The sequence below is a fragment of the Pantoea sp. X-Soil-ISGK-275 genome, assembly GCF_059730795.1.
The window spans coordinates 2,582,407-2,696,881 of record NZ_AP035976.1; the positions used below are offsets into that span (position 1 = coordinate 2,582,407).

Consider the following 114,475-nt stretch of genomic DNA (forward strand, 5'->3'; position numbering starts at 1 on the left):
CCATGCGCAGCTGCCAGGTTTAATCAGCCAGCCGCTGGCCAATGGCGGCCAGAGCTGGTCGCTGCCGGTGCAGACGCTGGTTTTCATCACCTCGCTGACCTTTATTCCGGCCGTACTGCTGATGATGACCAGCTTTACACGCATCATCATTGTGTTTGGCTTACTGCGTAACGCCCTCGGCACGCCATCTGCGCCGCCTAACCAGGTGCTGCTCGGCCTGGCGCTGTTTCTGACCTTCTTTATTATGGCGCCGACCTTCGACAAAATTTATTCCGACGCCTATCTGCCGTTCAGCCAGGACAAAATCAGCATGGCGGACGCGATTGATAAAGGTGCACAGCCGCTGCGTGAATTTATGCTGCGCCAAACGCGCGAAGCCGATTTAGCGCTGTTTGCGCGTCTGGCCAACACCGCGCCGATTCAGGGTCCGGAAGCGGTACCGATGCGCATTCTGCTGCCGGCGTATGTCACCAGCGAACTGAAAACCGCCTTCCAGATTGGTTTCACCGTGTTTATCCCCTTCCTGATCATCGACCTGGTGGTCGCCAGCGTGCTGATGGCGCTGGGGATGATGATGGTGCCGCCGGCGACTATTTCCCTGCCGTTCAAGCTGATGCTGTTCGTGCTGGTGGATGGCTGGCAGCTGCTGGTGGGTTCACTGGCGCAAAGTTTCTACTCGTAACCCGACATTTCCCGAGGAGTGCAACATGACACCTGAATCAGTAATGGTTATGGGCCAGGAAGCAATGCGCGTCGCGCTGCTGATGGCCGCGCCGATGTTGCTGGTGGCGTTGATCAGCGGTTTGATCATCAGCGTGCTGCAAGCCGCGACCCAGATTAACGAACAAACGCTCTCCTTTATCCCGAAGATTCTAGCCGTTGCCGCTACCGCAGTGATCGCCGGTCCGTGGATGCTGAATCTGATGCTGGATTACATTCGCACGCTGTTTAGCAATCTGCCGTACATCATTGGCTAATGATTAACCTCGACAGCAGCCAGCTGATCCATTGGGTCGCACAATTCTTCTGGCCGATGGTGCGTTTGCTGGCGCTGTTTGCCAGCGCGCCGGTGCTAAGCGAAAAATCGATTCCCAAGCGCGTTAAGATTGGCCTCGCGGTATTAACCACCTGGATCATCCTGCCGGTGCTGCCGCCGGTGGAAGCCACATTATTTACGCCCGCCGGATTTTGGTTACTGCTGCAACAGTTGCTGATTGGCGTAAGCATCGGCCTGACCATGCAGTTCGCCTTTGCCGCAGTGCGCATGGCGGGTGAAGTGATTGGTTTGCAGATGGGTTTGTCCTTCGCCACTTTCTTCGATCCGGGCAGCCGCCTGAACATGCCGGTGCTGGCGCGTTTTCTCGATATGCTGGCGATGCTGTTGTTTCTCACCTTCAACGGACACCTGTGGCTGATCTCGCTATTGGTGGACAGTTTTCACACCTTGCCGATCAGCGATCAGCCGCTTAACGCCAATGCCTTTATGGCATTGGTGAAATCCGCCGGATTAATTTTCCTTAATGGCATGATGTTAGCGCTGCCCTTAATAGTTCTACTCCTCACGCTAAACATGGCACTAGGTTTGTTAAACCGTGTTTCACCTCAGCTCTCCATTTTCGCGGTTGGCTTCCCGATTACCTTAACGGTGGGCATCCTCAGCGTGGGGTTGATGATGCCGCTGCTTGCTCCCTTCTGCGAACATCTGTTCAGCGAAGTCTTTGATTTACTCGCCCAGTTTGTGTCAGAACTTTCCCGCGGCAGTTGATTAACTATTCTATAGATGTTCTTAAGTAATACTTAAGCAACCAAAAACTGTCTGTGCATTTTCTGAACCATATTTCTCAGAAATCAACTGAGGAAATTCTGATAAATGCGCATTTTTGGTGAAAATTATTCTTATTAAACCGCGCTTCGCGTATTTTAGTCAGACGATTCCTAAGGGGCTGAACCTTGTGAATTGGTTGATGAAATGCTCAAAGGGCTGTTTTTAAACAAAAAAAATTTCAAAGCGATTTTTCTTGTCTAAATCCCTTTTTTCCGGCATTGTCAACGCTCGCTGAAGCGTCATACTTTCGCTAAACAAATGTTTTTAAGATTTGTCCTATCAGATTTGTCTGTGATCTGCGCGATAGTGACAGGGCTCTCAAAACAGAGCGAATTAAACACTTAATGCAAATCCTCAGCTATTCCCACTATGGCTGAGATGAGAGTGACGTGGATGTACTATAAAAATAACTTCGCAGCACGGTTCAGGGAAGAGTCATGATGGCGCATGGATAACTATCGCCAATCTGCCGAGCAGAATAAAAAAGTGTCTTTGGAAATTTCTCTCGTACCGCAAACGCGTATTCATCGTTGATTTAAACGGATAACAAATTGGTGAGGGTCGCTATAATGCCAACGATTATTATGGATTCATGTAATTACACACGCCTGGGTTTGTCTGACTATATGTCTGCGAAAGGAGTTAAAAAGAAAAATATTACTCCTGTCTCTGACATCGACCAATTGCAACAAAGATGTGAGCAAATAAAGCCGGGCGTCGTGTTTATCAACGAAGAGTGCTTTATTCACGAATCTGATTCAAGCGATCGTATTCGTGCTATTATCATGCAGCATCCTGATACCTTATTCTTTATTTTCATGGCGATCTCGAATATCCATTTTGAGGAATATCTCTACGTTCGTAAGAACCTGATTATTACGTCAAAATCGATAAAAACTTCGACACTGGATTCTTTGTTAGGCACCTACCTGCAAAAGAAACTCAACGCGTCGCCACGTATTTCTGCTGGGCTCGACGTTCATCCACTGACATTAAGTCAGACTGAATCAAATATGCTGAAAATGTGGATGTCAGGTCATGACACCATTCAGATATCTGAGAACATGCAAATTAAAGCTAAAACCGTTTCGTCACATAAAGGTAATATTAAACGTAAAATTAAAACCCATAATAAGCAGGTTATTTATCATGTCGTACGTCTGACTGATAATGTCACCTCAGGGATTTATGTTAACGTGCGATAATTTCCTTTAGTGAATAAAGGGGCCAATCCAGCGATTGGCCCCTTTCTCGTTTTGCGAGTTTGATCTCACTTTCCTGCCTAATCCTTTCCCCTCGCCTGCCGATGCTTATTCTCATAACACCTACCTACATGAGAGCAAGGATATGAAAACAGCATCGATTGATGAGCAATATAAGCTCAGCATCTGGCAGAACCTGCGCCTGATGCCTTTGTTCAGTATGATCTTTGGTGGCATTCTGCTGCTTTTTGCCCTGTGCATTGGACTCGCCAGCTACTTTTTGATTCAGAGTAATAACTCCCTCAATGATGCTACGGAAGAAATTCAAATCCGCATGGGCATCTCCAATAGTTCTAACCATCTGCGCACTGCGCGACTGAATGTGCTGCAATCCGGTGCCGCCGCGCGTATTGGCGAGATGGAGGGTTATCGTGCCGATTTAGCGCGCACCGAGACGCGTATTAAACAAGCGCGCGAAGGTTTTAAACTCTATATGGATCGCAAGGCGAAAACGCCGGCGGATATTGCTCTCGATGAACCGCTGACCGCCAGCTTCAATGCCTATATTGATAAAGGTCTCAAGCCGATGATTGAATCGGCTAAACAGGGCAGCTTCGAAGGCATTGTGGCGCAGGAAACTGACGTCACGCGCAAACTGGATGATGCCTACAACGCCGTGCTGCTGAAGGCGATTAAAATCCGTACTGACCGCGCCGAAGCGATTAATGCCGCAGCGGCACATCAATCACGCGTCGGCTTTATTGCGATGGCTATCGCATTTGTCGCCGCATTAGTGTTAGTGCTGTTGACCTTCGTGTTCCTGCGTCGCGTGGTGATTAACCCGCTGCGCCAATCCGTTGACCGCATCGAACGTATTGCGCAAGGCGATTTGACCGCGCCGGAGCAAGCCTATGGCCGCAGCGAGATTGGAAGCTTGCTGCATAACCTGCAACTGATGCAGGCATCGCTGGTGCGTACCGTAGGCACGGTGCGTGAAGGTGCGGTGGCGATTTATCAGGGTTCCAGTGAGATCTCAGCCGGTAACACCGACCTCTCATCACGTACCGAAGAGCAAGCCTCAGCGCTGGAGCAAACCGCCGCCAGCATGGAGCAGCTTACTGCAACGGTGAAACAGAACGCCGAGAACGCGCATCACGCCAGTCAGCTGGCTGCTGATGCCTCTGGCAAAGCACGCAGCGGCGGCGATCTGGTGAGCGGCGTGGTGCAAACCATGACCAACATTTCTGGCAGCTCGAAGAAGATTGCCGAGATCACCAACGTCATCAACAGCATCGCCTTCCAGACCAACATTCTGGCGCTGAATGCCGCCGTTGAAGCGGCGCGTGCCGGTGAGCAAGGCCGTGGTTTTGCCGTGGTAGCCAGCGAAGTGCGTAATCTGGCACAGCGCAGTGCGCAGGCGGCAAAAGAAATTGAAACGCTGATCGCGGAATCAGTGGGTTTGATTACCAACGGTTCACGCCAGGTCGGTGAAGCCGGTAGTACCATGGGCGAGATTGTTGAAGCGGTGCGGCGCGTCACGGACATTATGGCGGAGATTGCTGCCGCGTCGGATGAGCAGAGCCGTGGCATACAGCAGGTGAGCCTGGCGGTGACCGAGATGGATAACGTGACGCAGCAGAACGCCTCGCTGGTTGAGGAAGCCTCTTCGGCAGCGGCTTCGCTGGAAGATCAGGCCGGCCGATTGACGCAGGCGGTAGCGGTGTTCCGTTTGAATGATGCGCCAGTTGCGCAGGTGGCTAAAGCGGCGCAGTCCGCGTTGCGTACGCCGAATCTGGCGCCGCGTCCGGCATTGGCGACGTCGGGAAATGATAACTGGGAGACGTTTTGATTTGAGGTAGTGCGCGTTGTCCCTCACCCCGGCCCTCTCCCACACGTGGGAGAGGGAGTGGATGGTGCGCCGATCTGTCCCCTCTCCCGCTGGCGGGAGAGGGTTAGGGTGAGGGAAAAATCAATCAAGCCCCTTCATACGGCTCCACAAACACCCCTTCGGCATGATCGCTTTCATTAAAGAACCAAATCCCCAGCGGGTAATCTTCCAACGCCACCAGATACATGGTGCCCTCATTGAATGCTTCCACTGCCAGCACCGTACCCACACGACGCGGGCCGCCGTCGGTTTTAACCGTAACGCGATCGTTCACCTTCATTGATTACTCTCCACAAATTGTCCTGCGACACAGTTTAACGGAAGATAATCAACACTGCCTGATCGCGATCAGCGTCGTGCGATAACCCACACCGCATGAACGATACCTGGAATGTAGCCGCACAGCGTCAGCAGGATATTAAGCCAGAACGCCCCGCCGAACCCGACCTGCAAGAATACGCCCAGCGGCGGTACCAAAATGGCGATGACAATACGTAAAAAGTCCATATTCACTCCCTGATATCACTTAACAATCAATCGCTAAGCATAGACGCTGTTACGCACTGTGCATTTAAAGGCAGGTAAAACTCTGTCAAGACGCACTTTTTCGCTTTCTTAACGTTTCATAGAGAGACTTTTGACGCGGGCTGCTCGTACACTTCTCCTCACTGCACCAACCCCAAAGGCGCAGTCAACCTAAAAGTAACAAGGATTTTTGCCCGCGCAGCGCGGGCTTTTTTTTGCCTGCAATTTGCCCGCGACGCCCTCTTTTCAGCACCGTCTATACTGTTAACTCATCCAATCGCCTCTGGGAGGGCGCTATGACGACGGCAAAAGAGTACAGCGAGAATGTGCAGCGCGAAGTCAATATTGATGTCGAAGCGCTGCTGGAGGCGATTCAGAAGAAATCGTCGGGCGAGATACAAGAGTTTATGGCAGCCGAAAATGCCCATCGCGTTAACGTGAACGGCGAGGCGTATGGCTCTTACACTGAGTTAGCGGAAGCTTTCGAACTCGACATTCGCGACTTCGCCATCAGTGAAGTGAACCGCTGAAATCGATTTCAAAAAAATACCCGGCGGGATGGCCGGGTAAAATAAATCAGTCAATTCGTTACACCAGGGAATTCTTAACACCCGGTCAGATTACGCTTTAGTTCGATTAAGACAAGTCTCATCCCTGCATGTAAATCGAACAATTTTGTATAACCATTCATGCGAATCGCACTGCGTCCCGCGTCACGACTGGTTTCAGCTGTGCACAAAATGTGCATCGCGCGTCCCATCGCGTCTGCTGTTTAAGAATTATCCTGGATGTCGCTGGCCGGGTCGCCGGAAAAAGTGTGATCGTGATTCCGCTATTATACTGATTACTCTTCGCTTTACGGATGCCACTGGCGTAAGGAGTGTGATGATGCTGAGTCTTACCTCTTCCCTGATGATCGTTACCGATCTTGATGGCTCATTACTGGATCATCATGACTACAACTGGGATGCGGCCAGTGAATGGCTGGCGCGTCTGAAACAACATCAGATTCCGCTGGTGATTTGTTCCAGCAAAACGGCGGCAGAGATTATTCCACTACAAAAGAAGCTGGGCGTTGCTGGCGCACCTTTTATTGCTGAAAACGGTGCGCGCGTGACGTTCGGCGGAGAACAGACGCCGCCGACAGAAACCAGCGCCAACTATCACGCGCTGTGCCAGACGCTGCACACATTGCAGGCGCGGTTCCGTTTTAATGGCTTTCATGAATTTAGCGATGCCGAAGTGGCACGCTTTACCGGTTTAACCCTCACCGAAGCCAGCCAAAGCCGCCTGCGCGAAGCGTCGGAAGTGGTGCTGTGGCGCGATGATGAATACCGTTTGCAGGAGTTCCGTGAGGCGCTTGCCGAGCACCATCTGGCGTTAACCCAGGGCGGACGATTCTGGCATGTGATGCCCGCCGGTACCGGCAAAGGCATCGCGCTGGCGGAAATCCAGCAGCATCTTGCCGCGCAAGAAGGAGAATCGCGCATCATCATCGGCCTGGGCGATGGCCCCAACGATGTGCCGATGCTGGAGCGCGTTGATTATGCCGTGGTGATCAAAGGCTTCAGCAAAACGCCGGTAGAACTGCAACGCACCGATACCGAGAACGTTTACCACACCGCGCACGTCGGTCCGCAGGGCTGGCGTGAAGGTCTGGACTATTTTCTTGCCGAGTAACGGCCTTTAACCAGAGGATGAGACGATGAGTGATTTTTACCAGAATGGTGTCATTACTAATTTCCATAATCTCACCCACCGCAGCGTCGAATCGCTGGAAAAGGAGATGGTGCGTTTCTCACGCAAACGCAAAATGGGGCTGATTTTGCCGTCGTTGTTTTCGGAACTGGAAGGCCCGGCACTGGATAATATTGTTAATGAACTGGCGAAAGTGCCCTATCTGGATGAGATTGTGATTGGCCTCGACCGCGCCGATCGCGACCAATTTCTCTTTGCGCGCGAGTTCTTCTCCCGCCTGCCGCAGCGCCATCGCATTTTGTGGAACGACGGCCCGCGCCTGAAAGCGCTGGACGCCGAACTGGATAAAGAGGGTTTGTCACCGAGCCAACCCGGTAAAGGCCGCAATGTGTGGTTCTGTACCGGCTACACATTGGCTTCGGATCGTACCCAATGCGTGGCGCTACACGACTGCGATATCGTCACCTACGAACGCGGCATGCTGGCACGTTTGCTCTATCCGCTGGCCAATCCGTCGTTTCAGTATGAGTTCTGCAAAGGCTTTTATGCGCGCGTAGCCGATGGCAAGCTGAATGGCCGCGTTGGTCGTTTGCTGGTGGGTCCGCTGCTGCGCTCCTTGCAGAAAGTCTACGGTCACTCGGAATACCTCGATTACCTCACCAGTTTTCGCTATCCGCTCTCTGGCGAGTTTGCCATGCGCACGCACGTGCTCAACGGCATCAAGATTCCGGGCGATTGGGGATTAGAGATTGGCGTGCTGTCGGAGATTTACCGCAACTACACCACGCGCCAGACCTGTCAGGTAGAGATTGCCGATAATTACGACCACAAACATCAGCCGCTGGCCGAAGATGATGGCACCGGCGGATTGAAACGCATGAGTAATGACATCGTGCAGTCGCTGCTGCGTAAGCTGGCAACCATGGGCGTGCCGCTCACCAGCGATTCGTTCCGCGTGTTGAAAGCCACTTACTACCGCAATGCGCTGGATATGATGGAGATCTACAACCACGAAGCCACCATGAACGGCCTCAAGTTTGATCAGCACATTGAAGAAGCGGCGGTGGAAATGTTCACTCAGGCGATTCTCGATGCCGGACAAGCCTTTATTGAGCGTCCGAACGAGAAACCGTTTATTCCCAGCTGGAGCCGTGTGCAATCCGCTTTCCCGGATATTCTGCAGCGTATTTATCAGGCGGTGGAAGAGGATAACGACGGCAAGGTGTGATGCAGGGTTGAACCACATTCGGGACGACTGGCATCGTCCCGAATGTGTTTAACTGGCCAGCTGTTGCGCGCTCGATAAGTTACTGAGTTCGTCACTGTGGAACGCCTCACGTCGCACGCTGTAACCATCATACCAACGACACTCTACCATTCCGCTGGCATAGCCGGTGACCACCATGGTGGGTCCGCCCTGTTTGTGCTGAACTTCGTCACTGATTGCAAAGATCATACCGCACCTCCCTCTTTCATCGTTAAATGACCGAATTTAGGTATAGCAGCTGTGACCGATTTTTTCCTATACGATAAATCTATTACTTCTACTAAATCAGAATAAGCAGTTAAAAACTCTGCAAATAAAAAAAGCCGACAAGATTTATTGTCGGCTTTGATAGCACTTCCCGAACAGGAAAATTAGATTTTGCAGCCTTCGCAGTCCGCTTCGTCGCTGATATCAGCCGGGACTTCGTTGGCTTTCTCTGCCGCTTTGGCTTCAGCCTGTTCCAGCTGTGCATCGATATCAAATTCAAACATATCGTCGTTCATCATCGTTCTCCTGACCGTGATTAGAAATTTACAGCGCTTTATAACTGCTAGCCGCGCAGCTTAGCAATCAGATTTACGCCCAACAGCACGATCGACCCAATGATAAAGCCGATCACCAGATTGGCACCGTTGGTCAGCAGTGCCGAGACCACACCGTTGAATCCGGCGCTGTATTCGCTGATGGCGTGATGTAACGGCGTAATGCCGTGCACCACAATGCCGCCACCGACCAAGAACATCGCGAGGGTACCGACCAGCGTTAAGGCTTTCATTAACCAGGGCGCAAAGGCAAGCAATACGCCGCCAATCGCCTGCGCGACGGTGGAGGATTTCTCTTTGAGCCAGAATCCCAAATCATCGATTTTGACAATCATCGCCACGATGCCGTACACGCCGATGGTCACCAGAATAGCGACGCCCGCCAGAATCAGCACCTGATTCAGCAGCGGCGCCTCTGAAACGATGCCCAGCGTGATGGCGACAATTTCTGCCGAGAGGATAAAGTCGGTGCGCACCGCGCCTTTGACTTTGTCCTTTTCAAACGCACGCGGATCCTGCTGCGCCAGTTTGTCGAGACGCTGTTGACGCGCTTCTGGACTCTGCTCAGCCTTATCATGATTCAGGCTGTGCAGCACTTTCTCCACGCCTTCGTAGCAGAGATACGCGCCGCCAATCATCAGTAGCGGCGTAATCAACCAGGGCGCAAACGCCGAGATCAATAATGCCAGCGGCACCAAAATCAATTTATTGAGAAAGGAGCCTTTTGCCACGCTCCATACAACCGGCAATTCACGGTTGGCTTTGACACCGCTAACCTGCTGCGCATTCAGCGACAAATCGTCACCCAATACGCCTGCGGTCTTCTTTGCCGCAACTTTGCCCATGACCGAGATATCGTCGAGCAGTGTTGCAATATCATCCAGAAGTGTAAGTAAACTGGTTCCTGCCAAAGTGGTATTCCTTATTATTCCGGTTCGTGATCCTGACAACAGGGGCAACGCTCAATCGCCGTCACTGACATATCGGCGATGCCCGCACAGTCCCATTCAACGCGTAATGGTCCCGTCAGATCCCCGGCGTGCAAATACTTGCTCACCGGACTTTCCGTCATGCCGCTGATCTCTTCGGTAGCAACCAGTCGATCGCCAAGATAAATGCGCGCCGTGGCTTGGGTTGTCACCATCCGCTCATCGCGGAGTTGATACAGGCGCTTAACGGTAAGTTTGATGCTGCTCATGGCTCATTCCGCGTCCCAGAGAAAAGGGAGATCTAAACTGTTATGGCGGCTAAAAGCAACAATCTCGCACTATGCAACGCGATAGTGATGCAAGCCCTGATGGTCGATTTCGCTGCTGTCGGTTGCCGCCAGCAGCCACTCTTCTAAACGTTCTATCAACGCGCTGTCCTCCAGCTGCAGTTTGCCGCGTAGCGCGCACTCCCAAACAATCAATACTTTCCAACCTCCTTCGCGCAGTTGTTCGACGTAACGCCGGTCGCGCTCAACGTTACTGTTTATTTTGCCGCTCCAAAATTCGGTACGCGTGGCGGGCATCTTGAATAAGTAGCAGTGATGACGATGCCAGAAGCAACCGTGAACAAAGATTATCGCTTTCTCGGCGGGCAGGACAAAATCCGGGCGGCCCGGTAGCGCTTTATCCTGCACGCGATAGCTGAAGCCGCGATCTTTGAGAATCAACGCGATACGCTGTTCAATCGCGGTATCCTGATTGCGAATGGCGCGCATGTTTTTGCTGCGAATGGCTTGCGAGTGAACGTCTGCCATAGCGTCTCCTTGTTTTAGCGCTTCTTCAACTTTAGCGGCTTAGGGCAAAAGTGAAAGCACACCGCACGCCAATTTCCTCGTTGCGTGATGAGTGTTAGCATAGCCGCTTCACTGTTAAGGAAAAACGCATGCTCGCTATCGACCCCGTCTCGCCCTCCCCGTTAACTGCCAATCAGGATGACGCGACGTCGCTGTTACTGCAGGTGCTCGATATCTATGCCGCACGCGATGTGGTTATTACCTTAACCGACGCCGGTGGCCGCGACTGGAGCGTGCCGCGTTTGAATCGCATTCGCGCCGGTAAAAGTGCCGTGCCGGCGCTCTCCAGCCGCGAAGTCGCCAACCTGCAGGCCTTGCTGCCGCAGCGTCCGGCACATTACGACGACGCCAAATTCCAGTTTGTTGATCTGTTTGCCGGTATCGGCGGCATTCGCCGTGGCTTTGAGCAAATTGGCGGCCAGTGCGTGTTCACCAGTGAATGGAATAAAGACGCGGTGCGCACTTACAAAGCCAACCTGTATAGCGATCCGCAGCTGCACCACTTCAACAGTGATATTCGTCTGGTGACGCAGCCGGCAGGCATCAGCGATGAGCAGGAAATTTATCAGTATATCGATCGCACCATTCCCAATCATCAGGTGCTGCTGGCCGGTTTTCCTTGCCAGCCCTTCTCGCTGGCGGGCGTGAGCAAGAAGAATGCGCTGGGTCGCGCGCACGGTTTTGAGTGTGAAGCGCAAGGCACGCTGTTTTTCGATGTGGCGCGCATTCTCGCCGCGAAAAAGCCGCCGTTTTTCGTGCTGGAGAACGTGAAAAACCTCAAAAGTCACGATAAAGGCCGCACCTTCGCCATCATTATGGCCACGCTGGATGAACTCGGTTATGACGTGGCGGATGCCAACGACAGCGGTTTGCCGGATGCTAAGGTTATCGATGCGCGCCATTTTCTGCCGCAGCATCGCGAGCGTATTGTGCTAGTGGGCATTCGTCGCGACACCGGGCTCAGTAATGACTTTTCGTTGCGCGCCCTGCCCGCGCTCTATCCGCAAAAGGTGCCCTCGCTTTACAGCCTGCTGGAAACCCAGCCGGAAGCGAAATACACGCTGTCACCGACGCTGTGGAATTATCTCTATCAATACGCGAAAAAGCACAAAGCCAAAGGTAACGGCTTCGGCTTTGGCCTTAACGATCCGCGTAATCTAAACATCTGTGTGCGCACCTTATCGGCGCGCTATTACAAAGATGGTTCGGAAATCCTCATCGATCGCGGCTGGGATTACGCGCAAGGCGAAAGCGATTTCCAGCAGGCAGAGAACATGGCGCGTCGCCCGCGTCGTTTAACCCCGCGTGAATGCGCCCGCCTGATGGGTTTTGAAGCGCCGGGAGAAGCTAAACTGCGTATTCCGGTGTCCGATACGCAAGCCTACAAGCAGTTCGGCAACTCGGTGGTGGTGCCGGTATTTGCTGCGGTGGCACAACTGTTATTACCGCTGATTGAACAGCACGCCGCGCAAAAGGCGTAGCTATTCAGGACCACAATTTTATTTAGGGCCGCGCTTTATGCTGTTTTCCGCCTAATCGCGCCCGCTGTCACCAAACTGTCACGCGTGCTGCCAATACTCCTGTTTTATTTTTTGGAGGCGTGTGATGTCACTCCTGTCTGTTATCTCTCTGCCGCTGCGGCTGCGCGCACGGTTATCCCTGAAAATTCCATTGTGGCTCACCAGTTTGCGTAGCCAGTTTTTGCTGTTCATTGTGGTGTTCTGCTCGCTGCAGTTTGCCGGTGTGCTGCTGCTAAATACCCACGTCAATCAGACGCAAACCTCGCTGCAGCAGGCCAATCAACTGCGCGAACGTCTGGCCCTGCTGGATAAAGCGCGTATCGAACTGCTTACCGCCAGCGATAACAGCCATCGCGCCGGTATTTATCTGATGCAGGATCAGCAAAGTGGCTCGGTGGATAGCTGGAAAAGTCTGGCAGCGTCAGCTGATGACTCATTGAAAAAGGCGCAACAACAGTTCGCCGCCTACCACGCCAAAGCGGATAGCCCGCTGGCGCAAGGTTTCGCTATGCTGGCCGAAGGATTGCAGGAGCAGCTAAAAGGATTAGCGGCCAACGACATCAACGCCTTTTTTATGGTGCCGATGCAGGCGTTTCAGCAACAGTTTAATGATGCCTGGTTTAGTGAAATCGAGCAGGCCAATCATCAACTCAGCAGCGTGAATCAGAACACGCTCAGCACCTTGAAGCTGAGCCGCAATATGTCGCTGATTGTCAGCGCGGTGCTGATGGCGCTGTTAGTGCTGGCCTCCAGCTTGCTGATGCGCGGCGTGCTGTTGCCGCTGCGTCGCGCTAACGCGCAGCTGGAACGGGTCGCCACCGGTGATTTGGTCGATGCGCAAAACCATCCGCGTCGCCAATCGCTGGAAACGCGCCAGCTGTTCCAGTCGATTGATGCCATGCGGCGCGGCTTGCAGCAGATTGTGCGCGACATCAACACCGTGGCGGTCAGCGTCGCCGCCGGTGCCGAGGATATGCAGCAGCACAACGAAAAAGTGATGCAGCAACACCAGAAGCAAAATGCCAGCTTTCATCACCTGTCGCAGCGCCTGGATCGCGTTTCGGAAGAGGTGGAGATCGGTGCACAGTTCTCGCAGCAGGCGACGCAGGAAGCGCAATCAGCGGATGCGTTGATGCGCAACTGCGCGGTAGAGGTCGATAAGATGGAAACCCAGATGCAGCAGATTGTCACCGCATCCGATGATATCGCCGGGATTGTGGGCATGCTGGATGACTTGTCGATGCAGACGCGGTTGTTATCGCTGAATGCCGCCATTGAGTCGGCACATGCGGGCGCTTACGGCCGCAGCTTCTCGGTGGTCGCCAAAGAGATGGGCTTGCTCTCGCAGCAAAGCGGGGCTTCCACGCGCCAGATCGATGGCTTGATTCAGCATACGCAGCAGCATGTGCATGATGGCTTCGATAAGGTGAAAGCGCTGGAAGTGCTGTTCGCGCAGATCAGCGCTGCGGTGTCTGGCGTGGTAACGCAGCTGAACGAGCTGCAGCAAAACAGTGCCGCGCAGAGCCATCGGGTAAAAAATATTGCGCTGGAAGTGGTGGAGATGAGCGGACAGCTGCAGCAAAACGAAGCGCTGAACGCCCATCAGGTGCAATCGGCGGTGCAATTGCGCGCATTATCGGACCGCCTGGCGCAGCGCGCGCAGCAGTTCCGTATTTAATCTGCAGGCATAAAAAAACCCGTCAATGACGGGTTTTTTCGCTTATTTCTTCTTCTTACTTTTCTTCAGCAGCGCACGAATCTGCTTCAATTCCGCAGCGGAGAGCTGATCTTCCACTGCTTCCTGGGTATCCAGACTATCAATGGCCGGTAGCTCACCCGCATCTAAACTGGCCTGCAAGCGATTAACGATCTCCTGACTCATGGAGATTTGGTTATCTGCGGCTAACTGTTTGATGTGCTCTTTCAGTGCCGGGTCAATTTTAATGGTTAAGTTAACAGTCTCGGTCATTTTCATACTCCCTTTTGATTTACAACAACGTAGCGGAAGCAGCTAAAAGTTAACAGACTGTCATAAAAATTTAATATTACGAGTGTATAGGGCTGAAATCCCTTAACACCGATTCATCAACCGACGTCAGATTGCCCTGCAACTCGGCGCACAGTTTGCCCATGTAGTGCACAAGAAAATCGGCGTTATGTTCGGCCAGCAGGCGTCCGGCTTCGGTTTGCATGGTTTGCGGTAAACCCAGCAGCTTTTTCTGGAAGTGATCCAGCGTCCACTTCACGTCATCCAGTTCACGCTCTTTCCCTAACGGATCTTCGCTATCAAACAGCGGACGACCTAGCGCGCCCGCCGTGTAGAAAACCCGCGCCAGGCCGATAGCACCTAATGATTCGAGACGATCGGCGTCCTGCACAATTTTCGCTTCCAGCGTTTGCGGCGCGATACGCGCGCTAAAGCTGTGAGCCTGCACCGCGTGCGCGACGGCATCCAGCAGTTCAAATGGGAAGTCCGGGAAATCCTGCTGCAGAATGCGACGCGTCTCTTCCGCCGCATAGGTTGAGGCTAAATGACGTTCAGGATGGTTTTTCGGCAGGTTAACCACATCGTGAAAGTAGCAGGCGGTCATCACGACCATTGGATCGGCGTCGCTGTGCTGCATGATGCGCTTCGCACTCATCCAGACGCGGCGCAGGTGCGCGATATCGTGGGCTTTGTCGTCGTGCAGCCAATTGAGCTGCAGCCAGTTCTCGTAGCGTTGTTGCCAGTGAGTAAGTGACATCGTGCTTCTCCTGTTATTGCTGTTATCTAGGTTCCTGCGGACATCATAGCGGCCTGGTCATGACACTTTTTTTACATCCTTCCAGGATGTGCAAAGCGTAAAAATGAGATCCCGATCTTGTTATAGCGCTGTTAACGTCACTTGCACAGCAGCCATGACGATTTCGGTATTTCCTTAGTGCGTTTTAGTTAAATAACTCTGTTCAATAGGTTTAATATATTCGCGTCATCAACAAATTTCGCTTAAGCGCTTAATTCCAGTTATCTATGCTGATAAATGGGGCTTCTTAGAGGCAGATCAACACGGCATAATCTGAAAAGGTTCCCATTCTGGCCTTTATAACGTACTGTATCTGGAAAATTTATGACTTCGGATCCTTGCGAAGTCCTTTTCAGCACACATTTTGCTTATGAACCATTTTTAAAATCTAAAATTGCCAGATTTGCCTGATACTAAGGCGACAAATTATTAAGCAAACTGATTCAAACCCATTATGCTAGCTCTCACATCTTCGGATGTTGGGGGATTCTTCGCAGTTTCCGGGTTTGTGACACAATAAGAGGTATGCAATGAAAGAACGGCCGATTCTTTTTTCCGAACAGCGGGTGCGCGCCCTGCTGGTTGGCCAGCAAACGCAGACCCGGCGCATTATGAAAACTCAAGCTTTCGGTCCGGGTCAGGATCACCATGAAGGCGTACACGCGTTTGACGTCAGCGCCAACCATCTGCACGGCTATAAATTGATGTCGATGACCGACGTCAGTTCGCACTGCCCATTTGGTCAGGCGGGTGATGGTTTGTGGGTCCGTGAAACCTGGCGCGGCCCGATTGTGCCGGAAAACTTACTGGCGGATTACGAACGCGATCCCCTGCCGTTCCGCAATGCGGCGTATTGCCAATACCGCGCGGACAGCAATGAGCTGGGGCAGCTGGATGAGAATTTGCAGAATGCCGAGCAGTTTGGCTGGCAGACCGCCATTCACATGCCGCGCTGGGCCAGCCGCATCGATCTGCAAATTACCTCGGTACGTGCCGAGAAGATTCAGGATATCAGTGAAGATGACATCATGGCGGAAGGCGTGCAGACCGATTCGCACTTCCTCAATAACTTCTTCACCATGAATATGAATTCTGAATCGCCGAAAGAAGCCTACCGTAAGGCGTGGCAGAAACAGTACGGCGCCACCAGCTGGGAAGTGAACCCGTGGGTTTGGGTGATCGCGTTTCAACGGGTTGAACGCTAAATAAATGCTGCAAAGCAGGCAAACGTAAGGTCGTCATTCATGACGACCTTTTTAATGTCCTCACCATGACTTTCCCGCTTTGCCACGCTAATCACAGACAAATCCTCGACTAACTGGTTGAATAGCTGGCTTTGATCACGCGCTGGTAATTCCTCCTTTGCCGCGCCAGGATACTGTTTTCGTCTGAAGAGTGAGTGACGCAATGTTCAAATGGCCGTGGCATGCGCAAATAGAGACTTCAGTACTGGCACTTCCCTGGCAGCAGGCGCTGGCGCAGCCGATCTTTTCACTGCTCGATGCTGATGAAAAAACCGCACTGGTTACGCTGGCACAACGCTTCCTGCAGCAGAAAAAAATTTCGCCGCTGCAAGGCCTGCAGCTCGATGAACTGTTACTGACACGTCTGGCGTTACTGTTCTGTTTGCCGGTCTTAAAGCTGGGTCTCGAATGGCTCGATGGCTTCCATGAAGTGCTGATCTATCCCGAGCCGTTCAACGTCGACGATCGCTGGGAAGATGGTAACGGTCTGGTACACCACGCGCCGGCTGTGCACGCCGGACAAAGCTGGACGCAAGGTCCAGTGGTGTTAAACGCATTGGATATTCTGGATTCACTCGATCTCTCCGGTTTTAACCTGGTGATCCACGAAGTAGCGCATAAACTCGATGCGCGTGGCAGCGGTTATACCAGCGGCATTCCGGTGATAGCGCTACGTGATGTCGCCAGCTGGGAGAAAGATTTGCAGCAGGCAATGGCAGAAATTGAAGCTGAAGTGGAATTAGTCGGTGAACAGGCGGCAACCATCGATCCCTATGCCGCCAGCGATGCAGCAGAGTGTTTCGCGGTGCTGTCAGAGTATTTCTTCAGCGCACCGGATTTACTGGCTAACCGCTTCCCGGTGATGTATCGCCATCTGCAGCAGTTCTATCGTCAGGATCCACTGGCGCGATTGGCGATGCTGACAGCAGAACCTGCTTAAATCGCGATCGCTTTGTACTAATGCTAGCCAGTTGAATACAAATGTGTTTTAAGCTGTTGACACCTGCAAGGGGCGCCATTAATATTCGCCTCGTTCACACGATTCCTCTGTAGTTCAGTCGGTAGAACGGCGGACTGTTAATCCGTATGTCACTGGTTCGAGTCCAGTCAGAGGAGCCATATTTAGAGAAGCCCGCTTAGGAAACTAAGCGGGCTTTTTGCTTTTCTTATATTCTTTCCTGCCGTTCATTTCTGAAACTTTTGGCATAATTCTGCTTATCTGAGGGTAAAAGAATTACCAATCAACCCAAAAGTATCAAAAATGACACTTTGAATCCCTGGACTCCATTTTTTTAGTAGAAATTGCATGAAAAGACGCTAAAGGTTCAAAAATGAACCTTTTAGTATTATATTCAGGCAATGTCTATGCATGCCGCTTAAAAAACCAGGAAAGAGTCATAAATGAACCTTGATGAAATTAGGTCTCTACTTAAAAGCCTCTCTCATGCAGACAAGCAGAAATTGCTCGATGAGTGGCCACTTGATGTTCAACCTTTCACTGAATTCGCAGCATCCGATAAGCCAATACTGAGCGCCCTTGAGCTTTCATTACTGCCACCCATACTGACCAATGAGTTGAAGCGGCAAAATATCACCTATGAAGAGATGGCGATGCAAATTGGCGTGTCTATCTCAACCTTCAAAAGAATGATCGCCAATCCCGCAGCCGCAAAGGCGATGAATCTTCATGCCTTACTTAAGGAACTCGGAGTAAAAGTATGGCTCGAAAAATAGAGGTGTGGCTCTATGACAAGTCTGTCGGTACCTTGACAGAGGAGGACGCCGGTTTCACTTTCTGTTACCGGCCCAATTATAGCGGTCGCGCGATTTCATTAAGTATGCCGGTAAGGCGAGAACCTTATTTTAATGAAGAGCTCCATCCTTTCTTCAAAGGGTTGGCACCAGAAGGTTGGTTGCGTAAACGATATTCTGAAATTCAAAAAATTGATGATAAAGATCTGTTTGGATTACTCATGCAGAACGGTAACGACTTGCTTGGTGCAGTAGTACTCAAGGAGATAACATCATGAATTCAGCATGCTGCCTGATAAATTTAGCTCAACTCAAGGAATCCGAGCTTGATACGAACTATTCCCTTAAAGGCATTAAACATCTGTTTGGTAGTGTAAACGTTGCCCTTAGTTTGCCCTTTACGCGAAGTCAGTTTATTCAGGAATTGCCTGAACGTCAGAAAGGCATGAGTATTTCCGGCTATCAACCGAAGCTTTCGCTGTGTCTGGAAGAGGGGGAACTGCAGGTTGTCAGTAATAACGGCACGTATATTCTTAAACCCTCACCTGAAGAGTACCCACATCTGGCGGAAAATGAGCATGCCACAATGTGCGTCATGCAACGTCTAAGATTTAACGTTCCTCCCTTTGGCTTAATCCCCTTTCAAGCAGAAAAAGGCCGACCAAATGAGTTGGCCTTTGTGATCAAAAGATATGATCGCTTAGAAGACCTAACGCGATTACATCAGGAGCAGTTGGATGGCGCGATGGGACTCGATGATAAATATGGCAAAATTGATAATAAAAAAGCCATCAGTTATGAGAGGGCTGCCAAATTTCTGAATAGCGCAGTCAGCAATAGTTTAAACAGTAAGCGCGACCTTTTTTTACGCATCGTCTATGCCTATGTGCTGGGGAATAATGATTTTCATCTGCGTAATATCGGGATCATACTTCCCGAAGCAGGACCCGCTTACCTGGCACCAGTGTATGATTTTATTAGCGTGGTGCCCTATCCCGCTGCATTCGGCGAGTACTTAGCGCTGCCTCTGCTTGAATGTGAAGAAAATGATGCCGGGAGCGCGCCAGGAATTGATTCAGGCTATGGGGAATATGTCGGTGCGGACTTTATCCTGCTTGCTCAGGGTATGGATATTCAACCCGCGCTGGCCCGCAAATGGTTGGTCGATGTGGTGAAGAGTCACTCGCTGATCATTGCTACCTACGCTGAAAGCCATATGCCTGAAGAACAGCGTAATCTCGTACTTGATTATGTCGTACGCAGAATGACGTTACTGGCCGTGACCGAACTGTAACGCGTCTTTCGCGCGTGATCACAGACATAAAAAAACCCGCTGGCCTAAGAGCGGGTTCTTTATTCATCAGCGCACAGTTCATTCCAGTAGCTGTAGCGGATCACATGGTGCAGGCGCTTATCTCTCATAGTAGCGATACACCGAAGGATGGAACTCAACGCCGTAAAGTTGGCTGATGGGAATCAGCAGGTCGATATGGTTGCTGAGATCGAATTCGCGCTCTTCTGCGGTTCCAGTCTCGCCATTGATCAGTTGGTTAAACCACTGCTGCAAGAGGTGTTTCATTGCCAGCTTCTCCACAAATGATTGAGGCTGACAGTAAACCGCATTCACACATATAACCAAAACGATTAGTTGTGCGCTTCTTTGCCAAATATTGCATATATGCAGGGTCGCCATTAATGGCGACCTGCCCAATGCGTTATCCCCGACTCTTCGCCATCATCTTGCGGTAATTGTTCAGCCATTTGCCGCTGGTGAGTCGCCACCAAAAGAATACGCCGCGCACCGTCCAGTCGAGGAACATGCCGAGCCACACGCCAATCACGCCCATTCCCAGCACAATCCCGAGGAAATAACCGGCCACCACGCGTGCGCCCCACATGCTGAACATCGACACATACATGGTGTAACGTGCATCGCGCGCACCTTTAAGGCTGGCGGGCAACACCCATGAGGCGGTCCAGATCGGCATAAAGGCGGCATTGAGCCAAATCAGATGCTTGGTGACTGAAATCACTTCCGGATCGCGGCTGTAAAACTGCGCAAGCGTGCCGGCGAGCGGCACGGTGATCAACGCCAGCGAACACAATCCGATCATCGCCAGCCAGAACACGTGTTTGATTTGCCGTTCCGCCTGCATCACCTGATTCAGCCCCAGCCTGCGCCCGGTAATAATGGTCGATGCCGATCCCAGCGCGTTACCCGGCAGGTTAATCAGCGAAGCAATCGAGAAGGCGATAAAGTTACCGGCGATCTCATTGGTGCCCATGCCAGCGACAAAAATCTGCGTCAGCAATTTGCCGCCGTTAAACAGCACCGATTCAATACTGGCGGGCACGCCAATGCCCAACACTTCCATCAGAATATTGCGGTCCCAGCGCCGGAAATAGCTGGCGATGGAGATCTTCAATGCTGGCGTAATACCGCGATACAACACGTAAATCGCCGCTGCCGCACCGATATAGCGCGAGATGGTCAAGCCCAATCCGGCACCGACAAAGCCCAGCCCTTCCCAACCCATACAGCCGTATATCAGCACGCTACTGATCACGATGTTGAGAATGTTCATGCCGCCGTTGATCAGCATCGGGATTTTGGTATTGCCCGCGCCGCGCAGCGCGCCGCTGCCAATCAGCGCAATCGCCGCCGCAGGATAGCTCCACGCCGAGGTTTGCAGATAGCTTAGCGCCAGCTCTTTCACTTTGGGATCGGCGCTGCCGGCAATCACATCAATGATCAGATGTCCCCAAAACTCGATGGCGATCACCAGCACAAACGCCAGCGCGGTCATCAATCCCAGCGACTGTCGCGTCGCGGCTCGCGCTCGCTTGCCGTTGCGTTTTGCCAGGCTGAACGCCACCACCACCGTGGTGCCGAGATCGATGGCGGCAAAGAAGGAGATGATCACCATGTTAAAGCTATCGGCCAGACCGACGCCCGCCATCGCTTCTTTACCCAGCCAGCTTACCAGGAAGGTACTGAGGACGCCCATCAGCATCACGCACAGGTTTTCGATAAAGATGGGCACGGCTAATGGGGTGATTTCTCGCCAGAACAACGTACGGTAAGAGCGGCGTTTGGGATACCACGCCGTATTTCTGACCGCCCGCATCACTGCTACGCCAGGATTTTGCAAGGGATTACCAAATCACTTTGGAGAGGAAGAAGAGTAATAATGATGATAGGCCACTAACAATTATGCAAAGTGTTTCCCCTCACCATTTAATCATTATTACAAACTTTTTGTCGCCACTACCGCAGGATCGGCTGCGCCCCCCAAATAGGCGCTGCGCACGTCATCATTGTTGAGCAGCTCGGCACCGCTGCCGCTCAGACGAATCTCGCCGTTCACCATCACATAGCCACGATCCGCCAGCTGCAATGCATGGCGGGCATTCTGCTCCACCAGAAACAGCGTCATGCCTTGCTGAGTCAACTCGCGCAGAATGCCAAAGATCTGCTTCACCACAATCGGCGCGAGGCCAAGGCTGGGTTCGTCGAGCAGCAACAACCTGGGTCGACTCATCAGCGCGCGGGCAATTGCCAGCATCTGCTGTTCGCCGCCGGAGAGCGTCATGGCGCGCTGCTTGCGCCGCTCCAGCAGGCGCGGAAACAGCTGATACATGCGATCTTTGTCCTCTTTGACAAACCGCTCGCCGATGGCGATGGTGCCCATTAGCAGGTTCTCTTCCACCGTCATATCAGGAAAGATGCGCCGCCCTTCCGGTGCCTGGGCAATGCCGCTAGCGGCGATGAAGTGGGTCGAGCGCTGGCTGATGGCTTCACCGCGCAACCGAATCTCGCCGCTGGCAATGCGCGGCTGACCAAAGATTGACATCAGCAGCGTGGATTTCCCCGCACCGTTAGCGCCAATCAGCGCCACGGTTTCGCCCTGATTTACCGTCAGCGATACCTGCTTTAGCGCCTGCAAAGGACCGTAAAACACATCGACCTGCTCAAAAGCCAGCATCGGTTCAGCCATGATCGCTCTCCTCTTCTGCGCCGAGATAGGCGGCAATCACTTTGGGATCGTGACGAATTTGCTGCGGCGTGCCTTGGGCAATCACATCGCCATGATCGAGCACTACGATGTGGTCGGAAATGCGCATCACCATTGGCATGTCGTGTTCAATCAGCAACACGCTGATGCGATGGTCGGCGCGCAGACGATGCAAAATCGCGCTCAACGCCTCGGTTTCCACCGGATTCAGCCCAGCCGCCGGTTCATCCAGACAAATCAGTTCCGGTCGCGTACACATGGCGCGCGCGATCTCCAGCCGCCGTTGCTGACCGTAAGAGAGCGTACCGGCCAGGCGGTTGGCGCTGGCGACCAAGTCGACGTTCTCCAGCCAGTAGAAAGCGCGATCCAGCGCGCGATTCTCCGCTTCCTGGTAGCCGCGCGTGTTCAGCACGCCCGCCAGCAGCTGACGATTGACCTGCATATGCTGCGCCACTAGCAGGTTCTCAATCACCGACATTTCACGGAACAGCCGAATATTTTGGAACGTACGCGCCAACCCGGCGCGGTTCACCAGATGCGCGCCGCCAAACATTTTGTACCAGAGCCGCGAGCCGAGCCGGCTGGGATTGATCCAGTCGCCCGCATGGATTTTCTGCCCCAGCACCTGAATCACATCGGTGCTGCGCTGGTTGGCGTTGAGCACAATGCGCCCGCCGGTGGCGCGATAAAAACCGGTCAGGCAGTTGAACACCGTGGTTTTACCCGCGCCGTTGGGGCCAATCAGCGAGGTCACTGAACCGCGCTCCACCGCCAGGCTGACATCATTGAGCGCCTTAATGCCACCAAAGCGCATCATCAGATTGTTCACTTGCAGAATGGCATCACTCATGGCGCACTCCTTTTCGCAACGGCACGCCGACGCGTGCGGTGCGCACCAGCCCGCGCGGCCGCCAGATCATCATCAGCACCATTAACATGCCAAACAGCAGCACGCGGTATTCGGCAAAGCTGCGCAGTAGCTCCGGCGCTACCGTCAGCACAAACGCCGCCAGCACCACGCCAAGCGTCGATCCCATGCCGCCGAGCACCACAATGGCAAGAATCAGCGCCGACTCAAAAAAGGTGAACGAGGTAGGATTGACGAAGCCCTGATAGCTGGCGAAAAACACTCCAGCAATGCCCGCCGTTGACGCGCCCAACATAAAGGCCGAAAGCTTAACCAGCACATGATTGAGCCCCATTGCGCGGCAGGCAATCTCATCTTCACGCAGCGCTTCCCAGGCACGACCAATCGGCATGCGCGTCAGGCGATGCTTGATCCACAGCACCAGCAACACCACCAGAACCAGCACTACGTAGATGAAGATAAACTTCATATTGGGGTTGTAAGTGACATGCAGAAACTCGTGATACGGCACGCCGCCATCGCGCGCGCGACGGGCAAACTCGAGGCCAAAAAAAGTCGGCGACGGCACGGAAACCCCGTTCGGACCGCCAGTGAAGGCTACCCAATTGGTCAGCACCAGACGAATGATTTCACCAAAGCCGAGCGTAACAATCGCCAGATAATCACCGTGCATACGCAGTACCGGGAACCCAAGCAGCGCACCGGCAAACGCCGCCAGCAGCGCCGCCAGCGGCAGCATGCTCCAAAAACCCAACCCGAGATATTGATAGCCGAGCGCCAGGCCGTACGCACCGATGGCATAAAAGGCGACGTAGCCGAGATCGAGTAATCCAGCGAGGCCAACCACAATATTCAAACCCAGTCCGAGCAGCACATAAATCAGGCCGAGAATCGCCACCGTCAGCAGGTATTTGCTGGAGAGGAAGGGAAAGGCCAGCGCTACGACCAGCAGCAACGGCAATATCCAGCGCAAACGCGAACGATAGCCGGGTTCGCGCACGTAAACACCGTCATCGCTGCTGGCAAACTTGCGCATGATGCGCTGACCAAAAGGTGATTGCAGAAACACGCTAAACAGTAAGCGCCCCGCCATCACCACCGCCACCAGCAGCGCCACGCGCTGGGGCGACAGCTTGAAGCTGTAACCGTCGAGCACCACGCCAACAATCGGACCAAACACCACCAGCGCCACCAATCCCGCCAGCAGCGTGTCGAACAGCGCCTGGCGCACAGGACTTTGCGTCATTGCATTCATCGGGGCTTCCTCACACTTTAGCGACCAGCGGCCGTCCCAGCAGTCCTTGCGGGCGGAAGATCAAAATCACCACCAGCAGCGAAAACGAGAACACATCTTTGTAATCAGAATTCACCATGCCAGCGAACTGCGCTTCCGCGACGCCCAGCAATAATCCTCCGAGCATCGCGCCCGGCAATGACCCGATGCCGCCGAGCACCGCCGCAGTAAAGGCTTTGATGCCAATGATAAATCCGGCGTAAAAATCAAAGGTGCCGTAATTCATGGTCACCAGCACGCCAGCCAATCCCGCCATCGCCGCACCAATCACAAACACCAGCGAGATAACGCGATCGGTATTGATACCGAGGATTGAGGCCATACGCCGATCCTGCTGCACCGCGCGGCAAATACGCCCGAGTTTGGTGTACTGGATAATCCAGGTCAGCAGCGCCATGCCGCAAAATGCGGCGATCAGGATGAAGATTTTGGTCCAGGTGATCTGCACCACGCCGCCATCAAACTCCATGCGCAACACGCCGGTGAGCAGTGTAGGGATACCCTGTTGATTCGGTCCCTGACTGAGCTGCACATAGTTCTGCAGAATCAGCGACATCCCGATCGCTGAAATCAGCGGTGCGAGGCGCGTCGAGTTGCGCAGCGGCCGATAAGCGATACGCTCAATCGCCCAGCCGTAAGCCGAAGTGACAATGATGGTGAAGATTAAGGTGCCGAAAATCAGCAGCGGGAAGGAGTGAATGCCGAAAAAGCTGAGTAGCGATAAGCCAATGGCACACAGATAGGCAGATATCATATACACCTCGCCGTGGGCGAAGTTGATCATGCCGATGATGCCGTAAACCATGGTGTAACCGATGGCGATCAGACCATACACGGCACCGAGCGTTAAGCCGTTGATCAGTTGCTGTAAGAAGAAGGCGTCCATAATGTCGTCTCGTACTCAATGGGAGCGCACACCTCGCGCTCAATCGCGAATGGCCCCGCACTGCGCGGGGCCGCGTGGCACATTACAGCTGGTGATATTTGCCTTTGTCGTCCCATTGATACACGACGTAATCCGACACCTTGAGATCGCCTTTGCTGTCCCAGGCTTTTTTGCCCATCACGGTATCGACGCTGTTGGCTTTCAGCCAATCACTGGCCTTGGCGTTGTCTTTGCCTGCCGCTTTGTAAGCAGCCGCCAGCGTCTGCACGGAGGCGTAGGCATACAGGGTGTAACCTTCTGGCTCAAATCCGCTGGCGCGGAATTTCTCGATCACCGCTTTGCCATCGGCGATGGTGCGCGGATCGTTGCCGAAGGTCATGTAAACGCCTTTGGTGTATTGCGGGCCGCCTGCTGCCGTCACCATCTCTTCAGTCACGATGCAATCACCGGAGAAGAAGGCGGCATTAACGCCCTGCTCACGCATCTGACGCACCAGCGGACCGGCCTCCGGATGACAGCCACCGAAATAGACCACGTCCGGTTTCAGCGCGCCAATTTTGGTTACCAACGCATTGAAATCTTTCTCACCGCGCGACAAGCCTTCATACAAAACTTCTTTCACACCACGCTTTTCAAGCGAGGCTTTGGTGGCATCCGCTAACCCCTGGCCGTAAGTGTCTTTGTCATGAATAATGACCACGTTCTTGGCTTTGAGCTTGTCGATGATGTAATCCGCGGCGATAGCGCCCTGCTGATCATCACGGCCACACATACGGAACATGGTTTTCATGCCGCGTTCAGTAATTTTCGGATTGGTTGATCCAGGAGTGATCGCCAGCACGCCGGCTTCATCATAGACTTCCGAGGCGGGCATGGTGGATGAGGAGCAGAAGTGGCCGACCACCGCCATCACCTTGTCCTGATCAACCAGACGGTTAGCGACGGATACCGCCTGTTTCGGTTCACAAGCATCATCGCCCTGCACCAGCACGATTTTCTCGCCATTGATGCCGCCCGCCGCATTGATATCCTCCGCAGCCTGGCTCGCACCTTTCCAGTATTGCGCGCCGTACGTCGCATTAGGCCCAGAGAACGGACCGGCCACACCAATTTTAATATCTGCCTGAGCGTAAAAGGCCACGCTTAAACAACCTGCAATCGCCACCTTCATTGGGTGTTTTATGAATTTCAAAGACATGCTTTCAATCCTCAACGGGTCAGGAACGGAGCCATACCACGGCATGGGAGAAATCAATTTCTGAAACTTTGGCAAAACAGCATGCGGCCCACAAACCCGTAGGGTCGCCATTCATGGCGACCTGCTTTCAGGACAGAGATAGGCTCATTAAGGCCACGGTTGAAAACTAAGCAATAAGCTCGCCAATACCGCGAAGGTAGACAATTTATTACTCGGGCATCGCTCCAGAACAGGAGACACGCGATGTAACATCCCTGCTGATCATAAACATAGCTATGGTTACGCCACGCACCAGCACCGTGATGGTGCAGAATGCGGTCGATCACAGATTCTTCATCGTCGCGCTGGGTTTATCCGCTATGCTCTGGTGAAAGCGGTCCACGTTTCCTAAAGGAGAACCCATGAATACACAACGGAACGGATTGAGCAGCCAGCAAGCGCTGGACGAATTAGAACGCCTGTACGATGCAGCCGTTGACGCGTTGCGCAACGCCATCCGCGATTTCACCGCCAGCGGGCAGTTGCCGGATGAAGGCGCTCGCCAGCAAGGGCTGTTTGTCTATCCTCAACTGCGTATCACCTGGCTTGGCGAAGGCCCGCAAAAAAATCGTACCCGCGCATGGGGACGTTTTACCCATACCGGCAGCTACAGCACCACCATCACGCGCCCGGCGCTACTGCGTCATTATCTCAGCGAGCAGCTGCAGATGCTGGAGAAAGAGTACGACGTGCTGATTGAGGTCGCGCCATCCCAGCAGGAAATTCCTTATCCTTATGTGATTGATGGCTTGTCACTGGACCGCTCAATGAGCGCCAGCATCGCACGCCATTTCCCGACCACCGAACTGTCGCAGATCGGTGATGAAACCGCCGACGGCTTGTTCCACGCCAATGCGATTTTCCCGCTGTCGCACTTTGACGCGCTGCGCACCGATTTCTCACTGGCTCGCCTGCGCCACTACACCGGCACCGGCGTAGAGCACTTTCAGCCGTTTGTGCTGTTCACCAACTACACGCGCTACGTTGATGAGTTCGTGCGCTGGGCAATTGAGCAAGTACAGGATCCCAACACGCCTTACGACAGCCTGGCCTGCGCCGGTGAAGTGGTGATCACTGCCGATACTCAAGACCCCACGGCGATGATGTCCGATCTGGCGTGGAAGAAGCACCAAATGCCCGCCTGGCACCTGACATCACCGAATCGTCGCGGCATTACGCTGGTGAACATCGGCGTTGGCCCGTCCAATGCCAAAACCATCTGCGACCATCTGGCGGTGATTCGTCCGCACGCCTGGCTGATGATTGGCCACTGCGGCGGTCTGCGCGAAAGCCAGACCATCGGCGACTATGTACTGGCGCATGCCTACCTGCGCGACGACCACGTACTGGATAGCGTACTGCCGCCAGATATCCCAATCCCAAGCATCGCCGAAGTGCAGCGCGCCTTGTATGACGCCACCAAAGCGGTGAGCGGCATGCCCGGTGAAGAAGTTAAACAGCGCCTGCGCACCGGCACCGTGGTCACCACCGATGACCGTAACTGGGAGCTGCGCTACTCCGCTTCAGCGCTGCGCTTCAACCTGAGCCGCGCCGTTGCGGTTGATATGGAAAGCGCCACCATCGCCGCGCAGGGTTACCGCTTCCGCGTGCCCTACGGCACCTTGCTGTGCGTATCGGATAAACCGCTGCACGGCGAGATCAAGCTACCGGGCCAGGCAAACCGTTTCTACGAAGGCGCAATCTCAGAGCACCTGCAGATTGGCATCTGCGCGGTGGAACTGCTGCGAGCTGAAGGGGATAAGCTACATTCAAGGAAGCTGAGAACCTTTAACGAGCCACCGTTCAGGTAATGATGATGGCGTTCCGGCCCTTAAAGGGCCGGAACATTGCAGTAAAACGCGTTATGACATTTTCAAAACGATATTCTGCACAAACCACGCCAACACCAGAAGGCCGGTCGGTATCATGATTTTCCAGGTTATGCTGTTATTGAAGGCAGCTATTTTATCCTCCAACTGATTGAATCGTTGGTCAACTCTTTCGAACTTCTCATCAATCCTCTCGAACTTCTCGTCTATCTTTTCAAACTTTTTATCAATTTTGTCGAATTTTTGGTCGAACTTTTCTTCCATCCGCTCAAACTTCTTATCGATACGTTGTTCCAGCGCCCCCAGCTCGACCATAATCTCTACCCGCATGACGCCCTGCTCGGCTCTGACCTTTTCGATATCCGCTTTGGTGGCAAAATGCTCTGAACGCGCCGTAAGCACCGCAACATCTGTCTGAATCTGCTGTGTGGTTTTTTCCAGCTGTTCAACCCGTTTGGTTAATTGTTCCATTTGATGATCTCCTTTGTTTCCAACGTCAAAAATAAGCGGTGGGAACACACGAGTTGTATTGCTAATGGGGTAATCCATTACCGAGTCCTCTTCCATCGCGTTGCTCAACCTTTCCACCACACCGTTAGTGAAACAGATTTGCGCAGCGTTAACATTCCACGATCCCGCCATTCGCAGCACATTTTTTGCGGGCAGGTTTACACAACACGCACAGCCTGGGCCGTTTTGAGATTGAAGGAAAGTGAGTATCAAAAAGGATTGCGAGGTGACACGCAGAAAATAAACGAAGGGATGCAACAGCAGACACGGAAGCCCGAGCGGGCTTCCGTTAAGCAAGATTTACGCGCTCAGCCAGCCCAGTTTGATGACAAACAGAATCGACAGAATGATCAGCGCCGGGTTGACCTCTTTGGTGCGACCGCTCAGCAGTTTCACCACTGTCCAGGTGATGAATCCGAAGGCAATACCGTTGGCGATTGAGTAGGTCAGCGGCATGGTCAGCGCTGTCACGGTAACCGGCGCGGCGGTGGTGATGTCTTTCCAGTCAATATCAGCCAGACCAGATGCCATCAGCACCGCAACAAACAGCAGCGCTGGCGCAGTGGCATAAACCGGTACGCTGCCCGCCAGCGGCGAGAAGAACAGGCTCAGCAGGAACAGAATCGCCACCACAATTGCTGTCAAACCGGTACGGCCACCGGCGCTGACGCCCGCAGCAGATTCCACATAGCTGGTGGTGGTTGACGTACCGAGCAGCGAGCCAAACAGCGCGGCGGCGCTATCTGCGATCAACGCACGACCCATTTTCGGCACGTTGCCCTGCTCATCCGCCAGTCCAGCACGCTTGGTCACACCTAGCAAGGTGCCGGTGTTATCGAACACGTCCACGAACAGGAAGGCGAAGATCACGCTGACCAGGCCAACGTTAAACGCACCCGCGATATCCAGCTGCATAAAGGTTGGCGCGATAGAGGGCGGAGCTGAGAACACGCCGCCAAACGGCGTCAGGCCAATGCCCATGGAAATAAAGGTCACCACCAAAATACCGATCAGCACCGCGCCGGTAACGCGACGCGCTTCCAGCACCACAATGATGAAGAAGCCGAGCAGCGCCAGCAGCGGGCCCGGTTTGGTCAGGTCGCCCAGGCCAACCAGCGTAGCTGGGTTATCCACCACGATGCCCGCGCCTTCCAGCGCGATGATCGCCAGGAACAGGCCGATACCGGCACCAATACCGGCACGCAGTGGCAGCGGAATGCTGTTAATAATCCACTCACGAATTTTGAAAAGCGACATGGCAAAGAAGATCACCGCCGACAAGAACACCGCGCCCAGCGCGACTTGCCACGTGTAACCCATATGCAGAACCACGGTATAGGTAAAGAAGGCGTTGAGGCCCATGCCCGGTGCGAGTGCAATCGGATAGTTAGCGATCAAGCCCATTAACACACAGCCAATCGCCGCAGCCAGACAGGTCGCCACGAAGACCGCACCTTTATCCATGCCGGTTGCACCGAGAATGCTCGGGTTAACAAACAGGATGTAAGCCATTGCCAGGAAGGTAGTGATACCCGCAATGATTTCTGTGCGAACCGTTGTGTTGTGCGCTTTTAATTTGAAGAGTTTTTCTAACATCATCATCTCTCATGAGCGGAGTCGGCACGAATGCGCGCGCTCCTTGCCAATGTGGTTTACAGACTTATTGTTGTATTGGACGCAAGGCGTTTAACCTTCCCCTGTCCTCATAGCAATAGCTATGCCATCACCCTACGCAATCGATTACGTTTCCGAATAATGCTTCGCTTAGGATAATTCCGAACCAGAATGAGGCGCGATTATGGTGCATTGCACCAGCGCCGCGCAATCGTTTTCCCTCGTTGCGATTGTTTGGCAAAAAGAGTGCGGCACTGCACGCTTCCGCACTCTGCCAGGCGATGGCGCTCACGTTTCTGTTGCTTGAATCTGCAGCTAAAAAACATCGGGTTACACTGCATTTAACCCTTTCGTAACAAAAGAGGCGCATCCATGAAGCCCGCGATTTTGGTGGTCGATGATGATCGTGCAGTGTGCGAATTGCTGCACGATGTGTTGAATGAACATGTGTTTACCGTTTATTGCTGCCATCAGGGTAAAGATGCGCTGGCTCTGCTGGCGCTACATCCGGAAATTTCGCTGGTGATGCTGGATATGATGCTGCCAGACACCAACGGCTTGCTGGTGCTACAGCAAATGCAGCGGCAGCGTCCCGATCTGCTGGTGATCATGTTGACCGGCATGGGCTCGGAAGCGGATATGGTGGTGGGACTGGAGATGGGCGCGGATGATTACATCGCCAAGCCTTTCAACCCACGCGTGGTGGTGGCACGAGCGCGCGCTGCACTGCGTCGCTGCGGACGACTGGCGCAGCCGGAAGCGTTGCCGGATGAAGGCTGGCAATTTAACGGCTGGCGGCTGGACGATGCGCGCTGTCAGCTGTTCAATCCACAGCGCGAAAGCGTGCCGCTGACGCAAGGTGAATACACGCTACTGCGTGCGCTGGTGGCGCATGCGCGCAAAGTATTAACCCGCGATCAACTGCTCGAACTGACGCACAGCGAAAGCCTCGAGGTGTTTGATCGCACCATTGATGTGCTGATTATGCGGCTACGACGCAAGATCGAAAGCAACCCGCATCAACCGAGCCTGATCCGCACCATTCGCGGTCTCGGCTATGTTTTCTCCGCCGATGTGATGCGTCCTGCCTCTTCGGCGCGTGAAACGCAAATCGCCTGATCCATCCAGCGCTGCATCTCGGCTAATGGCCGCGTACCGTCCAGCGCGTTGGCGGCATGCAGATTAAAACAGGCGCAGGTGTGCGCCAGCTTCAGCGTTTCCGTCAGCGACCAGCCTTCGTGGCTGGCATAAAGCACACCGGCGCAAAACGCATCGCCCGCGCCAACGCTACCCACGATCTCTTCCGGCGCTAAACACCACGCGGGCTGCCAACGCCCTTCGCCTTCTGCTTGCTGGCCCCACGCCCCTTCCGGTGCGTGAATCACCACCCGCTGACGTACGCCTTGCTGCAGTAGCCAGGTCGCCGCCTCGGCAAACGCTGAAGGCGCGGCAAGCCCTTGCGGGGTGCGCAAACTGATGCCGGTGAGCGATTGCGCCTCCAGTTCGTTGATCACCAAATAATCGAGCCAGCGCAGCGCGGGCACCACCAGCGGGCGATATTCGCCCACGCGCGACACCAAATCGAGTGAGGTGAGATAGCCGCGCTGCTGCATCTGCGCCAGCAATCGTGCGCTGCGCGTGCCGTATTCCTCGTCCGGCACATCAAGGCTATCCAGCAGCAGCAAATAACCAAGATGGAATATGCGATGGGATGTGGAGACGTCGGCGAAATGCGCCAAATCGAGCTTGCCATTGGCACCGCGAGCATGGAAGAAGGTGCGCTGGCCGTCCGGCGTAGTCATCACCTGCGTCATCGCCGTGTTGATGCCTGCGGTGCGCTGCACAAACTGGCGGTCGATGTGATGATCGTCCAGCAGTTGCAGGATGAAGTCGCCGTCGCTGTCCTCGCCCACCATGCCGACGCCCGCCAGCGGCAAATTCAGCTGCATACGCGCCAGGGTAAACAGCACGTTGAGCGCCGCGCCGCCGCTGCACTTCTCGCTGTGCTGAATCTCCGTCAGCCAGCCCTGTTCCGGCCAGTGGCTGATGCGCTGCACGTGATCCACCAGCATGCTGCCGGCACCGATGATTCCGTTACGCACCATGCTGTCAGGCCCTCCCGGCGCTGCCGAACACCTGCATCTGCTGCGCCACCACGTTGGCGATGTCACGCTCCACGGCCATCAGCAATTCGGCAAAGGCGTCGTAGCGTGCATCGCGCTGAGTGATCTGCGCTTCAATCGCCCCGAGCGCCGCCTGCGACATGCCGGTGTAAAAGTTGATTTTATTGATGCCGAGGCTAACGGCGCGGCGGAAGTCCGCATCGCTAATGCCGGAACCGCCATGCAGCACCAGCGGAATGCCAGCGGTCGAGCGAATCGCTGCCAGCCGGTCAAAGTCGAGTTTGGGTTCGCCTTTGTATTTGCCGTGTGCATTGCCAATTGCTACCGCCAGACAATCAATGCCGGTGGCGTGCACAAAATCAGCGGCCTGCGCCGGATCGGTAAATTTATCGCTGTCGGCCTCGCCAAACAGCGCCCCGCCTTCATCGCCGCCCACCGCACCCAGTTCGGCTTCCACCGAAACGCCGAGCGCGTGGCACATCTTCACCACTTCGCGCGTCTGGCGGACGTTTTCCTCGTAGCTGAGCGTCGAGCCATCGAACATGACCGAGGTAAAGCCAAGACGAATCGCCTGCATCACCGCCTCAAAATGCAGGCCGTGATCGAGATGCAGCACCACCGGAATATCGTGCAGCGCCGCTTCGGTGCGCACGGCGGCGACCAGATGTTCGAGGTTGACATACTTAAAATGCACTTCGGCGATGCTAATGATAAATGGCGAGCGCTGCCGCTCAGCCGCCTGATAAAGCGCGCGCAGAAAATGGGTATCGAGGACGTTAAACGCGCCGAGCGCGTAGCCGTTCTGTTGCGCATGGGCCAAACCCTGCGCCAGGGAAATCAGTGCCATATCAGGCTCCTTTAGGCCAGCCAGCGGTGATATTCGTTACACAGCAGCCAGCGCGGTTCTTCATCTTCATCAAGCGGATTGAAGCGTGCCAGCGGGGTAAGAAACACGTTGTCGTGTTCGTCGTCGTTGGGCATTGAGACTTCGCCCACCAGTACATCGCCGTAACCCTCTTCACCCCAAAAGCTGTGCCAGATGCCCGGCAGCAAAGTGACGCTTTCGCCCGGCGATAAACGCAGCTGCGAACCGGCGGCGTGGGTTTGCCGAATGCCATCCAACGTGACGTTGACCGCCGTCTCGGCCAGCTGATTGCCTGCGCGGTTATGCAGCGTAACGATCAGATTGCCGCCGCCGCGATTGATAATGTCTTCCATCTTTTGCGGGTGATAATGCATCGGCGTGACCTGCCCTTCGCGCACGTGCATGATCTTTTCGGCGTAGGGTTTGGCCCACGGCTGGCCACCGCGCGAACCGTTGCGCAAAGTGAACAGGGTTAAACCGGTTTGATTGAAATCGTCAGCGCCGAAGCTGGTGACATCCCAGCCGAGGTGCAGCGCCAGCAGTTCATCGGCATCATGTTTATCGAGCGCGCGCCACTGGCTGAGGCCGTAATCGGCCCACGGCGGCAGATGCACATCCTGGCGCATAAAGAATTCGCGGGTACGTTGTAGGATCGCATTCACTTCAGAGCGTTGCATCGTCTCCTCCTTTACTCGCTGGCCCTCACCCCAGCCCTCTCCCGCAAGCGGGCGAGGGAGCTGACCGAGCAAACCTAACTATCCCCTCTCCCATTGATGGGAGAGGGTTAGGGTGAGGGAACCCGCAATTATTTCACCGTCCAGCCCTTGTAACTGCTAACGCTGTTACGATCGATCATCGTCACCGGAATCAGCACCGGCTTATCTGGCGCGGGTTTGCCCTGCAGGATGTCATAGCCGATCTCCACCGCTTTCGCCGCCATCACCTGCGGGTCTTGCGCAGGCGTGGCCACGAACAGCGAGCCTTTGCGTTTCAGCGCCTCTTCACCGTCTGGCGATCCATCGACGCCGACAATAAAGAACTCATTGCGCTGCGCCTGTTTCGCCGCCAGATCGGCACCAATCGCGGTTGGGTCGTTAATCGCGAACACCGCATCAATCTTCGGATTAGCCGACAGCAGGCCGGTCATCACTTCGAGGCCACCTTCACGGCTGCCTTTGGCGTTCTGGTTGTAGGAGAGCAACTTGATGTCCGGATGGGTTTTCAGCTCGTTCATGCAGCCTTCCACACGGTTCTGCACCGCAGAAACCGGCGGTCCGTTGATGATGACCACGTTGCCTTTGGCTTTCAGGCGATCGGAGATGTATTTACACGCCATGGCACCGGCGGCGGTGTTATCGGAGGTGATCGTGGCGTTAGCGCCGTCTGCCGCCACGTCGACTGCCACCACCACAATCCCGGCATCACGCGCACGTTTAACCGCGGGTGCGATGCCTTTGGAATCAGCGGCGTTGAGGATAATCATGTCCACTTTGGCGGCGATGAAGTTATCAATCTGCCCCACCTGCTGACCGAGATCGTAACCGCTGGAGACCAGCGTTACGTTGACCTTGTCACCCGCCAGCTCGCGCGCCTTGAGCTCCGCACCTTTGGTGATCTGCACGAAGAACGGGTTGGCGAGATCGCCGACGGTCACACCAATGGATTTCAGCTCTTTGGCCTGCACCAATGGCGCGCTCAGAAGCGTAGCCGCCAGCAGTCCGGTTAGAATCGGATTAAAACGCATAGTCGATGTTCTCCTGCTTTTTGGTTTTTATGATGGGTGCTTGCTGTCCCCCTCCTCGGTCCTCCCCCACAAGTGGGGGAGGAAGATGCTGCCATATGCTCGTACTGAAGCTGCATGTGGCTACGTCTCCTTCCCCCGCTTGCGGGGGAAGGCCGGGATGGGGGACAGCAAGCACGATATAACTCAACCCACATGATGCCGTGTCCGGTACTTATCGATTAACACCGCGATAATGATCACCGCGCCCTTAATCACTAACTGCCAGAAATAGGAGACGCCCATCAGCGTCATGCCGTTATTCAGCGTGGCGATAATCAGCGCGCCAATCAGCGTGCCGGTGATGGTGCCGATACCGCCGACAAAGCTTGTGCCGCCAAGGATCACCGCCGCTATCGCATCCAGCTCATAGCCGACGCCGAGGTTGCCGTTGGCGCTGTAGAGCCGCGAGGCGCTCATCAAGCCGGCCAGCCCCGACAGCAAACCGCTCATGGCGTAGACAAACAGCAGCACCACGCTGACTTTGATGCCGGTCAGGCGCGCCGCCTGTACGTTGCCGCCAACCGCATAAATGTGCACGCCTAAGGTGGTGCGACGCAGAATGAACCAGCACAGCGCGATGACGGCAAAGGCGATGATGATCAGCCACGGCACCGGCCCGAGATAGCCGTTGCCTATCCACTCAAAGTTGATGTCGGAGTTGATTACCGTGGTGCCGTTCGCCAGCAGATAAGCCGCGCCGCGCATCGCGGTGTAGGTGCCGAGCGTGACAATAAAGGGCGGTAGCCCTGCCCACGCCACCAGAATGCCGTTGAACAAGCCCATAATCAGCCCGGCACCTAACGCCGCTGGAATCGTCAGTGATGCAAACGCCGGATCGAGCGACACCACCATCGCCACTACCGCTGTGGTACCGAGCATCGATCCCACCGACAAATCGATGCCGCCGGTGAGAATGACAAAGGTCATGCCCGCCGCCAGCACGATGTTGATTGAGGCCTGACGCGTAATGTTGAGCAGATTGCCCTCGGTGAAGAAGTTCGGCGTGACAAAGCCAAATACCGCCACGATCAGGATCAGAATCGGCAAGATACCGACGGTTTGCAGCAGGTCACTCATTAACGCGCGCTTTAGGGTTGGGCTTTTTACGCGTGCGGATTCACTGGTCATTGCGCTCTCCTCAGGCCTGAACCGGCTGCGCGCCGGTGGCCAGTGTCATAATGTTTTCCTGGCTAATCTCTGCCCCACTCAACTCACCGGCGATGGCGCCTTCCCGCATCACATAGACGCGATCGCTCATGCCCACCACTTCCGGTAACTCACTGGAGATCATCAATATCGCCACGCCCTGCTGCGCCATCTGCTGCATCATGCGGTAGATTTCGCTCTTGGCGCCGACATCGACGCCGCGCGTCGGCTCATCGAGAATCAGAATGCGTGGCGCAATCGCCACCCAGCGTGAAATCAGCAGCTTCTGCTGATTGCCACCGGATAAGCCGCCCGCGCGCACCTGCGCATGCGGCACGCGGATGTTTAGCGCATCAATCGCCTCGCTGGCGATCTTCTGTCCTTTGCGCCGATTGAGCAGGCCGTAACTGGCGTCGCGCTCCAGCGTGGCCATCACAATGTTGTCCTGCGCCGCCAGTTCGAGGAACAAGCCCTGCTCTTTGCGGTTCTCGGTGAGAAACCCGATGCCGCGCGCAATCGCGTCGCGCGGCGAGTGAATTTGCACTTTTTCCCCGTCGATCCAGATCTCGCCGCCGCTCGGTTGATGCACGCCAAAAATCAACTGTGCCAGTTCGCTGCGCCCGGCGCCGACCAGGCCCGCCAGACCGACGATCTCACCGGCCCGCACCGACAGGCTGCTGGGATGCACTTTGTGTTTGTCGCACAGGTGATTGACGGCGAGACGGATGTCGCCGAGCGGAATGTTGCGGTCTTTGTTGAACAGATCGCTGAGCGGACGCCCGACCATCATGCGCACCAGCTCGCTGGCATTAAGCTGCTCGCGCGTCAGGCTGCCGACGTACTGTCCGTCGCGCAGCACGCTAACGCGATCCGACAGCTCATACACCTCCGCCATGCGATGGCTGATGTAGATGATCGCCATCCCTTCGCTGCGCAGACGTTTTATCAGCGCAAACAGCTGCTCGGTTTCACGGTTCGAGAGTGCGGCAGTCGGCTCATCCATCACCAGAATGCGGCTGTTGCGATGCAGCGCGCGGGCGATTTCCACCTGCTGCTGCTCGGCAATGCTCAGGCGACTAACCAGATCGGTGGCGCTGAACTGTGCGCCCAAACGATCAATCACTCGCTGCGCCTCTTCCGCCATCTGGCGACGCTTCACCAGACCCGCGCGGGTGATTTCACTGCCGAGAAAGATGTTCTCCGCCACCGTCAGATTCGGTGCCAGATTGATCTCCTGATAAATCAGGGTAATGCCCGCCGCCAACGCCTCTTTTGGGCCTTTAATGGTGTACGGCTGGCCGTCGATAAGGATTTCCCCGCTGCTGGCGGTATAAGCACCGGCCAGAATTTTCATCAATGTACTTTTGCCTGCGCCGTTTTCGCCCATCAGCGCATGCACTTCACCGGGCCAGACCGTGAGATCGACGCCTTTCAGCGCATAGAAGTTGCCGAAGCGTCGGGTGATCGCGCGCATTTCTAATATCGGTGCTGTCGCCATTACGAGGCTCCTGCTGGCAAAGGTTGCAGCGAGTAAAGCCTCCTTAGATAAATGGAAAATGTCAGCGGCCATTCATATTTGTCATATTTCGCCCCGATCGCGCTTCTATACTCGCCAGCAGTTGAGCGGTAAGGAGTGGCAGCCATGAGTCACAGTCTGCACTGGCACGCGGGCGCACGCAGTCGCCTGCTGCTGTTTAATCTGCTGGTGATGTCGGTGACGCTGGCGGTGAGTCTGGTGGCTATTTTTGGATTTCGCCACGCAGGTCACATTCAGGAACAGGCGCAGGCGCAAACGCTGGCCGATATGAACGGCAGCCTGGCGCTGGCGCGCGATACCGCCAATGTGGCGATCGCCGCGGTGCGTTTATCGCAGGTGGTCGGCGCGCTGGAGTATCAGAGCGAATCGGCGCGCCTGCAGCAAACGCAGCAGGAGCTGCAACGGTCGCTGAGCTTGCTGGCGAATGCGCCACTGGCGTCGCAACAGCCGCAGCTGCTGACGCGCATCCGCGAACGCAGCCAGATGCTGGAACAGACCATCAACCAATTGCTGCGCGCCGGACATCAGCGCCATCTGCAGCGCAACGTCATGCTCAGCGGGCTGTGGCAATCGCAGCTATTACTCAATCGCATTGACCTGCTAACACGCACCGATTCCCCATCCACCGCGCTGCGCCAGCAAACCCACAGCTTATTCAGCGTGGCGATTCAATCCAGCGCGCCGCAGGCCGCAGTGCAGCAGCTGCAATCGGTGCTCAGTCAGTGGCGGGCGTTAAGGCTCAACGGCGTGCTGAATACGCAAGTACAGCGGCTGATCGCCACCAGCAATGATTTGCAGCCGGTGGCGCAGCAACTGGAACAGAGTGATATCGCCATCGCCTACGCCACTTATCGCATCAAAGCGCTGGTGGCGATGCTCAACGACGACATCACCCATTACGTGCAGCTGGTGGCGCAGCAGAGCGACGCCCGCAGCGCTGTAACCCATGAAGAGCTGGATTCGATCATCGGCTTTATCGGCCTGTTTATGCTGCTGGCGCTGCTGATCACCGGTTACGCCGGTTACTACATCTACCGCAATCTCGGTTCGAGTCTCACCGCCATCGCGCACGCCATGACCCGGCTGGCGCAGGGGGAAAAGAGCGTCAACGTGCCGGGTCTGGCGCGGCGCGATGAGCTGGGCGATCTGGCGCGCGCCTTCAACGTGTTTGCGCGCAACACCGCGTCGCTGGCGCACACCTCGCGCCTGCTGAAAGAGAAAAGCAACCAGCTGGAATCCACCTTCCTCGCCATGCGCGACGGCTTTGCGCTGTTTGATAACAGCGGCCAGCTGGTGGTGTGGAATGCGCAATATGCCGAGCTGCTGGGCATTGCGCCGCGCGAACTGCATCGCGGCTTGCACTATCAACAGCTTTTAAAACGCGTCGATGTTGAGCTCAATGGCTTAGCCGATGCGCAGGAAGTGCGGCTGGCGGATGGACGCACGCTGGAGCTGCGTTTCAGCCCGGTGCCACGGCGCGGCATGGTGAATACCGTGCTGGAGCGCACCACGCGCAAGGCGCTGGAAGAGGCGCTGCTGCACAGCCAGAAGATGAAAGCGGTTGGACAGCTCACCGGCGGACTGGCGCACGACTTCAATAATCTGCTGGCGGTGATCATCGGCAGCCTGGCGTTAACCGTCGATCAGCTGCCGCCCGGCACGCTCGCCAGCCGTATCGATCGTGCACGTCAGGCTGCCGACCGCGCGGCGCAGCTGACGCAGCGTTTGCTGGCGTTCTCGCGCAAACAGGCGCTCTATCCGCGCGCGGTGTCGGTGGTGGAACTGGTGGATAATCTGCATTCGCTGCTGCAACACGCACTTTTGCCCGGCCAGCAGCTGGTGATCGATGCGCAACGTCCCGGCTGGCCAGCGTGGATCGATGCCGGACAGCTGGAGAATGCGCTGATCAATTTGGTGGTCAACGCGCGCGATGCGATGACGCAGCAGAGCGGCGAAATCCGCCTGCGTATCTGGAATCAGCGTAAACAGGAAGCCGACGGCAAGCGCGATCGCGTCACCATTGAAGTAATCGATCACGGCTGCGGCATGTCGGCCGAGGTGCGCGAACAGGTGTTCGAGCCGTTCTTCACCACCAAAGCGATCGGCAGCGGCAGCGGTTTGGGCTTATCGATGGTGTATGGCTTTGTGCGTCAATCCGGCGGCCAGATCGAGCTGGAAACCGCGCCGGGGCAAGGCACCACCGTGCGGCTGTTATTGCCGCGCGCGCCCGAAGCGGCACAGCCGCTCAACGTGCCGCCGCCGCTGGTGCCGCAGGCCAGCAACGATCGGCTGGTGTTGGTGCTGGATGATGAACCGACGGTGCGACAAACGCTGTGCGAACATCTGCATCAGCTGGGTTATCTGACGCTGGAGTGTGGCGACGGCGAAAGCGCGCTGACGCTGCTGCGCCAGACGCCGGATATCGATCTGTTAATCAGTGATTTGATGCTGCCGGGCGGCATCAACGGCGCGGATGTGATTCGCCAGGCGCAGGCGCAGTGGCCACATCTGGCGACGGTGTTGATCAGCGGTCAGGATCTGCGCCAGACGCAGGTGACGCTGCCGCTGTGTGAGCGGCTGGCGAAACCCTGGCATCAGGCGCAGCTGGTGCAGGCGCTGGAGCGCGCCTGGCAGCGCAGTGAACGGCTTAGTCGCGCGCGGCAGGCTGCCACAACGGCACCCCTTTCCCCGTGATGTAACGTTTACGCAGCTTGCTGGAGACCATGTCCATGATCATCACCACCGCCACCAGAATCAGGGTCAGGAACATCACCACATCCCAGTTCCACAAGCGCATGTTCTCGGCATACACTAGACCCACGCCACCCGCGCCAACAAAGCCCAGCACCGCTGCGGAGCGGGTGTTGGACTCTATCTGATACAGGCTGAGCGCGAGGAAGGTCGGGAACGACTGGGTGAATATGCCGTAGCGATGCTTTTGCAGGCTGTTCGCGCCGACCGCGCTGAGGCCGCGACTCGGTGAACGCTCCACCGCTTCGTGCCCTTCGGCATAGAGTTTGCCGAGCAAGCCGACATCCTGCATCACAATCGCCAGCACGCCAGCCAGCGGTCCCATGCCGACGGCGCGCACAAAGATCAGCCCCCAAATCGCCATGTCGATGCCGCGCAGCACATCCAGCACGCGGCGTACCACCAGTGAAATCGGTCGCGTAACCGGATCGTGCATGACGTTTCGCGCCGCCAGGAACGAGACCGGCAAGGCAATTAAAGATGCGGTTAGCGTGCCGGAGAACACAATCGCCAGCGTAATCCCGACCTGCGTGAAGTAGTAACCAAACGGCCAGTTGAGGAAATCCTGCCAGACAAACATGCGCAGGAAATAGCGGCTGAGCTGCTGGCAGCCAATCAGAAATCGGCTCCACTCAATGCCAAAGAACTCGAAGAAGAACAGGTAATAGAGCGCGATGGCAAGCGCCACCAGCGCAACGCGGCGCAGATAGCGGTTTTGCGCGGCAAACAGGGCGGCATGCTCCTGCTTGAGTTTGGCGACATCCGGCGCTAAGGCGATCATGCTGTGTCTCCTTCCACTACGCGGCGACGCAGCCAGCCGGACAGCGTATCCAGCAGCGACACCACCACAATGATCAGCAACAGCGTGATACTGACCTGATCGTAACGATCGAGTTTGATATTGGTCATCAGCTCTTGTCCGATACCGCCCGCGCCGACCAATCCGAGAATGGTTGAGGAGCGGAAGTTGATTTCCAGACGCATAAAGCTGTAGGAGAGAAACGTCGGTTTGACCTGCGGCCAGAAGGCAAAGCGCATGCGCTGCAGTTTGCTGGCACCGCACGCCGCAAGTCCGCGCACCGGTTTATCCGAGGCGCTCTCAATCGCTTCGTAAAACAGCTTGGTCAGGCTGCCGACAGTGTGCAGCGCCAGCGCGAGGAAGCCGGGAATAGCGCCAATGCCGAACGCCATCACGAACATCACCGCCCACGCCAGTTCCGGCATGGTACGCAGGAAGGCGACAAAGGCGCGGATCGCCACGCGCAGGCTGCGCGGCGTTTGCGTGTTGTCGGCGGCGAAGAACGCCAGCACGCCCGCCACGGCCACCGCCACGATGGTGGACGACAGCGCCAGCTGCAAAGTTTCCCAGATCAGCGGCAGCTGGAAGTGTAAGCGATAGCCCCAATAGGCCAGCGATCCCTCGGTTTTGCCGTCGGCGAACAGCAGTGAAAGATGCAGCACCGGCATAGTTTCGCCGATGTAGTCAAAAAAGTGTGGCAGCGACTGCCAGACGGTGAGCAGGTTAAATTCCGCCATCTTGCCCGCGGCCAGATAGAGCGCCAGCAACAGCAGCGACCACAGCAGCGAGTCGCGCTTTTGCTGGCGGCGGATGCGTTGGTAGTAGTGTTCGAAATCGGTCAAGGGGGGATTCCTGTTGGTTGGGGACTGGAGTGTGCTCGCTGTCCCCCTCCTCGGTCCTCCCCCATTAATGGGGGAGGAAGATGCTGCAAAATGCGATTTTGGGAGTTGCATGTGGCAGCATCTCCTTCCCCCACTTGTGGGGGAAGGCCGGGATGGGGGACAGCGAGCACCCCACCTAAATTAACCGCGCGTACCCTTCATCAAATCACGCTTCATATCGATGATGTTCTGATAATCCGCCACGGTCGCTGGACCGATGTGCTGGGCACCGCCAACCGCTTTAACAAAGCAGCCGTGATCTTCTTTATCCAGTTTCTTGATGGTGGCCACCACCTTCGCTTTGAAGTCAGCGGGCAGATTGTTGCTCACCAGAATCGGACCGTTCGGGATCAGCGGCGACTGCCAGATGATGCGGATCTGCTTCATCAGGTCAGGATGATCCATGCGAATCAAACGGCCAAAGGCACCCGAGGTATAACCGGTTTCACGGTCGCCAATCAGTGACGTCCAGGTCACCGCGCCGTCGAACTGACCGTTCAGCACGCCGAGGATGTCCTGCTCGTGGCCGCCGGAGAAGGTGACGCTGGAGAAGGTGTTGTTGTACTTATCGTCCACCGTGCCGCCGAACTCTTTCTTGAACGCCTGGTTCGGCATCAGGAAGCCCGAGGTTGAATCGGGATCGGCCATGCCGAACGATTTGCCTTTCAGGTCTTCCAGCTTTTTGTATGGGCTGTCAGCCTTAACGATCACCACTGAGTGATAACCCTGAGACCCGTCTTTGTCGTCCACCACGATGCCCACCACATCCACCGCTTTCGGGTTTTGCAGGTAAACCGAGGCATACGAAGCCGGCGACATGCTCAGCACCAGATCGATTTTGTTACCCAGCAAGCCCTGAATCACGCCTGAATAGTCAGACGAGTTGCGCAGTTTGGTATCCACCTGCAACTCTTTGTCGAAGAAATCTTTCACACACTGGTTGTCACCAATCTGCTGCGTGGCGTTCTGGCCGCCAAGAATCCCGAGGTTCAACTCTTTTGGTGCATCCGCTGCGTTTGCGCCAAATGCCATCGCAATAGTCAGTAAAGCTAAAGAAGTCAGTTTCATTCTTAGGTTTTCTCTTGCTGTGGGAGTTAGTGGAGCTGGTTAATTTCGTCGCCGTACAGCTCATGCATCAGGCCGTCGGTCAACTGGGAAGGATGTCCATCGAACAGGATTTTGCCGCGCTGAATGCCGATCACGCGGGTGCAGTAGCTTTTAACCAGTTCGATGGAGTGCAGGTTTACCATCACGCTGATGCCCTGCTCGCTCACCTGACGCAGCACATCCATGATGCGTTTGGTGTTTTTCGGATCGAGTGACGCCACCGGTTCATCCGCCAGCAAAATGCGCGGGTTCTGCATCAGCGCCCGACAAATCGCCACACGCTGCATCTGGCCGCCGGAGAGGTTTTCCGCACGCTGCAGCGCCTGCGGCAGCATGTTCATCCACTGCAGCAGTTCGATAGCGCGAGCGCGGTCGGTTTCGGAGAAGACCTTGAAGAACGATTTCAGCGTCGAGGTCTGGCTCAAACGACCGAGCAGTACGTTGGTCAGCACATCGAGGCGTGGCACCAGACAGAAGTCCTGGAAGATCATGCCGCATTCGGTGCGCCACTCGCGCATCTGGCGGCTATTCAGCGTCACCACATCGCGATCCACTTCGCCGTGGCGATTGCTGAGGATGGCGCCCTGCGACGCACTGATGGTGCCGTTCAGCATGTGTAACAGTGTCGATTTGCCTGCGCCTGAGCGGCCAATCACCGCCACCAACTCGCCCGCATGCAGATCGAAGCTGACGTTATCCAGCACCTGATTGGCGCCGTAGGTTTTGCACAATCCCTGCACCGACAACACCTTGTTGCCCTGCCCTGTAACATGCGGGTAAGGATTGTCGACCACGGTTTTCAGTAATGCCTGTGCCATGTTGCACTCCATCTCTTCTGAGGTGTTGATTGCCCGCTATTACGGGCAAAGCGGATGAAAGCTTGATGACAGTAAAATGATTAAACAGTGACAGCATCCGCCGCCGCCGTAGGGTCGCCATTTATGGTGACCTCATTACACCGATGCACCAGGTCGCCATGAATGGCGACCCTACGGGGCAATGAGCTGGCGTAGATGCTCGAGCGTGTCGCTTAACGCACCATCGTTATTCAGCGCATGACAATGCGCGGGCAGCGGTTCGGCGGCGCGCGCCAGCCGTCTTTCGATCTCCGCTTCCGACTCGCGCCCACGCTGTCGCAATCGCGTCTCCAGCACCGCTGGCGAAACCTGCAACACCAGCGGCAGCAGCTGCGTGCCGTAATGCTGCTGCACAATCGGCAGATGCAGGCGTGAACCGTTAACCAGCACGTTCAGCCCGCGCGCCAGCCACAGATCGATCTCCTCGCCCAGCCCGTAATGCATGCCGTGCGCCTGCCAGCTCACGGCGAACAACCCCAGCGCCTCGCGCCGTCGGAATTCCGCCTCGCTCAGCGCCACATGGTTCTCGCCGCCCGCATCGGCGGCGCGCGTGATGTAGCGATGGGCGATCAGCAGATTCTCCGGCGGCGCTTCCCGCAGCGCGTTCAGCAGGCTGTCTTTTCCCGAGCCCGAAGGCCCGGTAAGCCAGATCAGGCGCGCCATCAGAACACCTGCTTGCCTTGCGACCAGACGTGACGAATGTGCGAATGACCATGTTCGGTATGCGCCAGCACCAGATCGGCACGCAGCCCTTCGGCGATGCGGCCGCGATCGTGCAGGCCAATCGCCCGCGCCGGATTTCTGGTCACCAGCGCAGCCGCCTGCGGCAGCGTCAGCGTGTTGCGCTCATCGGCCACCAGGCGGAACACCGCATCCAGCAAGCTGGCGGGATAGTAGTCGGAGGAGAGAATATCCAGCAGGCCGTGGCTGGCGAGGTCCGCCGCCGCCACGTTGCCGGAGTGCGAACCGCCGCGCACGATGTTGGGCGCGCCCATCAGCACCTGCATGCCGCATTCACGCGAGGCGCGTGCCGCCTCCAGCGTGGTGGGGAATTCAGCGATGGCGCTGCCGACGTCATGAGATTCCGCCACGTGCGCCGCCGTAGCGTCGTCGTGGCTGGCGAGCGGAATACCGCGCGAACGGCACAAACTGGAGATGGCGTTGCGATTCGGCGTGGAGAACTCGGCGGCCAGCGCCAGCTGCTCACGCTCAAACTGATCCATCTGCTCGTCGTTGAGCTGATATTTGCCTTGATAATAGGTGCGATACATCTCCAGCGAGGCGTACTGACGCTGACCCGGCGAGTGATCCATCAGTGACACCAGCGACAGTTCTGGCGTGTTCATCAGCTTTTCAAACAGTGGCAGCGTGGTGTGATGCGGCAGCTCACAGCGCAGATGCAAATGGTGATCGGCGCGATTAATACCTTTGCGATTGCTGTCCTGAATCGCCTCAATCATCTTGTTGAGGTTTTCAATGCGATGCCCGCCATCGCGCACGTCGCCGACGCCAATTGCATCCAGCACCGTGGTGATGCCGCTGGCGACCATCAGCGCATCGTGGCTGCTCATCGCCGAGTGCGCCGGCCAATCCACTTTTGGGCGTGGCGTGAAGAACTTGTCGAGATTATCGGTGTGCAGCTCCACCAAACCCGGCAGCAGGAAGGCGTTTTCGCCATCCAGCGCGCCCGGCAATTGGCTGACGCTGTCGCTAAAGCTGGCGATGCACCCGTCGCGAATCTCCAGTGAACCCGGCACTACGGCCTGCTCCAGCACCAGCCGGACGTTATTAATGATCATGCTTCTGCTCCTGCTTTCATTGGCTGCATGACGTGCAGGCGATCGGCTACGCGTTCGCGCACCGCTTCGTCATGGAAAATACCGACAATGGCGGCACCGCGGGCGCGCGCCTGTTCAATCAGTTCCACTACGGCGGCGCTGTTGGCGCTGTCGAGCGAGGCGGTTGGCTCATCCAGCAGCAGCACCGGATAGTCGGCGATAAAACCGCGCGCGATGTTGACGCGCTGCTGCTCGCCGCCCGAGAAGGTGGACGGCGCCAGCGACCACAAACGCTCCGGCACGTTAAGGCGCGTCAGCAGCTCTTTGGCGCGCTTCTCGCAGAAGGCGCGCTCGGTGCCACGCTCCAGCAGCGGCTGCATGACGATCTCCAGCGTCGGCACGCGAGGAATGACGCGCAAAAACTGGCTGACCCAGCCGACGGTGTGACAGCGAATCGCCAGAATCTGCCGCGCGGGGGCGTTGGCCATGTCGATCCATTCGCCCTGATGTTGCAGCCAGATGTGGCCGCTGTTGGCCTGATAGTTGCCGTACAGCGCACGCAGCAGCGTGGATTTTCCGCTGCCGGAGCGGCCATGCAGCACCACGCATTCGCCGCCGCTGACTTCAAGATTGGCGTCCTGCAATACCGGCAGCGCAGCGCTGCTTTGGTTGTGCAGCACAAAGGTTTTGCTCAGATGCTCGACGCGCAGTAAAGGTTGCATAGTGATGTCCTGATGGTTTTGGAGAAGGTCGCCATAAATGGCGCCCCTACGACGTGCCATATGTAGGGTCGCCATTTATGGCGACCTTGTTCATCTCAACTCAGCACCGATGAAACCAGCAGCTGGGTATAGGGATGATGCGGATCGTCCAGCACCCGATCGGTCAACCCGCTCTCCACCACGCGGCCCTGCTTCATCACCAGCAGGCGATGTGCCAGCAACCGCGCCACGCCGAGATCGTGCGTCACAATCACCACCGCCAGGTTCAGCTCGCGCACCAGCGTGCGCAGCAGATCCAGCAGGCGCGCCTGCACTGATACATCCAGCCCGCCGGTCGGTTCATCCATAAACACCAGCGTTGGCTGCGTCACCAGGTTGCGCGCAATCTGTAAACGCTGCTGCATGCCGCCCGAGAACGTGGTGGGCAGATCGTCGATGCGATTGGCGGGGATCTCCACATCCTGTAGCCAGCGCATCGCCTCTTTGCGGATATCGCCGTAATGACGCTGACCTATCGCCATCAGGCGCTCGCCGATATTGCCGCCCGCTGTCACCTGCGGACGCAAACCGTCGAGCGGATGCTGATGCACCACGCCCCATTCGGTACGCAGCAAGCGGCGGCGATCGCTCTCGCTCAGCTGATAGAGATCCTGGGCGCGATAGAGAATGTTGCCGTGCTGCGGCGCCAGGCGTGCCGACAGGCTGCGCAGCAAGGTGGTTTTACCGGATCCGGATTCCCCCACGATGCCTAGCACTTCGCCGGGATAGAGCTCAAAACTCACCTCTTCAAAGCCTTTACCGGGCGCATAAAGGTGGGTGAGATTGTTGACCGCAAGCAGCGGTTGTTCACTGTGCATGCTGTTGTTCCTGCTGCTGGTGGCAAAAATCGGTATCGGAGCAGACAAACATGCGCGTACCGGCGTCATCCATCACCACCTCGTCGAGGTAGCTGTGGCGCGAACCGCACAGCGCACAGGGTTCTTCCCACTGCTGCACGCTGAACGGGTGATCGTCGAAGTCGAGGCTTTCTACTTTGGTGTACGGCGGCAGCGCATAGATGCGTTTTTCCCGCCCGGCACCAAACAGCTGCAGCGCCGGCATCATGTGCATCTTCGGGTTGTCGAATTTGGGGATTGGCGACGGATCCATCACGTAGCGATCGTTGACCTTCACCGGATAAGCGTAAGTGGTGGCGATGTGGCCGTAGCGGGCGATATCTTCATACAGTTTTACCTGCATGATGCCGTACTCCTCCAGCGCGTGCATGGTGCGGGTTTCGGTCTCGCGCGGCTCGATAAAGCGCAGCGGCTCGGGGATTGGCACCTGGAAAATCAGGATCTGGTCTTCCTCGAGCGGCGTTTCCGGAATGCGGTGACGCGTCTGGATCAGCGTGGCGTCACGGGTCGCTTCGGTGGTGCCCGCGCCGCTGACGCGCTGGAAGAAGCGGCGAATCGATACCGCATTGGTGGTGTCATCCGCGCCCTGATCGATCACCTTGAGCACATCGGCATCGCCAATGATGCTGGCGGTGATCTGAATGCCGCCGGTGCCCCAGCCGTACGGCATCGGCATTTCGCGTCCGGCAAACGGCACCTGATAACCGGGAATCGCCACCGCTTTCAATATGGCGCGGCGGATGGTGCGTTTGGTCTGCTCATCCAGATAACCGTTGTTGTAGCCGGTTAACTCACTCATGGTTCTGCTCCTGATGCTGTTGGCGCAGCCGTTTCAGCAGCTCAAGCTCCGCCTGGAAATCGACGTAGTGCGGCAGTTTCAGATGCGAGACAAAGCCCGCCGCTTCCACGTTGTCGGCATGCGACAGCACAAACTCTTCGTCCTGCGCCGGACCGGCAATGCGTTCGTTGTACTCAGACGCCTGCAACGCGCGATCCACCAGCGCCATCGCCATCGCTTTGCGTTCGGAGCGACCAAACACCAGGCCGTAACCGCGCGTAAAGTGCGGTGCGCTGTCAGTTTCGGTGGTGAAGCCGTTGACCATCTCGCATTCGGTCAGCAGGATTTCGCCAATCTCAATTTCAAAGCCCAGCTCTTCCGGGCAGATGGCGACGCTGAGATAGCCGGTACGAATTTCGCCCGCGAACGGATGGTTGCGACCGTAGCCGCGCTGCGTCGAGTAGCCCAGCGCCAGCAAGAAACCTTCGTCGCCGCGCACCAGCTGTTGCAGGCGTGCGGCACGCGTGGCCGGATAACCCGGCGGTTCGCGGGTGATGTCGCACGGCTCGCTGCCGTCATCCTCTTCGCGTGCTGCTAATCCTTCTGCGGTCATCATGCTGAACACGTGCGGACAGCGCTCGGGCAGCGCCTGATGGTCACTCGGTGCGGCAGGCGTTTCGCAGTTTGCCAGCAGCGTGAAATCGAGCAGACGATGGCTGTAATCGTAGGTTGGACCGAGAACCTGGCCGCCCGGCAGATCTTTGTAGACGGCGGAGATACGGCGTTCGAGGCGCATCTCCTCTGTTTTTAGCGCCAGGCTGTCGGCGAGGCGCGGCAGCGTGGTGCGATAGGCGCGCAGCAGGAAGATCGCTTCGACCAAATCACCGCTCGCCTGTTTAATCGCTAAGGCCGCCAGCTGCGGATCGTAGATGCCGCCTTCGGTCATCACGCGATCAACGGCTAAACCCAGCTGTTGCGCGACCTGATCGCAGCCCAGTTCGGCGACGTCGCGATCGCCACGGCGCAGATCGGCCTGCAGCTCATGGGCGCTGGCAATCGCCTTTTCGCCCCCTTTCACCGCAACGTACATCAGCACACCTCCACGTCGGTGGTGCGTGGCAGCGCCATCATCGCTTCACCGCAGGTGAAAATCAGATCCACGCCCTGTGGGAACGGATGCGGACGCTCGCGCAGATAATGCAGAATCGCTTCCGGCAGCTGCGGCGCAATGGCGCGCGATTCACGTAAGCCGGGACCGGAAAGGCGCAGCGTTAAACCGCCGCTCAGTGACGGCACTTCCACAATCAGCGTGGTGCTTTTTTCCGGGGACAGATTGTCGCCAGAGGCGAACAGCGCCGGATCGGGATTGGCCGCGGCGTGCGTCAGCGCAAAGGGGGCATCGCGCTCATCGACAATCGGCACGCCGGTATGGAAACGCAGGTTGCTGCGCACCACGTCGTTATCAATGCGATTATCCAGCCACAATGCGCTCTCCTGATCGACCAGCGTCAGCAGCACCGCTGTAGCCGCCGGCGAAAGATCGCCCCAGCCCTGTTGCAGCGGCAGCGACACCATCACGCCCGGCTCGCTCATCGCTTTGAGAATGCGGCGAAAGGCACGTTGGGCATCAGCCACCGGATGGTTAAAACTTGCCAGTAAAGTCATCAGTTATCTCCGCGAACCAGCGTAAAGAAATCCACTTTGGAGCTGGCGATTTCACGCGCGCGCAGCTGACGCTGCTCTTCACGCAGTGCCGCCAGCGGGGCAATCAATTTTTCCTGCAACAGCGCCTGGGTTTCCGGCTGTTGCAGCAGCGCATCAATCAGCGCGCAGCGTTCAGCGTGCGCTTTGTCGCGCCCCAGCACGTAGCTAAAGCCGAGCGTGCCGTCGTGCAGTTTCACTACCGCGCGCGTTACCGTGGCATCGCCCATCACGAAGCGCTTGCCGCTGCCGCCCATACGCGCCTGCAAACGGGTTAAGCCGGTTTCTGCCGGACGGATACGTTCAAAATCCGCGTTGAGGCGTAACGGCTGCCAGTGCGCCTCGAGCTGGTTGGCATCGCTGTGCGCCAGCACCGAGAGCCAATGCTGGCGGGCTGTTTGCTGTGTCATTCGTGCTCCAGAGTCAGTTCAATCATGTCGCCACGCGTCAGGCTGACGGAGTATTCCGCTACCTGACCGTCGCGGTGTTTATTCAGGGTGCGTACGCACAGCAGCGGCGACTGCAGCGCAATCTCCAGCTGCTTGCACTCTTTGGCCTGCGCGCGACGGGTGCTGATGCGGGTTTGGCTACGCGTCAGGCTCAGGCCGAGCTGCTGCTGCATAAAATCGTGCAGCGAACCGCTGTGGAACTGTTGCAACGCCGGCCACCAGCTGAGTTCCGCCAGGAAGTGATTGATGACGCACACCGCCACGCCATTGACGCGGCGCAGCGTGCGCAAGTGAATGACGTTGTCGCCTTCATTTACGCCCAGCGCGCTGGCCACATCGCTGCTCGCCGGACGCAGCACCGCCAGCAGACGTTCGCTGGTGGGATGGCTGCCCTGCTCCATCAGGTTCTGGCTGAAGCGGGCTTGCGCATGCAGCGGATAATCGTAAGGACGCATCAGCACTAAAATGCCGACGCCGTGACGCCGTTGCAGCAGGCCTTTATTGACCAGCTCGTCAACCGCGCGGCGCAAAGTGTGACGATTCACTTCGTAGTGATCGGCCAGCTGCTGCTCGGAAGGCAGATAGTCGCCGCAGCGATAGCGCTCCTGCAGCGCCTGCTCCAGTTGGGCAGCAACGGCCTGATACACAGTGGTCGGATGTCTGGATATCTCCATCACGCTCAATACCTCATTCGCATTGGTTGAGGAACGCAGCGGGCTTGCTGCGGGATGGCGATTACATTGCGCATGTCAGATGACAGCGCCGTGACGGCTCAATGACGGGCGGATGAATTTGTTTTAGGGCAGCAGAATCGCAGCGAAACGGCAGCGGTTTTAATAAATTATTTTTAACTGTTCTGTTTGTGACAGTGTTCAAAAATTTACCGCTTATTTACATCACGATTTCAACAGCCTGACAGAATACAGCCTGTGGATGTTCTGCTAAGTTAAAAGATGAACCCTTCTTGTCAGGCCTACCTTGAAATGATTAACGCAATAAAACTATCGGATGGTTTTCGCCGCAACTTTGTTCGTGAAGTAATTTTGCCGCTGATGGCGATTTTGCTACTGACCTTTGTCGGCGCGGGCGTGGGTCTGTTCTGGGGAACATCATTAACCAATACCGAAGCGCGCGATCAGCAACAGCGCATGATCGAGGCTTCGTTCACCCAGAGCCTGACGGAACATCTACGCCAATTGCGCAGCCTGACGCGCTGGTCACCGCTGGCCGATCAGCTGGCGTCGCCGCATCCCGACCAAAGCTGGCTGACACAAAATGTCGGCGGCTGGCTGTATGACATGTTTGATCACCAGCTGGTGGTGCTGCTGGATCGTGATAACCAGCTGATCAACGTGTGGCGCAACGGCCAGCCGGTGCCGGACAAACGCATCGGTCCTTATTTGCAGGACATGCTGAACAGCCCGCTGGTGCAAAACAGCGATGTGGTGGCGGGCCCAACCGATCACGCCGATTTCGTGCGCATCGGCCAACGCGCTGCCGCGCTGGCGGTGGGCGATATCAGCAGCACCAAACAGGCCGGTCGCTATCGTCTGGTGAGCATTAAGTTTCTCGATGCTGGCTATCTGCGCAACCTTTCCGATCGCAGCCAACTGCGCCAGCTGCACTTCAGCGACAGCGAACCGGCCGGAGAAACCAAAGCGCGCTTTCTGCTGAATTCACAACAGGGCGATCCGGTCGGCTATCTCAGCTGGAATCCGGATAAACCGGGCGCGCAGATGATGCGCACTATTGGCCCTTCTACTTTGTTGTCGGTGCTGCTGATTACTCTGCTGTGTTTGGTGATGGTGCGGCGCATCTGGACCTCGTCACTTAAGCTTTCGCAGTCGCTGCTGAAACTCGGTGCCAGTGAAGCGCAGGCGCAGCATCTGGCCTTTCATGATGTGTTAACCGGTTTGCCGAATCGTTCACTGGTGGAAGATCGCTTAACCCAGGCACTGGCGGTAGGCGGACGCCACGATCAGCGCGTGGCGCTGCTGCTGCTGGATCTCGATCGCTTCAAAAATATCAATGATACCTACGGCCATCACGCTGGCGATGAACTGATTATTGAGGTGGCGCGTCGACTCAACGAGATTGTGCGCGCCAGCGATACCGTGGGGCGCATCGGCGGCGACGAGTTCATTATTGTGATGCCGGATGTGGAGAATATTGGTCAGGTGCAATCGCTGGCGAAACGCATTATCAGCCGCCTGAGCGAACCGTATCAGCTGGTCGGTAGCGAGCTGTGGATTGGCGTGAGCGTCGGTCTGGCGCTGGCACCGAAGGATGGCATTGATCGAATGGAGCTGATGCGTAAAGCGGACATCGCGCTGTATGACGCCAAGAATCACGGGCGCGGTCAGTATCGCCAGTTTGAGAAAGTGATGGATGAATCGCTGCGCACTCGCCAGCAGATGGCGGCGGATTTGCGTCAGGCGCTGGTGAAATTTGAAGGATTAGCGGTGTGGTATCAGCCGTTGATGGATATCAGCGGCCAGCATGTGGTGGGATTGGAAGCGCTGTTGCGCTGGCATCACGCCATGCGCGGCGACGTTTCGCCCGGTGATTTCATCGCCATCGCCGAAGAGACCGGCATGATCATTCCGCTCGGCGAATGGGTGCTGCGCGAAGCCTGCAAAACCGCGCTGAAGCTGCCGGATATTGTGGTGGCGGTGAACGTCTCGCCGGTGCAGTTCCGCGCGGTGAATTTTGTCGAGCGCATCATCCATATCGTGCAGGAAGAAGGCGCCGATCCGAAACGTATGGAGCTGGAGATCACCGAAGGCGTGCTGATTGAGGATGAACACGAGGCGCGCAACAGTATCATCGCGCTGCGCGAAGCCGGTTTCCGCATTGCATTGGATGATTTTGGTACCGGCTATTCGAGCCTTAATTACCTCAGCACCTTCCCGGTGGACAAGATCAAAATCGACCGATCCTTTACCCAGTCGCTGGGCGTGGCGCAAAACTCGACCGCGATTGTTGAATCGGTGGTGCGGCTGGGCCACGCGATGGGATTGACGGTGACCGCCGAAGGGGTGGAAACCGAAGGCCAGAAAAACGCGCTGGCCGATGCGGGCTGCAATCAGCTGCAAGGGTATTTGTTTAGCCACGCGGTGCCGTTTAGTGAGATTGAGAAGATGATGTGAGTGACATCTCCGTAGGGTCGCCATTTATGGCGACCGGGTTAAACCTTCACACCGAATAACGCGCTCTGAGGTCCGCGAAAACGACATCCATCGGCACATCACTGTCTGCGGCTACCGCCGTAAACACCTGCTGCTTAAGGAAGTGACGCCAGCTCACCGGCGCGGCGGCCAAAAATGCCGTCAGCACGCGATAGCGCTCCGGCGTCCAAACCGCTTCAAACGCAGTACGCGCCGCTCCATGATCGAAATGCTGCGCCGCCGAAGATAGCATCTCAGCCCGCAGCCGCGCGGTTTCGCCCTCATCAATCTCACCATCGCGCAGCGCCACGCCGTAGCTGTCACGCGCCACCTGCTCAGAGACAAACCCACAGCGCACATCCTCCAACACGAGCTGCACATCGCGCTCCACCGGCAAACCGTAACCACCCGCGCCAGGTCCGCGCACTTCGACGATATCGCCCGGCTGGCAGTGAATGACATCGGTGTTGCCGTGCTCTATTGTGGTGCCGTTACGCAGCGTGCGGAAGTGCGAAAGGCCGCCACATTCGCCGCCCAGCACGCCCGCCGAGGCGAACACCGAACGGTTGCGGTTGCGCGCCGTCACTGTGGTATTTGGTGCAAAAACTTCAAACGCCATCTCGGTGGCTAAACCACCGCGAAAACGCCCGGCTCCGGCGCTGTCGGCGGCTAAGCCGTAGCGATGAAAATGGATTGGCACTTCCGCTTCATTAATCTCAATCGGCGTGTTTTTCAGGAACGCCGATAACCCGCCCGATCCGTCCGGGCCATCGTGGCGGGGCGTGCCACCTGCCCCGCCGCCGACTGGGCCGAGCGAGGCCACCACGCTGCGGTTGGCGCTGTCGGTGGTGCGGATGTTCATGATCGAGTTGCCGCCCGGCGAATTGGCCGGTAAGCGATCGGGGATCGCCTGCGAAAATACGCCGAGCGTGGCGATTTGCGACAGCGCGCAAGTCAGCGAGCGCATGCCGACCGCCGCCGGGGCTTCGCAGTTCATCACCGTGCCCGGCGGCAGAATGGCGCGCGTTGGCCGCAAAGTGCCGGCGTTGAGCAGCAGGTTACGATCCAGCGTCGACAGCACATACGTCACGCCAACCAGCGCCAGCGGATGACGCTCGCGTCCGCCGGTTGGCATGTTCAGCGACGAAGCCAGCTGCGGATCGCTGCCGGTGTAATCCAGCTCCAGCGTGTCGCCGCTGACGCGCAAGGTGATCGCCACGCGGCACGGGAAGCCGCCTTCACCATCTTCGTCGGCAAAATCGGCGTAGAAGTATTCACCATCCGGAATGGTGTTGATGATGCTACGCGCCTGCGCCTCGGCGTAATCGAGAATGCCTTCAATGCCTTGCAGAAAATCGGTGACGCCAAAGCGCGCAATGATGTCGTGGATCTTACGTTCACCGACGTTAACCGAGGCGATCTGAGCTTTGAAGTCGCCCCAGTTCTGCTCCGGCGCGCGCACGTTGAGGCGCATGATGCGCGCCACTTCCTCATTCAGCTCGCCATTGCGCACGATTTTCAGCGGCGGAATGCGAATCCCTTCCTGCACGATATCGGTGAGCGAGCGCGATAAAGACGCGGGCACTGCGCCGCCGACGTCGGTGTTGTGGATGTGTCCCACCACAAAGCAGACAATTTCGCCCTCATGAAACACCGGTTTCCAGATATGGATATCCGGCGAGTGCGTGGCGACGTTACCGGCGTAGGAATCGTTAGTGATGCAGATATCACCTTCTTCGTAGCTGTCGATCAATGCCAAAACCGGGCCGTAATCAATTCCGCTGTACCAGGGCGCGCCGAAGCTGCGCGGTGAAGCAAACGCCAGGCCGTCGCGGCTGACAATCTGGCAGGAAAAATCTTCCGTCTCTTTGACGAAAGTGGAGTGCGCGGTGCGCATCAAGGTGAAGGCCATCGCATCGGCGGCGGCCGCGCAGTAGTTGGCCAGAATTTGCAGGTTACGTCCGTCAATCGCCATGTTAGTTCGCCTCCACTGGCGTGATCAGCAGGTTGCCAAAGTTATCCACATCCACTTTCATGTTGGGCGGCACGCAGGTGGTGCAGTCGTCCTGCGCCACAATCACCGGGCCGATCAGCTGATGTCCGGCGCGCAGCGTGGCGCGCAACACCACATCCACCTGATGCGCCGCGCCATCGATCCACGCGCTAACCTGCTGCGCCACCTCAACCGGTGCGTCGGCGGCGGCCAGCTGATTGAGCGTCGGTTTCGGCGTGGGCGAGGCGATCACTAAGCGCAGGTTGATGATTTGCACCGGCGCGTCGGCATCAAAGTGACCAAACAGCTGCTGATGCTGGCGATCAAACGCGTCATGCAACGCCGCGACATCGGCCTGCGCCAGCCAGTGCGGCTCCAGCGCCACTTCAATTTCAAATGACTGGCCGCGATAGCGCATGTCAGCGCTGTAGTGCAGCGTGAACGGCATATTTGCGCCATGCTGGCTGCTGAGCCAGTCACGCGCGCGCAGGCTCAGCGCCTCGGCTTCGGTCGCCAGACGATCCGCCAATGAAGCATCGAGATCGCTATACAGCGTGCGGATAAAGTCGTTACGGATATCTGCCACCAAACCGCCGAGCGCCGATAACACGCCTGGCGTCGGCGGCACAATTACCCCTTTCATGTTCAGCTCGCGCGCGAGGAAGCAGCCCATCATCGGACCTGCGCCGCCAAAGGCGAGGAACCAGAATTCACGCGGATCGAGGCCGAAGCGCGACAGCAAACCGCTGGTGTCGCCATACATGCTGGAGATCGCCAGCTCGATGGCGGTTTCGGCGGTCTCTTCAATGCTGATGCCGAGCTTATCCGCCAGCGGCTGCCACGCAGCGCGCGCGGCGGCGACATCCACCTGCACCGCGTTGTAGCCAAGGTCGCCGTGACCAATCATGCCGCAGGCGGCAAAAGCATCGGTGGCGGTCGGCTGCGTGCCGCCGCGCTGGAAGCACACCGGACCTGGCAGCGATCCGGCGCTGTCCGGCCCCATTTGCAGCACGCCTTGATTATCGATCCACGCCAGCGAACCGCCGCCCTGCCCAACGGACGTCACCGCCACCGACGGAATGTAGATCGGGAAATCACCGATGATTTCGCCGTTACCCTGCGCGACCTGGCCTTCAACGATCACCGCCACGTCGGCGCTGGTGCCGCCAATATCAAGGCTAAGGATTTTGTCGAAGCCGCAGGCGCTGGCGAGGAAGCTGGCACCGATCACGCCCGATGCGGTGCCGGACAGCACCATCTGCACGCATTCACTTTTCGCCTGCTCGACGCCCATCACGCCGCCGTTGGATTTGGTGATGCGTGGTGGCGGTTTAACGCCCATGGTTTTTAGCGCGCGCTCAAACGATTCGAGGTAGTTGATCACCATCGGCTGCACGTAGGCGTTGATGGTGGCAGTAATGGTGCGTTCGTATTCACGAATGATCGGCCAGATATCGGCGGAACAGGAAGTGAGCAAGTCGGGCGCGTGTTGATTAATGATGGCTTTCACCGCCGCTTCGTTGTGGCGGTTGCGATAGCTGTGCAGCAGCGATACCACAATCCCCTGACAACCGGCGGCGCGCGCGGCGTTGATCGCCTCCAGCACGCTTTGCCGATCGACCTCGGTCAATACGTTGCCGTGGCGATCGGTGCGCTCTTTAATGGCAAACACCCGATCGCGCGAAATCAGCGGTGCCGGGCGGCGCGAAAACAAGTCATGAATGTGCGGGATCTTCAGGCGCGCCAGCTCCAGCACATCGCAAAAACCGTCGGTGGCGAACAACGCCAGCTTTACGCCGCGCCGCTGGATCACCGCATTAATGCCAACGGTGGTGCCGTGCGTGAAGTACTCAATCTGTTTTGGATCAAGGCCATCGCGCTGCTGCAGCTGGGTTAACCCGGTGAGAATTTCGCTGCCGGGCTGATCCGGTCGCGACAGCACTTTTAGCGTGTGAATTTGATTGGTGTGTTCATCCAGCACGGCGAAATCGGTAAACGACCCGCCAATATCGACGCCAACGCGGTAACCCATGTGAAAACTCCAGTGTCAGGAGGGAGGAAATTCCATCAGTTTTTGCGGATCCTGCACCACGCGCCAGCCAAGGCGCTGATACAACGGATGCGCATCATTGGTCGAGAGCATCCAGCGGTGCACTGTGGCCAGCTCCGGATGCGCCCGCACGCACGTTGCCAGCCAGCTGCCTAATCCGTGACCGCGCCAGTTTTCATCAATCATCACGTCACACAGCCAGCCGAAACGGGTGTAATCGGTTACCAATCTTGCAAAGCCAATCTGCTGATCCTGGTGATACAGCCCGAACGGCAATGAACCAGCAAAGGCGCGCTCGGTTTTGGCACGCGGCTGGTCTTTCGCCCAGTACGATTTTTCCGTCAGCTGTTGGTGGATGTAATCAAAATCCAGCCGTGCGCGCTCGGTGGAGAGCGTGAAGGCATCGCGCTGCCAGATGTGCTCGGGAATGGTGAGTGTGCTCATAACAACTCCTTGTAACGGTTGAAAACAGTGTAAAAGCGACGCGCTGAGTTTACCGGCTGAAGCGCGGGTGTTTATCCGCAAGATACGGTGAATTTAACGATGAGAAGAAATTTTATGCTGTGGCGGTCGGTCATCGACGCATCACCAATTTAAGGTGCCTATAAAAGCCGGAGTTTAAATCCATTGCAGACGGGTCTTAATTCGGCCTGTTGAGCACTGTACTAACCTGCTCGCCGCCACGCGATCGCATAAGTCCGTCGGCTTACAACACTTTTAAAAACTTGATGGAAAATTCTTATGATCGATTTATTCAAACATGATGAAACTCATTATTACCAACGAGCCAGCGGCGACCTGGTCATGGGCAACACTAAACCTCTGCAAGAATTCGGTACCATCGAACTGGTTATTGGTGAAGAACGCTTTTTCATCCCGGTTGATGAGAATGGCTTCTGGCGCTGGAAAAGTGACACAACGTATGAAGACGGCAATTACAGCTTTTCCATACGCCAGTTTGATGAGGCTGGCAACCTCTCGCACCCGACGCAGGGCGTGATCATTGTCGATACCCTTCCGCCGGAAGCCCCAATTTTAATCAAACTGTACGATGACTTCGGTGCAGACAAGCGCGGCTTTGAGCCCGGCGAAACCACCGACGACAAGCGCCCGGAGCTGACCGGCGTAGCGCAGAAAGGCACCACGGTTTTCCTGATCAATGACCAGGGTAAAAAATCGGCAGCGCAATCGCGGATAAAACCACCGGCGTATGGAAGATGGAACCCTCTCAGGATCTTGACGAAGGCAGCAATGAGCTGCGCCTTGTCGCCCAGGAAGTCTTTGGCGGCGTGACCCGCGAAGGTTCCCCTTCTGCGCCTTTCAGCATTATTGTGCACAATGACAGCCCCCTGCCGCCGGATACCATCACCATTACCCATGCTATCGATGACGTCGGTAGCGCCACCGGCCCCCTGAATAACGGCGCGCTAACCGATGACACCGTTCCGGAACTGCGTGGTACCGCATCGGCGGGTAGCAGCGTTATCGTCTACTATCGCCTTGTTGGCAGCAACACCTGGCTGGGCAGCGCCACCGCCAGTCTGAACGGCGAAAGCTGGAGCTGGACGCCAGACAGCGCACTGACCACTGGTCAGTACGAGTTCCAGGCCAGCATCGGCAACACCGCCAGCGCGCTGTTCACCCTCGACATCGCCAATGCCACTGACATCCAGAGGAAAACCCGCATTGAATCGGTAGAGGATAATGTGGGTAGCTGGCAGGGTCCGCTCAGTCACCGCGCCATCACCGATGACGCCACGCCGACCTTCAGCGGTCGCGGCGAAGCCAACGGCAAAGTGGTGATTCGATACGGCCAGCCGGGCCAGTCAATCAGCTCCGTGGTTGTCGATGTCGACAGCAGCGGCCACTGGACGTGGACGCCGGCTTCCGGTTTGCCGACCGGCAGCTGGAACTTTGAGGTGCAGCCGCAGGGCAGCGCGAACTGGTCAGACACCTTCTCGCTGAGCATTACCGGTAGCGGCGGCTTTGACCCGATTATCACCCACGCTTACGATAACGTCGGCACGCCGGTTAACCTGGCTAACGGCGACACCACCGATGACACCACGCCAACCCTGCATGGCCGCGCGGAAGCCAACAGCACCTTAACCCTGCGCTACCGCAGCGGAACCGGCAGTTACGCTTCTGTCCAGGTTGATGCCGACAGCGCAGGCAACTGGAGCTGGACACCACCCGCGCTGGCCAACGGCAGCTGGAACTTTGAAGTGCAGAAAGCCGGTCAGAGCGGCTGGAATGCGTTATCACTCATCATCGATACCACTTCTGACCGCACTCCGCTTATAGAATATGCCAGCGATAACGTCGGCAGCCTGCGCGACGATCTCTTCAGTGGCGACACCACCGACGACACCACGCCAACCCTGCACGGCACCGCTGCGGCCAACAGTGAGTTCAGCCTGCGCTATCGTCTGGGCAAAGGAAGCTGGACCACCATTAAGCTGACCGCCGACAACAAGGGGAATTGGAGCTGGACGCCATCGGCGCTGGAGAACGGCCAGTGGACCTTCGGGGTTCAGAAAGCCGGTCAGAGCGGCTGGAACAACATGGTTTTGCACATCGATACCACCTCCGACCGCAGCCCGCAAATTGCCTACGCTGAGGATAACGTTGGCAGCCAGCAATTTGATCTGCACAGCGGCGACACCACCGATGACGCCACCCCGACCCTGCACGGTACTGCCGCCGCCAACAGTGAGTTCAGCCTGCGCTATCGTCTGGGCAATCAAAGCTGGACCACCATCAAGCTGACCGCCGACAGCAAGGGGGACTGGAGCTGGACGCCATCGGCGCTGGCGAATGGCCAGTGGACTTTTGAGGTTCAGAAAGCCGGCCAGAGCGGCTGGAACAACATGGTTTTAAACATCGATACCACCTCCGACCGCAGCCCGGAAATTGCCTATGCCGGAGATAATGTGGGTAGCAAGCAGGATGATCTGCACAGTGGTGATACCACCGATGACACCACCCCGACCCTGCACGGTACCGCCGCCGCCAACAGCCTGGTTTATCTGCAGGCGAAAAAGGGGACGGATACACAGATTTTCAGCCTGAAAGCGGATTCGAGCGGCAACTGGGAGTGGACGCCCTCCACTGAGCTTGCATTGGGCAACTGGTCGTTCAAGGTCAGTAAATCGAAGGATTCCGGGTTCGGTGATGCCTTTGATTTGAATATTAAGAACTCGGGCGCGTTTTCTTATATTATTGATTTTGATAATCCACCAGCCGGTGTCCCAACAACTTTTGAGGATGGAAAGTTTTATGACTTTGGAAATGGTGTTTCCTTGGTTTCGAATAAAGGTGCAGCAAGTGGTTATGGTAATCCCAAGTTTGTTTCTACAAAACTAATTGGAGAACCTTCATTTGGTTCGCAATCAGTTGAAATTTCTCAAAAACAACAGATTTATGTTTATTTTAGCAAGCAAGATGCTTATGCGCATCTCGCGACGAACTTTAGCCTTGATATTTATAACACCGACATAAAAAATTTCAAGATAATTATAGCCCTATCATCCCCTAATTACCAGGACCCTCAAGTGACATATGAATATGAGTTGAAACCAGGAGTTAATAATATTAGCCTCGGAGATCTTGTTAATTCATCAAATGTTGCCCCTTCAATGATTTACAATATAGGCATAGCTAACACGGACTTAAACAATTCTTATAACTCTCCCATCATAATCGATAACTTTAGCTGGGAATCAAGAGCCAGCAGCATCGGTAATTTTACATTAGCTGCTGAAGAGAACGACCTGCATTCTTTCTCTGGCATTGAGGAATTTGCGCAATCTGAAGCATTTGGAAGCGAAGCCAGAATCGACACATTAGAAATTACCGGTAAAGATCAGCTGTTGGATCTCAACGCATTGCGCAGCAAAATCGACTCCATTGAGATCTTCGATATCACCGGAGCCGGCAACAACATCCTGAAGCTGGATCTCAACGCCCTGCTCCAGCACGGCGAAAAAGAGCTGTTTATTGAAGACGGTAAAACGCAGCTGATGGTGAAAGGTAACGAAGGTGACGTGGTGCAGCTGAAAGATATTCTGCCTGCAGGCAGCGATTTAAGCGAATGGCAGCATCAGGAAGGCACGGTGACCGTGGCGGGCGTGGAATATCAGGTTTATCGTCACGACGATGCGGAACTGCTGGTGCAGCAAGGGGTGAAAACAGAGCTGGTTTAACGGGCATGAGTTAATCGATAAAGACGATTAAATAAAAGCCATCGCTGATAGCGCGATGGCTTTTTTATTGCAAAAAAGAGTTTTGTCACGGCACGATTATTCGCGTGGAATGAATGGTGACTTATTAATAACGTGGCATCGCACAATTATTGTGCTGCTACGGAAGGTGCGGTTCGTTACGCTAATGTGCTGCTTTAGTCCAGGTCGCCATAAATGGCGACCCTACAAAACCTCGCAACCGTAGGGTCGCCATTTATGGCGACCTTCATTACAGACACATAATTAACTCAACCAAACTCCACCGAATTCTGTTTTGAAATTAACGAACGCAACGGCACGCTACTTTTCATAATCGGTGATTTAATCACGATATAGCTGAAATATTTATCGATGCCAATCTGCGCATCCAGCATCTTTTCAATCACTTCCTGATAATGTTCAATGCTGCGGGTAATAAAGCGCAGCAAATAGTCGTAGCCGCCGGTAATTAAATGGCATTCCATTAATTCATCCACCTCACGCACCGCGTTTTCGAATTTCATAAAATCTTCGCGGCGATGGCCAGAGAGCGTGACTTCGGTAAATACCGTCACGGAATCGGTGATTTTGGTCAGATTAATGTGGGCTTCATAACCGTTGATAAATCCGGCTTGCTCCAGACGCTTGACGCGTTGCAGGCACGGACTGGGCGAAAGTCCAACGGCATCGGCGAGATTGACGTTGCTGATACGGCCATCTTTCTGGAGTTGCACCAGAATATTGATGTCGATGCGGTCGAGTTTCATTAAGCCGTTCATAGCACCCCTCATTGCCAACCGATTAGGTTTAACCTCCCGAAGATATAACACGCTTTAAGGTAAATGTGCTATCTCGTTAACTGGTTATACCAGCGGGAGGTTTTCAAATTACTGCAATAATTTCAATGAGGAAGCGCTTTTTAACCCAGTCGACCGCTGGCGCGCGCCAGCGCGATATCAAAGATATGCAGCGCTTCTTCCAGTTGCGAATCGGTGGTGACCAGCGGCGCGAGGAAGCGCACGGTGTTGCGATGAATGCCGCACTTAATCAGCAGCAAACCTTCCTGGCAGGCGCAGTCGAGAATTTTCTGCGTCATCGCCGCATCCGGCTTTTTGGTCTCGAAATCTACGACCTCAACCGCCTGCATAAAGCCAATGCCGCGCACATCACCGATGCAGGCATACTTCTCCGCCAGCTGCTGCAGACGCGCGTTAAGCTGCTGGCCGAGCTGGTTGGATCGCGCCAGCAGATTGTCGTTCTCCAGTAAATCCAGCACCGCCAGCGCCGCCGCACAGGCCAGCGCGTTGCCGCCGTAAGTGCCGCCTAAACCACCCGGCTGTGGCGCATCCATGATCGCCGCTTTACCCACCACGCCTGAGATCGGCAAACCGCCGCCGATACTTTTCGCCACCGTCACCAAGTCCGGCGTAATGCCGAGATGCTGGAAAGCGAACATCTTGCCGGTGCGTCCAAAGCCGGTTTGCACTTCATCAAGAATCAGCACAATGCCGTGCTTCTCGGTGATGCGGCGCAGCGCCTGCATAAAGTTAGCGCCAGCCTGCAGGAAGCCGCCATCGCCCTGCACCGGTTCGATGATGATCGCCGCCACGCGTTCTGGCGCAATCTGCACCGCGAATAGCTGATCCAGCGCCTTGAGGCAGTCGTCATCGCTCACGCCGTGGAAGGCATTCGGGAACGGCAGACGATAGATATCGGAGGGGAACGGGCCGAAGTTCTGTTTGTAAGGCGCGGACATGCCGGTCAGCGTGGTGCCGAGCAATGTGCGGCCATGAAACGCACCGTCGAAGGCGATGATGCCGCTGCGTTTGGTGTGGGCACGCGCAATTTTCACGGCATTTTCTACCGCTTCCGCGCCGCTGGTGAAGAACACGCTTTTAAAATCTTCACCGCCACCAACCAGCGCATTGAGGCGCTTCGCCAGCTCGATGTAGCCCGGATACGCCACCACCTGGAAACAGGCGTGCGACACCAAACCGAGTTGTTTAGTGACCGCGTTGACCACCGCCGGATGATTATGACCAACGTTGAGCACGCCGATGCCGCCGACGAAATCGAGATAGCGATTGCCTTCAACATCCCACACTTCGCTGCCTTTCGCCCGCTCGATCACCAACTGATGCGCCGTGATGACGCCACGTGGCACATGCTGCTCACGCGCGTCCAGTAACAGGCTGTTATCGGAATATGTTTGCTGCTCCGCCATGACATTCTGCATTTTTAAAACCCCTTTCCACGTAACGTTCGGATGGCTCAAGTATCGCAACCTGTTGGTTTCTCACGCTGCCGTAATCCAGCGGGCAGCGGCATTTCCTGTCAAAATCCACCGCCAATCAGCAGGGAAATTCTGCACCCAGCGCATGCCGTGCCAGTGCCGTCAGCGTCTGGATGCCGTGCGGAATCAGCTGATCGTTAAAGTCGTAGGCCGAGTGATGTAGCGGCTGGCTCGGCGCAGAGCCAATCCACAGATACGCGCCGGGTCGCGCCTGCAACATAAAGGCGAAATCTTCGGAGGTGAGCGCTGGCTGTTTGGCCTGCTGTGCGTGAATTCCGGCCTGATCCAGCGCGTCTATCGCCAGCTGCGCCATTGCCGCGTTATTCACCGTGGCCGGGTAATAACGCAGATAGTTCACCTCCGCCTGCAAGCCGTGTGCGGCGGTGACGTGCAGCGCCATTTCCCGCAGGCGATTTTCGATGATGTCCTGCGCCGCAGGGCTGAAGGTGCGCACCGTGCCGGTGATGCTGGCTTCTGCCGGGATCATGTTGTGCGAGAAGCCGCCCTGCATGCGCGTCACGCTGAGCAAACCTGGCTCGCAGGGATCGAGCGCGCGCGCCACCAGCGTGTTGAGCTGCACCACCAGTTCGCTGGTGGCCAGCAACGTGTCTCGCGTCAGATGCGGCTGCGCGGCATGTCCGCCACCGCCTTTGACGGTGATATCGAAGCGATCCGCTGCCGCCATGATTGCGCCGGGCCGCGTTTGCACGTCGCCGAGCGGCAGTTCCGGCCAGTTGTGCAGCGCAAACACCGCGTCGCAGGGAAACTGCTGGAACAGGCCGTCATCGATCATCGCTTTCGCGCCCGCCAATCCCTCTTCGGCTGGCTGGAAGATAAACACCAGCGTGCCGTCGAAATCGCCCTGCTCGGCCAGTTCAATCGCCGCGCCCAGCAGCATTACAGTGTGACCATCATGGCCGCAGGCGTGGCACACATTATCGTGCACGCTTTTCCACGGCTGATTGCCGTTATCCTGCATCGGCAGCGCATCCATATCGGCGCGCAGGCCAATCATGCGCGTGCCGTTGCCGCGTTTTAGCACGCCGACCACACCGGTTTTACCCAGCCCGCGATGCACCTCAATGCCGTGCTCATTTAACAGCTGCGCCACAATGTCGCTGGTGCGCTGCTCCTGATAGCCCAGCTCGGGATGGGCGTGCAGATCCCGTCGCAGCGCGACTAATTGTTCCAGTTGCATCTCAGTATCCCCGGTTGCGATCGATCAGGCCGACCATCGGTTCGCCACGCTGGTAGCGGCGCAGATTGTCGAGCAGCGCGGCGATGGCGCTGTCGGTTTGTGTTGCGCTGGCGATGTGCGGCGTCAGCCAAATGGCCGGATGCTGCCAGAACGGATGTCCGGCGGGCAGCGGCTCGGGATCGGTGACATCAATCACCGCCGCGCTGAGTTTGCCGCTTGCCAGCGCAGCCAGTAAATCCGCTTCGTTGAGCTGCGGACCGCGTCCCACCTGCACCAGCGCTGCGCCGTCAGGTAGCTGCGTGAATAGCTGCTTATTGAGCAAGCCGCGCGTGCTGTCGGTGAGCGGCAGCAGGCACACCAGAATGTCGCTGCGGGCGAGGAAATCGCCCAGCTGATCCCTGCCGTGCCAGCAATGCACGTCGCTAATTTCACGCGGCGTGCGGCTCCAGCCGGCGCAATCAAAACCCAGCGACACCAGTTGTTTTAAGCAAGCCTGGCCGAGTTCGCCGAGGCCCATCACGCCCACACGGCGCTGGCTGGCGGTGCGAATTGGGTGAGTTTGCCACTGCTCGGCGCGCTGCTGATGAAAGTAGCGCGGCATATCGCGATGTAAGCCAAGTACCGCGAAAGTGACGTACTCGACCATGCCTTGCGTCAGCCCCGGTTCGATCATACGCACCACCGGCAAATCCGGCGGTAGCTGCGTGAGATCGAACTGATCCGCGCCCGCGCCGACCGATAACAGCGCTTTGAGATTGGGAAAGGTACGCATCAGGTTTTCCGGCGGCTGCCACGCCACCAGCAGTTCAACCTGCTCGGGATCGCCGATATCCGGCCAGATGTGCAGCTGAATATCCGGCGCATGGTGCGCCAGCCAGCGCTGCCAGTGCGCGCCACGCGTGGCTTCTGATTTGTAGACGATATGCATCAGGCCATCGCCTGGGTCATCAACCCGAACGCCTGCATCTCACCTTGTTGCGGTGACCACGGCGTTCCCCGAATCATGGTGGTCGGCGCATCAACCTGCGCCAGGCCCAGGGTTTCCAGCCAGCTCGCCAGCGGCAGCGCGCCATCGGTATCAATACGCACGAACTCGCCGCGCAGGCCTTGCATCAAGGCGGAAATCAGCGTTTGCGCGATATCGACATTCAGCGCGATCACCGGACCAATCGCCCAGCCGTGACCGAAGCGGCGCAGGCTGGCAAAACCGTGCACGCGCTGTTTGGCATCCTGCAGCAGCACGGTTTGGAAATCAGTAATCAGGCTGTGAATTAGTGCCGGACGCCACATGCCGTGCGCCTGATGATCGCGTTCGATCAGCAGATCGGCGTCTGCGGCTTGTGCGTTACGCAGCGTTAAACCGGCTGGAATAGTGACGGTTGGCACCGCCGCCAGTTCGCGCGTTTGATGCTGCTGAATGTGGCCGATGACCTCAAAGCCGAGCTTCTGATACAGCCCTTTGCCCATTTCAGTGGCGTGCAGGCGAATGTTGTAGTCGGGGAATTTTTCCAGCAGCGCCAGCATTAATTGCTTGCCGGTGCCGCGGCCTTGAAACTGTGGATTGACCACCACCAAACCAATGGTTGCGGCCTGCTCGCCCCAGCGCCAGCCAAAGGCACTGCCGACGAATTCGCCGTTTTCTTCAGCGACCACGCCTTCACCCAGCGCCAGCGCCTGCTGCCAGTCTTCCCGGCGGTGCGGCCATTTGAGCTGTTGGGTGATGGCGTAGCCGTGTTCGATGTCGTTTTGCGTCATTGCGCGTAGTGTGATCATGGTTGTTCCTTAGGTTCTGTATGGGGTTTCCCTCACCCTAGCCCTCTCCCAAAGGGAGAGGGAACTGTATTATGCAAATCTTTCAGGCCGCAGAGGTCGGTCCCCTCTCCCGCCTGCGGGAGAGGGTTAGGGTGAGGGAAAAATCGCATCTCACTCCGCCTTCAACACCTCTTCGTGCTCGTCCAGCCAACCTTGCCGCAACTCTGGCACGGCGCGTTTCAGGCGTTCGAAATAGAGTTCGCTGTTCGGCTTATCGTAATCGGCGCGGGCAATCTGCGTAACGATCTTGCCGGATTTCATCACCACGATATCGTCGCACACCGCGCGCACCGCGTGCATATCGTGGCTGATAAACAGCACTGACAATCCCAGCTCGCGACGCAGTTCGCTGATCAAATCCAGCACCGCCGCAGCCACCACGGTATCCAATGCAGATGTCACTTCATCGCACAGAATCAAATCTGGCTCGGCGGCCAGCGCGCGCGCCAGATTCACACGCTGCTTCTGTCCGCCAGACAGCGCCCACGGACGACGCCACAGCACGGTGCGCGGCAGCTTCACCAGATCCAGCAACTGATGCAGCCGCGCTTTGAGCGTCGCACCTTTTAATCCGTGGAACAGCACCAGCGGACGCGACAGAATCTGCTCAACGCTGTGCGCCGGATTCAGCGCGGTATCGGCCATCTGGAACACATACTGAATGCGGCGCAGCTCATTGTCCGGGCGCTTATGCATGTCGCCGTTAATGTAGTGGCCGTTAAACAGAATATGGCCGTGGCTCGGCGCGTTGAGTCCGGCAATGGCGTGCGCCAGCGTGGTTTTACCCGAACCGGACTCGCCAATAATGCCAATCGCCTGGCCTTTCCACAGCTTCAGATTGATGTCTTCGAGAATACGGATTTTCGGCTGGCCGTTGCTGTCGCGCGGACCGTAACCGGCGCTGAGATCGCGTACTTCCATCAGCGGCTGCATATCCGCATCGGCGCAGGTCCAGCTGCTTGGGCGCTCTTTTTGCCGCGCCGCATCCATCAGCAGTTTGGTGTAATCCGCCTGTGGTGCGCCAATCAGTCGTTCGGTGGTGCCGTATTCGGCCATCTGGCCGCGCAGCAGCACCAGAATGCGGTCGGCCATCTGCGCCACCACCGCTAAATCGTGGCTGACGTAGATCGCCGTCACGCCGCGCTGCGCCACCACGCGACGAAACGCTTTCAGCACTTCCACCTGCGTCGTCACGTCGAGTGCGGTGGTCGGTTCGTCGAGGATCACTACATCCGGATCGCCAATCAGCGCCATCGCCGTCATCAGGCGTTGCAGCTGACCGCCGGAAACCTGATGCGGAAAGCGGTCGCCGATGGTGTCGGGATTAGGCAGCGCCAGTTCGCGGAACAGCGCAATCGCCTTTTGTCTGGCGTCTTTGCGCTTCATGGTGCCGTGAATCACCACCGGCTCAATCACCTGATCGAGAATGCGCATGCCAGGGTTAAACGACGCCGCCGCACTCTGCGCGATGTACGCCACTTTGTTACCGCGAAACTCACGCAGCTGGCACGGCGACAGGCTGCGCACATCGGTGCCCGCCATGTGAATATTGCCGTCGGCGATGCGACAGCCGTGGCGCGCATAGCCCATCAGCGCCATCGCAATGGTGGTTTTGCCGGAGCCGGATTCACCAATCAGCGCCAGCACTTCGCCCTTCTGCACCGTGAAACGAATATCAGAAACCAGATCGATCTCTTCACCTTTGTCGGTCTGCGCCGTTACGCGCAGGTTCTCCACCGAGATCACCGGCATGGCGGTATGTGGCGTCACGTTCATGCTCCCTCCTTCGCCAGCGTCAACGGACGCATCTGCTGCAGGCTATCGATAAACAGATTCGCGCCAATGGTCAGGCTGGCGATAGCCACCGCCGGCATCAGCACCGCTGGCGAACCGTTGAACAAGCCTTGAATGTTTTCACGCACCAGCGTGCCCCAATCGGCATACGGCGGTTGCACGCCAAGGCCAAGGAAACTCAAGCCGCTCAACAGCAGCACGATATAGACAAAGCGCAGGCCGAAGTCGGTGAGCATTGGATGCACCATATTGGGCAGGATGTCGTGGATCGCCACATACCAGCGGCTTTCCCCGCGCAGACGCGAGGCACGCACGTAATCCATATTGCGCAAGCTGCTGGCCATGGCGAAGGCGATACGGAACGCGCCCGGCCAGTAAGTGAAGATGGCGGTGAGGATCAGCATCGGCAGCGATGAACCGAACACCGCGACAATCATCAGCGACAGCACTTTGCCCGGCAGCACCAGCAGCGCATCGTTAACACGCCCCAGCACCTCTTCCAGCCAGCGCCCGGCAACCGCCGCCAGCAGCGCCAGCAAGGTGCCAACGATGCTGGCGCACAGCGCGGCGGTGAGCGCCAGGCCAATGGAGAATTTCGCGCCGTAGAGAATGCGGCTGAGGATATCGCGCCCCAGATAATCGGTGCCGAGTAGGTTGGCAGACGTCATGCCACCGAGCATCGGCCCGCCGCCAATGTCTTCGACGTTATGCGGCGCCAGTTGGTTACCAAACAGCGCCATCAGCAGCCAAAACAGCGAGATCAGCAGTCCGATGCGGCCCGAAAGCGACAGCGACTGAAACAGACGTACAGGCAGCAGTAACGTATTCATCAGCTTCTCCATTTCGGGTTAAAGGCGATGGTGAGGATATCGGCCGCCAGCAGCAGCACCAGATAACAGGCGGCGAACAGCATGACGCACAGCTGCACCACCGGCAGATCGCGGTTGCTCACCGCATCCACCAGCGCACTCGCCAGACCGGGATAGCTAAAGATGGATTCGATGATGATCACGCCACCGAACAGATACGACAGGCTGAGCGAGATGGCGTTGGCAATCGGCCCGACCGCATTCGGCAGCGCGTGACGCAGCACCGCACGCAGCGGCGAAACGCCTTTCAGCAGCGCCATCTCCAGATACGGGCTGTCGAGCTGGTTGATGATGGCGGAGCGCGTCATGCGCGCCATCTGCGCCACCAGCACGCAGCACAGGGTTAACACCGGTAGCGCGTAGGCTTTGAGGTAGCTGATGACGTCCATGTCCGGGCTGCCGAACGACATCGCCGACACCCAATGCAGTTTTACTGCGAAGATCAGCACCGCCACCGTGGCTACCAAAAACTCCGGCACCGCAACGGTTGCCATGGTGCTGATCACCAGAAAACGATCCAGCGCCGAACCGCGATTCATTGCCGCCACAATGCCGATAATCAGCGCCAGCGGCACGCAGATCACCGTGGTGATACCGGCTAACTCCAGCGTGGCGGGAATGCGCTGCTCGACCAGCTGCAACACCGGCAGATGGCTGGCGAACGAGGTGCCAAAATCACCCTGCAACATGCCGGTAAGCCAGCTGAAGTAGCGCACCAGTAGCGGTTGATCGAGTCCCAGCTGCTGGCGCAACGCCGCCACCGTTTCCGGCGTGGCGTTTTGCCCGAGAATCATCTGCGCCGCGTCGCCGGGCAGCAGGCTGGTAATGAAGAACACCACCGCCGAGACGATAAGCAAGGTCAGGATGCCTGCGCCTGCGCGCCGGGCAATCAGGAACAACATGTATCGGTTCATCGGCGATCTCCTTGTAGAGAGTTAACAGGCACAGGGTAAACGGTCGCCATGAATAGCGACCCTACGTTAGGCATTCAGCCAGGCGAACTCATGGAAGCGATAACCCATCATCATGCCGCTTGGCCAGGCTTCCACGCCGCCCACTTTCTTGCTGTAACCGTCGGTGGAGCTGATAAAGGTTGGGATGATGGTGCCGCAGTGATCGTAAATCATCTTCTGCATGTCACCGTACATCTGCTTGCGTTTGGTCTGTTCACGCTCGCCGCGCGCCGCCACCACCAGCTGATCAAACTGTGCATTCTTCCAGCCCGATTCGTTGTTTGATGCGGTGGAGAGATAGAACTGCGAGAACAGCATATCCAGCGTCGGGCGCGGGTTGATTGAGCCGTAGCCGACCGGATCTTTGGTCCAGTGCGTTGACCAGTAACCGTCATACGGCACGCGGCGCACTTTGATGTTCAGACCAGTGCTGCGCGAAACCTGCTGGATTAGCTGGCCGCCCTCCACCGAGCCTTCAATGTTTGGCGTGGTGATGATCTCCACCGTCGCGCCTTTCATGCCGGCTTTCTCAATGTGGAATTTGGCTTTCTCGGCATCCAGCGGACGCGGTTTGAGATCGGCGTTATACAGCGGATGCCACGGCGGTACCGGCGTATCGTTACTGACATCGCCGTAGCCTTGCAGCACGGTTTTCACCAGAATGTCGCGCGGCTGCAGGTACTTCATCGCCAGCACGAAATCTTCGTTGCTGCCCGGCTTCACGTCGGTGCGAATAATCAGGTTGGTGTACATGCCGGATTTACTCTCCAGCACACCGAAATCCGAGGTGGCTTTAATACGGTTGCAGTCGGCGGCGCTCAGGGTGGAGACGATATGCAGATCGCCCGACATCAGCGCATTGACGCGCGCCGCCTGATCGGTGACGCCCAGCAGCTCGACTTCATCCAGATGCGGCAGGCCCGGCTTGAAGTAGTTGGGGTTTTTCACGCCAACCGAACGCACGCCCGGTGTGAACTCTTTCAACTTAAACGGGCCGGTGCCGATACCTTTACTGAAGTCTTTGGTGCCGTCCTGCACGATCAGGAATGGCGCACTGGCCAGCATAAACGGCACGTCGAAGTTGGCCTGCGCCAGCTCCAGCGTGACTTCATTGTCATTCACGGCGGTGAAGGTTTTAAACTGATCGGCCAGCTTGAAGGCGTTGGACGCTACCGCCGGATCTTTGTGGCGGCTCAGCGAGTAAATGACATCTTTGGCGGTCAGCGGTTTGCCGTCGTGGAAAGTGACACCTTTGCGCAGTTTGATCTGCCAGGTGATGCCGTCGCTAGAGTCGATAGATTCCGCCAGCGCCGGTTGCACCGCGAGGCTTTTATCCAGTTCGGTCAGACCGCTGTAGACCATGAATTGACGGGTGTAATCGCCGCTGTTGTTGCCTTTGGCCGGATCGAGCGTGTCGGTGGCGGAGGCGTTAGACATGGCGGCGCGCAGCTTGCCACCTTTCACTGGGGTGGTTGCCGCAAAACTCATCTGCGGGAAAGCGATCAAACCGCTGCTCATCACGGCACCGGCAGACAACAACTTCATCAGGCCACGGCGCGACATCGACCCTTCGGTCAGCATGCGGGTTAAGGCCGGATTTACAGCGTCAGACTCTTTATCGAATTTACTCATCTGCACACCCTCAATATGAATTGTTGTTGATTTCGTTGTTCGTCTTTTAGGCGGTCGCCATTAATGGCGACCGTTTCGATGACCGCACGGCCTGGATTTCACGACAACCGATCCTTGGCTTTGTAATACAAACCCGCCAGGGGCAAAAACCACGGTTTCCCGTGGTAACCGGGCAGCGCAGGCCAGTTATCGCGCTGCCAGGGATTTTCATTGCGTTTTTCCGCCAGCAGATCGGCCATCACGCGGCCCATCCACACCGACATCTGCGTACCGTGGCCGCTGTAGCCCATTGAATAAAACACGCCATCCTGTTCACCGGCGTGCGGCAAGCGGTCGGCGGTCATATCCACCATGCCGCCCCAGCAGTAATCGATGCGCGACTTGCCCAGCTGCGGGAACAGCGCGGTCATCGCCGCACGCAGTACGTCACCGCTGCGTGTGTCCGACGTCGGATTACTCACCGCAAAGCGCGCGCGGCCACCAAACACCAATCGACGATCCGACGTGGTACGGAAGTAGTTGCCAATATTCAGCGAGGTCACATAGGTGCGGTCTTGCGGCAGCACCTGATTGATCAGTTCGTCGCCGAGCGGTTCCGTCACCACAATAAAACTGCCGACCGGCACGATGCGGCGCTGGAACCACGGGAAAGGCCCTTCGTTGGAGACGCCGGTTGCCATCATCACTTTGTCGGCGATGATCTCGCCCTGCGCAGTGCTAACGCGGTGGCGGTAGCCGTCAAGGCGCGTTAGGCCGGTCACCGCGTGATGCGGGAAGATTTTCGCCCCGCTGCGCGCCGCCGCTTCCGCCAGCCCGATACCAAACTTACCCATGTGCATCTGGCCGCCGCGCTTCTGCAGCAGACCACCGTGAAAGGCATCGCTGCCCACTTCACGGCGAATCTCATCTTTGCTAATCAGCTCGATTTCCGGATCGACGGTGTCGCGCATCATCTGCCACGCGCTGCGCAGACCAGGAAAATGCGAGGCTTTGCTGGCGAGTTTCAGCTTGCCGCACAGGCGGAAATCGCAATCAATCTGCTCTTCGCGCACCAGCTGTTCGACGTAGCTCACCGCATCGTCATAGGCGCGATAGAAGCGGCTGGCCTGCTCGATTCCCTGGCTCTCCACCAGCGAGGCAAAGTTCTGCGCCACGCCGGTATTGCAGTGTCCACCGTTACGCGCCGATGCCTGGCTCATTACCTCGCCGCTCTCCAGCAGCACCACGTTGATGCCGCTGCGTGCCAGGTTGAGCGCCGTCGAGACGCCGGTAAAGCCGCCGCCGATCACCACCACCTCAGCGGTGCTCGGCAGTGCGCCAGTGGCTGCGCCGCTAAAGGTGGATGCTGTGGCTTGCCAGAATGATTCGAGTTTCATCGCCGCCTCCGGGCTTAGAGTCCAACCACAGCGGGCAGACCGCCGATATCGTTGATTTCGGTGTATTGATACGCCGGATTGGCCGGATCGTGACCGCGATTAACCCACACCTTGTTTTTGATGCCCATGTCGTAACAGGTCATCAGGTCATAACGCAGGCTGGAGGAGACATGCAGAATCTCTTCCGGGCCGCAGTTCAGCTTGTCGAGCATGTACTCGAAGCCTTTCATCTGCGGCTTGTAGGCGCCGACTTCTTCGGCGGTGATGGTCATATGGATTGGCGCGCCCAGACGCGGCACGTGATGCGGGATCAAATCGTTCATCGAGTTAGTGAGCAGCACCAGCGGGAACTCTTTGGCTACTTTGGCTAAACCGGCGGGCACGTCGGAATGCGGACCCCATGTGGCGCAGTCAGTGTAGATAAAGTCGCTGTCCGCCTGGCTCCACGCCACACCCCACTTTTTGCAGGTGCGCTGAATGGCATCGCTGACCACGTCGTAATACGGCTTCCACGCGCCGAGCACTTCGTCAAAACGGTAGCGGGCGAAATCGGTGGTGAATGCCAGCATCTCCTGCGCAGAAACACGATCTTTGAAGCAGCGTTCGGCTGCGCCTGCCATGTCAAAATTGATCAGGGTGCCGTAGCAATCAAAAGTGATGAATTTCGGTTTAAACAGTGCCATGAAGCGACCTCGCGGTTGAGAACACAATATTAGAAATCGATTAACACGCTCTTCTGGCGCTGACAGGCCTGGAATGCCTGACGTCCCAGATCCTTGCCAATGCCCGAGCCAAGGAAGCCACCGGTTGGAATAATGAAATCGCCGGAGCGGCCATAGCGATTGACCCACACGGTGCCGGATTCCAGCGCGCGCACCGCACGCAGCGCACGCGGCAGACTCAGCGTATGCACGCCGGCGCACAGGCCGTAGGTTTCGTGTGCCGCCAGCGCCAGCCCTTCCTCTTCGTCTTCAAACTGTTGCACGGTGAGCACCGGACCAAAAATTTCCTGCTGCACCGCCGGATTATCGTGGGTAACACCGCACAGCAGCGTTGGCTGCCAGAACCAGCCTTCTGCGGTGTCGGCAAAGCGTTCGCCGCCGACCAGCACTTCCGCGCCCTGTGCTTTGGCATCGGCGATTACTGATGCCACTTTGTTGCCCTGACGCGCATCGATCAGCGGCGCATAGCGGCTGCTCTCCTGCCAGGTCACGCCCGGACGCGGCTGCTGACAGAGCGCGACCAATCTCTCCAGCAACGGCTGCGCAATGCCGCGCTGCACAATCAAACGGGTTCCGGCGACGCACGCCTGACCGCCGTTGGCGGTGAAGCCGCGCAGAATACGCTGCGCTAACACGTCGATATCACCGGCATCGTCGAACACCAGCTGCGGGCTTTTACCGCCCAGCTCCAGCGTGACCGGTTTCATGCCGTGCTGCGCGATATCGCCCATGATGCGTGCGCCGGTCAGCGTGGAACCGGTAAAGGAGACTTTGCGCACTAGCGGATGGGTGACCAGCGCGTTGCCAGTTACCGCGCCGCTGCCCTGAACGATATTTAGTACGCCCGCCGGTAAACCGGCCTGTACCGCCAGTTCGGCCATGCGCACGGTGGAGAACGGCGTCAGCTCCGAAGGTTTCAGCACCACAGCATTTCCTGCTGCCAGCGCCGGACCACATTTCCATGACGCCATCGACAGCGGGAAATTCCACGGGGTAATTGCGCCGATCACGCCGTACGGCTCAGCAATCAGCATGCCGAGGCTGCTTTCCTGGGTGGGGAACAGGTCGCCACTGTATTTGTCGGCGCACTCGGCGTAGAAGCGAATGGCTTCGGCGGTGAAGGGAATTTCGTGCTGCATCACGTCGCTGATGGGTCGCGTGGAGCCGAGCGATTCAAGCTGCGCCAGTAACGGATCGTTCTCAATCAGGTCGGCCCAGCGACGCATGATTTTGCCGCGCTCACGCGGCGCACAGGTGCGCCAGCCGCTGGTTTTCAGCGCCTGATGCGCCGTGGTGACGGCGCGATCAACATCTTCAATCTGCGCTTCGGTGAGTTCGGCATAGACTTTGCCATCGGACGGACGTTTAACGGCAAAACGCGCGCCCGCCGTTTTTAAATGTTGCCCGCCAATATAATGACCGGCAGGAAGTAAAACTTTTTCAGGGTCGAAACTTAACATGGAAAATTCCTTATTTGTTACACCCATCACAGACGCGCTAATTAACGATTTGCACTGCGTTTTTCTGTCACGCTAATAAGCTAATGCAGAAAGTATGCCAGCCCGGTAAAAAATAAAAATGCGTAAAAAACAGCGCAAAAAAATTTTCTGCCGTATTGGTGAGCGAAATTTTGCGGAATTGCCGAAGGAATAAACAGATGATTTACTTCACAAAATATGTGCGTCGCGACGGTGCAATGCGCATGAAACTTGCACTAAAACGGGGATAGGCGGCAAAGTATGACGCGACGCACAAAATAAACAGCGCCGCAAACCTGAGGGTTGCGGCGCTGTTTTTTGGCGGTCGCCATTAATGGCGACCCTACAAATAGGGCGAGTTAAAATTAAAGACTGCCAATATGAAACGTCTTCTGTTCTAAATACTCTTCAATACCGTAACGCGATCCTTCCCGACCTAACCCGGATAATTTAATTCCACCAAAGGGTGCGGCGTCTAATGAAATTGCACCGGTATTAAATCCGACCATGCCAAATTCTAATGATTCTGCCACGCGCCATGCCCGGCGAATATTCTCGGTAAAGAAATAAGCTCCAAGTCCATAAGGCGTGTCATTCGCCATGCGGATCGCCTCTTCTTCCGTGTCGAAGACAAACAGCGGTGCTACCGGGCCGAAGGTTTCTTCATGTGCAATACGCATGCTGCTAGTCACATTGCCCAACACGGTGGGCTCGACAAAGGTGCCGTTTGGCGCGCTGATGCCGCCGCGCAACAAGGTCGCGCCCTGGCTGAGTGCATCGTCGATATGGCTGTTAACTTTCTCGACGGCGCGGTCGTTGATCAGCGGCCCTATGGTGCTGTCCGGCGAAAATCCGTCACCGACTTTCAGCGCGGATACCGCCTCCAGCAGGCGTTCACTGAAGCGCTCATAGATGCCGCGTTGCACCAGAATGCGGTTGGCGCAGACGCAGGTTTGACCGGCATTGCGGAATTTACTCGCCATCACGCCGGGAATGGTCACATCGAGATCGGCATCATCAAAGACGATGAGCGGCGCGTTGCCGCCCAGTTCCAGGCTCAGGCGCTTGATGCTGTCGGCACTCTGCTGCATCAACAGCTGGCCGACGCGGGTGGAACCGGTAAAGGAGATTTTGCGCACCGTGCGGCTGGCGGTCAGCGTGCTGCCAATCTCGGTCGGCAAGCCAGTCAACACTTGCAACACACCGCTGGGGAAACCAGCGCGTTCGGCCAACACCGCCAGCGCTAATGCCGACAGCGGCGTTAACTCCGACGGCTTAACGATAATCGGGCAACCTGCGGCCAGCGCGGGCGCGACTTTGCGGGTGATCATCGCAATCGGGAAGTTCCACGGCGTGATTGCTGCCGCCACGCCAACCGGCTGCTTGAGTACCAGAATACGGCGATCGTCGCTCGGCGCGGGAATGGTGTCACCGTAGATACGGCGCGCCTCTTCAGCGAACCATTTCACGAAACTGGCGCCGTACAGCACTTCGCCTTTGGCTTCCGCCAGCGGTTTGCCCTGCTCGGCGGTCATGATGATCGCCAGATCGTCGGCATTATCGATAATCAGCTGATGCCATTTTTCCAGCAGCGCGGCGCGCGTGGCGTTGGGGGTTTTGCCCCAGCTGACGCGCACCGACTCAGCATAATCTATCGCCTGCTCGGTTTCCGCCGCACCCAATGCCGGAATGGTGGCAATCGGCTGCTGCGTGCCGGGATCGATCACCTCAAGCGTTGCGCCCTGATGCGCATCCTGCCAGCGACCGCCAAACAGCGCCTGCTGGCGCAGTAATTCCGTATCTTTCAGTTGAATTCGCGACATGACAATCCCCTGTATCTTCGTCATTTCACTGTAACGTGACGCAACAGCGCAGGATATTTTTCTGGCAGAGGGAATTTGTGTCGGTGTCTGTTTTGCGGCGGGAAAAGAAATTTTATGCTGTATGGAGGAAGGTCGCCATGAATGGCGACCGATAACATTAAATCTGGAAATCGATGGCCGGTTCGTTTTCTGTCTCGTAGGAAAGTGCCTGACGCTTAATTTCCTCTAGCGACAGATTAGCGTTACACAGCTCCAGGAACTGCCACACATAATTGCGCTGCAACTGACCGCGTTTCAGGCCGAGCCACACGGTATTGGCATCGAACAGATGATGGGTGTCGATTTTGACCAGATCTTCGCCTTCATAAATATCACACGCCTGATCGGCCAGAATGCCCACCCCAAGACCAAGTTCAACGTAGGTTTTCACCACGTCAGAATCCTGCGCGCTGAGCACGATATCCGGTCTCAGTCCTGCCGCCTGGAACGCACGATCGACCCGCGAACGGCCGGTAATGCCCTGACGATAGGTGATCAGCGGATAGCGGCTAAGGCTGGCGAGTGTCACCGGCTGATGCTGCAACAGCTCATGATCGTGCGGCACTAAAAGTGAGTGATGCCAGCTGAACCACGGGAACGCCGCGAGACTGCTGTTATTCACTAACTGCTCGGAGGCGATGCCGATATCGGCTTCACCGGCCAGCAGCATGGCGACAATCTCCTGCGGCGATCCCTGATTCAGTTCGAGACGCACGTTGGGATAGAGCTGACGAAACGCTTTGATCACGCGCGGCAGGCTGTAACGTGCCTGCGTGTGCGTGGTGGCGATGGTCAGCACGCCGCTGGTTTCATTGGTAAACACATCCGCTAAGCGGCGAACTTTGCCCGCTTCATCAAGGATGCGCTCAGCAATGGTCAACAGCGCCTTGCCTGGTTCGGTCATGCCTAAGAGTCGCTTGCCACGACGAATAAAAATTTCTACGCCCAGTTCATCTTCCAGATCGCGAATATGGCGGCTCACTCCTGATTGGGAGGTAAACAATGTATTCGCCACTTCGGTCAGGTTGAACTCGCAACGGGCTGCTTCACGTATAATTTTAAGTTGCTGGAAATTCACGCCCTTTTCTCCTGATTCCTGCCCCTGTTTCGTCCATGTTATGAAGTTGGCGTCATCGCAACAAATAATAAAAAACGGTGTGTTATGCGGAATAGTAATAAGGGGGGGGGTTGAAGGATGCCCTCACCCCAGCCCTCTTCCGCAAGCGGGCGAGGGAGTTGATCGAGCGGCTGGATGGTGAGGTGATAATAGTGCTACGTGAGGGCTGGATCGATCCCCTCTCCCGCGCGCGGGAGAGGGTTAGGGTGAGGGAAAAAGCACGTTTAACTCATCCCACCAACATCAATTCACGATCCTCTACCGCTGGCTTATTCAAGAGCGACAGCAGAATATTCTTCACCGCCTGCGCCGACGGCGACAACGGCAGACGCGCCGAGATGTTCAGCGACAGCGGCAGATTCAGCGACGGGCTGTTAATCCGCGCCATCCACGCATGGGTGGAACTCACCAGCGCACGCGCCGCAGATTCTGGCAGCACCGTGACGCCCATGCCGCTGGACACCGCCGCCGTCAGCGTGGAGATCGATTCGATTTCGCCGATGATGCGCGCGCTTAAACGACGCAGCGAGAACGCTTCATCGACACGTTTACGCACCGCGCTGTAGTCGCGTGGCAGGAACAGGCTCATCTGCGCCACGTCCGCCAGATCGACAGTCGCACCTGGACACGCGGTTGCGCCCACCAGATAGAGCTCTTCTTTCATGAGGGGAATGCTGTTGATGCCCGCCGTTGGCGCACGATCGTACAGCACCGCCATGTCCAGCTGGCCGTTCATCACTTTTTCATTCAGCGAGGTACCGCTGTTTTCATGCAGATACACCAGCACATCCGGGAACTGCTCACGCACCGTCTGCAACAGCGGCATGGTAAGCGAGGATGCGGCAGTGCCCGGCGCTAAACCAATGGAAACCTGGCCGTTCAGTGCCTGGCCGGCGTTGATGACTGCCGTTTGCGCCTGTTCACACTGGCGCAGAATGGTGCGGGCGTGGGCATACAGAATTTTACCGGCTTCAGTCGGCGTCACGCCGCGCTTGGTGCGGATCAGCAATTGCTGATCGAGTTCATTTTCCAGCGTAGCGACCTGCTGGCTAAGCGCAGGCTGCGCGATGTGCAGCACTTCTGCTGCCTGAGTCAGGCTGCCGATATCGACGATTTTTACAAAATACTTGAGTCGTCTTAAATTCATGTTGCCTCCGTCAATCCCCGAATACCCAGGTTGGGCGTCTCAGCCTGCTGGCTTGTGGAAATGAAGTTGCAATATGCAGGCCAGGTTTGTTCGCGATGCAAAATTGCCTTGCCGGATTTATCCTAATGGCACGGAAAATAAGCGTTTGTGATTACCTCGAAGGAGTTAATAAGCGCGAGCGATGACGCAAAAAGAGTAAGAATCAAACGAATTGCACTGCAATGGGGCAGGAAATGCGAGTCAGGCGTGCAAAAAAGTGATGACCGGATGAGTTGGTTTGGTGCAGATAACGCAGAAAATGAGCAGAAACAGCGGGAATGAAACAAATGCGCGGAAAAGAACGGGTTTAACCAGTTGGAAAACTTATGTGGGTGGCGGTGCGCGTTGTCCCTCACCCTAACCCTCTCCCGCATGCGGGAGAGGGAACTGACCGTGCAAACAATTACATGATTATCTTTTTTTACGGTTGCGATGCATATCGATTGAGACCGCTGCCACGATGATGATGCCTTTAATGATGTCCTGCACATAAGCATCCACACCGACAAAGGTGAAGCCGCTCTTGATCAGGCCAAGAATCACCGCACCAATCAGCGTACCGGTAATGCGTCCTACGCCGCCCATCAGGCTGCTGCCGCCGATAACGGCTGCGGCGATAGCATCCAGTTCGTACGCCATCCCCATGCTTGACTGACCGCTACTGACACGCGCCGCCAGCACCACGCCCGCCAGGCCTGAGAGCGCACCGGCAATGGTGTAGACGATGATCAGATACTTATTAACGTTGATACCGGACACCTTGGCGGAGGTCATGTTGCCGCCAATCGCATAGACATATTTACCGTAGCGGGTATGTTTCAGCGCGATGTGGAACAGGAATGCCACCACGAGGAAGATAATTACCGGCATCGCGCCCTGGCCGATGGAGGTGAAGCCATCTGACAGGAAGCTGATTGGGTTACCCTGCGTGTAGTACTGCGCCAGACCGCGTGCCGACACCATCATGCCGAGCGTGGCGATGAACGGAGGAATACCGGTTTTGGTGATTAACACGCCGTTCATCACGCCGCACAGCAGCCCGACGCCGATCCCGGCGACGATGGGTATCACCGCCGGCAGGTTGACCAGCGACGGATACATCGGCGACAGGCTGTCTGAGGTTTGCGCCAGACTGGCCGCCACAACTGCGGTTAAGGCGATAACCGAACCGGATGACAGGTCGATACCGGTGGTGATAATGACCTGGGTCACGCCCACCGCGATGATACCGATGATCGCGACCTGCAGAATAATCAGCACTAAACGGTTGGTGTTCATCAGGAAAGATTGGTCACGTACGTACCAACCGGCAATTTCGAAAATCAGGGCAATGCCCACCATCACGACAAAAATCCCGGTGTCTTTTGGCAGCTTGTGACGCAAGTTGCTGAAGAAGGAACTCTGATCTGCGGCCTGCGGGGCCGTAATTTTTACGTTACTCATAGATGTCTCACGCCTCACTCGGATGCCAACGACAAAATGGATTCCTGATTGGCCTCTTCTTTATCGAGGATGCCGGTTATACGTCCGCCGTGCATAACCATCACGCGGTCGCTCATGCCGAGAATTTCTGGCAGCTCGGACGACACCATGATGATGGCCACGCCGCGATTCGCTAGTTCACTGATTAAGCGATAAATCTCTGCTTTTGCACCAACGTCGATACCGCGCGTTGGTTCGTCGAGAATCAGGATCTTCGGTTGCGCCAGCAGCCAGCGGGCAATCAGCACCTTCTGCTGGTTACCGCCGCTGAGGTTATTGATGATCTGATCCATGGTTGGGGTTTTGATGTTCAGCTTGCGAATCTGATCCATGCAGTCCTGCGCCATTTTGATGTGGCTGACAAAACCGCTTTTATGGGTGTAATCGGGCATGTTGACGATGCTCATGTTCTCCATCACCGACAACACCAGGAACAGCCCCGACTTTTTACGGTCTTCGGTCAGGAACGCCATGCCCTTCTCAATCGCCGTTGAAGGCGAATCGATCTTGACCGGCACGCCATCAATCAGGATTTCACCGCTGTCGAAACTCTCCATGCCGAACAGGCTTTCCATCACTTCGCTGCGTCCGGCACCCACCAATCCCGCCACGCCAAGGATTTCGCCTTTGCGCACCGTGAAGTTGATGTCAGTGAAACGATCTTTGCAGGTGAGATTGCGTACCGTCAGCACATCCCCACCGATTTCCCCGTTGAATTTCGGGAACAGTTGGGTCAATTCACGACCTACCATCTGCGTAATCAGTGACTGGCGGGTGTATTCGCTGGTGTTATTGCTGCCTACCCACGCACCGTCACGGAAAATGCTGATCTCATCGGTAATGGTGAAAATTTCATCCATCTTGTGGCTGATATAGATGATGGCTTTGCCCTGCTCGCGCAAGTCGCGGATGATGGTGAACAGATGCGCCACTTCGGTTTCCGTCAGTGCCGAGGTCGGTTCATCCATAATCACGATGTCCGAATTCCAGGAGACCGCTTTGGCGATTTCCACCATCTGCTGCGAGGCGATACTCAGCTCGCCCACCATACGATCGGCTTTCAGACGGATGTTCAGTCTGTTTAGCAGTTCCTGCGTCTGTTTGTTCAGCTTGCCGTGGTCAACAAAGCCGTACTTCATCGGTTCGCGACCGAGCCAGATGTTTTCGGCTACGGTCATGTAAGGCACCAGATTGAGTTCCTGGTGAATCATGGAGATGCCGGAACGCAGCGCATCCATGGTGTCCTGAAACTGCACTGGCTCCCCTTTAATGCGAATGGTGCCCTTATCGGGACGATACATCCCGATAAGGCATTTCATTAAAGTGGATTTGCCCGCGCCATTTTCGCCCATCAGGGCATGTACCGACCCCGGTTTAATACGCAGTGAGACATTGTCGAGTGCCTTCACTCCGGGGAAGAACTTGCTGATGCCTTCGGCTTCAAGCGCAAAAGCGGTCATACATCACCTCCGTACGGCTGAGTCGTTTACGGTTTATTTCTGGTTTTGACTGGCGAATTTTTCGTAGTTATCTTTGGTGATCAGCTGGAACGGGATATCGACCACTTTCTGCACTTTCTCGCCGTTAATCAGTTTGACCGCCGTTTGCACAGCGCCTTCACCCTGACCTTTCGCATCCTGGAACACGGTAGCGACCATTTTGTCGTTCTTGATCATCTGCAGTGCATCCGGTGTACCATCCACACCTGCGACCAGGATGTGATTCGGGTTTTTGCCCAGCGCCTGCAGCGCACCAATCGCCATTTCATCGTTGTTGGAGGCGATTGCCTGAATGTCATCGCCCGCCGTCAGCCAGTTACTCACCACATCGACCGCATCGTTACGGGTAAATTTTGCCGTCTGTTTCTGTACCACTTTAATACCCGGATATTTCGCTACCACCGCTTCAACACCTTTGGTGCGCTCACGCGTCGATTCGTTAGCCAGATCGCCCAGCAGAATCGCCACGTTGCCTTTGCCGTTCATCTTTTTAGCCAGCGCTTCCATCTGCAGACGGCCCGCCAGTTCAGAATCCGAACCCACAAACGCCATTTTGTCTTTCAACTCGCCAGCCGGTTTACGGTTGACGAACACCAGCGGCACGCCGGCTTTCGCGGCGGCATCCACCAGCGGTTTCACGGCGTTCGTGTCCACCGGGTTAACGATGATGGCGTCAACGCCCTGACCAATGAAGTTCTGCACCTGTTGCAGCTGCTGAGCCACGTCGCCTTTGGCGTCTTCAACCTGGCCCTTAATATTGTCTTTGGTCATCTCTTTCTGCATCGCGTTGCGCAGAATGGTGAGGAAGTTGTCATCAAACAGTGCCATAGAAACGCCTACCTGAAGGTCTTTTGCCATCACTGCGGCAGGTAACATGCAAACTAACAGGGAAGTTAATAACGCTTTTTTGAATTTCATAGGGAACCCTTCTATATCGTTAACATGCTCAGGTTGGCTGATACCGCGAATGAAAAATATCTTTTACATTCACTCAACGTCACTGGCGCTTTTTTTGTGGTTGTAGAGGTCAGGCTTCTGGTCTAACGCTATTGATTTACTGCATCATTTCAATGTAACTCACTACTTATCAGCCAGTTATTTTCGAAATGCCGTTTTAGATGAAGGAACTCGTTTCGTCGGTGATGATTAACAGTTCATTTATTTCATCTAACTTGCATTTGAAACTTTCATCATAAAAGCACTGAAATGATTGTTTTAAAATCGGCAAATAACAAAACTTTGACATGCCTCTAACATCTCAAAGGAATTGGTTTTAAAGTGAGATCTTGCTGGCAGTTTAGAATCTGATCATTCAAGGCAGAAAAGCAGCATTCCGCTGCTTTTACGCGCACTTAAACCAAAAGTGTGCAGTCGGGCTTTGACAACGGGGATCGGCATCGCTAATATGCGCCTCGTTCACACGATTCCTCTGTAGTTCAGTCGGTAGAACGGCGGACTGTTAATCCGTATGTCACTGGTTCGAGTCCAGTCAGAGGAGCCAAATTTAGAAAGCCCGCTCAGGGAAACCTGAGCGGGCTTTTGTGTTTTTGCAGTTTTGCCTGGTCGCTACGCCAACGCAGCCAGCTCCAAACTGCTGCGGAAATCGTTACCGACATAATCAGTATCGATCAGCTGGCGGCGACGCAGTTCTGGCAGCAGCCCATTGAGCAGCAAATCCTGCTGATCGGTCTGGCCGAGTCCATGCAGTGAAATCACATCCAGCACGCCAGCGCGGTAGCGCTGTTCAATGGCTTCGGCCAGGATTTCTGGCGTTCCGGCAACAAACCAGTGGCCGGTCTCTTCAGCTTTGATGATCAACTCACGCAAGGTTAATCCTTCCAGCGCATAGCCACGGAAAATGGCGGCGCGCCCCTGACGACGATGCACCTGCGCCAGCTCGGGAATAAACGCGGCGGGCAGCGGTTGATTGAGCGGTAAGTCGCGCAGATCCACCTCACCGCCCAGCATATCGGCCACGCGTAATCTGCCCTGCTCGTAGTTGATGCGTTCATGCTTATCGCGCAGACGGCGCGCCACGTCAGCATCGCTGTCGCCAATGATGGCGTGAAACGAGTTCATGATCAGCGGCGGATTGTGTTCGCGGCCAAAACGTCGCGCTCGCTGCTGCACATCAGCCACGAAGGTTTGCGCCGCCTCAAACGTGGGCTGGGAGGTGTAAATCACTTCAGCATAACGTGCGCCGAGCGTAACGCCCGCTTCAGATTGTCCCGCCTGAAACTGCACCGGACGGCGCCGTGGTGGTGGCGGCACGTTGAGCGGACCTGCCACCTGGAAATAGTCACCGCGATAATTAATCGGATGCAGTTTAGTGTGGTCGAGCTTAATGCCACCGCTGGCGGTGCGCTGCACTGCTGCGCGTTCATTGGCGTCATACAGCGCGTTCATCACTTCGATAAATTCGGTGGCGCGCGCGTAGCGCTCCTGCGGTGGCGGCAGCTGGCTTTCACCAAAGTTCTCTTCGCCAACCGATGAGGTCACCGCATTCCAGCCCGCGCGACCGCCGCTAATGTGATCGAGCGTGCCGACCTGACGCGCCAGATTGTACGGATGCAGCCAGCTGGTGCTGACGGTGGCGATCAAGCCGATATGCGAGGTTACCTGGCTCAATGCCGCCAGCGCAATCAGCGGATCTTGCGTGCCGGTGGTGCCGGCTAATCCTGCCGGATCGGCTTGCAGCAAATCGGCAGTGAACAGCCCGGTAATCTTTTCCCGCTCGGCAATCTTCGCCAGTTCAATGGCGCGCGTGATGCCCACGCCCGGCTGGCTATCATTACCGGCGGAAATCACGCTGCTGGCGCCGACCAGCGTTTTCAGTTTTCTGCGATAGGTTTGCGACACAACACTCTCCTTTATAATTGTCGCGCGAAATCCGCTTTGACAAGGTTTAAGGCGTCCGCATCGGTCAGCAGACGTAAGCCGGTGCGCGCCAGCACGCACGCACCAATCAGCAGCGCCTGATAGCCGCGCTCAGAGTTGGCCGCTTCACGGAATGGCACGGTGTGGAAAATCAGATCGTCCGGGCCGATTTTCAGCCACGGATGCGCCGTCGGCACCTCATGGCTGATGTCGCCGGCATCGGTCGAAACTTTGTTCTTCTGCGGTGACAGATCGACGGTTTCGCCTGCCGCCGTGAACTCCTCCAGCAGCAAGGCATCCAGCGCTGCGTTCAGTTTGAAATCGCGTGGGCCAATTTGATGATCAATCTCGACGCGTGCGCCGGTCGCCAGCGCCACGCCTTCGGCAATGGCACGCAGACGCGGCTCAAGAGATTCCACCACTTCGCGGCTGTCCGCGCGGATGTAGTAATGCGCCGAGGCGTATTCCGGGATGACATTCGGGGCCTGGCCGCCGTTGGTGATAATGCCGTGCACGCGCACGCCATCCGGCAGTTGCTGACGCAGCACGCTGATGCCGTTGTAGAGCAGCACCAGCGCATCCAGCGCGTTGATGCCTTCATGTGGCGCGCTGGCAGCGTGCGACGGCTTGCCGTAGAAGTGGAAATAGAGATGATTATTGGCGAGCGTCGATTCGGTCAGCCGGGTTTTGCCCGCGGGATGCACCATCAGCGCCACGTCGACATCTTTGAGGTATCCGGCTTCGACAAAGCGCTTTTTTACGTTGCCTTTCGGGCCGCCCGGTCCGGCTAATCCGCCCTCTTCCGCTGGCGTACCTAACACCACCACACGGCCACCGGTTTGATCCAGCACCTGCGCCAGCGTGATGGCTGCCGCCACGCTGGTGGTGCCAATCAGGTTGTGACCGCAGGCGTGGCCGATGCCGATCAGCGCGTCATATTCTGCGAGGAAAGCGATGGTGGGGCCCGGTTTGTCACTGGACTTGACCGCATAGAACGCCGTTTCATGCCCGGCGACGTTGCGCGTGACGTCAAAACCCTGCGCCGTGAGTAGCTGGGTGAGCTGCTCGCTGGCGAAATATTCGTTGTTGCCGGTTTCGGGGTTTTGAAATATCGCTTTGGCGACCGAGATGAATTTAGCGCTGTGCTGTTCGAGGGTGTTTTCGAGCGTAAGCTGAAGCGGATTCAGCGACATGAGCATTCTCCTTGTTGCATATCGGTCGCCATAAATGGCGACCCTACGTGAATTTGTAGGGTGACCATTCATGGCCACCGTTTAAATGGCCGCAATAATTTGGGGTGTGAATCAATGACGCTTATCGATACGCTGCACCATCCGATCGCCGACCCACTGAATGCCGCACACCAGCACAATCAGCACCGCGATCACTGCGATCATCACCGAGGTTTCAAAGCGCTGATAACCGTAGCGGATCGCCAGATCGCCCAGTCCGCCTGCGCCAATTGCGCCGGCCATCGCCGAAGCGCCAATCAGCGCGACGAGCGTGACGACAAAACCAGACAGAATGCCGGGTAGCGCTTCCGGGATCAGCACATCCCAGACAATGCGCAGCTTGCTGGCGCCCATGGCGCGCACCGCATCAATCAATCCGCGATCGACATCACGCAGCGACACTTCCGCCACGCGCGCGAAGTACGGCGTTGCGGTGATCGACAGCGGCACAATCGCTGCCCAGGTGCCGAGCGAGGTGCCGACCAAAAAACGGGTAAAGGGGATCAGCGCCACCAGCAGAATAATGAACGGCAGCGAGCGGAAGCTGTTGATGATCAAGCCCAGCACGCGATTAACGCTGCGATGTTCGGCGATGCCGCCGGGGCTGGTCATCACCAGAATCAGGCCAAGTGGCAAGCCCGCCACCAGCGAAAACAGGCCGGAAATCACCGTCATTAATACCGTTTCGCCTAACGCATTAAGTAAAAGATCAATCATGACTGGCGACATAGCCCACCAACTCCACTTGAGCCTGCTGCGCGTGCAGCCAGCTGAGAATCTGTTGCTCGTCGGCCGCGTTGGCTGCCGAGAGCGCGATAAAGAAACGCACCACCGCGTAGTGCTGGATGTGATCGATGCCGCCCTGCAGCAGGCGGAATTTGCCCGGCAGCGCACCGGCAAAGCGGGTGAGCAGATCGCCCTGCGCATCGTCACCGGCAAAGTGCACGCTGTAAATGGCATCGCCCTGCTTCTCATCGCTGAGGCGCGCGGCAATATTTTCCGGCAGCTGCGGCAGCAAACCGCGCAGCAGCGTGCGCGTCAATTGCGACCTGGGATGCGCAAACACCTGCCATACCGGACCTTGTTCAATGATTTCACCGGCATCGATCACCGCCACGCGATGCGCGACAGATTTGATCACTTCCATCTCATGGGTGATCAGCAGAATAGTGATGCCGAGTTTTTGATTCAGGGATTTGAGCAGCGCCAGAATCGAGCGCGTGGTTTCCGGATCAAGCGCGGAGGTGGCTTCGTCGCACAGCAGCAGCGCCGGGCTTGCCGCCAGCGCGCGGGCAATGCCAACGCGCTGTTTTTGGCCGCCAGATAACGCCGCCGGATAGCTTTGCGCTTTGTCCGCCAGCCCCACCAGCTCCAGCAGTTCCGCCACGCGCTGCTGGCGCTGCGCTTTATCCATGCCGGCAATTTTCAGCGGCAGCGCCACGTTCTGCGCCACCGTTTTGGCCGATAACAGATTGAAGTGCTGAAACACCATGCCAACGCGACTGCGCACCGTTTGCAGCTGTTTTTCCGACAGGCCGGTAATGTTGCGGCCTTCAATTTCAATGACGCCTTCATCAGGTTGTTCCAGCCCGTTGAGACAGCGGATCAGCGTGGATTTACCCGCGCCGCTGCGTCCAATCAGGCCAAGAATTTCGCCTTTCTGCACCGTCAACGAGATATCGCGCAGCGCCTGGGTTTGTCCAAAGCGACGTGACACGCCTTGCAGGCGCACCACGCTGCCGCTGTCGCGAAACGTCACCTGCGCCTCGTCATGGGCACTTTCCGCCACGCCGCGTTTCACGGCGGTAAATGGCGTTTCGGCTGCTGAGAATAACGTCATCTTTATCGTTCCTTACCAGGCCGTTTCGCCCGTGCCTTTGTAGACCTTGTCAAACACGGTCTTCACGGCATCGTTCTGATAAGAAGCCACCAGCGTTTTCACCCATGGCGCGCTGACGTTCTCTTTCTTCACCGCAATAAAGTTGTTGTACGGGTTATCTTTTACCGGCTCCTGCGCAATGCGGTCTGCTGCGGTCAGGCCACTTTTCAGCGCCCAATCGGTGTTGACGACGGCGGCATCCAGATCAGGAACGGAGCGGCCGATGATGCCGGAATCCAGCTCTTTGATTTTCAGATGATGCGGATTGGCGGTGATATCGGCGGTGGTGGCCGCGATGCCAACGCCCGGCTTCAGCTTGATCAGGCCTTGTTGCTCAAGCAGCACCAAACCGCGCGCTTCGTTAGAGGGATCGTTGGGCACGCCAATCACCGCGCCCTCTTTCAACGCTTTGGCACTTTTCACTTTCTTCGAGTAGAGACCAATCGGCCACACCGCAGTATCGCCAACGCGCACGATGTCGTAGTGATTCACCTTGATTTGGTTATTCAGGAACGGCTGATGCTGGAAGGCGTTGGCATCCACTTCGCCGTTTTGCAGTGCTTCGTTCGGCTGGTTGTAATCGTTGAAGATCACGGTTTTCACCGTTAAGCCTTTTGCCGCCGCCTGTTTGATCACTTCGCGCCAGACATCTTCATCTTCGCCGCTGATGATGCCGACTTTTACCGAGGTTTTATCCGCTGCGTGCGCGATGGATAACGGCGACAACGCCGCGCTGGCCAGCAGCAAAGCCCCAGCACTTAAAAAGAATTTATTTTTTACCGACGACAGACGTGTGTGCATAAAAAGCTTCCTAATCGTTATAATTGCGCGAGTCAAAATAAGCTGTCGTAACGACAGATGACCGCAGTATACGCAGTTGCTTATTCCTGCATTATGATTTATTCAGGAAAGCTATTCCTGAAAAGCATAAAGCCGCCGTGTGGCTCGCATCGCCACCAGCGAGAAAATGGCTGTGTTATCCTTTCCTTTTGATGGATTTATTACTGAGCGCTATGTCGGACACCACAACTAAACGCAAAAATGACCCTGAAGGGCTGAAGAAACGCATCCTTGCCGGTGCGCTGAAGATGTTCGCCGAGTTCGGCATGCAGGGCGCGCGGCTGGAGCAGATCGCTGAGCACGCGCAAACCACCAAACGCATGGTGGTGTACCACTTCAGCAATAAAGAGCAGCTCTATATTGAGGTGCTGGAGCAGGTGTATCAGGCGATTCGTGAGCACGAAACCGGCCTCAATCTCGCCGAGATGGAGCCGGAACTGGCAATGACCAAACTGGTGGAAGCCAGCTTCGATTACCACGTTTCCCACCCGGACTTTATGCGGCTGGTGTGTACCGAAAACCTGCTGCGCGGGCGCTACATCATGCAATCCGAACGTATCAAGGCATTGAATAAGAGTGCGCTCGATCTGCTGGATGACATTCTGACGCGCGGCCAGCAGCAAGGGCTGTTTATTGATGGGCTGGACACCGTCGACGTGCACCGCTTGCTCAGCAGCATTTGTGTGCACCACGTCTCCAATCGTTACACCTTTCACACGCTGTTCACGCCAAACGATAGCGAGGAAGACAGCATCCGTCGTAACCGTCAGTTAGCCGTCACCGCCACGCTGCGTTACGTGCGCAAAGCCCCGTAGACTGCGGCTTTGCAGTGATGGTCTACGCTTTAAATCCTGGGACCGTCACAGACCTCAATTTAAGGAACGCCGTAGTGAACAAAGACCCCCACCTTTATCCCTTACGCCATACGCACAATACTGACCAGGACAGCGCACTGTGGAACTGGGCGCAAAACACGGTGGTTGGTCAGCGCAGTCAGTTACAACAGCCGCAAACTGAAGCGGAGTTACAACAACTGCTGCGCGCCGCCAGCGGCAAAGTGCGCGTACTGGGCAGTCGCTTGTCGCCGGGCCGTATGCTGGGCGTGAATGAGCAGGATTTGCTGCTGGATCTCAGCGCGTTCAATGGCGTGATTGCACAAGATGCCGACAGCGTCACCTTTGCCGCCGGCACGCCGCTGGAGCAGGTTTACAGCACCTTAACCGAGATGGATCGCATGCTGGCTTCGTCCCCGGGTGTGATCGCGGTGCAAACGCTGGCGGGCGCGATGGCCACCGGCACGCACGGCCAGGGTTTGGCACAAAGCTCAATCGCCGATGAAGCGCTGCGCATCCGCATGGTGTTAGCCGACGGCAGCGTGCGTGAATTCGTGCGCGGCGAGCCCGATTTCGCCGCCGCGCAGGTTTCGCTCGGCACCTTAGGCATTGTTACCGCCGTGACGCTGCGTACCCGCCCTTTCCGCCTGTTTACCTGCCACAAGTTTGCCGTCTCCGCCGATACGCTGGAAAAGGATCTGGTGGAGTGGAATCAGCAGTATGAGATGAGCAAAGCCTGGTGGTTTGTCGATGACAACCTGATGCACGTATGGAACGCGCATGAAGCCAGCGACGAAGAGGCTGAAGCCTGGCATGCCAATCAGCGTGAGGTGATTGAGCATGGCGATGACACCGACAGCAGCCTGAATGAGACCATCGATCAGACGCTGGCACAGATGCATCGAGATACGCAGATTCACGGCAAAGGCGGCAAGCAGTTCCGCACCGTGACGCGCTTCCGCGATTTCACCGACATCAGTGGCGATATCTATCAGCTGTTTTGTCGCGGTATTGCCGTACCGCAGATCAACGTCGAAATCGGCGTGCCGCTGGAGAAAACGCCGCAGATTATCAGCAAGATCAAAGCGTGGTATGCCGAGAATCATCCGCATATGCACTATCCGATCATTCTACGTTGTACCGGCGCGTCTGAAGCCTGGCTCAGTCCGGCGTATCAGCACGCTACCTGCTTCTTCGGCTTCGTGGTCTATTACGCCGATGACGGTTCGCTGTCGCAGGATGGCCTGCATTTTCTCACTGAGGTGGAGAAGCTGCTGGCAGCCGAAGGCGGACGTCCGCACTGGGGCAAATATTACGACCCGCAGCGCTATCAGTGGCGCGATATCTATCCGCAGTGGGACGCTTTCCGCGCGGTGCGCAATCAGCTCGATCCGCAACGCCGTTTTAGCAATGACTATGTCACTGCTTTGTTTGATTAAGTTTGAGGGGGAGAAACCATGTTTGCATGGGTAACGCTGTTAACGCAGCCGGACTATTTTATTGGCGTGAAGGCGCTGCACCAGTCGCTGAAGCGCAGTGAAACCCGTTGGCCGCTGATTGTGATGGTCACCGATGCTATCGATCTGGAGACGCGTGAAGCTTTGCAGGCGCTGGGCTGCGTAATCCATCCGGTGGATCCGCTGATGCCGAATGCCGAGCTGGAGCAGCATTACGCTTCGGCGCAGTTCGGTGAAGTGTGGAGCAAACTGCGCGCGTGGGAGTTGGTGGATTGCGAGCGCGTGGTGTTTCTCGATGCCGATATGCTGGTGCTGCGCAATATGGATGAGCTGTTTACGCTCGATCTGGGCAAGCATGCGCTGGCAGCGTGTCACGCCTGTCGCTGCAATCCCAACAAGATCGCCAGCTATCCGGCCAGCTGGCAGCCGGAGAATTGTCACTATACCTGGCAGGATCGCGGCGAACCGGCACCCTCCACGCTTGATCGCTATCTGAACGGCGGTTTCCTGGTGCTGAAGCCGGATCTGGCGGTGTTTGAGTGGCTGCAGGAGAAAGTGGCGGGCATTACCGATTTGCGTCGCTATCCGTTCTCCGAGCAGGATTTACTCAATGAAGTGTTCGAAGATCGCTGGCTGCCGCTTTCGTATAAATACAATGCGCTGAAAACCTTGCCATTCCAGCACAGCAAGATGTGGCGCGAAGATGAAGTCAAGAACCTGCACTTCATTCTGGCGAAACCGTGGAAACGCGATTTGAATCAGCCTGAATCGGAACGCGACCGTTATTACGCGCTGGATAAGCTGTGGTGGGCGTTGGCGGCGGAATAAAAAAAACAGCGCGATGATTATCGCGCTGTTTCATATGAATTGCGCATTACTGCGCGCCAGGTCGCCGTGAATGGCGACCCTCCGATTTATTGCGCTTTTGGCTCGCCCATCGCTTTCAATTTTTTCGACAGCTCGCGACGCTCTTTGGAGAGGTCAGCGTTTTTGATGATGTACTCATCAACGCGGTCTTCATAATCCACACGCATGCTGGCGATAATTTCCTGCACCGCCTCGATGCTCATGCCTGGTTTGATGTATTCACTCAGGTTGTCCAGCAGCAGCACACGTTTCTGGTTATCACGGACTTTCTTCTCGTTATCCACGATTTCGCGCTGCAGTTTGTTTTTACGACGGAACATACGCACAAACTCCAGTACGTCCTGAAATGATTGCTTGGCATTTTCCATGTTGGCACCTTTCTTGAGGCCTGCGTCGGCAGGCGGAATAGTCATAACGTTTAGCTTAGCGGCTTGGCCGCCAGGGTTGCAATTCTCACCGCTAAATTCGGACTGGCGCTTATCTTAGCGCAAAGAAAGGGTGATTCACATTAAGTCATTGCCTGAGAAAACTATTTACGCAGCGCCAGACGCACTAAATCGGTCATACGCTCCAGCTGACGCGCCTGTTCAAGGCTCAGCCAGACGTAACCGTAAATCGCCGTGGTTTCAGAACGTCCGCTGCGATTGGCAATTAGCTGCTCCAGTTCCTGGGTGATCTCCTCCAGCGCGTGACTATTGGCGGTGATCTGCTCGGTTTCGCCTTTCACCATCAGCGTTGCCAGCGCATTCAACGTGTCTTCAGTCATCTGCTGGGTGCGACGCAGCGTGGGCGCGTTGAGCATAATCAAGTGGCTTTCACGTGACGACCACCATGCATCAATCTGCATCTGCATGGTGTTCACCATATTACGGTTAATCGTTTGGATCGCCTCAAACACCGATTTCGGAATGCGCGTCTCTTTGCTCGCCGGTTCCAGCAGCGCACGCATTTTGATCACGCCGCTCAGCAGTTTCTGGAAAGGTTTATTCAGCCGCGGTTTCTCCAGCAGATTGGCGGAGAAGCCGGTGTGATGCAGTTTTGCCATAGCGATAAACGCATCCGACAGCTGGATACGCCAATGCGTGTACGCGCGTTGCGCCCAGATGGCGCTAAACAGCAGCGCCATCAGCGAACCGAGAATCACGTCGCCGCCGCGCCACATGGCGATGGTGAAATCCCCGGCCGGTGCGCCAACCACCACGCCGAGCGTGATACCGATCAACAGCGCCATGTAGGGATGCTTGCCCAGCGTCAAATAGCCGCAGACCATCATCACGATGGCGCACCACACCAGCATGACCGGCAGCGAAAATAGCTCAAGCTTGAGCGCGATTAGGCCGGATATCAGACCGGCGAAGGTGCCGCTAATACGCTGCACTACGCGCGGCAGCACGTTGCCCCAGGTAGAAATCGGCCCCATCACCACTACCAGCGTAATCAGCGGCCAGGTGCCTTCGGGAATATCTGTGAGGCGTACAAACAGGAAGCACAGCACAAAAGCGATAGCGATGCGCACGCCGTGCACGGCGCGATAGTGGCGGTAGAACCAGAACTCAATCTGCGAGATGGGCTTGTCAGCGCGTAACATGGTTGTCCGGGAACGCTAAAAATTTGCGCGCTATGTTACCCTGGCAACGGCTGCATCATCAGGGTCGAACGCAATTATTTTTCGTGTTTTGCTGAAATACAACATGGGTGTTACATCTAATTTTCCCAATGGAAACATTGATGTAACGCAATGGGTTTGGTGCGGTTATTGATAAGGTCGCCATGAATGGCGACCCTACGGGTGCGGTTTTGTAGGGGCGCCATTTAGGGTGACCGCGTAATTTAATCAGCCACACGTACCGGAATATACATATCCACCAGCCAGTCGCCGCTATCGGATCCATCAGAAAGGTAATGCTCAAAGCACGGACGATTGTCCACTTGCCAGCCGCCCTGCGCATTTAAGCTATCGAACAAACTGCGCCACGCGCTGAAGAAATCGTTGTTAAGCACTTCAACACGCGCGTGAAAATAGCGGCCGCCCGGCAATAAGCCTTTTTCGATATCGTCGCCCGCCGCCGGAATCACCTCTTCTGGCGCGGTAATCACCGTTTCCACGCGCAGCTCTTCGGGCGGCAGCTCCTGCGGATTGCCGTAATAAATCGCCAGCCATTCGCCTTCAACCTTGTGCTCACTCACCCAACTTTTCAGCTGGTTAAAGCCGCGCGGCACGGTTTCCTGCCACGGACCTTGCAGATGGTAACCGAGCCAGCTTTGCGGATTACGTTCAACAATCGATGCTTTCATACCTTGCCTCTTATCAGCAGCAGAAACAGCGATTGTGCCATCACCGCCGCAGCACGGCGACGATGATGACGCGGAAATACGCGACGGATTACAGTTTCTGTTTCACGTAATCGCTGATGCGCGTGATGATGCCAGCCTGATCAACTGCTTGCAGCGCGTAGAGCGGATAGCTTGCCAGCTGCTTATCTTTATCCATCACCTGAATTTCACCAATCTGCTCGCCCGCTTTCAGCGGCGCTTCCAGATCTTTGCGATCGATAACGTATTTCGCCATCACGTTGGCCACTTCGGTGCGTGGCAGCGACAGGTAAATATCCTGCGTGGTACCGACATCTACTTTATGCGGATTGCCGTACCAGACGTTTTCGCTGCCGATTTTTTTGCCTGCGTGGAACAGTTGCACGGTATCAAAGGTGTTTTGGCCCCACACCAGCAGCTTGCGCGCCTGATCTTCACGCCCTTTCGGGCTCTTGCCGCCCATGATCACCGCGATCAAGCGATGACGTCCGACGACGTTAGAGGCGATGATGTTGAAGCCAGCGCTTTCGGTGTGGCCGGTTTTCAGGCCATCGACGTGCAGATTTTGATCCCACAGCAAGCCGTTGCGGTTGTTCTGGGTGATGCCGTTCCAGCTCAGGGTTTTCTCACCGTACATGGCGTAGAAATCGGGCTCGCCGCTGATGATAGCGCGCGACAGCACTGCCAGATCGCGTGCGGTGGTGTGCTGGCCCGGCGCATCAAGGCCGTGCACGGTTTCGAAATGGGTGTGCGACAGACCGAGCTTCTGCACATAGCTGTTCATCATGGTAACGAAGCTGCCTTCGCTGCCAGCCACGTGATCCGCCAGCGCCACGCAGGCATCGTTACCCGAATCGATAATCACGCCGCGCATCAGGTCGCGCACCGTGACCTGATCCCCCGGCTTGAGGAACATCAGCGAAGAACCTTTAAACACCGGATTGCCCGCACCCCACGCATCTTTGCCAATGGTGACTTTGTCATCGCGGCTGATTTTGTTCTGATCGATCGCGCGATCCACGACATAACCGGTCATCAGTTTGGTCAGGCTGGCCGGATTACGCTCTTCATCCGGATTGCCGGCAGTGAGAATTTGTCCGGTTGTGGCGTCCATCAGCACCCACGAAGCCGCATCAATCGGCGGTGGCGTCAGGGGAAACGGCATGCTGTCGTCGGCCTGCGCCAACGATGCCCAAACAATCATTCCAGATACAGTTACCAGCAGACGCCTTTTCAACACTTCTTCCTCAAAATCAAAAAATGAATTTACCGCCGCACGTTTTACGGCAAATAGCGCTTACAGATCTGAATAAATTGAAAAAAAGTATGAACTGCGCATAAAAGCTGCGCGCCTGCTCGCAGCGAGGAGGATCGAGGTTGTACTGCTATCCAGGGACGACTATCCTGTGCATTGATTCTCCATTGCCAGGATAACGCCGTGCCCGCCTCTGAGTTCACCTTCTTATTTCACGATTATGAAACCTTCGGTAAAAGCCCTTCGCTGGACCGTCCTGCGCAGTTTGCGGGCCTGCGTACCGACAAAGAATTCAACGCGGTAGGTGAACCGCAGGTGTTTTATTGCCAGCCAGCGGACGATTATTTGCCGCAGCCGGAAGCGGTGATGATCACCGGCATTACGCCGCAAACCGCCAAAGCGCGTGGCGTAACAGAAGCGGCGTTTGCCGAACGCATTCACGGCCTGTTTAGCGAGCCGCAAACCTGTGTGATTGGTTACAACAATGTGCGCTTCGACGATGAAGTGACGCGCAATATCCTCTATCGCAACTTCTATGATCCGTACGGCTGGAGCTGGCAAAACGGCAATTCACGCTGGGATTTACTCGATGTAATGCGCGCCTGCTACGCGTTGCGCCCGGAAGGCATTGAGTGGCCGGAAAATGACGATGGCTTTCCAAGCTTTAAGCTGGAGCATCTCACCAGGGCCAACGGTGTGGCGCACGAGCAAGCGCACGATGCGATGTCGGACGTTTATGCCACGCTGGCGATGGCGAAACTGGTGAAAGAGAAGCAGCCGAAGCTGTTTGAGTTTCTGTTTACCCATCGCAACAAACAGAAACTGATGACGCTGATTGATATCCCGCAGATGAAACCGCTGGTGCACGTCTCCGGCATGTTCGGCGCGGCGCGCGGTAACACCAGCTGGATTGTGCCGCTGGCGTGGCATCCGGATAACCGTAATGCGCTGATTGTCGCCGATCTGGCCGGTGATATGTCGCCGCTGCTGGAGCTTGGGTCAGATGAACTGCGTGAGCATTTGTATACCCGTCACAGCGATTTGGGCGATCTGCCTGCGGTGCCGATCAAGCTGGTGCATATTAATAAGTGTCCGGTGCTGGCGCCCGCGAGCACGCTGCGTCCGGAAGATGCCGCACGCCTGAATATCGATCGTCAGCAGTGTCTCGCTAACCTTAAGCTGCTGCGCGAACACGCGGAAATACGTGAGAAAGTGGTGGCGCTGTTTGCCGACGCCGAACCGTTTACGCCCTCGGATGATGTGGATGCGCAGTTGTATGACGGTTTCTTCAGCGACGCCGATCGCGCGGGTATGAATATTATCCGTCAGACGCCGCCGCAAAACTTACCGGCGCTGGATTTGAGCTTCGAAGATAAGCGCATTGCTAAGCTATTGTTCCGCTATCGCGCACGTAATTTCCCTGGCACGCTGGATGACGCCGAGCAGCAGCGCTGGCTGCAGCATCGCCGCGAAGCGTTGAATGCTGAGCGCGTGCAAGCGTTTCTATTGGAACTGGAGTCGCTGGCGAGTTTGCATGAGGGGAATGCGGAGAAGATGGCACAGCTGAAAGCGCTGTATTTGTATGCGCAGGAGCTGGTGTCTTAGTTTGTCCTCTGCGGTTTGATGCCCTCACTCCGACCCTCTCCCACGGGAGAGGGAGATGCTGCCGTATGCCTGCTCCGATCGGTTCCCTCTCCCGCTCGCGGGAGAGGGTTAGGGTGAGGGAAAACCCTTAAATCATCCCCCACACCAGCCACGTCAGCGCGAAACCGCTCAGCCCCATCACCGTAGTCAACACCGTCCACGTCTTCAGGCCATCAGCTACCGACAGGCCCAAATAGCGCGTCACCACCCAGAACCCCGCATCATTCACGTGCGACAACCCCAAGCCGCCGAAACAGGCCGCCAGCGTTACCAGCACGCGCTGCATATCCGTTACATCGCCCACCGCCTGGCTTAGCAAACCGCTGGTGGTTAAAATGGCGACCGTTGCCGATCCCTGCGACGCACGTAGCGCCAGTGACAAAATAAACGCAGCTGGCACTAGCGGCAGATGCAAGGTTTCCAGCGTCAGCGCCAGCGCTTTGCCCACACCCGACTCCACCAGAACCTTACCAAAGGCACCGCCCGCACCCGCCACCAGAATAACGCTGGCAGAGCTGGGAATCGCACGTCCGGTGAGGTCTTCTAACTTCTCTTTGCTCCAGCCGCGACGCACGCCAAGCAGCCACGCCGCCAGTCCCAGCGCAATCAGCAGTGCAATCGCTGGCGTCCCAATCACCGTCATCACCGAACGCAGCGTGCTGCCTTCTGCTAACGTGGTGTGTGCTACCGTTCCCATCACGATCAACAGAATCGGCACGACAATCAGGCCGGTAATGGTTAGCGCACCCGGCGGTGGCGCGTCGTTTTTCGGCTTGCCTTCCGGCTTCGCCAGCTGCAACTGCTCCAGCACATCGACGGAAAGGTGATATTGACGCAGGTTCATCGCTTTTGCGACGTAGTAACCGACGATACCGACCGGAATCGAGATCAGGATTCCGAGCATCATCAGCCAGCCCATATCGGTATGCAGAATCCCTGCAGCCGCTGCCGCGCCCGGATGCGTTGGCAGCGCTACGTGCACCGTCAGCATCACGCCCGCCATTGGCAAGCCAAACTTCAGCGGTGATACGCGTGCCACTTTGGTGAAGCCATAAATCAACGGAATCACGATGATGAAGCCAACTTCGAAGAACACCGGAATACCGAGGATAAACGCCGCCATGGTCAGCGCCGCCACGGTACGCTTGATGCCCAGCGACCTACTGAAGCGTTGTGCCAGCGACTCCGCACCGCCCGAGGCTTCAATCACTGCGCCGAGCATCGCCCCCAGCACGATGATAATGGTGATATGCCCCAGCAAGTTACCCATCCCGCTAAAGATGGTTTCCATGATTTTGTCGGCGGGAATGCCAGTGGCAATCGCCACCAGCAGGCTGACAATCAGCAGCGCCACAAAGGGGTGAACTTTGGTTTTAATCACTAGCAACAGCAAAATCACGATGCTGGCGGTAGCGATAGCTAACAACAACGCGGTTGACATGATAATCCTCTATTTTATAAGTATTTTTAGGGTACAGCTTTCTCTGGTATTGGCAGATTCAGATATGACTTATCCAACACAGCGGATAGGCCGCTGCGTTGGCGATAAACAAGAATTTATTTGGCGTAAGGCGCGAACCAGCCAAGGCCCGCTTCGGTGCGGCCACGCGGGATATATTCACAACCCACCCAACCGTCGTAACCCACTTCATCCAGCAGGTTGAACAGATAGGAATAGTTGATCTCGCCTTCATCCGGTTCGTGACGATGCGGCGCAGAGGCGATCTGGATATGGCGATAACGACCGGCGTATTCACGAATCAGATGGGTCAGATTGCCGTCCACCAGCTGCGCATGGAACAGATCGAGCTGGGTAAAAACGTTGGGCCGAACGATTCGCGCCATCATCGCCAGCGTCTGATACTGGCTGGCGTAGAGATAATTCGGCTTAGTGACTGGATTAAGCGCTTCCAGCAGCAGGCGAATGCCGTGCGGCGCAAAACGCTCGGCGGCATAGTGCATGTTACGTACGAAAGTCTCTTCATACGCAGCGCGATCGGCACCGTTTGGCACCGTTGCCGCCATTACATGCACCTGCGGCACATTAAGGGCTAACGCATATTCCAGCGCCCGATCGATATCGGCACGCGCTTCCTGTTCACGGCCCGGAATAGCAGAAACGCCCCACTCGCCCGCCTGCACGTTGCCTGCAGCGGTGTTGAACAGCACCAGTTCCAGCTGATGTTTTTCCAGCTCGGCTTTAATCACCTCGGCAGGAAAGTCATACGGGAACAGGAATTCCACTGCGCGAAAACCGGCGTTAGCGGCGGCGGCAAAGCGCTCGATAAACGGTAGCTCACCGAACTGGGTAGATAAATTGGCTGCAAACTTAGGCATTAGAAATTCCTCAATTCCGCGACTTCGCTATCGGTCAGATAACGAATCGAGCGGTCGCCGAGCGTGAACATCAGACGCGCGGTCTCTTCCAGTTCTTCGGTGTTATTGGCGGCTTCGCGCAGGGATTTACCCACCACCACCGGACCGTGATTGGCCAGCAGGAAGGCGTTGTAACGCGAGGCCAGATTGGCCAGATCGTCGGCCAGGCGCTGATCGCCCGGCTTGTAATAGGGCACCACTGGCACATCACCGACGCGCATCACCACGTACGGCGTGAACGGACGAATACAGTTTTCAGTGTCGAGATCGTTCAGGCACGAGAGCGCCGTCAAATAGTGACTGTGCAGATGCACCACCGCTTTGCACGCGGGATTATTCAGGTACAGTGCGCGGTGAAATTCCACTTCTTTCGATGGCTTGTCGCCGGAGATCCATTCGCCCTGAATTGTCACTTTCGACAGACGATCGGCCTGCAATTCGCCGAGGCAGGAGCCGGTTGGCGTCGCCAGCAATTTGCCATCTTCCAGCAGCAGCGACAGGTTGCCTGCCGAACCGGTGGCGTATCCGCGCTGAAAGAAGGACGCGCCGAGCTGCACCATTTCTTCGCGTGCTTGTTGTTCCGTCATGCTGAAAACTCCTGTTGTGCGCGGGCAAAGAACTGTTCATCGCCAAAGTTGCCGGATTTCAGCGCCAGCGACAGCGGCTGATGGATATCGCGCACCCACGGCACGCCCGGCGAAATCATTGGGCCAATGTGGAATGCGGTGACGCCAAGGCTTTGTGCCACCACGCCCGAGGTTTCACCACCGGCGACGATAAAGCGCTGCCAGCCACGGCTTTTCAGCTCCCGCGTTACCGCAGCAAACAGCTGCTCAACCGCTTCACTGCTGCGCGCCGCGCCGTATTGCTGCTGAATCGCCTGCAGCTGCTGCGCATCGGCGGTAGCAAACAGCAAGGGCGCCAGATCGGGCTGATGATGCGCTTCCACCCAATCACAGAGTTGCTGCGCATAGCTTTCAGCGTTATCGAGGCAGCGCTCCACCAACACTTCGTGCGATGGCGCTAGCTGGCGATACGCCTGCACCTGACGATTGGTCATCTGCGAGCAGGAGCCCGAGATCACCACCGCGCGCTCGCCTTGTGGACGTCCGGCTTGTTCAGCGTCGCTATTCTGCTGCTGCGTCGCCCAGGCGCGGGCGATACCGATCGCTAATCCTGAACCGCCGGTCACCAGACGCATTTCTTTCAGCGCTTCGCCCTGCGTCAGCAGATGCTGCTCGTGCAGCGCGTCCAGCACCACATAGTTGATGCCCTGCGCCTTCAAGGTATCCAGCTGGGCACGCACCGCATCGGCACCTTGATCCAGCTGAGTCGCGTTGATCACCGCCGCCTTGCCCTTAGCCTGACGCGTCATTAAACGCACCAGATTGCTGTCGGTCATTGGCGTTACCGGATGGTGGCGCATGCCCGATTCGGACAGCAGCTGATCGGCGACAAACAGATAGCCCTGATACACCGTACGACCGTTAACCGGCAGCGATGGCGAGATCACCGTTTGCGTTTCGCCTAACGCCGCCAGCAACGCATCAGTAACCGGACCGATATTGCCCAGCTCGGTGCTGTCGAAGGTGGAGCAATATTTGAAGTAAAAACGATCGCAGCCCTGCTGTTGCAGCCACTGCAGCGCGGCCAGCGACTGATCGATCGCCTGATGCGTCGGGCAAGAGCGCGACTTCAGGCTGATCACTATCGCCTGCGCGCTCAGCTCGTCATGACTTTCCGGCACCCCGTTGAACTGAATGGTCGGCAGACCGTTTTGCACCAGGAAGCTGGCGATGTCGGTCGCTCCGGTAAAATCGTCTGCAATGACGCCTAAACGCATGATTACTGCTCCTTCGCCTGCGGCAGCGTGATGCCGCTGAAGATCTTGATCACCGCGCTATCATCTTCACGACCGTGACCGGCGTTGCTGGCTTCGGTAAACATGTTGAGCGCAGTGGAGGCCAGCGGCAGCGGGAAGTGCAGCGACTTGGCGGTGTCCGCCACCAGATTGAGATCTTTAACGAAGATATCGACTGCTGATTTCGGCGAATAATCGCCATCCACCACGTGACGCATGCGGTTCTCAAACATCCACGAGTTACCGGCGGCGTTGGTGACCACGTCATACATGGTATCGAGTGGAATACCGGCGCGGGCGGCCAGCGCCATCGCTTCAGCGCCCACGGCAATGTGCACGCCCGCCAGCAGCTGGTGAATGATTTTGACGGTTGAGCCGAGACCGATTTCGCTGCCCACGCGATAGACTTTCGCCGCCACCGCATCCAGCACCGGCTTCAGCAGGGCAAAAGCTTCGTCGCTGCCGGAGGCCATCACGGTCATCTCGCCCACCGCTGCTTTAGCTGCGCCGCCGGAAACCGGGGCATCCAGCATCAGCAACTGATGCTGCGCCAGCTGTTGTTCAATCGCCTGCGCATCCTGTGAAGAGATGGTAGAAGAGACCATTACCACGGTGCCGGGCTTGAGCTGCGCCGCCACGCCGTTTTCACCAAACAGAATCGCTTTAACCTGCGCGGCATTCACCACCAGCAGCAACACCGCATCGAGTTCAGCGGCAAAGCGGGCAGCGGAGGTTTGCGCATCACGCGCACCGGCCTGACGCAGGGTTTCCAGCGCCTGCGGATTGAGATCAACACCCCAGGTATTTAATCCTGCACGGATGCAAGATTGCGCTGCACCCATGCCCATGGAACCTAAACCAATCACGCCGATGTTATTCACGGTTGCTGACACAGCAAACCTCCATTGTTAATTTAAGTGATAATTTGTTCATTGGTGTTAAGTCTGCCGCAGTCAGTGGCGAATAAACGTGCGTGATATCACAAAAATTAACTTCACTGCGCAACGTTTAACATGGATTCACAGCTAAAGGTAAGTGTGGCACAGCCCTTTAACACGGGATTTCTGCTTACATATCGGGAAGATAAATTGTGCTGCGAGCTGTGAATCGATGATCTACAATGTGAAAAAATGATAATTCAGGGAGAGCAATGTGATTCCGGTTGAACGTCATCAACAAATTTTAGCGCTGGTTGGCGAACGCGGCGTGGTCAGCATTGCCGAGCTGACTGAGCGGTTGGGTGTGTCGCACATGACGATTCGTCGCGATGTGCAGAAGCTGGAAGAGCAAGGTGCAGTATTGTCTGTTTCGGGCGGCGTGCGCTCGGCGGATCGCCTGGCGGCGGAGCCGTCGCATCTGGCGAAAACCAATATGTACAGCGGCGAGAAGATGGCGATTGGTCAGTATGCCGCGCGTCATATTCCGCGCAATAGCTGCATCTATCTCGATGCCGGCACCACCACACTGGCGCTGGCGCGTGAGTTAGTAGAGCGTGATGACTTGCTGGTGGTGACCAATGATTTCGTGATTGCGCGCCTGCTGATGGAGAGCAGCGGCTGCAAACTGATTCACACCGGCGGCACGGTGTGTCGTGAGAACCGTTCCAGCGTCGGTGAAGCCGCTGCACGTAGTTTGCGCCAGCTGGCGATCGATATCGCATTTATCTCCGCGTCCTGCTGGGGCCCGCGCGGACTGTATACGCCGGATGAGGATAAAGTGCCGGTCAAGCAGGCGGCGAGCGATGTCAGTAGTAAGCGCGTATTGCTAAGCGACAGTTCGAAGTACAACAAGATTGCGACGCATCTGGCATTGCCGCTGGAGCGCTTTGATACGTTGATTACGGATGCGGAGTTGAGTAAAGCGGGACGCGAAGCGTTGAGTGCGGGGAGTTGGGAGTTGGTGTTGGCGGGGTAGAGCTCGCTGTCCCCCTCCTCGGTCTGTGCTCGCTGTCCCCCTCCTCGGTCCTCCCCCATAAATGGGGGAGGAAGATGCTGCTATATGCTAGATCAGGCGTTGCATGTGGCAGCGTCTCCTTCCCCCGCTTGCGGGGGAAGGCCGGGATGGGGGACAGCGACGTCGATCAAATCACACTTCTTCGCTGAACTGCGGAACCGGGTTGCGGAAGGTGCGGGTCACAAATGCGAGGTAAATAATACCAATCGCTGCCCACACCAGGCCGAGCACCATTGAGGTCTCTTCCAGATTAATCCACAACGCACCCACTGTCAGGGCACCCATCACCGGCAGCACCAGATAGTTGAGGTGATCTTTCAGCGTCTTGTTACGCTTCTCACGGATCCAGAACTGCGCAATCACCGACAGGTTCACAAAGGTGAATGCGACCAGCGCACCGAAATTAATCAGCGCAGTTGCGGTAACCAGGTCGAAGTTGATTGCCAGCAGCGCCACACCGCCTACCAGCAGCACGTTCAGTGACGGCGTGCGGTAAGTTGGGTGAATGAAGCCAAAGAAACGCTGTGGGAATACGCCATCACGGCCCATCACGTACATCAGACGCGAAACGCCTGCGTGCGCCGCCATACCGGATGCCAGCACCGTCACCACCGAGAAGATCAGAATGCCAATCTGCAGCGCTTTACCCGCCACGAACAGCATGATTTCTGGCTGTGAAGAGTCCGGATTGGTGAAGCGTGAGATGTCCGGGAAGTATAGCTGCAGGAAGTAAGAGACACCGATGAAGATCACACCACCAATCAGCGCGGTGAGGAAAATCGCGCGCGGGATAGTGCGTTCAGCATCTTTAGTCTCTTCTGACAGCGAACTGATACCGTCAAAGCCGAGGAACGAGAAGCAGAGGATGGTCGCACCGGTAATCATCGGTACTACGTGCGCATTCTCAGACCAGAACGGTTTGCTGCTGGTCAAGGTTCCTGCGCCAACACCGTGTGCCACACCGTAAATCACCATGCCGGTGATCACTACCATCACCACCACCTGCAGCACCACGATCACGCTGTTGAAGTTGGCAACGGTTTTGATTCCACGCAGGTTAGAGATGGTCATAAAGGCCACCAGCAGCACCACGAAAATCCACGACGGAATCCCCGGCACCAGCGTCTCAAAGTAGCTTTTCGCCAGCAGGATGTTGATCATCGGCATGAACAAGTAGTCCAGCAGTGATGACCAGCCAACCATAAAGCCGACGTGCGGACTGATTGCCTTCTGAGCATAGGTGTAAGCGGAGCCCGCAGATGGGAAGCGGCGTACCAGCTTGCCGTAGCTCACGGCAGTAAACAGAATCGCGATCAGGGCGAAAGCATAAGCGGTGGCGACGTGGCCGTCGGTCAATCCAGACACGATACCGAAGGTATCAAACAGGGTCATTGGCTGCATATACGCCAGGCCCATCATGACAACCGGGATCAGGGTCAGGGATTTTTTCAGGTGTGCACGCTGAGGTGCGGCAGAGGTGTTAAGCGACATTGTTCAGGCCCCCGCAGACGACAACCGCGATCGGTTGGGCTACAGGGCTACTGCGCAATTTGCTGCAGTGAGAAGTGATATAAGAGTTTGCGATTGTCGCGGCGCCGTAGTCATCACGGAAGCGAGAACCAGCCTGCGCTGGTGCAATGTTAAACAGTCCCATCTTTGTTTTCCTCAAATCTCACGCACAAGCGTGTTTGTCAGTATCTATCTATCCGGATGCGTGTCCGGCCTCGTTTGAAAGTCAGTGAGTACATCATGCAAAAAAATAACCGACGGGATAAGCGTCGGTTATGTTTCTCATTTTGCAGGGCGCGTATTTTGCCCCAACTTATGCCATCGGCACAAGACGTTAGATCAAATCTTCCTGCGTCAGGCGTTCTTCAGCATCCAGTCGATTTCTGTTGAGGTGATTAAGCGCTCAAACTGCATCAATTCATACTGTTTGCAGCTGTGCCACACGCCGCTGAAACGCTCGCCCAACAGCTTCTGCAGCGGGTAGCTATTCTCGAATTCATACAGCGCATCGCTCTGCCGAATCGGTAATGCCAGCCCTTCTGCTTCATGTCCATTGCCCTGCACCGGATGCGGTAAGGGTAGCTGATTATCCAGACCGTGCAAAATACCGGCAAGAATAGTTGACACCACCAGATAGGGATTTGCATCCGCGCCAGCCACGCGATACTCAATGCGATGGTTATCCGCATCGCCACAAGGCACGCGCAACGCGACCGTGCGGTTGTTATGTCCCCACGACGCCTGCAGCGGTACATAGGCTTCCGGCAGGAAGCGGCGATAGGCGTTCACATTCGGCGCCAACAACGCCATTGAGGCCGGCATCAGATCGATCATGCCCGCCAGCGCACGTTTCATCAGCGGCGAATCGCTACCGTCATCCAGCGCGAAAGCGTTGTGATCGGCGGCATCCAGCATGCTGATGTGCACATGCATACCGCTGCCCGCGTACTCTTCGTAAGGTTTAGCCATGAATGTCGCGGTCATGCCGTGATTTTCCGCCACCTGACGCACCAGCCGTTTCAGCTGAATGGCGTGGTCGCAGGCTTTCAGTACGTCGCGTGTGTGATGCAGGTTGATTTCGAACTGGCCAGGTGAAGCTTCCGCCAGTGCGCCATCGGCGGGAATGCCTTGCAGCTTGGCTAAATGGTCGATATCCCGCAGAACGTCGGCGAAGTGATCGAGATTATCCACCGAATACACTTGGCTCTGCATGTTGCGTTCATCACTGCCCGGTGAGCACGGCGGCTGAATAAAGCCCTCCGCATCGCGCTTTTTATCCACCAGATAGAACTCCAGCTCTACCGCTACCACCGGGAATAATCCTCGATTGCGCAGCTGTTGCCACAGCCGATTGAGGACATTACGGGGTTCAACGTCAAAGGGAGTGCCATCTTGGTTACACATGGTCAGCAACAGCTGGGCGATGTGCGTGGGATCGGCGGCAGAGGGAATTAAGGTTCCGGGAACCGGCATGCAGAGGTGGTCGGGTTCGCCCAGTGACTGACCAAGTCCGGCGTCTTCGACGGTATTACCGAGAATATCCATCGCGAAAACGGAGGCCGGGAAGTAACACCCTTTTTCCAGTTTTGCCAATGCGGAGATGGGAATGCGTTTACCTCGAAATACCCCATTTAAATCATTAAGAAGAATATCGACATACTGCGTTTCAGGATGGCGTTCCAGCCAGGTTTTGACCTCCAGCTGGAACGCGCTTGTTCGTTTCTCTTCACTGTGTCGTGTGAAGTCTTCTACTTCTACGAGGTTCGTCATGATCCCACCCGCCCTTTACCGTTTAATATTGGTGCGCGTAATGCTCAAAATAACAGCCACTCCTCTAACATAGCTCTAACGCAAAAAGTGTGCAAATGTAACAAATCTGTTTGAAGAACACTCAACTGGTTGCTAGATTGACAAAATATTGCACACTTTACAGGCCAGCCGCGCATTTCCGGCGAAAATATTGAACAGCAACGCGGAGACGTTATGGGCATTATTTTTGACAAGCCCTTGATTGGCGTAGTGATGTGCCAGAACTTTATCGGCAGCCATGCGGGGCAAACGGTTCACAACAAATATCTCGACGCTATCGTGCTCGCCGGTGGCGTGCCGCTGCCATTGCCGCATCAACTGATGCAGGCGCCTCATCTATTAGAAAACAGTATGACCGTGCTGGATGGCATTTTGCTGACCGGTAGCCCCAGCAATATCGAACCCTGGCATTATGGCGAAGACGGTAAAGAAGCGCATGCCGATCCGGCGCGCGATCGCCTCGCCTTCGGCCTCATCACCCATGCGATCGGTAAAAAGATGCCGATGTTCGGTATCTGTCGCGGCTTGCAGGAGCTGGTAGTCGCTAATGGCGGTGCGCTGCATCGCCAGCTGCATATGACACATTTATTCCAGGAGCACCGCGAAGACGATGCGCTGCCGCTGGATGAGCAATACGCGCCGGTGCATACCGTGCAGCCAGAAGTGGATGGCATGCTGAGCCAGCTGCTGGGCAGCGCCGAACCTTTTGCGGTCAACTCGCTGCACGGGCAAGGCATCCGCGAAACCGGCCCGCTGCTGCGCGTGGAAGCGCGCGCACCCGACGGACTGATTGAAGCCGTTAGCTTGCCAAAGCACCCTTTCGCCCTTGCGGTGCAATGGCATCCGGAGTGGCATTCCGACCGCGATCCGATCTCGCGCCGTTTGTTTACGGCCTTTATCCACGCCGCTGTCTGTTATCACAAGGAAAAACAGCCATGAATGATGCCACTCTGGCACCCGGACGTCGCTTATCGCAGATCCGGCAGGAGTTGGGATTGTCTCAGCGTCGCGTCGCTGAGTTATCAGGTTTAACGCACAGTGCCATTAGCACCATCGAACAGGACAAAGTGAGCCCGGCCGTCAGCACCTTACAAAAGCTGCTGAAAGTTTACGGGTTATCGCTGTCGGAGTTTTTCTCCGAACCCAAAATCAATGCCACGCCGCGCGTGATTGTGCGCCCGGAAGAGTGCGTGGAGATCGGCAGCCTGGGCGTATCGCTGATGCTGATCGATAACGGTGCCGCGCGACGCGCGCTGGCGATGCTGCTGGAGCGTTATGAACCCGGCGCCAGCACCGGCGAGAAGTTACGCCATCCCGGCGAGGAAACCGGCACGGTGCTGGAAGGTGAAATCACGCTGGTGGTTAACGGCCAGAGTTACCATCTTTATCGCGGTGAAAGCTATGTGATTGATACTGGCTTACCGCACAGTTTTACCAATACCTCAGATCAGCCGTGTCGCATTGTTAGCGCGCATACGCCCGCCAATTTCTAAGGTTTCGCGCTTAAGGAGGATGTCATGCAACATGTGGGAAGTTATTACGCCGCGACCGCCAACGCGCATGAGCCGTGGCCGGCGCTGCAAGAGTCGGTGCAGTGCGATGTCTGCATCATTGGCGGCGGCTTTACCGGGCTCTCGTCCGCGCTGTTTCTCACCGAAGCCGGTTACGACGTAGTGCTGCTTGAAGCGGCGAAAATTGGCTTTGGTGCCAGCGGCCGCAATGGCGGCCAGGTCGTCAACTCCTACAGCCGTGACGTAGATGTGATTGAGCAGCGCTACGGCAAGCTGACCGCACAAATGCTTGGCAGCATGATGTTTGAAGGCGCGGAGATCATTCGCGATCGCATCGACCGATATGCCATCGCCTGCGACTATCGTCCTGGCGGCATTTTCGCCGCGCTGAATCAGCGGCAAATGGGCCATCTGCGCAGCCAAAAAGCACTTTGGGCGCGCTACGGTAATCACGATTTGGAGCTGCTCGACGAACGCGGCATTCGGCGTGAAGTAGCGACCGATCGTTATGTCGGTGGCTTGCTTGATAAGCGCGGCGGCCATCTGCATCCGCTTAATCTGGCGCTGGGTGAAGCCGAAGCGATTCGCCGTCACGGCGGGCGCATTTATGAGCAGTCAGCGGCGACAGAAGTGAAATATGGTGCACCGCATCGTGTAAAAACCGCTAAAGGCGCAGTCAGCGCCACCTTCGTAATTTTTGCCGGCAACGCCTATTTGCCGTCGCAGCTTGAACCGCGCCTGACGCGCAAAAGCATGCCTTGCGGTTCGCAGATCGTCACCACCGAACCTTTAACGAGTGACCAGGCGCTGGGTTTGCTGCCGAACAATTACTGCGTTGAAGATTGTAACTACCTTCTGGATTATTTCCGCCTCACCGCCGATAACCGCCTGCTGTACGGCGGCGGCGTAGTGTATGGCGCGCGTGAGCCGGATGACATTGAAGCGCTGATTCGTCCCAAGCTGCTGCGCACCTTTCCGCAGTTACGGGATATCAAAATCAGCCACCGCTGGAGCGGCAATTTCCTGCTTACGCTGTCGCGCATGCCGCAGTTTGGCCAGGTTGAAAAGAATGCCTTCTTTATGCAGGGCGACAGCGGGCATGGCGTGACCTGTACGCATCTTTCGGGGAAGTTGATTGCTGAAGTGCTACGTGGGCACGCCGAGAGATTTGATGCGTTCGCAAAATTGCCGCATCTGCCGTTTCCAGGTGGGAGACGGTTTAAGGTGCCGCTCACGGCGATGGGGGCGGCATGGTATGCGCTGAGGGATCGGTTTGGGGTTTGATCTGCTGCGTGCTGATGCCCTCACCCCGGCCCTCTCCCACAGGGAGAGGGAGCAAAACATTCCCTCGCCCGCTTGCGGGAGAGGGTTAGGGTGAGGGGAAAATCATTCCAACGGCATTTTCATCGGGTCATCATAGGTGTACTCAAACCCCAGCTCATTAGCGATTTTCGAGCCATCAATCACCTTCCCGTTAGAACGCTCCGGCTCCGCCACAAACGTCGGCGGTTCCAGCCCCAGCTGCTTCGACACGCTGGGATAAAAGCTATCGCGCGACGGGTGTTTCGATGCACACAGATTGTAAATGTGCCCGCCTTTTGGGGTTTGCAGCAACAGGACAATCGCATCCACCACATCATCGAGATGCACCAGATTGACCGCATGACCGCCGTTTTCCAGCCCGGTTTTTCCTGCGAGGAAACGACCTGGATGACGATTCGGCCCCACTAATCCCGCGAGGCGCACAATATCCACGCTGGTGCCGGGCAGATCGTGCAGCCAGTTCTCCAGCTCCACCAGCGTTTTGCCGGCGACAGTTTCCGGCTGCAGTGGGCTGGTCTCTTTCATTACACCTTCGCCGCTGCCGTACACTGACGTTGAGCTGGTGAAAATGATGCGCGGGACTTTTTTCGCCAGCGCGGTGTCCACCACGTTCTGCACCGCCTGCATGTAATCTTCACCGCCTTTCACCGTGCGGCTAGCGGGTAACGTCACCACCAGCGCATCGACGGACATCAGCGTATCTAACTCTTCGGCTTCACACTCCAGCTCGGGCGTCAGCACCAGTTGGAAGGCTTCGATGCCACAGCGGCGTGCGGCGTCCACGCCATCCGGCGAGGTTTTACTGCCGGTGACCTGCCAGCCGCGTGCCGTTAGCGCCATCGCCAGCGGCATCCCCAGCCATCCCAGACCTACAATCGCGACCTTTTTCATATCGACTCCTGCTATGGGCTCACACTTCATCTTAGTGCGGCCAGATGTGCCAAACCAGCGCAAACTGTTTCGGGAGATTCCGGAAATTGACGGTTAAAAAAGGGTTGCCAATTGTCACCATCTTCGTTAGGTTATTCAGCACGCAAATGAATACTCATTCAGCAACGGAATTTACTATGACACGCGTTCAGTTCAACCACCATCATCACCATCATCCTGACTAGTCTTTCAGGCGATGTGTGCTGGGAGACGATTAGGATCTTCCAGTGGTGCGAACGCAAAGAGAGCCCCCGGAAGATCATCTTCCGGGGGTTTTTTTATGGGCGAACGCAAACCAACACGTTCAGACAGGATTGAATAAGAGGACAGGAACCATGTTAGATAACACCCGTATTCGCATAGCTATGCAGAAATCTGGCCGTTTAAGTGATGAATCACGCGAACTGCTGGCACGCTGCGGTATCAAAATCAACCTTCAGCAACAGCGTCTGATTGCGTTTGCGGAGAACATGCCGATCGACATCCTGCGCGTGCGTGATGATGATATTCCTGGCCTGGTGATGGATGGCGTCGTCGATCTCGGTATCGTCGGTGAAAACGTGCTGGAAGAGGAGCTGCTGAACCGTCGTGCTCAGGGCGAAGATCCGCGTTACTTCACGCTACGTCGTCTGGATTTCGGCGGTTGTCGCCTGTCGCTGGCAATGCCAGTTGATGAAGAGTACACCGGCCCGCAATGCCTGAATAACGCCCGCATCGCCACCTCTTATCCACACCTGCTGAAGAAATACCTCGATAAACAAGGCGTCGCCTTCAAATCCTGTCTGCTGAACGGTTCTGTTGAAGTTGCACCACGCGCTGGCCTGGCCGATGCGATTTGTGACCTGGTTTCAACCGGCGCCACGCTGGAAGCTAACGGTCTGCGCGAAGTCGAAGTGATCTACCGTTCTAAAGCGGTGCTGATTCAGCGCGACGGCGAACTGCCGGCCGCCAAGCAAGAGCTGGTCGACAAAATGATGACGCGTATTCAGGGCGTGATTAAAGCGCGTGAATCCAAGTACATCATGCTGCACGCGCCAAGCGAGCGTCTGGATGAAGTGATTGCGCTGCTGCCGGGCGCTGAGCGTCCAACCGTGCTGCCGCTGGCCGGTGATGTCAGCCGCGTGGCGATGCACATGGTGAGCAGCGAAACGCTGTTCTGGGAAACCATGGAGAAGCTGAAGTCGCTGGGTGCCAGCTCGATCCTCGTGCTGCCAATCGAAAAAATGTTGGAGTAACACCATGAGCACTCTGATGACACCCATTGATTGGCAGCAATGCAGCGCAGAGCAGCAGCAAGCGCTGCTGATGCGTCCGGCGATTTCGGCTTCAGAAAGTATCAGCCAGATCGTGCGTGACGTGTTGGTACAAGTGAAAGAGAGTGGTGATGCGGCGCTGCGTGAATTTAGCGCGCGCTTCGACAAAGCGCAGGTGGATAACCTGCGCATCAGCGCCGAAGAGATGCAAGCCGCCAGCGATCGTCTCAGCGACACGCTGAAGCAGGCGATGGCGGTTGCGGTGGCGAATATCGAGACCTTCCACAACGCGCAGATTCTGGCGGAAGTGGATGTGGAAACCCAGCCTGGCGTGCGCTGCCAGCAGATTACCCGTCCGGTGAAATCGGTGGGTTTGTATATTCCTGGCGGTTCCGCCCCGCTGTTTTCAACCGTGTTGATGCTGGCGACACCGGCACGCATCGCCGGTTGCGGTCGCGTGGTGCTGTGTTCGCCGCCGCCGATTGCCGATGAAATTCTTTATGCCGCGCAGCTGTGCGGCGTGAATGAGGTGTTTCAGGTTGGCGGCTCGCAAGCCATCGCCGCCCTCGCCTTCGGCACCGAAACTGTGCCGAAAGTGGACAAGATTTTTGGCCCAGGCAACGCGTACGTGACCGAAGCTAAACGTCAGGTTAGCCAGCGGTTAGATGGCGCGGCGATCGATATGCCGGCCGGTCCATCCGAAGTGCTGGTGATTGCCGATGAAGGCGCTACGCCAGCATTCGTGGCATCCGATTTGCTGTCGCAGGCGGAACACGGCCCGGATTCACAAGTAATTCTGCTGACGCCGTCGCTGCAACTGGCCGAAGGCGTGGCGCAAGCGGTTGAAGAGCAACTGGCGCAGCTGCCGCGTGCCGCTACCGCGCGTCAGGCGCTGGAAAGCAGCCGCCTGATTGTGCTGCGCGATTTGGATCAGTGCATCGAGATCTCCAACCTCTACGGCCCGGAGCACCTGATCATTCAGACGCGTCAACCGCGCGATCTGGTGGATAGCATTACCAGCGCCGGTTCGGTATTCCTTGGCGACTGGTCACCGGAATCAGCGGGCGATTACGCGTCTGGCACTAATCACGTGCTGCCGACCTACGGTTACACCGCCACCTGTTCCAGCCTTGGCCTGGCCGATTTCCAGAAACGTATGACGGTGCAAGAGCTGACGCCGCAAGGCTTCCTCAACCTTGCCGCGACGATTGAAACGCTGGCCGCCGCCGAGCAGCTGGAAGCCCACAAAAATGCCGTTACCCTGCGTGTTGCCGCGCTGAAGGAGCAAGCATGAGCCTGAATATTGAAGCGTTGGCACGCGCCAACGTGCGAGCGCTGACGCCGTATCAATCGGCGCGTCGTCTGGGTGGTAACGGTGATGTGTGGCTGAACGCCAATGAATTCCCGCTGCCGGTGCCTTTTGAACTGTCGCAGCAGACGCTGAACCGCTATCCGGAATGCCAGCCAAAAATTGTTATTGAGCGTTACGCCGCTTACGCCGGTTTGACGCCGGAGCAGGTTCTGGTCAGTCGCGGCGCGGATGAAGGTATCGAACTGCTGATGCGCGCCTTCTGCGAGCCGGGCAAAGATG

At 56.4% G+C, this 114,475-nt stretch carries 108 protein-coding genes, 2 tRNA genes and 1 other annotated feature (2 of these 111 running past the window's edge); of the genes, 35 read left to right on the plus strand and 75 right to left on the minus strand.

All coding sequences use genetic code 11. The features are described 5' to 3' along the window. The 5 genes from fliP to AC6I8A_RS12135 all read left to right on the plus strand — a co-directional run. A protein-coding gene (gene fliP / locus AC6I8A_RS12115; RefSeq protein ID WP_154190575.1) for a flagellar type III secretion system pore protein FliP crosses the window boundary here: on the plus strand, window positions 1–682 show its 3' portion. Its footprint begins 50 nt before the window's first position; the window shows 682 of its 732 coding nt (coding positions 51–732); its start codon lies off the left edge, out of view; the stop codon is at window positions 680–682. A gap of 25 nt (window positions 683–707) precedes the next feature. After that, the gene (gene fliQ, locus AC6I8A_RS12120) at window positions 708–977 is read left to right on the plus strand and encodes a flagellar biosynthesis protein FliQ (RefSeq protein WP_008105408.1); all 270 of its coding nucleotides are present in this window, start codon (window positions 708–710) and stop codon (window positions 975–977) included. Further along, window positions 977–1,765: a flagellar biosynthetic protein FliR gene (fliR, locus tag AC6I8A_RS12125; RefSeq protein ID WP_256696751.1), complete on the plus strand. Its 789-nt coding sequence runs from the start codon at window positions 977–979 to the stop codon at window positions 1,763–1,765. The genes fliQ and fliR overlap by 1 nt, the downstream gene beginning before the upstream one ends. A gap of 629 nt (window positions 1,766–2,394) precedes the next feature. Then, window positions 2,395–3,030: a transcriptional regulator RcsA gene (gene rcsA, locus AC6I8A_RS12130; protein WP_008105413.1), complete on the plus strand. Its 636-nt coding sequence runs from the start codon at window positions 2,395–2,397 to the stop codon at window positions 3,028–3,030. Window positions 3,031–3,172: 142 nt separating this feature from the next. Beyond that, window positions 3,173–4,876, plus strand: coding sequence for a methyl-accepting chemotaxis protein (locus AC6I8A_RS12135; protein WP_265297546.1), 1,704 nt, complete (start codon window positions 3,173–3,175; stop codon window positions 4,874–4,876). Window positions 4,877–5,000: 124 nt separating this feature from the next. Here AC6I8A_RS12135 and dsrB read toward each other — a convergent pair whose 3' ends face one another. Next, the gene (gene dsrB / locus AC6I8A_RS12140; RefSeq protein ID WP_008105417.1) at window positions 5,001–5,195 is read right to left on the minus strand and encodes a protein DsrB; all 195 of its coding nucleotides are present in this window, start codon (window positions 5,193–5,195) and stop codon (window positions 5,001–5,003) included. A 68-nt stretch (window positions 5,196–5,263) separates the two neighbouring features. Further along, window positions 5,264–5,422, minus strand: a complete 159-nt coding sequence (locus AC6I8A_RS12145; RefSeq protein WP_007891469.1) for a YqaE/Pmp3 family membrane protein — start codon at window positions 5,420–5,422, stop codon at window positions 5,264–5,266. 314 nt (window positions 5,423–5,736) lie between these two features. Between AC6I8A_RS12145 and AC6I8A_RS12150 the strand changes: the two genes are divergently transcribed. The 3 genes from AC6I8A_RS12150 (at window position 5,737) to AC6I8A_RS12160 (ending at window position 8,366) form a co-directional block, all read left to right on the plus strand. Further along, window positions 5,737–5,970, plus strand: a complete 234-nt coding sequence (locus AC6I8A_RS12150) for a DUF2525 domain-containing protein (protein ID WP_256696753.1) — start codon at window positions 5,737–5,739, stop codon at window positions 5,968–5,970. A gap of 358 nt (window positions 5,971–6,328) precedes the next feature. Further along, a complete protein-coding gene (locus AC6I8A_RS12155) occupies window positions 6,329–7,120 on the plus strand; it encodes a mannosyl-3-phosphoglycerate phosphatase-related protein (protein ID WP_436332803.1) in 792 nt (263 codons plus the stop codon). 25 nt (window positions 7,121–7,145) lie between these two features. Then, window positions 7,146–8,366, plus strand: a complete 1,221-nt coding sequence (locus tag AC6I8A_RS12160; protein WP_008105424.1) for a glycosyltransferase family protein — start codon at window positions 7,146–7,148, stop codon at window positions 8,364–8,366. Between the two features lie 48 nt (window positions 8,367–8,414). Here AC6I8A_RS12160 and AC6I8A_RS12165 read toward each other — a convergent pair whose 3' ends face one another. From AC6I8A_RS12165 to AC6I8A_RS12185, 5 genes are all read right to left on the minus strand, one after another. Further along, the gene (locus tag AC6I8A_RS12165) at window positions 8,415–8,594 is read right to left on the minus strand and encodes a YodC family protein (protein WP_293793252.1); all 180 of its coding nucleotides are present in this window, start codon (window positions 8,592–8,594) and stop codon (window positions 8,415–8,417) included. Between the two features lie 182 nt (window positions 8,595–8,776). Beyond that, window positions 8,777–8,911 carry a hypothetical protein gene (locus tag AC6I8A_RS12170; RefSeq protein WP_255253243.1) on the minus strand — a complete coding sequence of 45 codons (135 nt, stop codon included), beginning with the start codon at window positions 8,909–8,911 and terminating at the stop codon, window positions 8,777–8,779. Between the two features lie 44 nt (window positions 8,912–8,955). Next, window positions 8,956–9,858: a DUF808 domain-containing protein gene (locus tag AC6I8A_RS12175; protein ID WP_436332760.1), complete on the minus strand. Its 903-nt coding sequence runs from the start codon at window positions 9,856–9,858 to the stop codon at window positions 8,956–8,958. A 14-nt stretch (window positions 9,859–9,872) separates the two neighbouring features. Further along, complete coding sequence (locus AC6I8A_RS12180; RefSeq protein WP_008105433.1) at window positions 9,873–10,145, minus strand: hypothetical protein; 273 nt, start codon at window positions 10,143–10,145, stop codon at window positions 9,873–9,875. Between the two features lie 69 nt (window positions 10,146–10,214). Beyond that, on the minus strand, window positions 10,215–10,691 hold the full coding sequence (locus AC6I8A_RS12185) for a very short patch repair endonuclease (protein WP_497818565.1): 477 nt from the start codon (window positions 10,689–10,691) through the stop codon (window positions 10,215–10,217). 128 nt (window positions 10,692–10,819) lie between these two features. Here AC6I8A_RS12185 and dcm point away from each other — a divergent pair, with 128 nt between their 5' ends. Together dcm and AC6I8A_RS12195 are read left to right on the plus strand one after the other, a co-directional pair. Then, window positions 10,820–12,211 carry a DNA (cytosine-5-)-methyltransferase gene (dcm, locus tag AC6I8A_RS12190; protein WP_497818566.1) on the plus strand — a complete coding sequence of 464 codons (1,392 nt, stop codon included), beginning with the start codon at window positions 10,820–10,822 and terminating at the stop codon, window positions 12,209–12,211. 124 nt (window positions 12,212–12,335) lie between these two features. After that, window positions 12,336–13,928 carry a methyl-accepting chemotaxis protein gene (locus AC6I8A_RS12195; protein ID WP_497818567.1) on the plus strand — a complete coding sequence of 531 codons (1,593 nt, stop codon included), beginning with the start codon at window positions 12,336–12,338 and terminating at the stop codon, window positions 13,926–13,928. Window positions 13,929–13,970: 42 nt separating this feature from the next. Here the strand turns inward: AC6I8A_RS12195 and AC6I8A_RS12200 are convergent, their stop codons facing one another. Then, on the minus strand, window positions 13,971–14,219 hold the full coding sequence (locus AC6I8A_RS12200) for a hypothetical protein (protein ID WP_497818568.1): 249 nt from the start codon (window positions 14,217–14,219) through the stop codon (window positions 13,971–13,973). Between the two features lie 76 nt (window positions 14,220–14,295). Then, window positions 14,296–14,994, minus strand: a complete 699-nt coding sequence (locus AC6I8A_RS12205; protein ID WP_154157376.1) for a phosphohydrolase — start codon at window positions 14,992–14,994, stop codon at window positions 14,296–14,298. Between the two features lie 569 nt (window positions 14,995–15,563). Here AC6I8A_RS12205 and AC6I8A_RS12210 point away from each other — a divergent pair. The 6 genes from AC6I8A_RS12210 (at window position 15,564) to AC6I8A_RS12235 (ending at window position 19,323) form a co-directional block, all read left to right on the plus strand. Next, a complete protein-coding gene (locus AC6I8A_RS12210; protein ID WP_008105447.1) occupies window positions 15,564–16,238 on the plus strand; it encodes an ASCH domain-containing protein in 675 nt (224 codons plus the stop codon). Between the two features lie 202 nt (window positions 16,239–16,440). Then, window positions 16,441–17,217 carry a DgsA anti-repressor MtfA gene (gene mtfA / locus AC6I8A_RS12215; protein WP_256696761.1) on the plus strand — a complete coding sequence of 259 codons (777 nt, stop codon included), beginning with the start codon at window positions 16,441–16,443 and terminating at the stop codon, window positions 17,215–17,217. 103 nt (window positions 17,218–17,320) lie between these two features. Continuing rightward, window positions 17,321–17,396 (plus strand) — tRNA-Asn (locus tag AC6I8A_RS12220). Window positions 17,397–17,678: 282 nt separating this feature from the next. Beyond that, entirely contained in the window at window positions 17,679–18,011 is a 333-nt protein-coding gene (locus AC6I8A_RS12225; RefSeq protein WP_256696762.1) for an XRE family transcriptional regulator, read from the plus strand. Further along, entirely contained in the window at window positions 17,996–18,307 is a 312-nt protein-coding gene (locus AC6I8A_RS12230; RefSeq protein ID WP_256696763.1) for a HipA N-terminal domain-containing protein, read from the plus strand. The genes AC6I8A_RS12225 and AC6I8A_RS12230 overlap by 16 nt, the downstream gene beginning before the upstream one ends. Next, window positions 18,304–19,323 carry a HipA domain-containing protein gene (locus tag AC6I8A_RS12235; protein WP_497818569.1) on the plus strand — a complete coding sequence of 340 codons (1,020 nt, stop codon included), beginning with the start codon at window positions 18,304–18,306 and terminating at the stop codon, window positions 19,321–19,323. Before AC6I8A_RS12230 ends, AC6I8A_RS12235 begins: the two co-directional genes overlap by 4 nt. 117 nt (window positions 19,324–19,440) lie before the next feature. Here the strand turns inward: AC6I8A_RS12235 and AC6I8A_RS12240 are convergent, their stop codons facing one another. The 7 genes from AC6I8A_RS12240 to AC6I8A_RS12270 form a co-directional block, all read right to left on the minus strand. Beyond that, a complete protein-coding gene (locus AC6I8A_RS12240; RefSeq protein ID WP_256696765.1) occupies window positions 19,441–19,608 on the minus strand; it encodes a hypothetical protein in 168 nt (55 codons plus the stop codon). A gap of 136 nt (window positions 19,609–19,744) precedes the next feature. Next, on the minus strand, window positions 19,745–21,157 hold the full coding sequence (locus AC6I8A_RS12245) for an EmmdR/YeeO family multidrug/toxin efflux MATE transporter (protein WP_154157375.1): 1,413 nt from the start codon (window positions 21,155–21,157) through the stop codon (window positions 19,745–19,747). A 120-nt stretch (window positions 21,158–21,277) separates the two neighbouring features. Next, on the minus strand, window positions 21,278–22,027 hold the full coding sequence (locus AC6I8A_RS12250; RefSeq protein WP_256696767.1) for an ABC transporter ATP-binding protein: 750 nt from the start codon (window positions 22,025–22,027) through the stop codon (window positions 21,278–21,280). After that, the gene (locus AC6I8A_RS12255) at window positions 22,020–22,895 is read right to left on the minus strand and encodes an ABC transporter ATP-binding protein (protein ID WP_256696768.1); all 876 of its coding nucleotides are present in this window, start codon (window positions 22,893–22,895) and stop codon (window positions 22,020–22,022) included. The genes AC6I8A_RS12250 and AC6I8A_RS12255 overlap by 8 nt, the downstream gene beginning before the upstream one ends. After that, window positions 22,888–24,168 (minus strand): high-affinity branched-chain amino acid ABC transporter permease LivM, encoded by a 1,281-nt coding sequence (gene livM, locus AC6I8A_RS12260; protein WP_256696769.1) that lies wholly within the window; start codon window positions 24,166–24,168, stop codon window positions 22,888–22,890. Before livM ends, AC6I8A_RS12255 begins: the two co-directional genes overlap by 8 nt. Before the next feature lie 10 nt (window positions 24,169–24,178). Next, a complete protein-coding gene (locus AC6I8A_RS12265; RefSeq protein ID WP_008105462.1) occupies window positions 24,179–25,093 on the minus strand; it encodes an ABC transporter permease subunit in 915 nt (304 codons plus the stop codon). A gap of 82 nt (window positions 25,094–25,175) precedes the next feature. Next, the gene (locus AC6I8A_RS12270; protein WP_008105464.1) at window positions 25,176–26,291 is read right to left on the minus strand and encodes a branched-chain amino acid ABC transporter substrate-binding protein; all 1,116 of its coding nucleotides are present in this window, start codon (window positions 26,289–26,291) and stop codon (window positions 25,176–25,178) included. A 401-nt stretch (window positions 26,292–26,692) separates the two neighbouring features. Here AC6I8A_RS12270 and AC6I8A_RS12275 point away from each other — a divergent pair, with 401 nt between their 5' ends. Beyond that, on the plus strand, window positions 26,693–28,141 hold the full coding sequence (locus AC6I8A_RS12275; RefSeq protein ID WP_154189992.1) for an AMP nucleosidase: 1,449 nt from the start codon (window positions 26,693–26,695) through the stop codon (window positions 28,139–28,141). A 51-nt stretch (window positions 28,142–28,192) separates the two neighbouring features. Here the strand turns inward: AC6I8A_RS12275 and AC6I8A_RS12280 are convergent, their stop codons facing one another. Both AC6I8A_RS12280 and AC6I8A_RS12285 read right to left on the minus strand, forming a co-directional pair. Then, window positions 28,193–28,708 carry a hypothetical protein gene (locus AC6I8A_RS12280; RefSeq protein ID WP_497818570.1) on the minus strand — a complete coding sequence of 172 codons (516 nt, stop codon included), beginning with the start codon at window positions 28,706–28,708 and terminating at the stop codon, window positions 28,193–28,195. A gap of 261 nt (window positions 28,709–28,969) precedes the next feature. Then, complete coding sequence (locus AC6I8A_RS12285) at window positions 28,970–30,268, minus strand: NCS2 family permease (protein WP_008105472.1); 1,299 nt, start codon at window positions 30,266–30,268, stop codon at window positions 28,970–28,972. A 387-nt stretch (window positions 30,269–30,655) separates the two neighbouring features. Between AC6I8A_RS12285 and AC6I8A_RS12290 the strand changes: the two genes are divergently transcribed. Then, window positions 30,656–31,402, plus strand: coding sequence for a response regulator (locus AC6I8A_RS12290; RefSeq protein WP_061717630.1), 747 nt, complete (start codon window positions 30,656–30,658; stop codon window positions 31,400–31,402). On the opposite strand, the gene AC6I8A_RS12295 is transcribed toward AC6I8A_RS12290, so the two are convergent. The 6 genes from AC6I8A_RS12295 to AC6I8A_RS12320 all read right to left on the minus strand — a co-directional run bounded on the left by AC6I8A_RS12295 (window position 31,339) and on the right by AC6I8A_RS12320 (window position 37,698). After that, entirely contained in the window at window positions 31,339–32,388 is a 1,050-nt protein-coding gene (locus AC6I8A_RS12295; protein WP_256696771.1) for a carbohydrate kinase family protein, read from the minus strand. The genes AC6I8A_RS12290 and AC6I8A_RS12295 overlap by 64 nt on opposite strands. Window positions 32,389–32,392: 4 nt before the next feature. Further along, window positions 32,393–33,253: a ketose 1,6-bisphosphate aldolase gene (locus AC6I8A_RS12300; protein ID WP_256696772.1), complete on the minus strand. Its 861-nt coding sequence runs from the start codon at window positions 33,251–33,253 to the stop codon at window positions 32,393–32,395. An 11-nt stretch (window positions 33,254–33,264) separates the two neighbouring features. Beyond that, window positions 33,265–33,948, minus strand: a complete 684-nt coding sequence (locus AC6I8A_RS12305; protein ID WP_061717633.1) for a D-lyxose/D-mannose isomerase — start codon at window positions 33,946–33,948, stop codon at window positions 33,265–33,267. Between the two features lie 128 nt (window positions 33,949–34,076). Continuing rightward, window positions 34,077–35,015 carry an ABC transporter substrate-binding protein gene (locus AC6I8A_RS12310; protein WP_008105486.1) on the minus strand — a complete coding sequence of 313 codons (939 nt, stop codon included), beginning with the start codon at window positions 35,013–35,015 and terminating at the stop codon, window positions 34,077–34,079. A 183-nt stretch (window positions 35,016–35,198) separates the two neighbouring features. Next, on the minus strand, window positions 35,199–36,182 hold the full coding sequence (locus AC6I8A_RS12315; protein WP_008105488.1) for an ABC transporter permease subunit: 984 nt from the start codon (window positions 36,180–36,182) through the stop codon (window positions 35,199–35,201). A gap of 10 nt (window positions 36,183–36,192) precedes the next feature. Then, a complete protein-coding gene (locus AC6I8A_RS12320) occupies window positions 36,193–37,698 on the minus strand; it encodes a sugar ABC transporter ATP-binding protein (RefSeq protein WP_256696773.1) in 1,506 nt (501 codons plus the stop codon). A 144-nt stretch (window positions 37,699–37,842) separates the two neighbouring features. Between AC6I8A_RS12320 and AC6I8A_RS12325 the strand changes: the two genes are divergently transcribed. Further along, a complete protein-coding gene (locus tag AC6I8A_RS12325; RefSeq protein WP_256696774.1) occupies window positions 37,843–40,431 on the plus strand; it encodes an ATP-binding protein in 2,589 nt (862 codons plus the stop codon). On the opposite strand, the gene phnE (AC6I8A_RS12330) is transcribed toward AC6I8A_RS12325, so the two are convergent. The 13 genes from phnE (AC6I8A_RS12330) to phnF all read right to left on the minus strand — a co-directional run bounded on the left by phnE (AC6I8A_RS12330) (window position 40,385) and on the right by phnF (window position 51,130). After that, window positions 40,385–41,269, minus strand: coding sequence for a phosphonate ABC transporter, permease protein PhnE (phnE, locus tag AC6I8A_RS12330; protein ID WP_154181652.1), 885 nt, complete (start codon window positions 41,267–41,269; stop codon window positions 40,385–40,387). The genes AC6I8A_RS12325 and phnE (AC6I8A_RS12330) overlap by 47 nt on opposite strands. After that, entirely contained in the window at window positions 41,266–42,129 is an 864-nt protein-coding gene (phnE, locus tag AC6I8A_RS12335) for a phosphonate ABC transporter, permease protein PhnE (RefSeq protein WP_256696775.1), read from the minus strand. The genes phnE (AC6I8A_RS12330) and phnE (AC6I8A_RS12335) overlap by 4 nt, the downstream gene beginning before the upstream one ends. Window positions 42,130–42,309: 180 nt before the next feature. Then, window positions 42,310–43,236 (minus strand): phosphonate ABC transporter substrate-binding protein, encoded by a 927-nt coding sequence (gene phnD, locus AC6I8A_RS12340; protein ID WP_256696776.1) that lies wholly within the window; start codon window positions 43,234–43,236, stop codon window positions 42,310–42,312. Window positions 43,237–43,262: 26 nt separating this feature from the next. Beyond that, window positions 43,263–44,093 (minus strand): phosphonate ABC transporter ATP-binding protein, encoded by an 831-nt coding sequence (phnC, locus tag AC6I8A_RS12345; RefSeq protein WP_061717640.1) that lies wholly within the window; start codon window positions 44,091–44,093, stop codon window positions 43,263–43,265. Window positions 44,094–44,264: 171 nt separating this feature from the next. Further along, window positions 44,265–44,795, minus strand: a complete 531-nt coding sequence (gene phnN, locus AC6I8A_RS12350) for a ribose 1,5-bisphosphokinase (RefSeq protein ID WP_256696777.1) — start codon at window positions 44,793–44,795, stop codon at window positions 44,265–44,267. Beyond that, window positions 44,795–45,931: an alpha-D-ribose 1-methylphosphonate 5-triphosphate diphosphatase gene (gene phnM / locus AC6I8A_RS12355; protein ID WP_256696778.1), complete on the minus strand. Its 1,137-nt coding sequence runs from the start codon at window positions 45,929–45,931 to the stop codon at window positions 44,795–44,797. The genes phnN and phnM overlap by 1 nt, the downstream gene beginning before the upstream one ends. Then, window positions 45,928–46,632 carry a phosphonate C-P lyase system protein PhnL gene (gene phnL, locus AC6I8A_RS12360; protein WP_008105503.1) on the minus strand — a complete coding sequence of 235 codons (705 nt, stop codon included), beginning with the start codon at window positions 46,630–46,632 and terminating at the stop codon, window positions 45,928–45,930. Before phnL ends, phnM begins: the two co-directional genes overlap by 4 nt. A gap of 95 nt (window positions 46,633–46,727) precedes the next feature. Then, window positions 46,728–47,489 carry a phosphonate C-P lyase system protein PhnK gene (phnK, locus tag AC6I8A_RS12365; RefSeq protein WP_256696779.1) on the minus strand — a complete coding sequence of 254 codons (762 nt, stop codon included), beginning with the start codon at window positions 47,487–47,489 and terminating at the stop codon, window positions 46,728–46,730. After that, window positions 47,479–48,327 carry an alpha-D-ribose 1-methylphosphonate 5-phosphate C-P-lyase PhnJ gene (locus AC6I8A_RS12370; protein ID WP_256696780.1) on the minus strand — a complete coding sequence of 283 codons (849 nt, stop codon included), beginning with the start codon at window positions 48,325–48,327 and terminating at the stop codon, window positions 47,479–47,481. Before AC6I8A_RS12370 ends, phnK begins: the two co-directional genes overlap by 11 nt. Continuing rightward, window positions 48,320–49,396, minus strand: coding sequence for a carbon-phosphorus lyase complex subunit (locus tag AC6I8A_RS12375; protein ID WP_497818571.1), 1,077 nt, complete (start codon window positions 49,394–49,396; stop codon window positions 48,320–48,322). Before AC6I8A_RS12375 ends, AC6I8A_RS12370 begins: the two co-directional genes overlap by 8 nt. Beyond that, the gene (gene phnH, locus AC6I8A_RS12380) at window positions 49,396–49,971 is read right to left on the minus strand and encodes a phosphonate C-P lyase system protein PhnH (protein WP_497818572.1); all 576 of its coding nucleotides are present in this window, start codon (window positions 49,969–49,971) and stop codon (window positions 49,396–49,398) included. Before phnH ends, AC6I8A_RS12375 begins: the two co-directional genes overlap by 1 nt. Beyond that, window positions 49,971–50,417 carry a phosphonate C-P lyase system protein PhnG gene (gene phnG / locus AC6I8A_RS12385; protein WP_008105514.1) on the minus strand — a complete coding sequence of 149 codons (447 nt, stop codon included), beginning with the start codon at window positions 50,415–50,417 and terminating at the stop codon, window positions 49,971–49,973. The genes phnH and phnG overlap by 1 nt, the downstream gene beginning before the upstream one ends. Then, a complete protein-coding gene (phnF, locus tag AC6I8A_RS12390; protein WP_256696784.1) occupies window positions 50,414–51,130 on the minus strand; it encodes a phosphonate metabolism transcriptional regulator PhnF in 717 nt (238 codons plus the stop codon). Before phnF ends, phnG begins: the two co-directional genes overlap by 4 nt. A gap of 309 nt (window positions 51,131–51,439) precedes the next feature. On the opposite strand from phnF, the gene AC6I8A_RS12395 reads away from it, so the two are divergent. Next, on the plus strand, window positions 51,440–53,605 hold the full coding sequence (locus AC6I8A_RS12395; RefSeq protein WP_497818573.1) for a bifunctional diguanylate cyclase/phosphodiesterase: 2,166 nt from the start codon (window positions 51,440–51,442) through the stop codon (window positions 53,603–53,605). A 46-nt stretch (window positions 53,606–53,651) separates the two neighbouring features. On the opposite strand, the gene AC6I8A_RS12400 is transcribed toward AC6I8A_RS12395, so the two are convergent. The 3 genes from AC6I8A_RS12400 to AC6I8A_RS12410 are packed head-to-tail and all read right to left on the minus strand — an operon-like array spanning window position 53,652 to window position 58,110. Beyond that, window positions 53,652–55,598, minus strand: a complete 1,947-nt coding sequence (locus tag AC6I8A_RS12400) for a hydantoinase B/oxoprolinase family protein (protein ID WP_497818574.1) — start codon at window positions 55,596–55,598, stop codon at window positions 53,652–53,654. A gap of 1 nt (window position 55,599) precedes the next feature. Beyond that, complete coding sequence (locus tag AC6I8A_RS12405) at window positions 55,600–57,648, minus strand: hydantoinase/oxoprolinase family protein (RefSeq protein WP_256696787.1); 2,049 nt, start codon at window positions 57,646–57,648, stop codon at window positions 55,600–55,602. A 15-nt stretch (window positions 57,649–57,663) separates the two neighbouring features. After that, window positions 57,664–58,110: a GNAT family N-acetyltransferase gene (locus tag AC6I8A_RS12410; RefSeq protein ID WP_265302469.1), complete on the minus strand. Its 447-nt coding sequence runs from the start codon at window positions 58,108–58,110 to the stop codon at window positions 57,664–57,666. Window positions 58,111–58,407: 297 nt separating this feature from the next. Between AC6I8A_RS12410 and AC6I8A_RS12415 the strand changes: the two genes are divergently transcribed. Next, complete coding sequence (locus AC6I8A_RS12415; protein WP_497818575.1) at window positions 58,408–58,959, plus strand: Ig-like domain-containing protein; 552 nt, start codon at window positions 58,408–58,410, stop codon at window positions 58,957–58,959. Further along, window positions 58,884–61,871: an Ig-like domain-containing protein gene (locus AC6I8A_RS12420; RefSeq protein WP_497818576.1), complete on the plus strand. Its 2,988-nt coding sequence runs from the start codon at window positions 58,884–58,886 to the stop codon at window positions 61,869–61,871. Before AC6I8A_RS12415 ends, AC6I8A_RS12420 begins: the two co-directional genes overlap by 76 nt. A gap of 287 nt (window positions 61,872–62,158) precedes the next feature. On the opposite strand, the gene AC6I8A_RS12425 is transcribed toward AC6I8A_RS12420, so the two are convergent. The 18 genes from AC6I8A_RS12425 to AC6I8A_RS12510 form a co-directional block, all read right to left on the minus strand. Further along, window positions 62,159–62,668, minus strand: coding sequence for an Lrp/AsnC family transcriptional regulator (locus AC6I8A_RS12425; RefSeq protein WP_008109584.1), 510 nt, complete (start codon window positions 62,666–62,668; stop codon window positions 62,159–62,161). Between the two features lie 140 nt (window positions 62,669–62,808). Further along, the gene (gabT, locus tag AC6I8A_RS12430) at window positions 62,809–64,125 is read right to left on the minus strand and encodes a 4-aminobutyrate--2-oxoglutarate transaminase (protein ID WP_497818577.1); all 1,317 of its coding nucleotides are present in this window, start codon (window positions 64,123–64,125) and stop codon (window positions 62,809–62,811) included. A 115-nt stretch (window positions 64,126–64,240) separates the two neighbouring features. After that, entirely contained in the window at window positions 64,241–65,374 is a 1,134-nt protein-coding gene (locus tag AC6I8A_RS12435; RefSeq protein ID WP_265302502.1) for a M20 aminoacylase family protein, read from the minus strand. Between the two features lie 7 nt (window positions 65,375–65,381). Further along, complete coding sequence (locus tag AC6I8A_RS12440) at window positions 65,382–66,308, minus strand: 2-hydroxyacid dehydrogenase (protein WP_497818578.1); 927 nt, start codon at window positions 66,306–66,308, stop codon at window positions 65,382–65,384. After that, window positions 66,308–67,153 carry a GNAT family N-acetyltransferase gene (locus AC6I8A_RS12445; protein WP_479487212.1) on the minus strand — a complete coding sequence of 282 codons (846 nt, stop codon included), beginning with the start codon at window positions 67,151–67,153 and terminating at the stop codon, window positions 66,308–66,310. The genes AC6I8A_RS12440 and AC6I8A_RS12445 overlap by 1 nt, the downstream gene beginning before the upstream one ends. 150 nt (window positions 67,154–67,303) lie before the next feature. After that, window positions 67,304–68,968, minus strand: a complete 1,665-nt coding sequence (locus AC6I8A_RS12450; RefSeq protein WP_497818579.1) for an ABC transporter ATP-binding protein — start codon at window positions 68,966–68,968, stop codon at window positions 67,304–67,306. After that, entirely contained in the window at window positions 68,965–69,816 is an 852-nt protein-coding gene (locus AC6I8A_RS12455) for an ABC transporter permease (protein WP_256696795.1), read from the minus strand. The genes AC6I8A_RS12450 and AC6I8A_RS12455 overlap by 4 nt, the downstream gene beginning before the upstream one ends. Continuing rightward, on the minus strand, window positions 69,816–70,769 hold the full coding sequence (locus AC6I8A_RS12460) for an ABC transporter permease (protein WP_256696797.1): 954 nt from the start codon (window positions 70,767–70,769) through the stop codon (window positions 69,816–69,818). Before AC6I8A_RS12460 ends, AC6I8A_RS12455 begins: the two co-directional genes overlap by 1 nt. A 66-nt stretch (window positions 70,770–70,835) precedes the next feature. Further along, window positions 70,836–72,440, minus strand: coding sequence for an ABC transporter substrate-binding protein (locus AC6I8A_RS12465; protein WP_497818580.1), 1,605 nt, complete (start codon window positions 72,438–72,440; stop codon window positions 70,836–70,838). A gap of 98 nt (window positions 72,441–72,538) precedes the next feature. Beyond that, window positions 72,539–73,816: an NAD(P)/FAD-dependent oxidoreductase gene (locus tag AC6I8A_RS12470; RefSeq protein ID WP_497818581.1), complete on the minus strand. Its 1,278-nt coding sequence runs from the start codon at window positions 73,814–73,816 to the stop codon at window positions 72,539–72,541. Window positions 73,817–73,830: 14 nt separating this feature from the next. Then, on the minus strand, window positions 73,831–74,499 hold the full coding sequence (locus tag AC6I8A_RS12475) for a haloacid dehalogenase type II (RefSeq protein WP_256696800.1): 669 nt from the start codon (window positions 74,497–74,499) through the stop codon (window positions 73,831–73,833). Between the two features lie 29 nt (window positions 74,500–74,528). After that, window positions 74,529–75,998 carry an aldehyde dehydrogenase family protein gene (locus AC6I8A_RS12480; RefSeq protein WP_497818582.1) on the minus strand — a complete coding sequence of 490 codons (1,470 nt, stop codon included), beginning with the start codon at window positions 75,996–75,998 and terminating at the stop codon, window positions 74,529–74,531. A 383-nt stretch (window positions 75,999–76,381) separates the two neighbouring features. Then, window positions 76,382–77,839, minus strand: a complete 1,458-nt coding sequence (locus AC6I8A_RS12485; RefSeq protein WP_479487216.1) for an NAD-dependent succinate-semialdehyde dehydrogenase — start codon at window positions 77,837–77,839, stop codon at window positions 76,382–76,384. 157 nt (window positions 77,840–77,996) lie between these two features. Further along, complete coding sequence (cbl, locus tag AC6I8A_RS12490; RefSeq protein ID WP_008109354.1) at window positions 77,997–78,956, minus strand: HTH-type transcriptional regulator Cbl; 960 nt, start codon at window positions 78,954–78,956, stop codon at window positions 77,997–77,999. Window positions 78,957–79,224: 268 nt separating this feature from the next. Continuing rightward, the gene (gene nac / locus AC6I8A_RS12495; protein WP_061717658.1) at window positions 79,225–80,142 is read right to left on the minus strand and encodes a nitrogen assimilation transcriptional regulator NAC; all 918 of its coding nucleotides are present in this window, start codon (window positions 80,140–80,142) and stop codon (window positions 79,225–79,227) included. Between the two features lie 450 nt (window positions 80,143–80,592). Further along, window positions 80,593–81,624: an ABC transporter permease gene (locus AC6I8A_RS12500; protein ID WP_091003268.1), complete on the minus strand. Its 1,032-nt coding sequence runs from the start codon at window positions 81,622–81,624 to the stop codon at window positions 80,593–80,595. 14 nt (window positions 81,625–81,638) lie between these two features. Beyond that, entirely contained in the window at window positions 81,639–83,123 is a 1,485-nt protein-coding gene (locus tag AC6I8A_RS12505; protein ID WP_256696805.1) for a sugar ABC transporter ATP-binding protein, read from the minus strand. Window positions 83,124–83,156: 33 nt separating this feature from the next. After that, on the minus strand, window positions 83,157–84,080 hold the full coding sequence (locus AC6I8A_RS12510) for a sugar ABC transporter substrate-binding protein (RefSeq protein ID WP_497818583.1): 924 nt from the start codon (window positions 84,078–84,080) through the stop codon (window positions 83,157–83,159). 507 nt (window positions 84,081–84,587) lie between these two features. Here AC6I8A_RS12510 and AC6I8A_RS12515 point away from each other — a divergent pair. After that, window positions 84,588–84,663 (plus strand) — tRNA-Asn (locus tag AC6I8A_RS12515). 65 nt (window positions 84,664–84,728) lie between these two features. Here the strand turns inward: AC6I8A_RS12515 and AC6I8A_RS12520 are convergent. The 5 genes from AC6I8A_RS12520 to AC6I8A_RS12540 form a co-directional block, all read right to left on the minus strand. Next, the gene (locus tag AC6I8A_RS12520) at window positions 84,729–86,021 is read right to left on the minus strand and encodes an NtaA/DmoA family FMN-dependent monooxygenase (protein ID WP_497818584.1); all 1,293 of its coding nucleotides are present in this window, start codon (window positions 86,019–86,021) and stop codon (window positions 84,729–84,731) included. A gap of 11 nt (window positions 86,022–86,032) precedes the next feature. Continuing rightward, window positions 86,033–87,232: a M20 family metallopeptidase gene (locus AC6I8A_RS12525; RefSeq protein ID WP_497818585.1), complete on the minus strand. Its 1,200-nt coding sequence runs from the start codon at window positions 87,230–87,232 to the stop codon at window positions 86,033–86,035. A gap of 111 nt (window positions 87,233–87,343) precedes the next feature. Next, window positions 87,344–88,000 (minus strand): methionine ABC transporter permease, encoded by a 657-nt coding sequence (locus AC6I8A_RS12530; protein ID WP_479489411.1) that lies wholly within the window; start codon window positions 87,998–88,000, stop codon window positions 87,344–87,346. After that, window positions 87,981–89,111 (minus strand): methionine ABC transporter ATP-binding protein, encoded by a 1,131-nt coding sequence (locus AC6I8A_RS12535; RefSeq protein WP_497818586.1) that lies wholly within the window; start codon window positions 89,109–89,111, stop codon window positions 87,981–87,983. The genes AC6I8A_RS12530 and AC6I8A_RS12535 overlap by 20 nt, the downstream gene beginning before the upstream one ends. Window positions 89,112–89,123: 12 nt before the next feature. Beyond that, window positions 89,124–89,951, minus strand: coding sequence for a MetQ/NlpA family ABC transporter substrate-binding protein (locus AC6I8A_RS12540; protein ID WP_497818587.1), 828 nt, complete (start codon window positions 89,949–89,951; stop codon window positions 89,124–89,126). Window positions 89,952–90,163: 212 nt separating this feature from the next. On the opposite strand from AC6I8A_RS12540, the gene AC6I8A_RS12545 reads away from it, so the two are divergent. The 3 genes from AC6I8A_RS12545 (at window position 90,164) to AC6I8A_RS12555 (ending at window position 93,108) form a co-directional block, all read left to right on the plus strand. Next, the gene (locus AC6I8A_RS12545) at window positions 90,164–90,805 is read left to right on the plus strand and encodes a TetR/AcrR family transcriptional regulator (protein WP_154157341.1); all 642 of its coding nucleotides are present in this window, start codon (window positions 90,164–90,166) and stop codon (window positions 90,803–90,805) included. A 74-nt stretch (window positions 90,806–90,879) separates the two neighbouring features. Beyond that, window positions 90,880–92,262 (plus strand): D-arabinono-1,4-lactone oxidase, encoded by a 1,383-nt coding sequence (locus tag AC6I8A_RS12550; protein WP_479489408.1) that lies wholly within the window; start codon window positions 90,880–90,882, stop codon window positions 92,260–92,262. Window positions 92,263–92,280: 18 nt separating this feature from the next. Continuing rightward, window positions 92,281–93,108: a glycosyltransferase family 8 protein gene (locus AC6I8A_RS12555; RefSeq protein WP_436332791.1), complete on the plus strand. Its 828-nt coding sequence runs from the start codon at window positions 92,281–92,283 to the stop codon at window positions 93,106–93,108. Between the two features lie 86 nt (window positions 93,109–93,194). On the opposite strand, the gene tmaR is transcribed toward AC6I8A_RS12555, so the two are convergent. The 4 genes from tmaR to dacD form a co-directional block, all read right to left on the minus strand. Continuing rightward, window positions 93,195–93,515, minus strand: coding sequence for a PTS system regulator TmaR (tmaR, locus tag AC6I8A_RS12560; protein WP_008110563.1), 321 nt, complete (start codon window positions 93,513–93,515; stop codon window positions 93,195–93,197). Window positions 93,516–93,676: 161 nt separating this feature from the next. Continuing rightward, on the minus strand, window positions 93,677–94,735 hold the full coding sequence (locus tag AC6I8A_RS12565) for an FUSC family protein (RefSeq protein ID WP_293793127.1): 1,059 nt from the start codon (window positions 94,733–94,735) through the stop codon (window positions 93,677–93,679). Window positions 94,736–94,977: 242 nt separating this feature from the next. Next, entirely contained in the window at window positions 94,978–95,442 is a 465-nt protein-coding gene (locus AC6I8A_RS12570; RefSeq protein ID WP_497818588.1) for a GyrI-like domain-containing protein, read from the minus strand. Between the two features lie 88 nt (window positions 95,443–95,530). Next, window positions 95,531–96,697 carry a serine-type D-Ala-D-Ala carboxypeptidase DacD gene (gene dacD, locus AC6I8A_RS12575; protein ID WP_256696818.1) on the minus strand — a complete coding sequence of 389 codons (1,167 nt, stop codon included), beginning with the start codon at window positions 96,695–96,697 and terminating at the stop codon, window positions 95,531–95,533. Window positions 96,698–96,898: 201 nt separating this feature from the next. Between dacD and sbcB the strand changes: the two genes are divergently transcribed. Next, entirely contained in the window at window positions 96,899–98,320 is a 1,422-nt protein-coding gene (gene sbcB, locus AC6I8A_RS12580; RefSeq protein WP_497818589.1) for an exodeoxyribonuclease I, read from the plus strand. Between the two features lie 127 nt (window positions 98,321–98,447). On the opposite strand, the gene AC6I8A_RS12585 is transcribed toward sbcB, so the two are convergent. From AC6I8A_RS12585 to ltnD, 5 genes are all read right to left on the minus strand, one after another. After that, window positions 98,448–99,800, minus strand: a complete 1,353-nt coding sequence (locus tag AC6I8A_RS12585) for a GntP family transporter (protein ID WP_497818590.1) — start codon at window positions 99,798–99,800, stop codon at window positions 98,448–98,450. A 116-nt stretch (window positions 99,801–99,916) separates the two neighbouring features. Beyond that, window positions 99,917–100,696, minus strand: coding sequence for an HPr family phosphocarrier protein (locus tag AC6I8A_RS12590; protein WP_497818591.1), 780 nt, complete (start codon window positions 100,694–100,696; stop codon window positions 99,917–99,919). Next, window positions 100,696–101,322, minus strand: a complete 627-nt coding sequence (gene otnC, locus AC6I8A_RS12595) for a 3-oxo-tetronate 4-phosphate decarboxylase (RefSeq protein WP_497818592.1) — start codon at window positions 101,320–101,322, stop codon at window positions 100,696–100,698. The genes AC6I8A_RS12590 and otnC overlap by 1 nt, the downstream gene beginning before the upstream one ends. Continuing rightward, window positions 101,319–102,578, minus strand: coding sequence for a 3-oxo-tetronate kinase (gene otnK, locus AC6I8A_RS12600; RefSeq protein WP_497818593.1), 1,260 nt, complete (start codon window positions 102,576–102,578; stop codon window positions 101,319–101,321). Before otnK ends, otnC begins: the two co-directional genes overlap by 4 nt. A 2-nt stretch (window positions 102,579–102,580) precedes the next feature. Next, window positions 102,581–103,489 (minus strand): L-threonate dehydrogenase, encoded by a 909-nt coding sequence (gene ltnD / locus AC6I8A_RS12605; protein WP_101763402.1) that lies wholly within the window; start codon window positions 103,487–103,489, stop codon window positions 102,581–102,583. A gap of 259 nt (window positions 103,490–103,748) precedes the next feature. Between ltnD and ygbI the strand changes: the two genes are divergently transcribed. Then, window positions 103,749–104,510, plus strand: coding sequence for a DNA-binding transcriptional repressor YgbI (gene ygbI, locus AC6I8A_RS12610; RefSeq protein WP_293793112.1), 762 nt, complete (start codon window positions 103,749–103,751; stop codon window positions 104,508–104,510). A gap of 171 nt (window positions 104,511–104,681) precedes the next feature. Here ygbI and AC6I8A_RS12615 read toward each other — a convergent pair whose 3' ends face one another. Next, window positions 104,682–106,040 (minus strand): APC family permease, encoded by a 1,359-nt coding sequence (locus tag AC6I8A_RS12615; protein WP_256696823.1) that lies wholly within the window; start codon window positions 106,038–106,040, stop codon window positions 104,682–104,684. Window positions 106,041–106,412: 372 nt separating this feature from the next. Further along, the gene (locus tag AC6I8A_RS12620; RefSeq protein WP_061717698.1) at window positions 106,413–107,828 is read right to left on the minus strand and encodes a glutamine synthetase family protein; all 1,416 of its coding nucleotides are present in this window, start codon (window positions 107,826–107,828) and stop codon (window positions 106,413–106,415) included. Between the two features lie 213 nt (window positions 107,829–108,041). Here AC6I8A_RS12620 and puuD point away from each other — a divergent pair, with 213 nt between their 5' ends. From puuD to AC6I8A_RS12635, 3 genes are read left to right on the plus strand one after another with little or no spacing between them, the layout of a single operon-like run. Beyond that, a complete protein-coding gene (puuD, locus tag AC6I8A_RS12625) occupies window positions 108,042–108,806 on the plus strand; it encodes a gamma-glutamyl-gamma-aminobutyrate hydrolase (RefSeq protein WP_479489401.1) in 765 nt (254 codons plus the stop codon). Beyond that, the gene (gene puuR, locus AC6I8A_RS12630) at window positions 108,803–109,360 is read left to right on the plus strand and encodes an HTH-type transcriptional regulator PuuR (RefSeq protein WP_008104818.1); all 558 of its coding nucleotides are present in this window, start codon (window positions 108,803–108,805) and stop codon (window positions 109,358–109,360) included. The genes puuD and puuR overlap by 4 nt, the downstream gene beginning before the upstream one ends. 24 nt (window positions 109,361–109,384) lie before the next feature. Then, window positions 109,385–110,662: an NAD(P)/FAD-dependent oxidoreductase gene (locus AC6I8A_RS12635; RefSeq protein WP_497818594.1), complete on the plus strand. Its 1,278-nt coding sequence runs from the start codon at window positions 109,385–109,387 to the stop codon at window positions 110,660–110,662. A gap of 102 nt (window positions 110,663–110,764) precedes the next feature. Here AC6I8A_RS12635 and AC6I8A_RS12640 read toward each other — a convergent pair whose 3' ends face one another. Then, window positions 110,765–111,592, minus strand: a complete 828-nt coding sequence (locus AC6I8A_RS12640; protein WP_256696825.1) for an SDR family oxidoreductase — start codon at window positions 111,590–111,592, stop codon at window positions 110,765–110,767. A 176-nt stretch (window positions 111,593–111,768) separates the two neighbouring features. On the opposite strand from AC6I8A_RS12640, the gene hisL reads away from it, so the two are divergent. From hisL to hisC, 4 genes are all read left to right on the plus strand, one after another. Next, the gene (gene hisL, locus AC6I8A_RS12645) at window positions 111,769–111,816 is read left to right on the plus strand and encodes a his operon leader peptide (protein ID WP_100396937.1); all 48 of its coding nucleotides are present in this window, start codon (window positions 111,769–111,771) and stop codon (window positions 111,814–111,816) included. Further along, window positions 111,792–111,913, plus strand: a sequence feature (His leader region). It overlaps the preceding gene by 25 nt. Before the next feature lie 53 nt (window positions 111,914–111,966). Beyond that, window positions 111,967–112,866, plus strand: a complete 900-nt coding sequence (gene hisG / locus AC6I8A_RS12650) for an ATP phosphoribosyltransferase (RefSeq protein WP_008104821.1) — start codon at window positions 111,967–111,969, stop codon at window positions 112,864–112,866. 4 nt (window positions 112,867–112,870) lie between these two features. Further along, complete coding sequence (hisD, locus tag AC6I8A_RS12655) at window positions 112,871–114,178, plus strand: histidinol dehydrogenase (RefSeq protein WP_479489398.1); 1,308 nt, start codon at window positions 112,871–112,873, stop codon at window positions 114,176–114,178. Beyond that, window positions 114,175–114,475, plus strand: the beginning of a protein-coding gene (hisC, locus tag AC6I8A_RS12660) for a histidinol-phosphate transaminase (protein ID WP_256696827.1). 776 nt of this gene lie beyond the right edge of the window; the window shows 301 of its 1,077 coding nt (coding positions 1–301); the start codon lies at window positions 114,175–114,177; its stop codon lies beyond the right edge, outside the window. The genes hisD and hisC overlap by 4 nt, the downstream gene beginning before the upstream one ends.

Excerpts from the sequence above, each read along its gene's own strand:
- AC6I8A_RS12195 (WP_497818567.1), top strand. The coding sequence starts at position 12,336 with ATGTCACTCCTGTCTGTTATCTCTCTGCCGCTGCGGCTGCGCGCACGG.
- AC6I8A_RS12505 (WP_256696805.1), bottom strand. The coding sequence starts at position 83,123 with ATGACCGCTTTTGCGCTTGAAGCCGAAGGCATCAGCAAGTTCTTCCCC.
- nac (WP_061717658.1), bottom strand. The coding sequence starts at position 80,142 with ATGAATTTAAGACGACTCAAGTATTTTGTAAAAATCGTCGATATCGGC.
- AC6I8A_RS12540 (WP_497818587.1), bottom strand. The coding sequence starts at position 89,951 with ATGCACACACGTCTGTCGTCGGTAAAAAATAAATTCTTTTTAAGTGCT.
- phnC (WP_061717640.1), bottom strand. The coding sequence starts at position 44,093 with ATGGCACAGGCATTACTGAAAACCGTGGTCGACAATCCTTACCCGCAT.
- AC6I8A_RS12290 (WP_061717630.1), top strand. The coding sequence starts at position 30,656 with ATGAAGCCCGCGATTTTGGTGGTCGATGATGATCGTGCAGTGTGCGAA.
- AC6I8A_RS12400 (WP_497818574.1), bottom strand. The coding sequence starts at position 55,598 with ATGGCGATTGACGGACGTAACCTGCAAATTCTGGCCAACTACTGCGCG.
- phnK (WP_256696779.1), bottom strand. The coding sequence starts at position 47,489 with ATGCACAGTGAACAACCGCTGCTTGCGGTCAACAATCTCACCCACCTT.
- fliQ (WP_008105408.1), top strand. The coding sequence starts at position 708 with ATGACACCTGAATCAGTAATGGTTATGGGCCAGGAAGCAATGCGCGTC.
- AC6I8A_RS12265 (WP_008105462.1), bottom strand. The coding sequence starts at position 25,093 with ATGGACGCCTTCTTCTTACAGCAACTGATCAACGGCTTAACGCTCGGT.
- puuR (WP_008104818.1), top strand. The coding sequence starts at position 108,803 with ATGAATGATGCCACTCTGGCACCCGGACGTCGCTTATCGCAGATCCGG.
- AC6I8A_RS12510 (WP_497818583.1), bottom strand. The coding sequence starts at position 84,080 with ATGAAATTCAAAAAAGCGTTATTAACTTCCCTGTTAGTTTGCATGTTA.
- AC6I8A_RS12525 (WP_497818585.1), bottom strand. The coding sequence starts at position 87,232 with ATGTCGCTGAATCCGCTTCAGCTTACGCTCGAAAACACCCTCGAACAG.
- AC6I8A_RS12205 (WP_154157376.1), bottom strand. The coding sequence starts at position 14,994 with ATGTCACTTACTCACTGGCAACAACGCTACGAGAACTGGCTGCAGCTC.
- otnC (WP_497818592.1), bottom strand. The coding sequence starts at position 101,322 with ATGACGGAACAACAAGCACGCGAAGAAATGGTGCAGCTCGGCGCGTCC.
- AC6I8A_RS12320 (WP_256696773.1), bottom strand. The coding sequence starts at position 37,698 with ATGGCGACAGCACCGATATTAGAAATGCGCGCGATCACCCGACGCTTC.
- dsrB (WP_008105417.1), bottom strand. The coding sequence starts at position 5,195 with ATGAAGGTGAACGATCGCGTTACGGTTAAAACCGACGGCGGCCCGCGT.
- AC6I8A_RS12445 (WP_479487212.1), bottom strand. The coding sequence starts at position 67,153 with ATGATCACACTACGCGCAATGACGCAAAACGACATCGAACACGGCTAC.
- phnN (WP_256696777.1), bottom strand. The coding sequence starts at position 44,795 with ATGGCGCGCCTGATCTGGCTTACCGGGCCTTCGGGCTCGGGAAAAGAC.
- phnD (WP_256696776.1), bottom strand. The coding sequence starts at position 43,236 with ATGAAACTGACTTCTTTAGCTTTACTGACTATTGCGATGGCATTTGGC.
- phnH (WP_497818572.1), bottom strand. The coding sequence starts at position 49,971 with ATGACTTTACTGGCAAGTTTTAACCATCCGGTGGCTGATGCCCAACGT.
- fliR (WP_256696751.1), top strand. The coding sequence starts at position 977 with ATGATTAACCTCGACAGCAGCCAGCTGATCCATTGGGTCGCACAATTC.
- phnF (WP_256696784.1), bottom strand. The coding sequence starts at position 51,130 with ATGGAGATATCCAGACATCCGACCACTGTGTATCAGGCCGTTGCTGCC.
- phnE (WP_154181652.1), bottom strand. The coding sequence starts at position 41,269 with ATGATCGCCTTAGCGCCGGATGTCGCCAAACTCAAGCAGGAGCATGCC.
- AC6I8A_RS12530 (WP_479489411.1), bottom strand. The coding sequence starts at position 88,000 with ATGTCGCCAGTCATGATTGATCTTTTACTTAATGCGTTAGGCGAAACG.
- AC6I8A_RS12255 (WP_256696768.1), bottom strand. The coding sequence starts at position 22,895 with ATGAGTGATGCCATTCTGCAAGTGAACAATCTGATGATGCGCTTTGGT.
- AC6I8A_RS12225 (WP_256696762.1), top strand. The coding sequence starts at position 17,679 with ATGAACCTTGATGAAATTAGGTCTCTACTTAAAAGCCTCTCTCATGCA.
- AC6I8A_RS12295 (WP_256696771.1), bottom strand. The coding sequence starts at position 32,388 with ATGGTGCGTAACGGAATCATCGGTGCCGGCAGCATGCTGGTGGATCAC.
- AC6I8A_RS12185 (WP_497818565.1), bottom strand. The coding sequence starts at position 10,691 with ATGGCAGACGTTCACTCGCAAGCCATTCGCAGCAAAAACATGCGCGCC.
- mtfA (WP_256696761.1), top strand. The coding sequence starts at position 16,441 with ATGTTCAAATGGCCGTGGCATGCGCAAATAGAGACTTCAGTACTGGCA.
- AC6I8A_RS12145 (WP_007891469.1), bottom strand. The coding sequence starts at position 5,422 with ATGGACTTTTTACGTATTGTCATCGCCATTTTGGTACCGCCGCTGGGC.
- AC6I8A_RS12635 (WP_497818594.1), top strand. The coding sequence starts at position 109,385 with ATGCAACATGTGGGAAGTTATTACGCCGCGACCGCCAACGCGCATGAG.
- puuD (WP_479489401.1), top strand. The coding sequence starts at position 108,042 with ATGGGCATTATTTTTGACAAGCCCTTGATTGGCGTAGTGATGTGCCAG.
- AC6I8A_RS12395 (WP_497818573.1), top strand. The coding sequence starts at position 51,440 with ATGATTAACGCAATAAAACTATCGGATGGTTTTCGCCGCAACTTTGTT.
- AC6I8A_RS12585 (WP_497818590.1), bottom strand. The coding sequence starts at position 99,800 with ATGTCAACCGCGTTGTTGTTAGCTATCGCTACCGCCAGCATCGTGATT.
- AC6I8A_RS12440 (WP_497818578.1), bottom strand. The coding sequence starts at position 66,308 with ATGCATATCGTCTACAAATCAGAAGCCACGCGTGGCGCGCACTGGCAG.
- AC6I8A_RS12370 (WP_256696780.1), bottom strand. The coding sequence starts at position 48,327 with ATGAGTGAGTTAACCGGCTACAACAACGGTTATCTGGATGAGCAGACC.
- AC6I8A_RS12155 (WP_436332803.1), top strand. The coding sequence starts at position 6,329 with ATGCTGAGTCTTACCTCTTCCCTGATGATCGTTACCGATCTTGATGGC.
- AC6I8A_RS12200 (WP_497818568.1), bottom strand. The coding sequence starts at position 14,219 with ATGACCGAGACTGTTAACTTAACCATTAAAATTGACCCGGCACTGAAA.
- rcsA (WP_008105413.1), top strand. The coding sequence starts at position 2,395 with ATGCCAACGATTATTATGGATTCATGTAATTACACACGCCTGGGTTTG.
- AC6I8A_RS12250 (WP_256696767.1), bottom strand. The coding sequence starts at position 22,027 with ATGGCTGAACCGATGCTGGCTTTTGAGCAGGTCGATGTGTTTTACGGT.
- AC6I8A_RS12240 (WP_256696765.1), bottom strand. The coding sequence starts at position 19,608 with ATGAAACACCTCTTGCAGCAGTGGTTTAACCAACTGATCAATGGCGAG.
- AC6I8A_RS12310 (WP_008105486.1), bottom strand. The coding sequence starts at position 35,015 with ATGCGTTTTAATCCGATTCTAACCGGACTGCTGGCGGCTACGCTTCTG.
- AC6I8A_RS12615 (WP_256696823.1), bottom strand. The coding sequence starts at position 106,040 with ATGTCGCTTAACACCTCTGCCGCACCTCAGCGTGCACACCTGAAAAAA.
- AC6I8A_RS12135 (WP_265297546.1), top strand. The coding sequence starts at position 3,173 with ATGAAAACAGCATCGATTGATGAGCAATATAAGCTCAGCATCTGGCAG.
- AC6I8A_RS12535 (WP_497818586.1), bottom strand. The coding sequence starts at position 89,111 with ATGACGTTATTCTCAGCAGCCGAAACGCCATTTACCGCCGTGAAACGC.
- AC6I8A_RS12620 (WP_061717698.1), bottom strand. The coding sequence starts at position 107,828 with ATGACGAACCTCGTAGAAGTAGAAGACTTCACACGACACAGTGAAGAG.
- AC6I8A_RS12375 (WP_497818571.1), bottom strand. The coding sequence starts at position 49,396 with ATGTACGTTGCGGTGAAAGGGGGCGAAAAGGCGATTGCCAGCGCCCAT.
- AC6I8A_RS12555 (WP_436332791.1), top strand. The coding sequence starts at position 92,281 with ATGTTTGCATGGGTAACGCTGTTAACGCAGCCGGACTATTTTATTGGC.
- AC6I8A_RS12425 (WP_008109584.1), bottom strand. The coding sequence starts at position 62,668 with ATGAACGGCTTAATGAAACTCGACCGCATCGACATCAATATTCTGGTG.
- AC6I8A_RS12565 (WP_293793127.1), bottom strand. The coding sequence starts at position 94,735 with ATGTTACGCGCTGACAAGCCCATCTCGCAGATTGAGTTCTGGTTCTAC.
- AC6I8A_RS12500 (WP_091003268.1), bottom strand. The coding sequence starts at position 81,624 with ATGAGTAACGTAAAAATTACGGCCCCGCAGGCCGCAGATCAGAGTTCC.
- AC6I8A_RS12450 (WP_497818579.1), bottom strand. The coding sequence starts at position 68,968 with ATGAACGTGACGCCACATACCGCCATGCCGGTGATCTCGGTGGAGAAC.
- AC6I8A_RS12465 (WP_497818580.1), bottom strand. The coding sequence starts at position 72,440 with ATGAGTAAATTCGATAAAGAGTCTGACGCTGTAAATCCGGCCTTAACC.
- hisD (WP_479489398.1), top strand. The coding sequence starts at position 112,871 with ATGAGCACTCTGATGACACCCATTGATTGGCAGCAATGCAGCGCAGAG.
- livM (WP_256696769.1), bottom strand. The coding sequence starts at position 24,168 with ATGAATGCAATGACGCAAAGTCCTGTGCGCCAGGCGCTGTTCGACACG.
- AC6I8A_RS12475 (WP_256696800.1), bottom strand. The coding sequence starts at position 74,499 with ATGGCACTGTTTAAACCGAAATTCATCACTTTTGATTGCTACGGCACC.
- AC6I8A_RS12230 (WP_256696763.1), top strand. The coding sequence starts at position 17,996 with ATGGCTCGAAAAATAGAGGTGTGGCTCTATGACAAGTCTGTCGGTACC.
- AC6I8A_RS12590 (WP_497818591.1), bottom strand. The coding sequence starts at position 100,696 with ATGCCTAAGTTTGCAGCCAATTTATCTACCCAGTTCGGTGAGCTACCG.
- tmaR (WP_008110563.1), bottom strand. The coding sequence starts at position 93,515 with ATGGAAAATGCCAAGCAATCATTTCAGGACGTACTGGAGTTTGTGCGT.
- phnM (WP_256696778.1), bottom strand. The coding sequence starts at position 45,931 with ATGATCATTAATAACGTCCGGCTGGTGCTGGAGCAGGCCGTAGTGCCG.
- AC6I8A_RS12165 (WP_293793252.1), bottom strand. The coding sequence starts at position 8,594 with ATGATCTTTGCAATCAGTGACGAAGTTCAGCACAAACAGGGCGGACCC.
- AC6I8A_RS12570 (WP_497818588.1), bottom strand. The coding sequence starts at position 95,442 with ATGAAAGCATCGATTGTTGAACGTAATCCGCAAAGCTGGCTCGGTTAC.
- AC6I8A_RS12285 (WP_008105472.1), bottom strand. The coding sequence starts at position 30,268 with ATGATGTTAGAAAAACTCTTCAAATTAAAAGCGCACAACACAACGGTT.
- AC6I8A_RS12315 (WP_008105488.1), bottom strand. The coding sequence starts at position 36,182 with ATGACCAGTGAATCCGCACGCGTAAAAAGCCCAACCCTAAAGCGCGCG.
- AC6I8A_RS12420 (WP_497818576.1), top strand. The coding sequence starts at position 58,884 with ATGGAACCCTCTCAGGATCTTGACGAAGGCAGCAATGAGCTGCGCCTT.
- AC6I8A_RS12150 (WP_256696753.1), top strand. The coding sequence starts at position 5,737 with ATGACGACGGCAAAAGAGTACAGCGAGAATGTGCAGCGCGAAGTCAAT.
- AC6I8A_RS12180 (WP_008105433.1), bottom strand. The coding sequence starts at position 10,145 with ATGAGCAGCATCAAACTTACCGTTAAGCGCCTGTATCAACTCCGCGAT.
- AC6I8A_RS12170 (WP_255253243.1), bottom strand. The coding sequence starts at position 8,911 with ATGATGAACGACGATATGTTTGAATTTGATATCGATGCACAGCTGGAA.
- hisG (WP_008104821.1), top strand. The coding sequence starts at position 111,967 with ATGTTAGATAACACCCGTATTCGCATAGCTATGCAGAAATCTGGCCGT.
- AC6I8A_RS12325 (WP_256696774.1), top strand. The coding sequence starts at position 37,843 with ATGAGTCACAGTCTGCACTGGCACGCGGGCGCACGCAGTCGCCTGCTG.
- AC6I8A_RS12545 (WP_154157341.1), top strand. The coding sequence starts at position 90,164 with ATGTCGGACACCACAACTAAACGCAAAAATGACCCTGAAGGGCTGAAG.
- AC6I8A_RS12245 (WP_154157375.1), bottom strand. The coding sequence starts at position 21,157 with ATGCGGGCGGTCAGAAATACGGCGTGGTATCCCAAACGCCGCTCTTAC.
- AC6I8A_RS12640 (WP_256696825.1), bottom strand. The coding sequence starts at position 111,592 with ATGAAAAAGGTCGCGATTGTAGGTCTGGGATGGCTGGGGATGCCGCTG.
- AC6I8A_RS12300 (WP_256696772.1), bottom strand. The coding sequence starts at position 33,253 with ATGGCACTGATTTCCCTGGCGCAGGGTTTGGCCCATGCGCAACAGAAC.
- AC6I8A_RS12160 (WP_008105424.1), top strand. The coding sequence starts at position 7,146 with ATGAGTGATTTTTACCAGAATGGTGTCATTACTAATTTCCATAATCTC.
- phnG (WP_008105514.1), bottom strand. The coding sequence starts at position 50,417 with ATGACACAGCAAACAGCCCGCCAGCATTGGCTCTCGGTGCTGGCGCAC.
- AC6I8A_RS12455 (WP_256696795.1), bottom strand. The coding sequence starts at position 69,816 with ATGAATACGTTACTGCTGCCTGTACGTCTGTTTCAGTCGCTGTCGCTT.
- AC6I8A_RS12210 (WP_008105447.1), top strand. The coding sequence starts at position 15,564 with ATGAAAGAACGGCCGATTCTTTTTTCCGAACAGCGGGTGCGCGCCCTG.
- AC6I8A_RS12275 (WP_154189992.1), top strand. The coding sequence starts at position 26,693 with ATGAATACACAACGGAACGGATTGAGCAGCCAGCAAGCGCTGGACGAA.
- gabT (WP_497818577.1), bottom strand. The coding sequence starts at position 64,125 with ATGCAGAATGTCATGGCGGAGCAGCAAACATATTCCGATAACAGCCTG.
- dcm (WP_497818566.1), top strand. The coding sequence starts at position 10,820 with ATGCTCGCTATCGACCCCGTCTCGCCCTCCCCGTTAACTGCCAATCAG.
- otnK (WP_497818593.1), bottom strand. The coding sequence starts at position 102,578 with ATGCGTTTAGGCGTCATTGCAGACGATTTTACCGGAGCGACCGACATC.
- AC6I8A_RS12470 (WP_497818581.1), bottom strand. The coding sequence starts at position 73,816 with ATGAAACTCGAATCATTCTGGCAAGCCACAGCATCCACCTTTAGCGGC.
- AC6I8A_RS12305 (WP_061717633.1), bottom strand. The coding sequence starts at position 33,948 with ATGCAACGCTCTGAAGTGAATGCGATCCTACAACGTACCCGCGAATTC.
- AC6I8A_RS12270 (WP_008105464.1), bottom strand. The coding sequence starts at position 26,291 with ATGTCTTTGAAATTCATAAAACACCCAATGAAGGTGGCGATTGCAGGT.
- AC6I8A_RS12485 (WP_479487216.1), bottom strand. The coding sequence starts at position 77,839 with ATGTCGCGAATTCAACTGAAAGATACGGAATTACTGCGCCAGCAGGCG.
- AC6I8A_RS12410 (WP_265302469.1), bottom strand. The coding sequence starts at position 58,110 with ATGAGCACACTCACCATTCCCGAGCACATCTGGCAGCGCGATGCCTTC.
- AC6I8A_RS12235 (WP_497818569.1), top strand. The coding sequence starts at position 18,304 with ATGAATTCAGCATGCTGCCTGATAAATTTAGCTCAACTCAAGGAATCC.
- AC6I8A_RS12460 (WP_256696797.1), bottom strand. The coding sequence starts at position 70,769 with ATGAACCGATACATGTTGTTCCTGATTGCCCGGCGCGCAGGCGCAGGC.
- AC6I8A_RS12480 (WP_497818582.1), bottom strand. The coding sequence starts at position 75,998 with ATGTTAAGTTTCGACCCTGAAAAAGTTTTACTTCCTGCCGGTCATTAT.
- AC6I8A_RS12280 (WP_497818570.1), bottom strand. The coding sequence starts at position 28,708 with ATGGATTACCCCATTAGCAATACAACTCGTGTGTTCCCACCGCTTATT.
- AC6I8A_RS12405 (WP_256696787.1), bottom strand. The coding sequence starts at position 57,648 with ATGGGTTACCGCGTTGGCGTCGATATTGGCGGGTCGTTTACCGATTTC.
- phnL (WP_008105503.1), bottom strand. The coding sequence starts at position 46,632 with ATGCAACCTTTACTGCGCGTCGAGCATCTGAGCAAAACCTTTGTGCTG.
- AC6I8A_RS12415 (WP_497818575.1), top strand. The coding sequence starts at position 58,408 with ATGATCGATTTATTCAAACATGATGAAACTCATTATTACCAACGAGCC.